This window comes from Clostridia bacterium, assembly GCA_034926675.1.
In the GTDB taxonomy this organism is placed as follows: Bacteria; Bacillota; DTU025; order DTU025; family DTU025; genus JAYFQW01.
The window spans coordinates 1-84,137 of sequence record JAYFQW010000012.1 but is presented as its reverse complement, the minus strand read 5'-3'; the positions used below and the strand labels follow the sequence as shown (position 1 = coordinate 84,137).

Sequence of the window (84,137 nt, the reverse complement as noted above, 5' to 3'; positions counted from 1 at the left end):
GCGACGCATCTTAGCCAAATTCATACCTCCCCATAATAGTTTCAATCCACTCGCCCGCACGGGGCGCGACGCGGCGGGAAGGGCGTGCCCGCGCTGATCATAGAGTTTCAATCCACGCGCCCGCACGGGGCGCGACTTGCACTGGGAGGACTATGCCAAGATTGTTTTGGAGTTTCAATCCACGCGCCCGCACGGGGCGCGACAGGCGGGCGACATAGCCCATGCAAGCAAATTGGAGTTTCAATCCACGCGCCCGCACGGGGCGCGACATTCTGCCTGCGCGGTTTCTGAGCGAGATCGAGAGTTTCAATCCACGCGCCCGCACGGGGCGCGACCGGGAGCGCTGGCCATATGAGCGAGGACATACTGGTTTCAATCCACGCGCCCGCACGGGGCGCGACTAAAGGGTGCAGCCGATACCGGTGACAAGGCAGCGGTTTCAATCCACGCGCCCGCACGGGGCGCGACTTGGTGGCATTCCCTAGTGAGATTGTCGCTGACGTGTTTCAATCCACGCGCCCGCACGGGGCGCGACAGTTCCATGAAAATCGGGTGGTTTAACTCGGTCTCAGATGGACTTTGCGCGAACCCAGTCCGCTACAGTCTACACCACCGTCGTAGTCTATGCTATCACCTCTAAAGCCGCAGCTACAGTGCTTGCGCGAACCTCCTGGGGAAATGGGGATCACTTGGGGTTCGCGCAAGATGATCAGGTCTCCCGCCATCATACTATCTTTTCCCAGGGTTTCGTCACGTGATCAGGATTCCCTCTCTCGTCCGTCGATATAGCGGCCCAGTTATCTGGGAACGGTGCGAGTGCGTTTGGCCTCCAGACGCTCTGCGCTTGTCAGTGCACATTTCCAGCAATTTACAGAGACACTGAGGCAGTTGATGGAGAATCCTCTACCCAGCGCCTTTGCGCTGATGATGGGAGGCCCCAGAATGAGCGCAACTGGCAAGAGACGAATGCTCCCTACCCTTGACTTCTCGTTCAGAGATGACCAGAAAGTGGCCGAGGCCCTGTTCAATCGCGAGATGGTCGATTCGGTTCATCCATTTTCGAAGACATGGACAAGTGCAGAGTTGTCGCTAGATCCCACAAGGTTGTCGACCGTTACGGCAAGATTCAGCAGGCAGAAACCCTTGAGCGAGGATTCAAGCTAATCGTAGCCTATTGGTGCAAGGGTCGCATTCCTCTGGCTGCCAAGGTGGTCAGGATCAACGAGCATGAATCCAAATACGCCATGGATCTCGTCAGACAAGCGCAGAGCAATATCGGCGTTCATGCCAGTATCGCCTGCGTGCTCCTTGATCGCGGTTTCATCGACGGAACAACTCTCCATGACATCGGTGAGCTGGGCATTGAGTATATCATCCCCGCAAAGGACAACATGCGCGTATACGAAGACGCAAGATGCCTTGCGAGGACAGGCCACGGCAACGTGAGCGTCCGTACGCAAACCGTCCTCAATGGATACGGCAAACATCGCGTAGCCACCGAACGCGTCACCGAAGTCGTAGGCATCGAGGGCCTGCGCTCCTACGACCAATACGTTCCCCAATGCCAGCTAAACTTCATAAATCGAAAGGACCATAATCCTAAAAGCCCATCAATGCAGTGGTCGTGCGCAAATGGAACGGCGTGGACTTCGGCTTGTCAGGTAAGGTAGTGTTTCTCACCAACGGCCCAGTCACCGACCCATTCACTGCGTTCGATGGTTATGATGAACGAAGCCTCATCGGGAAGCCAAGCAATCATACGGCCTCAAAGAACTCCCCAAACTGACCGCGAACGCAGTGCATTCCCATACCTACCTTACGCTGGTCGCATTCGCTCTGGTACATGCATACCGCGCATATGCCAACGCAGACGAAGATGCCAAGGAGGAGCTCTGGCCTGTCCAACCGCAGGCTGAACGACCCCGGGCCAGCAGCAGCGTTGCTATGGGCAGGTCATTTGATACAGGCACAACTCGATGGCGACGGCAACTCGCCATGATCAATGCCGACAAGGTGATCGTGTTCTTCGGCGCCTTCTACCGCATATTCAATATCGCGGAAATGATGATTCCTACAGGCGTACCCATCAGAACAACTCCCGAAGATGCTCAGCGCGTCCTGGATAAGTTCGGCTTTGAATAACCGAAAGCACCCTATAAAGCCCCCGTCTTGAGCGTCCAGTCATGTTGGGCGTTACGTTTTCATGCCATCCGCTGGCTGCATCGACGCCACGTCGTGACCTCCAGAGGGCCTATTCCGTCATGACAACAGCCGATCAGCATGTTCCGGGGCCCTGTCACCCATATCTTGGTTCACGCCCCGGCCTGGTCAACTCCTATTGGTGCTTCGTGGTACGCAATATCAGATCGTCAGGATTCCCTCTGGGTCATAGGCGGTCTTGGCGCCGACATGCTCGACTCGTCCTTTCCAGTTTGCTCCGAGGAAGTAGAACCTGAGGCTGTCCTTATCAGGATCGATCAGGTCGCTGAGCGTGTGTTTGAGCATGGCGAACTGAGCGGGCTCAAGCAGGCACTCGAACACGGAATCCTGCACCCTCTGCCCTACGTTGACGCACGCCTTTGCGACTTTGTTCAGGCGTCTCCTGCCCTCGGCGTCCTGGGTATTCACGTCATACGTGACCAGGACCATCATTGCAGCATCACCTTCACTTCCAGAAGAACGCAGGGTATCCGTCGATGTCTCCCCGCAGGTATCTGGCCATCAACATGGCCTGGGCATACGGAATGAGCCCCACCTCAATCTTCTCGCCGAGGAATGGATGGACGATCTCCTCCTGCTTACGCTTTTGCCACACGGCTATCACAGTCTTGCGAGTGTCGTCGTCCATCATGACTCCGCCGGACTCGAGGGCATGAAACCCTCCCGGCCCCACCTGCTTGCGATTGACTATAGCCAAGGCCGATCTGTCTGCCAGAATCGGCCTCAACTCCTCCATCATGTCAAGAGCGAGTCCGGGGCGCCCGGGCCGGTCTTGGTGCATGAACCCTACCTGTGGGTCGAGCCCCACGCTCTCAAGCGCCGCCTGCATATCATGGACCAGCAGAGTATAGAGGAACGACAGCAGCGCGTTTATGTTGTCTCTTGGCGGACGCCTCGAGCGCGCGTGAAAGAAGAAGTCCCCTTTGTTGGCGAGGATCAGGTTGTCAAACACCCCGAAGTACGTGTTTGCAGCCACCCCCTCAATGCCTCGGAGTTCGTCAAGGGGCAGCCCCTTTGCCGCTTCTTGCATGTAGCCTGCCAACTGATCTGCCGCGCTGGCGACTGCCTGGGTCTGCTCACCCGTCTCGTGGTCACGTGCTGCTCTGAGCAGCACGGCTCGGCAGTTGGCCATTTTCGCCAGGATGAAAACCGACGCAATGTGCGATGCCTCCGCTTCCGAGTCCGCCACCCTGTATTGGCGGCGGCGCAGGAGCACATTCCCCGACACCTCTCCGGTGACACGGGCCATAAAATGCCCGTGCTCAGTCAGAAAGGTGAGCGCGACGCCGCGCTCGGCGCATAGTTGCATGAGCGATGGGCTTGCCCCGGCATATCCGAATGCCACCACGCTCTCGAGATTATGGATTGGCATCCGGAATTTCACCTCATTCTCGATTCGCACAATCACATTGTCGCCGTCTCGAGTGAGATAGGCGTCCGGGCTTGTAACGTAGAGAGTGTTCAGCAGCTTCCGCACCAGCGTCCCTCCAGACGACCGCTATGGCCTCTTCGATTTGGCGTCATCCTCTCGGCACGCCCTTACCTGCTTTCGGACGAATGCCTCCGCGGAGTGCGGTGAGAGAGTAAGGCCCGGAAGGCACACGTCCGCCAGTGAGCAGAGCTCGCAGTGCTTGCCCTTGGACGCTGGTGGGGTGATTCCCGCCTCAAACAGGGTATGCATGCGAGATGACAGCTCCTCCACGCGTCGGCGGAGCTGCTCATCGAGCGCCACCCTCTGCCGCCTCCGGGGCTCGCCGTAGTAGAGGTCAGCCGCCGCGATCTGCGCCCCCAGCATCTCCTCAAGGCACATGGCCTGCGCGCATAGTTGAACCTGGTCACGGTCATCAGATTTCGGCTTTCCGCGTTTGTACTCAACAGGCTTGGGAAGCCACAGCCCCTCATGACCGGGCAATAGAGCGCCTTCCTTGGCGCCGTTTTCCACTGGCCAGAACTCCACCACGTCTGCCTGCCCGTAAAGTCCCAACCGCCTCGACATAAGGGGCACAGCCCGCGTTGTTATGTGATCGCCATCGTCCTCGTAAAGTGCAGAATCGTGGGCGCGCTCATGCATGAAGTGCCCTTCAACGGTCCTGACGTTGTCGAGCCATTGCCTTTCGATATGTATGAGCGCCCACTGCCGCTCGCAGAAAGCGATGTGCTGGATTCCGGAGAGCGGCAGCAGGCTGTCCTCATCGTAGCCTTCCTTCGTCATATCAGCGTGAGCAGTCTGACCCCACTTGGCGCCCCGGCCTCATTCACCTTCACTTCGTAATCATCGAACTTACGTGCCGGGGCGGTGGAATCGCGCCTCGCAGCGGTGATGCAGTCGAACAGCTTATGGGCGGGAGCATTGCCGATTCTGCTTTCGTGCTCGAATGCATACAGCCTACGTGACGCCATCTTCCCTCTTGCGGCCGAGTGATCGTGGTCGAACATGTTGATGAGCGCTTCCCACAGCAGGCTCAGATCCTCTTCAGAGAACCCGGTTCGCTCAGCAAGCGGGGCGGACACATAACCCTCCGAGCGGTAGAGAGCGTATGGAACGATGTGCTTGCGCCCCATCTCGTGTTCCTTTCGCTCCGCGTCCTTTTCGCTCGTCACTGCCACTCTGGTGATAGTTACTTCCTGAGGCACAATCGGATCGATGCTCCGAGCGAAGTTGAGCTGGACCGGCCCTCGCACCTGGCCGCAGTTGACTTCGGTGGTCATCACCGCTCCGAACGTGCGTATATCGTAGAAGTGCTCACACATGAACTTGGTAAGTTCATTGTTGGCAAGCTTCTTTGATACTGGTTCGATGTTCTGATCGGTGTACGCCCTTCGATGCTGCGTATTGAGAACTACTCCCTCCTTGACATAGATCTCGAAGCCCTCCTGCCCGCCCCGGGTGAGTTCAACGTAATTGCGGATCTTGCGCTTCAAGCACACGTCCGTTACCAGGCCGTGGCTGGTCTCGGGATCTATGCGCGGCATGTTGCCGGCATCGGGGTCGCCGTTGGGATTGCCGTTCTCAACGTCGAAGAAAAGAACAAACTCATAGCGCCTGTCTACTGTCTTGCTCATTGCTGCTCCTCCTTCACAGAGACATTGGCAGAACCGGTTGCGGCGGGTTTCTTCTCGTAGAAGGCTTGACGCTGGTGATAGTAGCCGAGTATGAATTCACCCTGCTGCTCAAGGTCAAGATAAGCCGGGAATCCGTCGAGCGAACCGATGATGCCTTCGATCTGCTTGTCTGCATACTCGCCGTAGTCGGCTTTGGCAATGTGATGTTGGGCCAAGCGAAGGAGCACCGGGAAGACGCTCCTTGGCGTTGCGGACGCCGAGCCGAAGTAGCGGTCTCTGATTGTGGACTGTAGCTTCGCTTCCGGGTTTCCCTTTGCGACCGCGTTTGCCTGAACCCTCTCAAGCCACGCGAACAACCTGCCGAGAAGGTAGGCGGAATCTGTGCATTGTTCGTTCAGGCTCACAGTGTGACTCCCCTCCTTTGCAGTTTTCCCTGACAGCCGATCCCGTCTGACTAGGCAGGCTTTGATCATTGCGGCCTGCACCGGATTGACATCCTGATCGGCCCTGATTCTGGCCAGAAGCGCCGTGTAGAGCCCTTCCGGGTACGCGGTTCCCATCAACATCGATCTTGTGATCGCGCCGGCAAGAAGCGGCGATGCTCTCTTGAGATCGCCAAGAGGCGCCGTGGCCTTGATGACTCGCCAGATAGGAAAGGGTCCCGTCTCCCAAGTCGGCAGCGCAATGCTCATGTCGGCATAGTGCTGGGCTACCTGGTCGACCAAGGCGCCGAATGAGCTCACGTACCAGAATCGTACTGAGACTCGGGCGTTGTTTGGCGACAAGCCCAGTATGCAGAACCGGACATCTGGGTCTACACCTGACAGACCTTCCCGCGCCGGCCTCCCTTCCGCTACTTTAGCCAACACGTCATGGACCAGCCTCGTGGCTCTTGGATCACGCTGCATCTTGGCCTGATCGTTGGGGGCAATGTCGGAACTGGAGTCAGGGCCTGCCTCGCTATCAGAGGACTCTTCACTACCTCTAGTGCCCGGCTGACTGGGGTTGACCAGCTCCGCGAAAGCCTCCTCTTCCAGGCGCGCCGGACCCTCCGCCCAGAATACCGTTGTGGAATCGGCTATTCGCATGCGATTGTCCTTACTTCGCAACAGGTAGTTCAGAGCGGTAACGTATCCGAAGGCGACCTCTTCGCCGACCGGGGCGTTGATGTTTTGCTCCTTTCCATACGATGTGAAGGCTGCCAGGTTGAACGAAACGAGAGCCGCGCCGGACGGCTGAGCGCCAGTTACCCCCTTAAGGTTGTCGTGAATGCGCGCTATAGGTCCGACCTTGCCGGTAACTAGGCAGTAGCCAACGTTTTCGTTTCCATCGGTCTTGTCAGCGCAATACCTTTCCCAACGGCCGCGTACGGACGGCCTGTCGTGAATGTAGCCGGACGCGCCATCAAGCTTGAAGACGATATTGCCCCCGCCCGAAATGTCTTTCCACAGAGGCGCCAGCACAGGACAGTCTTGAGCGCGGGCAGGGTCCCATCCATGTAGGAAAGCCAGGACGGCCTTTGCGCCGGGATCACCCGAGCCTTCTAGCACTTCATCGTGAAGTGCGCGCATGGCATCGTGTTTTGCCGTGGTGATCTCGAGCTCCTTGCTCTTTTGCTGCGTCACGCCTATCATATAGCCGCTGTTGTCGCACATGAAGTTCGCTCTGATGCCGTAGGCCCGCTTCACCTGCCTCGGCACGTCCATCTCCCGCGCCCGAAGCTTCTTGCCGCCGGAAGCATCGCGCACGTCGATGACATCAAGGAGTTCACCTGATTCGGACAGGTTGAATGCGAAAGAGACCCCGGCCTTGCTGTAGCCGGGTTTGGATACTCCCGATTCGGGGTCGTCTAGGAGACGCCCATAGAGGTCATACAGACTCTGCAGAATCAAGTCTGCCGCCTCCCTCCGGCATGGCGGGGACGTCAATCACGCCGTCATGCATTACGGCCCGGAAAAAGCGCGGCGTCATGTTGTCGGCATAGTCGATGTCGAGCAGCATCCACCCGAGATCGCGCTCGCCGCGATGACACGATGTCGGCATTTCTCCCTCAACCAGTTCGAACTGGGCCGGGAATTCCCGGCATCCCAGGTATGGGCGGTGGTAGCACTGCCCCTGGCGCATGCGACGCACTGCAATGTTGTAGTGCTTCTCTGGGGTGTCGGTCGGGCCAACTTGATCTGTGAGCGCGAAGTGCGCCTCGATAACGTAGGCTGGATCCCTCAGAACAAGCGCCGCGCGTTGCTGCCTGTCCTCGGAGGCGTACTGACACAGCTCCACCTCCTTGCCTTTCATTGCCGACTCCACATTGCGTGCGGGAATCTTGCTTGCCACTTCATTTCGGCGGATGTTGTCGAAGCGGATCTCGTTGAGCACATGGATCCTGTCCACGACCCATCTCAGCGCCGGCTTCCAGTGAATGGCTTCGAGGACTCCGCGCGCTGCCGAAGGCGTCATCACGTCGTAGCTCACCCGCTCGGCTTTCATCTCGGGACGGGTGAAGCAGGCATAGTCGCCCCACACCTTGACTGCGACTCCGTATCCCATCCTCTCCCTCCTTCCTCGTGTTGTTCATCCGGTCTGGAATCACACGAACCAAGCGCCGTCTGTCGGAACATCCATGTCCTCAGGCAACACCAATCCCATATCCGTATAGCAGGACGGGTCCTTGAGGACATGCACCATCCCTTTCTCACCTCCCATTGAACTCACCAAGCCGTTCCGCTCGAGCGCGAAGAACACATTCGGGTAGACCTGAACCACATACGGCTGCAGGCGCCTGAGAACGCGGCGGGACAGCGCGTACTTGGCAGTCTCGATCAGTTCGCGCGCCTCTTCGTCCCACGGGATGACGATGGACATGAGCGCTGAGTCGATCACACTGAACTCTTTGGCCATGCTCTCAAACTGGAAGTCAAGCTTTCCACGGCCTGTCTCAGAGAGCTTCATGATCTTGCACTTGTCGAGCTGGTCACGCTCGACATCGTAGAGCTTTTCGAAGTAGTGCTTAACTGTACCCAGTCCAAGAGGGTCATTGCCGCTGCGAAGGGCTATCTCGGCAACGGCCGCAGTCCTCTGGAACCAACCTTGCGGTGGGTGATCAACCGGCTCGAACATGAAAAGCTGACCTCTATGAAGCTTCCCTTCGCGATTGCACCTGCCCGCGGCCTGCGCCGCCGAGTCGAGACCGGTATATGCGCGGAATACTGTCGGGAAGTCGACATCCACTCCGGCTTCGATGAGCTGCGTGGAGACAACCCTGCACGGCGTTCCGTCTCGTAGCGACTGCCGGATGGAGTCGAGCTGCGCGCTTCTGTGACGTGGGCACATGCAGGCGCTCAGGTGAAATGCTCCGGGTTCCGATGAAACCAGCTTGTACAGCTCTCGAGCGTGCGCACGCGTGTTCACGATGCAAAGCGTCTGTGGGAACTGCAGCATTCTCTCAGCCAGTTCCGCGTCATGGAGCGGCCCCAGACGAGCGACATCCACCCTGCGAAACTCTTCATAGAGGCGCGGCGGGTCGGGCGCGATCTCACGTATCGCTGTGCCCTGCGGAAGCAATCCCTCCAGCGCAGGCTGTGTTGCCGTGCACAGAACTACCGTTGATCCGTAGTTGGCTGTGAGTTCGCGGAGCACGCCGAGGCATGGCTGAAGATGGTGAGTAGGCAGCATCTGAGCCTCGTCCATGATGATGACACTCTTGGCCATGTTGTGCAGCTTGCGGCAGCGTGAACTCTTGTTGGCGAACAGCGACTCGAAGAACTGCACGCTTGTGGTGACCACCAGCGGCGCGTCCCAATTCTCCGTGGCGAGGTAGAGGCGTGCAACCTGATCCGTCCAATCGTCCGAGTCTTCCCCAGGATATTCGAAGTTGCTGTGATGCTCCAATATGGCCTCAGGCCCGAGAGCTTTCCTGAACACTTGCGCATTCTGCTCGATGATGCTGGTGAAGGGAATGACGTATATGACTCGGCAAAGCCGGTGCATCGCGGCGTGCCTCAGTGCGAAGGCCAGCGATGACAAGGTCTTCCCGCCTCCTGTGGGCACGGTGAGGCTGAAGAAACCGGGAGACTGCGCAGCACTGTCGATGCAGGCCCTGAGGATGGCGGCGCGACCGCGGTTTACCGGGGTATCCGGGGCGGATGCCGACAGCTGATCGAGGTAGTGCATGAGACGCTGTTCCAGTTCACGTATGCTGGGATAGCTGATCGAGCGGGGGAACGCCTTGTCGCCGTCGAAGGCGCGTTCCGTGTCGAGGAAGTCAGCGTCGACAATGCACGAATAGAGCATCCTGATGAAGAACTGCACGCTGAAACCAGGCTGCCCGGGAAGGGGCAAGATGGGGAGCCTCATGGTGGACCGATCTGGGAAGCTGAGGCCGTCGCTCGAAAACGCGCTGTAGTCGCAGGGTTTGGACTTGAGGCGCGCAGCTAGCGAGCGCTCGTCTTCGACACTGCCGTAGTCCGGGATGCCTCTGTGATGGCCTGATATGGCGTAGGCGAGCACCTTTCCCATGCCAGGCCCATACAGCTTCACGGCCTCTTTGGCCCCTGCAGTGGAATGGTCTACACGGATAGGCGCACCTTCCAGGCGTTTCTGGAATTCATGAGAATACTTGCCCAGGTCATGAAGCATGCCGGCAACCTGGGCGAACTGCGAGGCTCCGAACGCCGCCGCATAGCCCGCACCGATATCCGAAACCGCCTCGAGGTGCTTCTTGAGCGACTGCCAAGTGGATTTGTCCGTACCGCTAGAGTGTGCATAGTACACTGCGAACGCGCTCCTCTCTAAATGAAGGCGTCTTGCGAGTGGCTGACCATGCCATCTACTAGTACATATACCACTAACTTGCGAAAGTCCCTCTAGCTTTTTGGGCAATGGCAACAGCAAGATGAACAGGCAATCGCGATGTGGTGAATGGCGCAATGAAGTACAACGGTCGACTGCTGGACATGCTGCTAGATTGTGTTGGGCGCCTCACCGAACGCGACAGCAAGTGTGCGAGATCATCTGAACTGCGGTGTTTGGGTGAATCCGAGTGCGCCGGATTGGACGCGCTACACAAGAATAGCCCAAACGTTTCAATCCACGCGTGCCGGTGAGGAGCAACGTAAGTATAGCGCAAACGAAAAGAATCTTCAAGTGATGCAGGAATTCAGAAAGTCAAGTCAAATACAACAGCACGAAACCAATAATGTGGAATTACCATAGGATCATATATATATTATCACAACGTATTCCCATAGAGAAAGGAAGAAGTGTACATGCGTGACGATGTAGCGCTCGTGTCGCGAGCTCTCGAACAAGTCGATACTCTGATACTCCTGGTAGGCGGGAATCCCCTTCCCAATGCCGTATCAGCCAAAGCGCTTCTGGCTAACGGAGGTCATGTTGTTTTGGTTGAGTCGAGAGAGACCAAAGGCATCGCCGACAGACTCGCGGAACACTTGAGGCGCGAGCAGGTCTTGGCGCCATCCTTGGAACACACGTGTGTGGAACCGGACGATCCGAGGGATGTGAGACTGCACGTCAACAGCATCCTCAGGACTGTCCCTTCGGATCACAGAGTTGGCCTCAACTACACAGGGGGAACCAAAGTCATGGTGGCCCATTCTTACTACGCGGTACGGGAGTGGGCTAAGGAGAATCACCGCTCAGTGCAGTTCAGCTATCTTTCGCCTGACGGGCTCCGAATGGTTGTGGAGCCATATGACGGATGTGGACCGTGTCTGCAGTTCAGCCTCGGGACAACGGTGAGCATGTCGTTCGATGACCTACTTGAACTACACGATTGGGAACTGGCGGAGGCTCCCCGGCGATCAGGTACAGCGCTGGGGGGGCTGCGATCCGCGCTGATCCAGATGCAGTGTAACGAGAAAGCGCGGGATGACTGGAGAGATACGGTGGTCGATCCACTCAGAAAGGCACTAGATCGTCTCGAACAAGCGCATAGCACTACGCCAGCCAAAGCGTCAGCATGCGAGAACGAAGTAGGTTCCATGATAATGGGTTTCCCGAGCACTCCGTTTCTGGCGAATTCCTTAGCTGAGGCTACTGGAACGGTGAGAGGGGGGGGTCTCGAGCCAGATGGCGTGAATGGCGCCCATTTGGATATTCGGATATCGGATGCGGCAAGAAACGCTGGGTTCTCGAATTGTCGAGACTTCCTGTCTTGGTTGTGTGGAGGATGGCTAGAAGAATGCGCATTCATGGCCTTCAGCGATATCGCCGAGGAATGCGGGCTGCACGACATCATGTGGAACGCGACAATTCGGGCGCAGCACAGCCAGTTTTCAGAGGATCAGTCTGTGGGATTCGAGATAGACTGTGTGGCAATGCGAGGATACCAAGTGTTCGTCGTATCGTGCACAAGAGACAAGAAGGCGAAGATCAGAAAGTGGAAGCTCTTCGAAGCCCACATGCGTGCTACTCAGCTGGGTGGCGATGAAGCACGGTTCGCCCTAGTGTGTACGTCTGATCGACCGGAGTTGGTAAAGGAGGAATGCCGAAGAGATCTGCTTACCGAAGGGCAAGCTCCTGTTGAGGTGTTTGGCGCCAGAGATCTCGCGTTCCTCCCAGAGAGACTCAAGAAGTGGATTCTGGGGTGACAAGGGGGTGTTGACTGATCATGAAGGTAGTCGTAGCGGACGTGTCTTCTATTCAGAGCTATGTGTTCAGAGGCAACCTGCTCCGCGAGAATATTGGAGCCTCGCGTCTTGTGTCGCTCGCGTCTGACGAATGGGTCAGGGAGAGTCTGAAGGATTGTCCCGGCGCTCGGCTGATATACGCTGCCGGAGGAAATGCGGTTGTGGAGTTCGATGATGATGCCCAGGTCACAGTCTTTGCTCACGCGCTCTCACACTTGGTGATCACGCGGGCTCCTGGGCTCAATGTCGTTCTAGGCTCTGCCGGGTACGATGGACGCTGCAACCTTGCTGCGGCAGTTCAGAGGGCCTTCCGTGATGTTGCAGACAGGAAGCAGCGTACCGCTCCAGATGCGCCATTGATGGGTCTTGGAGTCACTGCTGCATGCCGGTCGACCGGGCTTGCGGCTGTCGGAGTGACGGACATGATTGGGCAGGATCCATCGACTGTAGTGGAGGCCTCGGCTGAGGTGCTTGCCAAGAGGAACGCCACCGACGATGCCAACCAGGCCCTGAGAGTACGCTTCGGATGTGAGCTTGGCAGTCGCTTCGACTTCGCAACTGAGTTCGACCAACTGGGAAGGGACGTAGGAGAGTCAAGCCGTTTTGCCGTGGTGCACATAGACGGTAACAGTGTGGGAAAGCGCTTCCAGTCGGTTCTCATGAAGCATCAGAATGATGGTGATGCCTGTGCGGAGGCGCTACGTGTCTTGTCACGCGAGGTCACAGGCATAGCTAATGGAGCGCTTGCCAGGACCATCAGCACTCTGATTCGATCGGCGCATGAAGGGGCGATTTCGGCCCCGGATTGTCGCAAGGCTACCCCGGCCAAGATAACCCTTGAGTCCATGCACGGTAAGTCACTCCTTCCCTTCAGGCCTATACTGCTGAGTGGAGATGATTTCACTTTCGTATGCGACGCACGAGTGGCACTTCCCTTAGCGGCAGAGTTTCTCAAACACTTCGGGGCAAGGGATCTATCAGACGGTGGTGGACCGCTCACGGCGTGTGCGGGCATCGCGATGGTGAAGGCGCACTATCCGTTTGCATGGGCCTACGATATGGCCGAAACGCTTTGCCAAAACGCAAAGCGCTATCGCATGGAGCACAGGAGACTCGAAGCCTCATCCTGCATGGACTGGGACGTCGCAGCGGCAGGGTCGGTAGGTGTTCTTCATGAGATCAGGGACAGAGAGTACAGGACTGCTTCGGGTAGACTCAGCCTTCGTCCTGTCACACTGGACTCGAATCCCATACACCCCTATCGATCGTGGGAAGTGATAGACCGCCTCGTCGCGGAATTCCAGGGTCCGGAGTGGAGCGGCAGTCGCAGCAAAGCAAAGGATCTGGCCGGAGCCCTCATGCGCGGACCTGACGCAGTCAGACGGTTCCTCACTGTCTACAGAGAGGGCAGAAGCCTTCCCGACCTTGACCCGGAGTTTCCGGATTTTGCGCAGACCGGATGGCACGCGGATCAGTGCGGATACTTTGATGCCATTGAGCTCATGGACTATATCGTCCCGCTGAGTGGATCGTCGCGAGGAGGTGCCTGAAGTGCAGTCGTTTCTGAACATCGAACTGCTGAGCGACACGGCTTTCGGAAGCGGGAAGGGGGCCACGGGAGCAGTGGACATCGAGGTTGAGCACGATCCAGTTATCGGCCTTCCGATAATCCCGGGAAGGTCGGTCAAGGGACTGCTGGTTGAGGAGTGCTTCAACATCCTCTATTCACTGGAGAGCGCCGGAAGCCCGGGCATCGAACGTGCACGCGAGGCTGCGGCTCTCCTGTTCGGAACGCCTGGAAGCCAGGCGGGCGCTGAGGGAAACCTGCACATTGCCGACGCGACGCTGCCGGTTCCCCTATGCGTAGCAGTGCGTGCAGCCATTACCGAACCAACGAACAAGGCAGTCACGCTCTCGCCAGTGCAGGTGCTAGAGTCCCTTACCGATATCCGGAAGCAGACTGCGGTAGACCAAGTCACCGGAGCTCCACAGCGCAACACGCTGCGCTCCACACGCGTCGCGACACGAGGGCTGTCGTTCTTGGCGCCACTGTCATTCACTAGTGTTGCGTCAGATGCACAGCTCAGTCTGTTAACCGCATGTGCACTGGGGGTCAGGCGGGGGGGTCTCTCAAGGAATCGGGGGCAGGGCAGGCTGTCAATCCGATTCCTTGAGTATCGGGCTGGTGAAGCAGCGGTCGATACTACCATGGCCCATTTTGCGGATTTCGAGCGACTGGCGAGGGGTGATGCACGGTGAGAGTACTGCGTTACACGGTCACTCTAGTGCAGCCGGTGATCCTGTCAAGTCTCGGAGGAGATCCGAATAGCTCGGTTACTTACAACTTCATACCGGGTACGGTCTTGCGCGGTGCCGCCATCTGGGCATACCTCAGGCGGAATGGATCTACCGATCTAGATGCGACTGATCCAGTGGTACAGAGGGTCTTCTTCGGTCGCACCACCCGGTATCTCAATGGCTATATCGTTGACAAGAGCGGCAGGCGCGCCTTGCCTATGCCGCTTTCGTGGCGTGTTCGAAAGCATACATCCCAGCCTGTTTTCGACCTAGCCGTGACAGAACCCGAAGACGACATGTCCGAACGTCCCAAAGCGAGCTTCTGCGCCCCCGATCGCCGGGATGCGCTACTCGTGAGCCCTCAAACAGAGCTGGCCATACACTTAGCGCGCGACAGGGCCGCCGGCAGGCCTGTTAGGGGGTCCGGCGCAGTCTTCAGATACGAGGCGTTATCGCCAGGTCAGGTGTTCGAGGCTGCGGTGGTTTGTGATGAGGATGCGGACGCCGATGTCATTCGCGGGTTACTAAATGGCGAGTCGCATCTGGGACGATCGAGAACCGCAGGCTATGGTCGAGTCACATGGGAGCTCATCGGAGACTCTGAGGAATGGCAGGAGGTCCCTGAGGCGGATAGCAGGATTGTGCCCTTGAAGCCGAATTCCACTGCCACGATAACGCTTCTCAGTGACGCGCTGCTCCGGAATGAGTACGGCCAAAGCTGTGCTGATGCTCGGAGCATTGCTGCGGCAACGGCGGAAGCGCTCGGCCTTGCCCAAGCGCCGATGGTGGATAAGGCTTTTGTGAGAATGCGTTGGATTGGAGGGTTCAACCGTAAGTGGGGCCTGCCGACCCAGCAGGAAGCGGCGGTGATGATGGGCAGCGTGGTCCAACTGCGGTTTCGAGAGAACGTGGATGCCGACCGACTCTTGGCACTCGAGGAACGAGGGTTAGGTGAACGTGTCAGCGGAGGGTTTGGGCGTCTGGCGATCAACTGGCATGAGGAGCCGTCCTACGAGCGCTCATACGGCTTTGGCCCATACGTGGTCGACTCGCGAGTGCCGGAGTTTGACGGAGCGAGCGAGCGGATTGCCAAGAAGATGGTCGAGCGCATACTGCGGTCGAAGCTTGATGCGGCGGTTACCATAGCGGCGGTGTGTCTGATGCAGGAGTCGGGCGTAGGCGTCCGACCGCCCAACTCGCAGTTGCAGCAGGTGCGTTCAATAGTCCTGAACTGCATAGAACTGCCGCCTGACCAGGGGACGGCGCGCCTGAATGAGTTTCTTGAGCACATCGAGGCCCGCACCTCGGCCAGCAGAGCGTTCAGCCGTGGGATGATCGGCGGCGGGCCATGGCTCAAGTGGCTCAAGTATCGTGTGAATCACCCGGCTGAGATATGGATTGCGATCGGAGCAGCCGAGAGTACTGACAGCGTTCCCGCGATTGGACCGGTTGATCCCGCCCGTATCGCCGGTACGCTGCAGTACGAGTACAATTTGAGGTTCGTTGAGTCAGTAATAGGCCTTGCAGTCAGGAGTTCACGGGAGGTGAGCAGATGACAACCGAGTATTGGGCGGGCGCGCGTTCGCGACAGGTAGCGACCCGACTGATCGTCGAATTCACGCTTACCCTGGACTCGCCGGCTCATCTGGGCGGCGTAGAGAGTGAGGGGTTGACCGACATGCCCTTGCTCCGAGACCGATCCGGAGGAGGCCCGCTTCTGACAGGTGCAAGCATTTCGGGCGCCCTGAGATCATACCTCCGGGAGCGACAGCTGGGTTTTGGGCAGAGGGAGACCAGTGAATCGCTATCGGCGTTGCTGTTCGGAGCAGTCCAGAACTCCGAGGTCGGGGAGGGCGTCCAGAGTCCACTCATAGTGGAAGACTCATTTGGCAGGACGAGCGGAATAGAGATTCGGGATGGAGTCCGACTTGAACCCCGCCTGCGTGCTGCGGCTGATCGCGCCAAGTTCGACGTAGAGCTATGGCGGGCCGGCACCGAGTTCCCTGTCAGGATGGAATTGTGCATTAGTGAGTCTTGCAACTCTGATCCTGAGGCGGACCTGAGGAAGGCACTGGTCTCAGCCCTTTGGGGTCTCATTGATGGCTCGATCACGCTTGGAGCACGCAAACGGCGAGGCTACGGAAGGATCAGAACATCTGGGTGGCGTGTCAGGCAGTACCATCTGAGGCAAGTGGACGATCTGGTACAATGGCTCGTCCACGGCGCTGAGCCGCTGGGGTTGGAGTATGCGGTTGAGCCCTGCGATCTTGGGAAAGTCATCGGTGCCGAGGCGGTGCCCGATAGGCGCAGAATGCTGAGAATCAAGGCGAAGTTCGGTTTGATGGGGGCGATGTTGATTCGCTCCGCCGGGAGCACGGGCGATATGGAACCCGACATGGTGCACATCCACAGCATGGGCTCAGACGGAATCCTGCACCCTGTGGTTCCTGGAACCAGTCTGGCCGGCGCTCTCCGAGCGCGTGCACTGCGCATCGCCAGTCTGCAGACTGACCGTGACCGCGCCAAGCAGATGATAGACGGCCTTTTCGGATCCAGCAGAGTGACAGACGCCGCCTCGGAGGAACCCATTGCCAGCCGGGTAGAGGTTTCAGAATCTCGGATCGACGGAGGCGTCACTAATCTAGTTCAGGGCAGAGTCAGCATCGACAGGTTCACGGGAGGCCCCCGCGAAGGTCGGCTCTTCAACGAACAACCGGTCTTCGGCAGTGAGAACACCGTATTCGAGACTTCGATAACGGTCAAAGATCCGTCTCCGTGGGAACGCGGGCTCATGATACTGCTGCTTAAGGATCTGTGGACTGGCGACCTTCCCATTGGAGGCGAAGTAAGCGTCGGCAGGGGCAGGCTTGCGGGGAGAGAGGCTAGATTGACATTTGACAACGATACGTCAACGATAACGGAGACCGCTTGCGGGCTCAACGTAACCGACCCGAGCGGGTTGCTTGAGAGATCAGTGCGGGATTTCACAGCGCACTGTCAGGAGGAACGACCATGAGCGAGTGGAAGCGAGAGATACATAGCTGCGCGCCCACGGTTGTCTCCGTAGACCTTGCACCGCTCGTATCGGATCCGGCGGCATGGGCAGAAAGCACCATGAGAAGCTTGCAGCTTAAGTGGCTTCTGGCACACTCGGGCAACGGCGTAACCTGGGGGAAGCTAGGCGAGAACGGGCTTGCCACATCTGATCGATGTGCTTCCGCCATCTCTCCAGCGCTTTGCGGCGAGAGCTTGCACGATATTCGTCTGTTTGGAAACCTCGGTGAGGTGTTTGCCTGGCGAACTGGGTCTGGAGCATTTCGATGCAGAGCTATCCTGGATGAGGCGATGGACGCATGTGTTCGCGGAACATCAGGTGTTAGGCCATTGCTAACTGAGTATTTCGACGAAGATCAGATCCTGTGGGGAACTCGCATCCTGTACGCCCGCAGTGGGTTCACCCGAGTCCGGGACGGGTCGCAAGGCCTTGAGCACGCTGTGCCTCTTGAGTTGGACAACATGTGCGGAATCTGGGACGGGAAGACTAGACCACTGCGCCTTAAGGTACGTCACTATCTTTCGGAGGACGACATGGGTGCGATGCGCGTATCGGCCAGCCGTCTCGTAGATCTCTTCGTGGAGGCGAGAACATGAAACTGCCCAAACAGGTGAGGTTTGGTTCAGATCGGTCGCCTGATAAGGCCTGGGCGCCCTACAACTTCGTTCCCCTTCCCGAGAAGGTGATCCCCAGAGCCGGGGAGCTTCCAGGCCATGATGCGTACGACCCCGACCTTCTGAGCGGCTACTTCGACGTGGAACTGGAGACGAAATCGCCTACCTTTGTGCGGGCGCCCATCAGTCGCGAGGACTTCGATAGGATAAGCTCTGCTATAGGATACAGCGAGGATATGAAGAAGCATTTCGGTAACCGTGTCGCCAATCGACCGGAGTTCTTTCACACCGGCGATCCGAATCGCCCAGTGATCCCCGGAAGTAGCTTGAGAGGGATGCTACGCTCAGTGGTTGAGATCATAACATACAGCAAGGTGTGCTGGGTGAGCGACAGCAAGCTAGTATACCGCGCTGTGGCGGACCGGAGCGCGCTAGGAAATTGGTATCGCGAACAGATGATGGGAAGGAATCGCGCCAGGAATCGCGACGGAATGGAGTTCGATTACCCATCTCCAAACCTGAGGGGCGGCTATCTGGAGATTGTGAATGGAAAGCGTTTCATACGTCCAGCCGTCAAGCGCGAGGGCGAGTCGTTCATTCACGTTGAGCGGAGACATACAAAGCAGATTGTCAAAGATGGAACCAAGACCGGATGCTACACCGCGTTCGTCATCCCTCAGAAGAGAGCCGTTTCAGAGCGGCGCCCCCGCCGAGGAAACCGATTCGCTCTCAACCTTGCTCTTGCCCCGGAAGTCAATGTTCGCGATGTTCCCGGAGTACCGGGCGCATGCGAGGCATCACTCGTAGTTACTGGATCGGTTGGTAACCGCAAGCATATGGACTGTGCGATATGGGAGCCAGATAAGTCAGCCCAGCTGATACCGATACCTGGTGAGATGTGGCAGGCGTTCATCGAGGATCAGAGTATGACGCGAGGGATCGAGGGACGCAAGATAGGCCTTGATGGCAAGGCCAGTATGGCTTCGCCTCACAACGCGGTTTTCTACCTCGTCAATCCCAGGACTAACCCTGCCGAACTTGTGTTCTTCGGACCTACGATGATGTTTCGTCTGCCATACGGGCATAGTCCGCTCAGCCTGATCCCGAAAGAGATCAGGGATCCAGAATTCGTCGACTATACTGAAGCGATATTCGGCTTCACTCCGGAGCCCGCATCCGGCAGCAGCGATTCCTCCTGCAAGAATCCTGCACGCATGGCGCGTTCAGGGAGAGTATCGGTGACTGATGCAGTGCTTGCCGACGGTCAGTCTAGTGATGGCATATGGATCACTGGCAGTGACGGAAAGCCTCTTGTTCCCCAGATACTTAGCTCGCCCAAACCGACGAGCTTCCAGAATTACCTGGTTCAGACGAGCTCGGGAAAGGACGACCTGCATCACTATGATTCCCGGGAAGGCTGTACTACCATCAGAGGCTCCAAACGTTATTGGCACGCGGGCGATCCAGATTGCCGAGCGCTTGAGACCGCTGACATTGGGAATGGGCCCAATAAGGCGAGTACGCAGAATACTCAGATGAGGCCTGTGAAAGCCGGAGTAAGATTCGCATTCCGCGTATACTTCGACAACCTAACAGACGTTGAGCTTGGTGCGCTTTGCTGGGCTCTTGCGCCAGGGCACGCGAGTGGAGCGGATGGAGCAATCATGTACTGCCACAGCCTCGGCATGGGCAAACCCTTGGGCATGGGAGCGGTGCGACTCGATGCCACCCTTCACCTTATCGACAGGCAGGCGCGATACCAGTCTGCTTTTGAGAGCTCGGTACCGCGAAGCGATTGCGCGGAATCCCGCAGCATCAACTGGGAAACGGGGGAAGTGAAGCCAGGTGAATCTCTATCGGACTGCTCGGTGCTCTCAGAGTTCACTGCGTCCTTCGAGAGACTGGTAATCAGCAAACTTCACCTTGAGGCCGAGGCGAAACGACTGAGCGATGTGAAACGAATAGCGTGCCTTCTGAAGCTCATGGAGTGGCCTGGTCCGGCCATTGGGCCCGGATTCTCAGTGCCAGCAGGCATCGCACGGGCAGATTCTGCCAAACGCTCTGGGAGCAGGTACATGACACCCCAAGACATGAGGAACCGTCCAGTGCTGCCTTCCCTTGAGCCTGAGATATTCGGAGAGCTCACAGGAGGTTGTGAGCCTGAGGGATAGGAGAAGGTCAAACCAAAGGTGTCATGCTAACCCGATGCAGGAGCGTAGAGTCAACGATGATACTGTGCATGGGGGCGGCCGTCAGCGAGAGCAGGGCCGCCCAACACTTCTACGCACGTCACCGGTTGTGTGATGCCCAATCTCTCCTTGACTGATCCACTATCGTGTTTCCAGCGGCACGCTAGCATATATGCGCGGCCATCTTGAAGGGACATGAACTCGCTGCGCATGTCTGGCTACGAACAGTTCGGCAGCCCGTCGCGGGTCCGGCTCGCAGACGAACTCTCTACCCCAACTTCCGCACTCGGGCACGCGTTTTCGCCTGATTCGTAGGAGGGCGTAAACTGAAAGCCGTGGTAGAACGCATTCCGTCTTCTCGGAAAGCTCAAATAGTGACTAAAACATGTGCATATTTCTCTTACATATGGTCACGTCTTGTCAAGTGGTGTAAATCGCTTCTTCGATTCTCCTCGGAGTCGATCCTCGCTAATCTCTTCCGGCCGGTTTGTGTGTACAGTTTGCCTATGCGTCAGATACGGAAACGCGGACAGCAATGCCTCGGTCGGTGGGCGCCGCCCCGCCTAGGAGCCGCACAGGGGGCTCCTTGTAGGCGGCGGCGCTGTGTAGAGCGAAACTCATGTGATCGTGCTCTGCCTGCCTAGAGGCAACCATCTCGACTCGATCAAGGGTCTACTCCACTGGAGGCAGCGCCACAGCTGCATCGACTGGCAGCAGCAGCTTGCCCATGGATTTCTGGCTGAAATACCTGCGCAGTACGATCCACTCATCGTTCTGCTCTATCATCACCGATCCAAGAAGCCTGAGCGCTGAATCGGCATTAGGGAAAATGCCTACTACGTCAGCGCGGCGCTTGATCTCCTTGTTTAGCCTTTCGAGAGGGTTCGTCGAGTGAATCTGCCTGTGGTGTTCCTTCGGAAACGCCATGTACGCTAGGATATCGTCTTCGCATGCGCAGAGCATTTGCGCTGCCTTGGGGAACCTTCCTTCTAGGGTAACCGCAACTTGCCGGAGCTGAGCCTTGGCGGTCGCCTGGTCGGGTTGAGCGAATATCGTCCGGATGTAGGCTGCAACCATTTGCTGAGCGGCCCGAGGCACATTGGCAAGCGCGTTGCGCATGAAATGCACCGTGCATCGTTGCCACGACGCCCCAAGCAAAGTCTTCTGGGTCGCTTTCTTCAGCCCGTCGTGGGCGTCGCTTATCACAAGCTTCACTCCGCTAAGCCCGCGAGATACCAGGCCTTTTAGGAACTCATGCCAGAACGCCTCGGTTTCGCAAGGCCCTATGGCGAAACCGAGAGTCTCACGATCCCCGGTCATCTTGACGCCGAGCGCTATGACCAGGGCCATGCTCACAACTCGGTGGTCGGATCTGACCTTTAGGTACGTAGCATCCAGCCACACGTACGGGTAGGGTCCCTCAAGAGGCCTGCTACGAAACCGGTTGATCTCCTCATCTAGCTCTGCGGTAATCCGCGAGACCTCGCTCTTGTCAATGCCGTCCAAGCCCAGAGCCTTTACGAGTTCGTCCACCTTTCGAGTGCTGACCCCGTGAACGTACGCCTCCTGGACTACGGACAGGATAGCCTTCTCCGTCATTCTCCGGGGCTCCAGGAAGCCTAGAAAGAACGTTCCCTTGAGTCAGAAGCTGCGCGCCGTCCCTGAGAAAATCAGCGTCCTCGTCCATCCCCATCTGGCGGAGAATGTCCAGCAGTGATACATTTCTCTTGGCAGCTGCCATCGTGGTTGCCCCCTCGGATTGTATTTGCATTACACCCGAAGAGAACCACATGGCGGCTGTCCCTGTCAATACGCTCAGGATCCTCCCGCTGGGTTTACACCACTACCGAGGACACTAACCAGTTGTGAGCTGACCGAGCTCGCACGTAGCAGTCCCTGAGCAGAGTCCGAAAACCCATACAGGGAGCTCAAGCTGATGCGAAAGAAGACGAAAAGGAACCGGGGAATGCACATGTGGCCAATGCAGTGCTACACACGTCGGACCAGCTTGCTTCAGGCGGAAAGCCTCCGATATCGCGGCAAGCCTTCCCGCCGATGCATGGCAAACGATAGAATGCAACAAAGCAGTACTAGTATCCAGGCATACCTAGATGCATCAGATCAATATTGAAATTCGGGCCGACACAGGTTGCGCAAATCATGCCCTGATGCTCGTATTTCAGTATCGTCTGGAAAAACACAATCTCATTGGGTTTGCCAAATGCGTCTCTTCTGAACCTGTACTGCACTTCCTCCCCAGACCCGACATAATGAGCCTTGTCGGCGCTCCAGCGTCCCGCATTATCCATATACTCAACATCAAATGGCCCAGCAAACAGGTGCAGCACTTTCACGGTCTGGCTACACATGTTCTTGAAGGTTACATACTGCTCATCCCACGTACTAGATCTATATGTAACAGCCATTATGTTCCCGTTAACCGCTTCTGCGGGCTCAACAATAACGAAACCGTCGATTGTCTCCTGACATCGCCGCCCATCCTTAGTGATCACTGTAAATCCGGTAACCTCGGTAGTACATAGTGGATTCTCAACTGACACCAATACAATAGCGCGGCCCGCTGACTGTATTATTCTGAACCCTAGCGTCTTCAAAGTGTGGTCTGATACAGGAATCACTCCCACAATGTCCTCTGGCACTATATCGGCAGGCAGAACGTATGGAAGTTGTGCTGTGCTACGGCCTCCTAACGGCGCCCCATAGCATACTCTATAGGAAACGCCACTAGCCGAACAACTATCGCCGGTCGCATATGCACTTACCGGCAAGGCAACCAGAATTAACAGAGTCAACCAGATCCTTTTCACAGAGACCATACCCCCTCTATATACCAACTACGCCAATAACATCCTGTTGTCCACTGCATTCATCCCCCTTTGGGCTGCGGTTACCGTAAACGCCGGTCTGTATCAACAACGGTCCATGAAACGCAGAGCCTGTTAGCAAGGACAAGCTAACCAAGTACCGTCTGCCTCTACAACTTATATTCGACTTGAGCCCGTGTGTGTCTCTAGTACTGTCTCCTGCCCATTATCCAACTCCACATACTTGGCTATTAGCCTGTATGGAAAAACGCGGTCACCGTGGTAAATACGGACACCCCACTCTGTCCTTACAATAACAGATAATGCCGTAAAATGGCCATCGCATTGGTCGCGTTTGCCGTATTGTTTGAGCGCTAGGTTCCTCGGCTGGGCCGAGGTGTTAGCAAACAGGGCGCTCGTGTTCTCGCCACTGGTCGTTTACACCATATCCCGCGGTACCCGACTCAGCCATTTCGTCTGGTCTCGGCAGAGGACTATGACGGGTCCCAGGTCCTCGTCCCACGCCTACAGCATCCCGGCGGACCCCAACCGGTGCGGCCTGGGAGGATTCGCGCCCAGCCATGATGAATCCTAACGCAGGTAGAAAGGAGATGCGAACGGAATGAGCACGAGCTCTGGAAAGGGCCCCATCGGGCCGCAGCCGCAACCGCCGTGTAGTTGCGACCGAGTGTCCGTTGTCCGCGGAGATATCACAGAGCAGCACGTCGACGCCATAGTCAACGCCGCCAACACCACACTGTTCGGCGAAGGCGGTGTGGACGGCGCAATACATCGAGCGGCCGGCCCTGAGCTACTCGCCGAGTGCAGGGCGATTGGAGGCTGCAACACCGGCGATGCCGTCATCACCAGAGGATACCGGCTGCCCGCGAAGTATGTCATACATACAGTGGGCCCGATCTGGCAGGGCGGCAGCGCGGGCAAAGCGGACCTTTTGGCCGCCTGCTACAGGAACTCGCTGATACTCGCAGCAAAACACGGTGTTCGCACTTTGGCATTTCCGTCGATCAGCACCGGAGCGTATCACTATCCCCTGGAGCAGGCCTCGCAAATCGCCATGAGAACCGTGACGCGGCACCTTGAGGTCGATCCGTCCATAGATGAAGTGATATTCGTGTGCTTCAACGAGCGCACTCGCGATGCGTATCAGCGCGCGCTGGACGCGGAACTCCCCATACGCTGATTCTGCACCTCGCTACGGCGCCACAGCCTGGGCGACCTTCGGAGCGCCTCACCCGCCGGAGTGTCTTGCTGACGCGCACGATGCTGCCTGCGGTATGTCTACCAACTACGACCAGGAGGGGGCAAGGCGCCATGGGAGAACAGAAGATCGCCCGGTTCTACGATTCTGACGTACAGCGCGAATGGGCAAGGTTGGATCGCCACCGAACGGAGTTTGCCGTAACCAGCCGCGCGCTAGCCGAATACCTTCCCAAGCCCAAGGCAGACCGAGACACCCGCACGGTACTGGACTGTGGAGGCGGTCCGGGACGCTATTCGATGCTCCTCGCTTCACTTGGCTATCGGGTTACACTGCTGGATCTATCAGCCGCTAGCCTCAAGTTCGCGCAACGGAAGGCGAAAGATCTGGCGCTGGAGATTGCAAACTATGTACACGCGTCAGCTACTGATCTGAGCATGTTCGAGGACGAGCAGTTCGACGCCGTGCTACTGATGGGCCCTCTCTACCACCTCCTAGACGAACAGGACCGAAGGCGCTGCCTAACAGAATCACGGCGGATACTACGTCCGGGGGGCGTGATTTTCGCCACATTCATATGCCGGTACGCTGCCTTTCGCGACCTCGCTAAGTGGAGCCCGGAGCGCCTCTCAGACGACTCGGACATCATGATGCGGTTGCTGAGTGATGGAACGTTGGAGCTTGATATCGGCTCTGCGTTCACCGACTTCTACACTGCACACCCTAATGAGATAGCTCCGATGATGAAGACGGTCGGGTTCCAAACTCAGGCACTGCTTGCTCAAGAGGGAATCGTGAGCATGATTGAGGACAAGGTGAACAAGCTTGAAGGCCCCTCGTGGGACGCATGGGTAGACCTGAACTATAGATGCGCATCAGATCCCAGTATTCACGGCGGCGCAGAACACCTCCTCTACATCGGACGGCGGCGATAGCCACGACGTCCGCAGGCCCCCCATTTTCAGCCAGCGGGAGGCTGCGGACGCGGAGCTTAAGCCAGGCTGCGCCCTTCGGACCAGCCTACCCCCTGCTGACCTGCCTGACTGGCCGGGCTTCGATGTACCCGCGGTAACCCATGGGGGCAAGCTGGAATCTGGGCGCATCTTCGTCGGCCCACTCGAACCCATAGATCTCGGGTTTGTACCTTTCCATGACTTCCCACAGCTCCCCGATGGCTTCCTGGAAGTGGCAATCATCGTACGGCTCGCCCTGGAAGACCATCATCTTGCACGGAGGCAGGTCCATCACCTCGAACCCGTCCGGAACCTCGCCGCAGAAGTCGGCAGGAACCTCCACACCCTGAACATACGTCGACGTGCCGGGTTTGATCATGCTTGCGGGCAGCCACATTCCGATCGGCTCATACATCGCTTCCCTGATGCGCGACAGAGCATCCCACACGTCACAGCCCATCTCGCCGCAGTACTCGAAGTAGTGCGTGGCCTTGACTCCTCGCCTCAGGATGACTTTTCTCGCTGGGCGCTCAACCACCTGGACAAAGACTGTCTTCGCAGCCTCACCTGTGGCCATCTCTATCTCCCCTTTCTGAAGTTTGAGGTAGCGATCGCGCGCCCGGTCGGGCATGAACAGACATATGGGCCTCAGATTCCTGCGGTAGTCGACAGGGGACACGCCGAACTGCTTAGAAAAGGCCCTCGAAAACCCCTCTTGACCTAGCTTGCGGAGAAGCGATCCGTCTGTGCCAAGTTCGACATCGCCGATTGCGCTCCTTCGGGCCGACTCCTAGACTGCTGCACCCGGGATGAGACGAGGGTGAGTCGAAGGGGCAGAGTACATTATCTGTTGCAGGATAGCCCGGATTGCAGGGACACACCCAGCTTTGCGAAAATCCTCGCTGGAGACAGCACAAAGCAGAAAGGACGGCGACGACCATGTCAGAGCCCCGACACATGCGCCTAACTCTGCTATTAGCAGCGGTTTATTTGCTTACCCTGTCGGCCGGCGTTCTAGACTCATCTGTAACACTCGTCAACGGAACTACACGCGATGCTCTGGCAAACGAAAGAGTGCCGTCCTGACGAAACCATCTACATGCTTGTGCGCGGATACTCAAGCTCACACAAGCCCGACACCCCGTACACTCTGAGGGCGGAATTCCGGGAGGCTCGCGATGTCTTCGAGCCTAACGACAGCATCCAACAGACATCGACCGTTGTGTCGGGCAGGCAGTTCGATTCCTTCATCTACCGACCGGGAGATGTCGACTTCTATCGGATAGACGTATCATGGCCATCCACCATCAAGGTAACGTCTACCCAGCCGGCAGACTACCATCTTTCCATTGTAGACAGCTCCGGAGCGAAACAGCTGTACGGAGGCAACTTAGGCACTCCTGGACAAGACATGTTCCTTGAGGGCGATGTGTACGAATCGGGCGCCTACTACGTGCTGATGCGAGGCTACAGCTCAAGCGCTTACAACATGCACACTCCGTACAACATGAAAATCCAGGTCAAGCTGGCGCTGCACGATTCCGCAGAGCCCAACGACTCGGCGAGCCAAGCCAGGGGCCTTCAGCTCGGGCAACCGGTGACCGGAGTCATACCCACCGACACCGATCAGGACTGGTGGTACTTCGACACGCCGCTTCTTGGCAAGGTGCGGATCACGTGCGCACAGCCGGCCGACTTCAGGCTGAGAGTGGTGGATTCCACCGGGAAAGAGATAGCCTATAGTGGACCCAGGAATTTGGACACTGCAGCGAGGAGAAATACGATAGACTGTGCCCATGAGAAAGAGCTACACACCGTCATTCAAGGCCAAAGTCGTAATGGCGCTTCTCAGGGAGGATAGGCCCCTATCCAAGATTGCGTCCGAGGTAGGCGTATCCCCTTCGCTGTTAGTTCGCTGGAAATCTACTGCCGTTGAGAACACGACGAGCCTGTTCGCTGACGAAGGGCGCTCGCAGGAAACGCTGAGAGCCGCCCACGAACGGGAGCTCAAGGAGCTTTATGCAGAGATCGGGCGGCTGAACACTCAGCTAGCTTGGTCAAAAAAGGACTGGCATCAACAAGCGGATTCAGCGCTACATGAGCGACATGCAGATCGCCGGGATCTGCCCGGGGCCGAACCTGAGCCGCCGCGGTCTTCAGAGCAGGCTATATCCTTACCTGTTGTGCTGTCCGCAGTCAGGAAGGCGTTAGGCGTAGCCAGGCCAGACTTGGCATTGGGGACTACATCGGGTTTTACAATGACCTCAGGCCTCATCAAGCGCTAGCATACAGGACTCCGGCTGAGGTGTATCTGGGGTAAAACAGGCGGACCGCCCCAGCAGCCTTCAGTATGGGGGGAGGTGCGATCCGCGGATGTTAAGGCGGGGGTCTTCTGCACGCTCATGGCGCCCTGTGCATAAGTCTCGCCATGTGTGGGTCAAGCCAGCGTCCCGGCGCCCCGGCGAAGTACACCCCTGCGCCCGGGTCCCGCAGAGCACCCCCTGGGGACTACGCCAAGGACCACCCTCACCCCTCTCAAGCGCACGGGGCATTGCTTAAGAAACCCATTAACGGTGTCTTGACGAAGGGGCCCCCCATAAAGTGTCAATCAGCGCCTTGGTGTGATAAACTCTCCAATGTACGCTGCCAGACGCAGTGTCTCAGAGGCGGTAGCTGTTGTTAATCGTCTAGCGAGGCGGAGTGTAATGAGCGAAGCTGAATGATGTGAGGTGCGACGACGAAAACCATGGGAAGTATCATGCTGTTCGCTGCGATTGCAGTTGAGCTGGTATTTGCGGCGTATTGCATTCACTCAAGATCATATCAAGCGACAGGCAGAAGCATCATGCGCATAATCGCCTTCGCTGTGTTCGTCCTGCTGATGATAACGTCCATCATAGAATGGAGTCTTCGCTGGTATGCTTTTGCAGCATTGCTGCTGATATGGGCGCTGCTAGGCGCGATAGCACTGGTACGGAGAGATCGTGATGGTGCAGCATTCAGAATCGGCAGCGTCATCAGAAAAGCAGTTCTGGCGCTTTTGGCTGTACTGCTTGCCCTCAGCCCTGCCCTGATATTCCCGCAGTGCAAACCGCTGAAGACCACCGGCGCGTATGGCATAGAAACGGTGGCCTACACCTATACCGATGAAAGTCGCATCGACACGTATTCCGACGCCGGCGGACCTAGAAGACTCACTGTGCAATACTGGCATCCCGAAGACGCCGACGGCAAATACCCGCTTATCGTCTTCTCTCATGGGTCGTTCGGAGTGAAATCGAGCAATCTGTCGCTATACAGAGAGCTGGCAAGCCACGGTTATGTTGTGTGCTCAATCGACCACACATACCAGTGCCTGTTCACCGCCGACACAGACGGGAGAGTATCGTTGATTGACAGAGGTTTCATGCGTGAGATCCTAGCTGAGGACGCAAAGCGCGACAAGGTGCAGAGCTGTGAGTACTATCAGAAGTGGATGGGAGTACGCACAGGCGACCTGAACTTCGTTATCGACTATGCCCTCAGCCAGGCAGCTAGCAGCGATCCTGATCCTGTATACGCACTCATAGATATAACGAAGATCGGCGTTATGGGGCATTCGTTGGGAGGTTCTACCGCATTGGGAATTGGTCGACTCAGGGATGATGTGGGCGCGGTTATTGCCTTGGAGTCGCCCTTCATGTGCGATATTGTAGGCGTCGAAGACGGGGAGTTTGTGTGGAATGACGAAACGTATCCCGTACCCGTGCTGAACATCTACTCAGACAGCTCATGGAGTCATCTGGATGAACTGCCGCAATACGCAGCGAATGCGAAATTGCTTGCGGATACGGAGGCGATCTCCTACAGCGTGCATATGCGAGGGTCAGGACACCTCTCTTTGACAGATCTGGCGCTTACGAGTCCATTGCTTACACGGATGCTGAATGGACGGAAAGCAAGTATAGACACAAAATACTGCCTAACCACCATAAGCCAGTTGGCGCTGGAGTTCTTCGACTGCTGCCTAAGAGGAAAAGGCACGTTTGCGCCACAGGCATCTTACTGAGTGCGAGGCGCAGAGGAGGCATTTGTCAAGTGACTCAGAATCAGCAACCCCAAAGCAGACTACTCGATCAACTGATTACATTCCGCGACGAGCGGGACTGGAAGCAGTTCCACACCCCCAAGAACCTCGCCTCCGCTCTCGTCGTAGAGGCATCCGAACTCCTGTCGATATTCCAGTGGACCCCCGACTCCGAGCTCGGCGCCAGATGTGCCGAGAAACGCGAAGAGATCGAGCACGAAGTCGGGGATGCCTACATATACCTACTCTTCCTGGCCCATGCCCTCGGCATCGACCTCAACGAAGTCGCAGAGAAGAAGATGGCCCTGAACGCCGAGCATTACCCCGCGGACAGAGCCAGAGGAAATGCGAAGAAGTACACAGAGTTGTGATCGCCTGGAATAGGAGGAATCACCGTTGAGCATCGTTTTACGCCTTGAGCGGCCTGAGGACTACCGCGCCGTGGAGAATCTCACCCGCGAAGCATTTTGGGGATTCACAAACCCTACCTGCGATGAGCATTATCTAGTCCATTTGCTCCGGAGCGTCCCGGCGTTTGTGCCGGAACTCGACTTCGTAGCCGAGATGGACGGCAAGCTTGTCGGGAATGTGATGTGTTCAAAAGCAAGAGTCGTTAATGACAACGGCAATGAAACGGGAGTGCTGACCTTCGGCCCGCTTTCGGTCTTGCCCGCGTACTGGCATTGCGGCGTCGGCTCGGCGCTCATGCGTCATTCAATACGCGGGGCAAAGCGGATGGGATATGGGGCAATCGTGTTTTACGGGCATCCCGACTATTACCCGCGTTTTGGATTCCGCAACGCCAAAGCCTTCGGCATTACAACGCCGAACGGGAAGAACTTTGACGCGCTCATGGCCATGCCGCTCCACGACGGGGCGCTGGACGGCGTCTCCGGCGCGTTTCATGAAGACCCGGTTTTTGCGGTGAAATCGGAGGATGCCGAGGCGTTTGACCGGACGTTTCCTCATAAGGAACCGGCCTCGATGATCCCGATTGACGTGCTGACAGACAAGCTGGAACCGGCGGCGCGAAAGGCCTTTGCCGAGCATAACATCACAACGCTCGCATGGCTCAACCGCCTAAGCGGACGGCAAATGCTCGAATGGGAGGGGATTGATGCACATGCTATGGCTGTCATCAATCAAACGCTCAGGGAGCATGGCTACGCCGAAAAGCTTCTCCCGTCATCAACTGTGCTGCAGCTTGCCGAGATGGGTGTGCGTATACCTGTCGTAACACCAATACGGGTCAAGGACGGCATCTCGGTGTATCGCTTGGAATCCGAGGGCGAGAGATATGTACTCAAGGCGTTCGACAGGCCGAAGGACAGGCGGGAAATCGAGAACTACAAGCTGCTCACCTCGCTTGGCGTCCCGGTATTGCCGATGTTGAGGCACACGAGCAATGCCTTGCTTTTGCCGGACGTGGAGAGCGATACCCGGTTCCGGCTGGGCTGTGAAGACGACCTGTCCGACACACAGACCGCCGCAGCCCTCGCGCGCTGGTACAAAACGCTGCATGAGAAGGGACGTGCCTGTGTTTCAACCCATAGCTCCGCGCTCTATGACGAGACGGATGTTATCACGCCGCCAAACATGGATATGGTGGCGGAGAAAACGGGCACTCGGGCAAACGCGCTGTGGGATACTCTTCGGGAGCGCTTTGCCGATGTGCGCCGCCTGATCGATTCTTTGCCGCGCACGCTGACGTACAATGATTTCTACTGGACGAATCTTGTCGTCTCCAGAGACTACACCTCCGCCATGATGCTGGACTTCAACCTGCTCGGCAAGGGTTACGCCTTCGCTGACATCCGCAATGTGACAAGCTCGCTCACGACCGACGCGAATGAAGCGTTTTTGAGTGAATACGGCACGAATGGAATCGGCAAGGAGGAAAGACTTGCTGACGCCGTCTTATCGCCGCTCACCACACTGTTTTTCGCCTGCGAACGAGAAGTCTTCCCCCGATGGGCGAACACTTCGCTGGAGGAACTGAAAAGCGGTGCGCTGCTGAAGAGTCTGTTACGGTGGCTCGATCCTTCCACCAACTACAGGGAGGAATCCTAATGACTAAGAGGTCTATCATCATCGGCGCTGGGATCGCCGGGCTAGCGGCAGGCTGCTACGCACAGATGAACGGCTACAGTACTGAGATCTACGAGGCGCACGACAAGCCTGGAGGGCTATGCACCGCATGGAAGCGCAAAGGCTACACCGTAGATGGCTGCATTCATCATCTGGCCGGAGCGAGCCCAGGGGTTGAGCTCTACCGATTGTGGGAGGAGCTCGGAGCAGTCCAGGGGCGCGAAATGGTCTTTCGCGACACCTTGACGCAGGTGGAGTCGGCTGATGGCCTGGTGCTCACCGTGTATGCCGACATTGATCGACTGGAGCGGCACATGAAGCAGCTGTCGCCGGCGGATGCCAAGGTGATCGAAGAGTATACCAATGGAGCCCGAAAGTTCGCCCGCATTGACCTGTTCTCACTGATGGCCATAGCTCCTCTGCAAGTCGCGCTCAAAGCCGGGCCCGTGGCCGGGGCCTTCATGAAATGGAGCAGGGTGACGCTCGACCAGTTCGCAGCGCGTTTCCAAGACCCGTTTCTACGGCGTGCCTTTCCCACCGTGCAGTACGATTTCGCCGATATACCCATGTTTCTTCATCTCAACTTCCTGGCCGGCTGCCACAACAAGACTCTGGGCTGGCCCAAAGGCGGATCGCTCTCATTTGCCCAGAGCATAGCCGATCAGTACGAAAGGCTGGGCGGAAGGATTCACTATCGCTCTCGGGTGAGCAGAATACTGGTTGAGGACAACCGGGCCGTTGGAGTGATCGCAAATGACGCGGAGCACAAGACCGATGTGGTGATCTCGGCTGCTGACGGCCATTCCACCATCTTCGACATGCTGGGCGGCAAGTTCGCAGACGAGCGCATCAAGCGCTACTATGAGGCGGCTCCACGGCACATAGAGATGGCGCTGCAGGTCTCTTTTGGAGTGAATCGCGACATGTCGCAGGAACCGCAGGCGCTCACCTGGTTCCTGCCCGAGCCGGTCACCATTGTCGACAGGGAGATCGACCGAGTTGATATCGAGGTCTACAACTTCGATGACACGTTGGCGCCTGAGGGAAAGACTGTGGTAAAGGTGATGCTGAGCGCCGGCTACGACTATTGGCGAGGGCTACTCGAAGCCGGCCGGGCGAAATACGACGACGAGAAACAACGCGTGGCAGCTGCGGTGCTGGAGTTGCTCGAACAGCGCTTCCCGGGCATCAGCGCACAGGTTGAGATGACGGACGTGGCCACGCCCGTTACAACCGAGCGCTTCACAGGCAACTGGCGAGGGCTGCAGGCCTGGGGCGTTCCCGGCGAGCCTCTCGCAATGCTCAAGGGGTTCACCCGCACCCTTTCGGGGCTACGGAATATGTACATGGTCGGGCAGTGGGCCGAGGCTACCATCGGGCTCCCGACAGCCGTGGCATCCGGCCGTCGAGCTATCCAGAATATCTGCAGGCTTGACGGAAAGCGGTTTCGAACAGCGGTCGATGGGGTGTGATCATGGGCGCCCCCTCGCTACTCCTGACCCGTTCCAATCCGGTACCATCAAGATGCTTAGCGAGATACTCCTATAGGCGCGCCTCTGCCAACACGCGTTCAGCAGGAGGGTTGAAAACCATGCAAGACAGGAATACAGATAAGCGTCCTTTCGAGGGCGCCAACGCCCTACTTCCGGACCACCACGCCCTGTTGTTCTCCGCCCTTGCCAGAAACATCCTCTCTGCCTGCGGAGAAGCTGCTGAAGCCATATTGTCGGACGCGATCAAATCGTATGCCATCGAGCGAGGCGGGCGCATGAGGAAAAGGGCTATCGCCAACGGCGACGGCACTTCCATGGCGTCATACAGGGCCTATTGCGAATGGACCGCCCCGCCCGGATCTATCTCCTCCATGGTTGCCGCAAGGTCCCCGGTTCTCGTTACGCACACTCTGATCTGTCCTTGGTATGAGGCCTGGAAAAGAACCGGACGACTACACGAGGGCGCGTTCTACTGCAGATATGTCGACGAGTATCTGGTTAGGGGTTTCGACGAGAGCCTGGTTCTGGAAGTCAAGACGATGCACGACCCCTCATGCTCCGGCCACTGCGAGTTCAGGTGGAATGGAATAGACCTAACGCAGGAGGAGGAAGCTCGCATCGATGCAATGCGCGCTCGCGCAGAGCAGGGCGGCGTCAAGGACTGGCGTTACCACATGGGACATCTCATAAGCTCCTACGCGAGTTCCCTGAGGAGGCACGGCATAGATGAAGGGGCCGTGCTCATCCCAGCGAGGGCGGATTTCGCATCGTTGTGCGGGGAAGGTGCAGCCAGCGTGTTTGGCGACTACGATGAAGTTGACTACGAGGCTGTGTGACGGGACTACCTCCTACGAGTGATCGTCCTGATCGTACTCCCAAAGCTCTGTGTTCCGCCAGAGGATGTGCACACCGGGTCAAGTCCAAAATGCGCTGTAAGATCGATCCTCGTAGAAGGTGTTGATGCTCAGGTAACCCCGTGGGATTGTGCCCAGGTCCACCCGTGACACCCTGTCTTCCTCTTGTTAGTCCAGCATGCCGAAGTTGGCTATTCCGGCAATGTGCGACCGCCTGTTCCGGTATCGTGCGTTCGGATATTGGAGCGAAGCGATGAAGGGCATTTCCAATGTACCATTCACAGTAATGCAATGTAAAGGGTTGGCGCGCGGCGAACCCTCGGCCCTGGGTACAGGCTGACTGGTCTGCCGAAATCAGCTCTTTTCGGCATAATGGAATTGCATAGATCGGCGGTGAGAATGTCACAACAGCGGCTGAAGAAGAAGGCATAGCCACCGCGCCATATAGAATACCTCCTCAGATTAGGTTACGGCCAATCGGGAGGTAAGACGGAGTGGTAGCTATGCCTGTACAACAGTATATCAAGCATGCGTATGAAAGCGAAGAGGCATCGATCAGCGCAATTGCTAGACGGACCGGCGTGTGTTGGCGGACGGCAGCAAAATACGCTCAGCGGGACGACTGGAACGAACCTATGCCCAGCGCCCGAGCCAAGCGGATGCCAGTTATGGATCCTGTAGCGGATATCGTTGACACTTGGCTGCTTGAAGATCGATTACTGCCCAGGAAGGATCGCCGCAATGCCGCAGCCGTTTTCAAGAAGCTTCAAGAGGATCATGGCTTCAAGGGCGGGGAACGCACAGTCAGGGAGTACATTCAGAGACGGCGCGGCGAGCTGTTCAAGGGCGATAGCAGTGCATACGTTGAACTTGAACACCCGGTTGAGGAGGCCCAGGCGGATTTCGGAACAATCCATTGCGTGAGAGACGGCAAGATCGTCGAGGCCAAGTCGCTTGTGCTTTCGTTTCCGTAGTCAAATGCAGGCTTCGCGGTTCCGATGCCGTCCGAGAACGCGGAATGCTTCTTGGAAGGGCTAAAGCTGTTGTTTGAGCAGGCAGGAGGCGTGCCTCGGAGATTGGTGTTGGATAGCATGTCGGCCGCGGTGGCAAGCATCGGCGAAGGAGAGGAGCGAGTGCTAACCGAGGCGTTCATGCAGTTTCAGCTTCACCACCGCTTCGAAGCGGACTTCTGCGGGCCGGCAAGAGGCAACGAAAAGGGCAACGTTGAGAACAAGGTGGGATACACGCGCAGGCAATGGCTATGCCCTATTCATCCCCTCAACAGCTTCGAGGAGCTGGGCGAGCTGCTCGCGACCGAGGCTGTGAAGGACATGGACCGCGTTCATTACAAGGCCGACAGGAAGATCAGCGACCTTTGGGATGAGGAGCGACCGAAGTTGTTGCCGCTGCCAAACGTTCCGTTCGAGGCCATGCGGCTTGACTATGCAGTCCTAAACAACTACGCGCAGTTTCGTTTCGAGAAGGCGACCTATGCTGTGCCGCAAGGCAAACCGCGGCAGAAGGTCCTGCTCAGCGTGTATTGGGATCGAATCGAAGTACGGAATCGGGAAGGCGAGCTCCTCACGACTCTGCCGAGGAGCTACATGCTCAAAGAGCAGCCGATTGAGTGGCCGGCCCTGTTTGAGATCTGTTCGCGACGACCGCGAGCGGCTGTGCACTCAGCCATGTTTCGCCATCTGCCTGAAGCAGCTAGAGCGTATCTGCAGGAGGTCGATGCGCCAAACCGGGCGATTCGAGTCCGAGCCCTGCGAGACGCGCTGAAGACCTATAGCATGGATCAGGTTGCGGAAGCGCTTGAGGCGCTGCCCGCCGACAGGCGATCTAGCCCTGCGAATCTCGAACTCAAGCTCTATTCGCTCCGCCCGGAGAACCGGACTCCCAAGCCCATAGCCGAAGGCTACACGCCGTTGGTAGTGGCTGCTTACGACCCGGATTCGGCTCTCTACGACCAACTGCTGCCGGCACGGCTGGAGGGGGTGGCGATGAGATGAAGTCCGCTCTTCTCCAAGAACAGTGCAAAGCGCTTAAGCTTGGATCGGTGAGCCGGATCCACACGCAGATCGCCTTCGAGAACAGAGAGCAGTTCCTGACGGACCTTTTTGCGGAGGAACTGAAGATACGTGAAGAGAACCGAAACCGGCGCAGACTGAAACGCGCAGGCTTCCCCCAGACCAAAACGCTAGAGGAGTTCTCCTGGGAGAGCATTGTACTGCCCCCGCAGACAACGAGAGAACACCTAACAGAGCTGAGCTTCATCGATGCCAAGGAGTCCCTGATCTGCATGGGCGGCGTGGGAACGGGCAAGACGCATCTTGTGATAGCGCTTGGACTGAAGGCAGCCCTAAGCGGAAAGGGAGGCAGCACGGAATCCATCCGAACAGCCTTCATGCACAGAAACCTCGCCGACTGGGAAGAAGGCGAGCGACATGCTATTCCTTACACTCGGGCGCAGGTAGAGCGGTTCAGTCCTCGCAGCCGGGCAATACTTGAGATCCGTGGTCGGCGCGATCTCGAGATCTTGGAGAAGATCTACAGCAACTCGGTATTGCTCGGCGATGATGGCCCCGGCGCGTGGCAGATCCAGTACTCTACAGAGTTCCACATGACGAACGACTCGGAGCTGTTCCCCCCGCGCGCTCCAGAGGCTACGAAGTGATCGAGATGACCGCCACGGAGCTCGATGACCGCGACGCGATGGCACGCCATTTCTACCGCCTTGCCAAGCTCCTCTTGGGTAGGGACGCGGCTCGCCGGATACGCAGTGACTGGAGCTGGTTTGAATGATTATGTGATGTGGTCACTGGTCCATGACCGCGTGTGTGAAGCTTCAGACGCTCCTGAGGATCATGTCCTCGATAGTCCTGGGATCGAATCGTTCAGTTGACCGGAGCAGCTTGATGAGTGACGTTCGAAGAAGCTCGCGCGTTTCCGAGCAGGCAACCGTGATCTGGTTTTCGTTCAGCCTTGATGATCCGTGAACCACCTTCGACCTAACGTCGTAGGAGTTCATGGCTTGCCTCCGAATGTGAACTCGCTCATCACCTGTTATTCCCAGGAAACCTGCGATTCTCAGAGAGGCTCGAAAACGCAGCTCGTCGTTCTCTTGGAGGAAAATGGACTCCAACGCGATCCAGTAGTCGATGATCTGATCTTCGACTCTGCGTCTACCTGTTCCAGTACCATATCGACTGAGAGCAAGCCGAGCCACGCTGGAGTTAGCACCATGTGCGAGAGAACTCCACATGCACTTGAGCTCAGACGCAGCAGGTTCATCCAGCGGTGTTGTGACCGTGTCGCGTCCTGGTGTTTCAGATGGGGGAGGCCAGTGAACACTCATCTGAGGTCCATGCAGAATCCGATAGTGACCAGTCCTCGTGAATACGAGTTGAACATCATCAGATGTGTACAACCGGAGCAAGTCCAGAATCAGCTGGTTATCTTCGGGTGATGCAGGTACTGTAGGGGGTTCAGCGTGCGGGACATCGACAATTCTCTCTAGGTAAGCGTCTATTCCGCCTGCAGCTTGGAAAGGAAACAAGGGCCGGTCGCTGGTCATGCAGCAGGTTCCTGTAAGGAACACGGATGGACTCATGCACTTGCCTGAAGCCTCAAACACGTCCAGAAAGTCCTCCTTGTCTCTGATTGGGGCTTTCACTATGCGTACGCCATCACAGACTGGTATCTCGTTCGTGGCTAGCTTCAGGTTCGCCAGAGGGCTCACTTCAACCACTGGGTGAGTTACCGGACTCATATCCAGTAGCAGCTCCTCGTACGTCTCATCGAACGCGGCATCGACGAATTCCAGAGCTCCCGCTTGTGCGAAGTACGCTGCGAGAAACGGCACTACCAAGGATTGATGAACGAGCCCGGACTTTTGTACGTCACTCGCGAAGGTCGCTCCGATCCCATCTACAAGAACTCGGTCACCTATGGCCGGTATTGCTCGAGCAGCTTCTAGCAGGGTCTGGACACAGGGATGGTCAAACACTTCATCCCCTAGCATGTGCGCCAGATGAGACACAATCACCACATCCGTGGGCACTCGATGAAGACAGCCGTTCTCTGTTACCTTAAGGATCGAGCGTCGAGCCATTGGCACGCCATCAAGATTGGCGATTGCTTCGCACGCAGTCTGAACCACATTGCGAAGCGCAGTACGGAACTCATCCACTGATGACCACTCCCCTCAACCCGACGACCTAGCCCGGAAGGGTACGAAGACCCAACCCCAGGCGTGGCGGTTAGCCTATGCGCATTTTGGCCGCCGAACTATGCACTTTCTACTTGCCAAACAGAGAGCAGGCAGGCAACAGGTCACAGATCCACGCCTATCAATCGTGAGAATTTCTGCAGGATTTCATGTGTTATGAATGGATTCAGCCTATGGATTGCTTCTCCAATGTGATACGCTTCGATGGGTCCGAGAACTGACTTCTGGACCAGCTTGACAAGGGTTTCCAGACTCCAAAGACAACCGATGGCGTGGCTGGAGCACTCACGGCGTAGTCGCCTATCGTTGGTGAGGCATAGCCAGCAATTGTCACGGACAAGAACGAAGCACGTACAGTCCTGGAAGGAGAGGCCGTCCACAAGCGAACCGGCCTCCCGGTACTGCTCAGCCGTGAGGTCGACGATTCTGATGCCAAGCGTATTGCACTGAGACTCGTCGATTCTGCCAATTTCCTCGAACACAGGTCGAGTCACGTGCAGATCGCCCACGTGTTGCGAGATCAGAGGGAGAATCGACGGGTCTGCATCAAGGAAGTCGATCACAGCCATGGCATCGATGACTATGGGCCGATGGTCATCATCTGCTCTCATCAGCCATTCACCCATGACAGAGCCATGTTTCGCATCGATTCGGCATCGATTCTGATTATCCCGGCGGCGCGACTCAAGGAGATGTGCCCGCCTTCAAGTGCCTGCCTGACCAGTCTGGCAAGTCTGTCCGGGACGAAATCCGCTTCACTCAGCTCGCATGGTTCCACGGCTCGGTATGCCTCAGGGTAAGAGGCCATGAAGTCATCAGCCGACGCGGGCTGAGGCTCGTCTGCCATCTTGAGGGTCTTTCCGTAGCGCCTTCGGTATTCGCCCTGGAACTTGCCCCACAGGTTATCGTCTAGCCTATGGGTTTCTGATAACCTATAGAGCACGGTCTTGTAGCTGACTCTGAACATCCTCTTCACCTTGAGCACGCGATCCACGAAGGGCAATCCCCGGGCGTTGCGCCACTCGGTGTCGAAAACCGGCCCGGGCATAAGGAAGTAACTAGCGAATATGTTCGCTTCCTGCTCTTCAGTCAGATCCTCTCGGGCCACAGACACGTCATACGAATCCGGATGGAGCAGTAGATGGCCAAACTCGTGGGCCGCGGTGAATATCCAACGCTCCACTGAGATTCTGCCCCACACGTTCACGACGATGAGGGGCCCTCCGTCGATAGGCCCTATCGATAGCCCAAAGAAGCCCTCAGACATTACTTCCTTCGGGTAGACCTTGACTCCTGCGGATTCCAGCAGTCCGCACACGTCCCGGACTGGTTCCCCCGCGCTCAGTCCAAGCTGCTGGCGGGCCCGAACAGCGCATAGCTTCGCCTTTTCGGGTCCCCCCTCATAGGCGGTCATCTCGGTTGACAAATCCCCGAGGAGCCAGCTGGCATGGTTGTTTAGGGTTCCCTCTAGGCGACTGTAGTCACGCATCCACGTCACTGCATCACACAAGATCATGTCCCTGGAGTTCATGCGTCGGGAGGATCGGAACCTAACTCGGGCGGGAATTTCTGCTTGGCCGAACAGGTCCTGAACCTCGACCCCAAGCACCCTGGCGATGTTTTGCAGGGTAGACGCTCTGGGGTCGGACCGGCCGGATTCGATGTTCTGGTAAGTGTCTCTCGAGATCCCCGCCGCGTCTGCCAGCGCCTCTTGGGTGTAGCCTTTTGCGTAGCGAAGCATTTTCAGCTGTGGAACACCGCCGCACATCATCATAGCCTACACTTCCTCCTTCAGCATCCATTATACGCATGTTTTTGGATTCTGCAAATATGCTGATCAAACTACGTGACGTTCCGTACGTGTTGAGAATCAAGTTGAGATATCCTGAAATGTGCACTTGGGCCGTACTCGATTTGCTGGTATCCAGGAGATCAGATCGTGATCATACATTCGGTGGCGCAGAGGTTGGCCGAATCACGACGTCCGGTTTTGGGATGCGGAACGCCCCCGCCCTGGTCAAAGGCGGAGGCGTTCTTGTTGTATGCGCTGTCTATAGACCCACGGGCATTCTCAGGCTGTCGGCTACGGCCTCCTGCACTATCTTGAGGTCGATGGGTCAGGCTCCGTGAGCGTGGCCCACGAGAACGCATTCGGAAGCGATGTGGCTGATCAGCCGAGGCATCCCATGGGAAAGCTGGTAGATGGCCGTAATGGCGTCGGGCGTGAGTCTGGACTCGGAAGCGTTCGCGCCAAAGCGCTCGTTGGATTTCCTGCCGACGAAGAAAGCCGGGATTGTGAATACGTACCTAAGTAGACATGGTATACTTGGGTTCCGTAGGGCAAATGTCCCAAGTTCCATACCTCATGGCCTGATAGCCTCGGGAACCTGATCATACTGACACTTCGACCTCAAGACACCTAGCCACAAACCACGCTCCCCCCCGGGTTATTGCAGCCGTGAAACGCCTCAGCATGTCATCACCCCGTTCCTGCGTGATCACCACCATTCTTGCATACCCGTGGGGTCAGAAACGACAGTGATGATTGTGTAGTGTCCGAGTCAACGCATAGATAGGGCGGCCGCAGCGTCATGCCAACACCAGGCCAGCAAGAAGAGGAGCATGTCCCAAGCGGGGCAAATCGAGCTACAGAGAGCTCTGTTTCTTGGTCGCTATTGCCTGAAGCGCATTCTCATGAAGGATATCATAGACCTTTCCGCTCGTCCTTGTCATTCTCCTCTTCATCCTGGCTCTTTCGGCGTAGCTGAGGCACCGCGGACTTCCTCCCGTTCTCCCTTTGCTGCCGTGGGCGAGGCCCTCATCCACCAGGGTGTGCATGACGCCGCTAGAGGAGAGGACGAAACCTTCGGCTTTCGTCCTATGCTCCGTCTCGTCAAAGACCGCATAGCTGGCCACGACCTGGCCTTCTACAACCAGGAGACCATCCTCGGCGGCCATAGACTCGGCCTGTCTACCTACACCCGCTTCAACAGAGTCAGGTCAACCCTTCACCGAGCCCATCGTGATCCCCTGGGTGAAGTACTGCTGAAACACGAAGAAGACTATCAGTATCGGCAGGGCCGCCAGAGTTGCGCCTGCCATCAGCACCCCGTAGTTGGTTGCGAACTCCTGCTGCATAGTGGCGACGCCCAAAGGCAGCGTCAGCCTCGACCTGGAGTTCAGCATGATGAGCTGCATGAAGTAGTCATTCCACGTATTTATGAAAGTGAAGATCGCCAGGGCCCCGATGCCGGGCTTCACCATAGGCACGACAATGTGCATCAAAGTCCTCAGCTCGCTGCAGCCATCGATCTTGGCTGCCTCCAGGATTTCGCCGGGGATGGTCTGGCTGAACTGCTTTATCAAGAAGATGCCGAATGGCCAGCCCACCGCGGGCAGAATCACTGCCGCGAGAGTGTTGTGAAACCCCCACGAGCTTACCAGTCGCACCAACGGCACCAGTATCACCTGCTTAGGCAGGGCCATAGCCGCCACAAACATGGCGAAGATCATGCTTCGACCGTGGAATCTCTTCTTAGCAAGCACGTAGCCCGCGGGAACCGACACACCGCAAACCAGAAGCATAGCGGTTAGCGAAGTGAATACGCTGTTGAGAAGCCATACGCCCGCGGAGTTATCGAAGAGCCTTACATAGTTGCTGAGGGTCGGCTTCACAGGGAACCACTGCGGCGGCAACTGGATGGTGAGCCTCTGATCCTTGAACCCGCCGGTGATCACCCAGTAGAACGGAAAGATGAAAACCACTGATAGAAGGCACAGGAACACCATCGCCAGAGCATCCCCTGTAGAGCGCCTCTTCCCCCTCCGACTGCTACTCATGGGCTGAGCCTCCCTCTAGTACTCGACATTACTGCCGAATACCCTGAACTGAAGAATGCTGATGATGCCGATCACGACAGCGAGCACCACACCCATTGCGTTAGCGTACCCGAACTGCATGAGTTTGAAGGCTCTCTCGTACAGAAGATACATGACTGTGCTGGTATTGTAGTTGGGCCCCCCGGAGGTGAGAAGCTGTATCAGCGAGAAGCACTGGAACGAGTTGATCGTCGTGATCACCGCGACGTAGAGGGTGGTTGGCATCATCCCCGGCCACTTGACATACCTGAACACCTGCCAATCGCTGGCGCCGTCGATTTCGGCAGCTTCTATCTGGCTCTTGTCGAGGTTGCCGAGGGCAGCTGTATAGAGCACCACAGGCTGGCCAATGGAGGTGGTGAATAGCACTGCCAGGATCGCCCAGAGAGCGTATCGTCTGTCGCCCAGCCACATGATGGGCTGGTCTGTAAGGCCTGCACTCTGCAATACCCAGTTGAGAACGCCGCTAAACGGATCGAAGATCCACTTCCACACTACTGTCACCGACACCGTGCCCGTAACAACAGGCAGATAAAACACACCTCGGAACAGGGAGCGAACCAGAGGGCTCTTCTGGTAGATCGTGGAGGAGATGAAGACGGAGAATATGACGACCATGGGAACGGCGCCCGCTACCAGCAAGATAGTGTTCTTCATCGACTTGAGGAAGATCTTGTCGCCGAACAGCCTGATGTAGTTGTCGAGACCCACGAAATCGAACTTGCGCATCGTGTAGTCAAAGAAGCTGGTGAACACTCCTACCAGAATTGGGTACACAACGAACACGCCGAAGAATGCTAGCGCCGGAAGGAGGAAAGCATACGACACCAGCGTTTCCCGCAGTTCCAACGGCCTCCTCTTGTGCCAGGCAGATGAGCCCCCCGTCGGCTTCAGTGCTCCTCTGTAGCCGGGATCCATACGCCGTCACTCCAGTCTCCTCATGATGCTCGAGGTGCGTCCCCCACTGGGCAACCTCGAAGGGCAAGACGCCAGGGGGGACGCAAGAGGTAATCGACTCGACTAGCGCCAGGTTCACCGCTTGATGGACTCGTTAGCGGCTTTCACGAAATCGTCGAGGGCCTTCTTCGCGGTCTTCTCGCCTGAGAACGCAGCCTGAAGTGCCGGGAACCACGCCGTGCGCATCGCGGCAAAACCGTTAATGGTGTTGTAGTAAGGAGCATAGTACTTCGTCAGGCCGGCCAGGAACGTCATAGTCCCATCGCCCTTGTACAGGTTGCCGAAGGAGGACCTGACCGGGAAGGTGTTCGTTGCTACTACGTTCTTCGGCCCCCAAACCGGATCGTTGCAGATAAAGTCGATGAGAAGTTTGGCAGCCTTGATCCGGTTCGCGTCGCCGTTGTTGAGCACGCAGAACCCATCGATGAGATACTCAAGCGCGGGGGTCCCATTCTCGGAAGGATACGGCGCCATGATGGGCTCGAAGTTGGTCATATGCTGTTTCACCGCCTGAAGACCAGGCGAGAACAGGATAGTGTGGGATACGCGCTGCGCGCAGAACTCGTCAATCGCCCCCGTTCCGTCAGAGGCAGATCCATTCAGAAGCAACCCGTCCTTGATGGCGTCCACCACGTACTGGAGCCCCTTCACGCCGTTGCTGTCGTTGATGGTGTACTTGGTGACAGCAGCGTCTGTGATAGAGGAGTTGAACAGGTTCGCCATGAAAGCGCGCGTGCCCTGGTCGCCGCCTTGCGAGATGCAGAATACGATGGCCCCTCGCTCATTCTTCGCCTTGAGGGCTTTGAGCAGCGCCGTGTACTGGCTGGTGGTCCATGTTCTGTCGCCCTCGGTGGGCAGCATGTGCAGCAGGCCATGCTTCTGCAGCATGTCTTTGTTGAACGCCATCAGGAACGGGGCAGTCGAGATCGGGTACATGTAGAAGTTGCTGCCGACTTTGCAGGCATCGATCACGTTCTTGTTGTTGACGTCTTTGATGAACTCAGCTGTGAACATGTCGTTCAGGTTGGCCAGAACGCCGTTCTTCCCGTAGTCGATGATGCGGCCTGGGGCGTCGAACAGCACGTCAGGGGCGGTCCCGCCCTGAATCGCCGTAACGATCTTCTCGGGGCCGGAAGCGAAATCGATCATCTCTATGTTGACTTTGATGTTAGGATACTTGGCATTGAAGGCCTTGATGATCGATTGCTCGTGCTTACCAGGGATGCCATCAACGGTGAGGAAGTTGGGAAAGCTCCACCAGGTGACCTCCGCTTTGAGCTGAGTGGCGGGCGCCTGCGCAGCTACATGCGCCGACAGTAACAGAACGGTCATCAGCAGTATCGTCACTACTCTCTTCATGACTAAACCTCCTGTTCTTTGGCACTGAAGAATACTCGGCTGAGTGATCCCACGATAGCGGCTCAGAACCTGCCCATCACATCACCTCTCATTCTGTAGAGAACTGCAGGCACTGCAGCATTTGGCGTACCTTCTCCACACCTTCGCGATCCAGGCTCCTCATCGGCGCAGCCATCTTGGGGGTTTTCAGGATGCCGCGACACACAAGAGCAGCCTTGAAAGCCGAGAGTGCGCCGGCCGAGTAACCGCCTCCGGGGGCTCCTATGTACACGATGTCGAAAAGCCTGGTCAGCCTGGTCTGGATACTGACAGCACGTTCCCAGTCCCCCAACTCGCACGCGTCGAACAGCTCCACATAATCGCGAGGCGCAACGTTCGCCAAACCCGCAACTGCGCCGGATGCGCCCATCAGGAGGGCGGTATCCACAAGCAGTTCCATGCCTGTGAAAACGCTGAACCCCTCGATGCCGGCAGTCTCGATGATGATCTGGCGCAAGCCCGACATGTCGCCGGAGCTGTCTTTCAAGCCCGATATCACGCCGTCGGAGGCTAGTTTCTTGACGGTTTTGGGCTCGATCTTCGCCTTGGCCAACACTGGCACGTCGTAGGCGTATATGGGAAGGCGGACAGCAGCATGGATCGCCGAAAAGTGGTCCACTATCTCGGACTGGCTGTTCACGTGGTAGAATGGGGCCGTTATGACTAACCCCTGGGCTCCGCAGTCTAGCGCCTGCCGGCATCTTTCTATTACCCGGACTGTGGAGTTGTCGCTGACTCCCACAAGAACCGGAGCCTTCCCGGCAGCAGCGCGGATGACAGTTACGAGCGCCAGGTCTCTCTGAGACTCTGTGAGGGCCGCGAACTCCCCTGATGAACCAAACAGGAAGAGACCGTGAACTCCGCTTACTATCTGAAATTCGACCAGTCGCTCAAGGGACTCGCAATCCAGCGCCCCGTCATCGCAGAAAGGCGTGACCAGAGGGGTGATGATTCCGGAGAGAGCGCTCATTTTACAGCCCTCGCCTTCCACGTGTTTGCGGCTTCCACATAGCTGGCGGTTATGTGCTCGGGATCGGTGATGGCACGCCCGACCACAACCGCAAAGGCTCCGGCCTGCATCGCCACCCTCACCTGGTCGGGGTGCTCGAATCTGCCTTCCGCGACCACAGGTATCCTGCAGGCCGCGGAGAGGCGCACGACTAAATCCAGGTCAGGCCCGTCGAACTGGCGGCTGTACGCGGTATATCCCGCCAGGGTCGTTGACACTATGTCAGCCCCTAACCCCTCCGCTTCCAGCCCTTCCTCATATGTGGATATATCGAGCATGACGAGCTTTCCTAAGTCCTCGTGTATTCTGCGGACCACAGTTGCCATGTCGAGTTCGCCCGGGTGTGGACGGGCAGTGCCGTCGAGCGCCACAATGTCGGCCCCGGCTTCTGCCACCAGCCGGGCATGCTCGAAGGTGGGCGTTATGTACACGTCGTGCCCTGGCATCGAGTCCTTAAAGAGGCCGATCAAGGGGACCGCCACAGCGCTCCTGACTGCACGGATATTCTCCGGCCTGTTGGCCCTGATACCGCACGCTCCTCCCCGGCAAGCCGCGGCAGCCATGGCGCACAAGACGGCCGGCGAATTCGTAGGGCTATCGCTGTACATCGCCTGGCATGACACGATCAGTCCGCCCTGAAGCCGGTCTAGAACCGGTGCTTCATACTCCCCATGCTTCATTCCGTTTCCCCCATTCGCTCCGAACGCTCGTCAACCCATGGACACGAACCGTCTCCACACCGGCCTGACTCAGGGCCATCAATGCAGCGCCGATCACTGGCTCGAACATGGGGGCCTTCACGGCTGCCTTCGGATAAGCGCGGCAGATGGTTTCTACGTAGGATTCCACCAGTGCAGGCCCTGCGTTGAACACCCCCCCGGCCATGGAGAACTCCACGGCATCATCATCGCTCCAGCCCAGCACTTCTGCGGTTCGCACAGCCAGGCGCCCGAGCTCGCAGCCGGCATTCTGAAGGATCTCGACACACACGGGATCGCCCGTCTGTGCACCGCAACCCACGACCTTCGAGCACTGCGCCACCAGCCCGACCTTGCTTTCACTCTGATATAGAAGGGCCTGAAGAGACCTGAGGTCGGGAAGGCCGAAGTGTTCAAGTACGCGCTGCTTTAGGGAGCTGCAATCATCTCCCATATCCTCGGCGGCTGTGACCTTCTGCAACGCCTTACGCCCGATGTCGTAGGCGCCGCCCAAGTCGCCCATGATGTTCCCCCATCCGCTCAGCCTGGCGGCGTGAAGCCCCCGGGCCTTTTCGCCATACGCGACGACGCCGGTTCCCGCCGCAACAACCACACCGGGTTCTCCCCCCAGAGCCCCCGCCCAGCAGGAGACGGAGTCGTTGTCAAGAACCACAAGACCAGCTGTGAAGCACTGGCCGAGGATCTCGCGCAACGGCCCGCTTTCAGGCGCTTCCGGCGAGCACAACCCGGTGAGGCCGAAGAAAGCGCTCTTCACAGCCGCATTCCGGATGCCGGGAACTTCCAGGCATGCCCCGAACGCACGACGTATCTTGTCAACTCCGCCCACAGCGTTCAGATGGTCAAAAGCAGGCCCCGAGGCCGTTTCCACGATGTGCCCTGCGCCATCCACAAGCACGGCGCGGGATCCGCTTTGACCGCCATCAAACCCCAGAAAGAGCTGATCATCCATGCTCATATCCGCGCCTTCCCTTAGTCTCGCCTCATGCGCTCTACCATGATGTTATAGCGATCACCACGGTATGCCCCTAACGTGAACTGCACTGGAGAGTCCTCACCATCGAACTCGGTACTCACCAGCAGCAATACCGGCGACTCAGGCGGAATCTGCAGTATTTTGCTTTGCTTGGCAGTAGCCTTCACTGCGTGAAACGCCTGCTCAGCCCTGACCACTTGGACTCCGTATTCCTTCTCAAAGATGTAGTAGGAGGATACGTATTCACCCTCCGGAAACGGAAAATCGGGGAATCGGCCATAGCTGAAATACGAGGTTTCGTAACAGATGGGTTCACCGTCGGCAAGCCTCAACCGGTCATACCACACGACTCGGCTGCCGTCTGGAATCGCCAGCCGCGCTGCGATATCAGCATTCGCATCCGTGACTCCCTTGCCAATGATCAGAGTTTTCGGTTCATAGCCCCTCAACTTCATCTCCGTAGTGAAACCGATGAAGTAAGGAAGCCTTGTAGACAGTTTCTGCCGCGCGACGTATGTTCCCCGCCCTCGTTCAGAAACCAGCACGCCCTCGTTGACGAGCTCACCTATGGCCTGGCGGACAGTCATCACGCTGACTCCGTATTCATCTGACAGCTCAGGCCCAGAAGGAACCCTGTCGCCCGGCTGCCATTTGCCTGATCGGATCGCGCCCGCCAGCTGTTCCTTGATCTGAACGTATAGAGGTATTGAAGTGCGCCTGTTAAGCGTCAATTGCTTACACCATCCCGCCATACACGTGAACCGCCCGGCTTGTATGTATGTCTAGAATAATAGTTAACTAGATAACTTGTCAAGTGCTGAGCCATATCGTGCAGGCTCCGAGGGAGAGGTTTGCACCGAACGCAGAACGTGTTCGTGAGGCACTGCTCGTGGGGCGTCTCTGTCAGACTAGAGTGCCGCACCCATCTGGGTTTCGACTATGTCTCGGAACCTCTTTGGCGTGCCGAACACTCGAACAAGAGGATTGGTCGGAGACTTGGAGGATTTCCGTATCCGAAATCCGTCCACGCTGTTGATATGCTTGTACGGCCACTTGTTAGAGATAGTGCCTTAAAATGGGATGATCAACAGTGCGATAGTGTTGTCTTGCTATCGGACTCGCCGTTCGGGAGTATCCTGATGGCCCACCCGCAACTGTCCGACCAGATGCCCCGGGCAGCTCGATGAGAGCAGACGGTTTCGGCTAATGCGGCGTGTCACTCAATGAACACGGCTGAGTACCAGTTGGGCGTTTCCTCTTGGCTCTTGAGTGTGTCCAGCGGCAAGCCGAACCGGTGCACGGTCTTGAAAGCATCAATGCCCACACTGTGAAAGGCCGGACGCGCCCTTTCTGGGATTGACGCATGGCTGGCCGGCGAATCCGGCGCATTGCCCGCATACGGCGCAGTCACTGAGCGAAAAGGCCAGATCTACGAAGTACTTGGCTTCCGTCAATCACTGCACCCCTCTCGGCCAAGATCAGGCGTCTTGATCTAATCTGCCTGTTGGTTGAACTCCACAACCGAATCCCGCAACCGATGCGGAAACCATTGCGCCGTACACTGTCCTGTGCTTCAATCCTCAATAAGCTCATACCCATTCCAACTGACGGCAAGTGCTTGGCGATCGGTCAAGGGCAAGTGCGGCAACGGCAAATCGGTTCGGGCGGGCGCACCTTCCGGTTGATGGACGGATAGGTACGCATGAACCAGCGCCAGCCCGGTCATCTGGCCATCGCGCGAACCGTCGATGAAGGGCGCGGCAATGAGGCTGCCCGCGCTCACTCCGATGTAGACTTTGTTGGCGTATACCATTCTCTTGATGATCGCGTCAAAGCCGGTTTCCTTGATGCGCCGAAGTAGACGTCGGGTGGTGCCGCCGGTAACATAGACGGCGTCGAACTTCATGGCTTCCGCGGCGCTCAGGCTACCATCAACATCGTGGGTGGTGATGTTTTCGGGGAGGATTCCCGCCCGAATGAGTTCGTTCCGGCACTCCTTCGCCATCTCTTTTGCCTCGGCGTCAACAGCGGCGGTGGGGATAAACAATGCCTTGGCGGCGCTGGCCGGTTTGCCAAGCATCTTCAAGAACCGCTTCACAATATTGGGCTTTTGCTGGCCGGCCAGGTCCTCAAACCCCGCCGAGGTCAGCAGCACTCTGCTCCAGGCCTGGCATCCCCGCTCGGCCGCCCATTTCCGGCAGACGGCCACCCGCGCCCCCGGCGGATGGTCGCCGTGTTCGGGATCGAGGTAGGAGTAGGCATGCAATTGGTCGCAGGGAATCATGTCGCATTCACCGCAATGGGTAAGGCCCTTGTCCTGACAGCACACAGCGATCCGGCATTCGCCGTGAAATGGATGTCCCTCGGTGGCTATACAGCCGCCGCAACCGTGAGATTCTTTCCACGCACAGCCCGTACAGTGAAGCCCGCAGCGTGAGTCGATCATGATTGCTCACCACCCAAGGTGACGAACTCCTTGTCGATCCAGAGGGTGGCTTCCTCGGTTCGAAATTCGAGTATGCAGTAGTTCGGGTCGTCGATCCCGCCAGGATAATGATTGATGAACCAATCCAGCCACATCTCGGCCTTAACCGCCCGATCCTGGATCAGAGTTACCGTACCGCCTAAGGTCACGCTATCATTGCCCCTGTAGAAACAGGCGCCTGCTTTGGGATTCGCCTTGAAATGCCTGACCTTCGTCGATTCCGCGCCGGTCGAAACCCAGAGTCTCTTAAGGCCTTCCGATTTGGTTCTTGAGAGTACGCAAACCCGGGGGTAGCCTTGCTCGCTGATTGACGCTAGGGCAATCTCGCCGCATCTTGCCAACAGCTGCGCTCCTTTTGCGACAATCTCCATGGCGTAATGCCTCCTTTCTCCCCAAGCATACCAGGTTGGCGGCTGCCAATATACTCACTCCGCGCACGGCCTCGTTCCGGCCTGATCAACTGCGGTTCTCCGGAGCCAATTCGTTTTTTCACCTGGACAATCGGATCTCTTCTCAACTTCCTGAGAAGTCCCTGAGTTCAAAGTCCGTATTGTCCGCCTGCGCCGCCCAGGTCGAGGAGCAGATGAGAGACGTCGCTTGCTACTGCCCCACGCGTTTGGCTACTCGGTGTCAGATTCGGGTAAGGGCAGGTGGTTCCCAATGGCGATGCAAGAGGCCTTGGCGTTCTCCAGCACCAGGTGGGCGTCCACAGCGTCAATGGCGCGGACCACGCCGTAGTCGCCTAGATTGCGAAGATCAAAGGCCTCAAGAAAGTGTCGGTGAACAGGCAGGGATCCTATAGTTCTCTATCAGTCCTCCAACCCCTGCTCGCCCAGTTGGTGAAATAGCTTGCAGTAGGCTAATTGGCCGCGGTCCCAGCTGCTTATGCGGAAGAACTCGTTGGGAGCATGGAAACACTCGTCACTTAGGCAAAACCCAAAACTGACGGTGTGGATTCCGAGGATATCGAGGAGAATCCCGGTCACTGCTATAGTGCCCCCGATACGCACGTAGTACGGAGGCTTGCCATAGACCTCTTCCAGCACTGCATGGGCCAGCCGATTTGCGGGGTGGTCCTTAGGTATGCTGTAGGGCCTGGCTGTGCCCGGTTGCCGGGTCACGACGGCCTTCGCGCCCTTCGGCGCGAACTTGGCCACGTGCGCTTCTATGAGGCTCATAATCTCCTCAGGCTCCTGGTTCGGAACGAGCCTGCAGGTGATCTTGGCGCCGGCCCTGGAGGGTAGTACCGTCTTGCTCCCCTCGCCCTGGAATCCACCCCAGACGCCGTTAAAATCGAGGGTGGGCCGGGCCCATGCCCGCTCCAAAGTAGTATAGCCAGGCTCGCCGAACAGCTCGTCTACGCCCAGTTGCCTCCTGTACTCATCATCGTCAAACGGAACAACCGCAATCGACGCCCTGTCATCTTCGGTGAGCGGAACTACATTATCGAAGAATCCCTCTATATCGATCTTGCCATCAGGGGAGCGCATGGAAGACAGAATGTAGGCAAGTGCGTATATCGGGTTCTGCATAGCTCCGCCCGATGTGCCCGAGTGCATGTCAGACCTAGGGCCTTGCACGTCTATCTGCACGCCGCACAGGCCCTTTCGGGCGATGAGAATCTCGCCCTCGGTCTCGCTAAATTGGCTGCCGTCGGAGCTGAGGGCAAAGTCGCACGCCAAGAGGTCTCTGTGCTGCCTAACGAACTCAGGGATTTCTGGGCTTCCGATCTCCTCCTGCCCCTCAAAGAAGAACTTCACATTGGCAGGAAGCGCCCCGTCGCCCTGCAGCATGGCCTCGACAGCCAGGATCGGTATGATCATGTTCCCTTTGGGATCTGCCGCGCCGCGGGCGTAGATCCGATCGCCCACTATCGTGGGCTCAAAAGGAGGCTTCTTCCACAGTTCAACGGGGTCTGCCGGCTGGATGTCGAAGTGGCCGTACAGAAGCACAGTAGGCTTGCCGGGGGCATGTAGCCACTCTCCGTACACTACGGGGTGGCCCCCGGTCTGCATCACCTTCGCGCCTTCAATGCCTGCAGCAGTCATTCGATCCGCGATCCACTGGGCGGCGCGCTGTACATCGCCGGCATGCTCCGGAAGAGCACTCACGCTCGGGATTCGGAGTAAGTCCATCAAGTCGGATAGAAACCTGTCTCTGTGCTTACGGGCGTAGGCCCTCCAACCCATCATGTCGAAACCAACTCCCTCTGTCTGCTGCAACGGCTCTCAGATTCGCCGGTGACATGCCACCAAGTGCCCGGAACCGGCATCGACCAGTTCAGGTTCGCTGAGCCTGCATTCAGGCACGGCATATCTACACCTTGTGTGGAACCGGCATCCGACTGGTATGTTGATTGGGCTAGGAACGTCTCCCTCCAGTAGTACCCGCTCGGCCTTTGAATCAGGATCCGGTATCGGAATTGCGGACATCAACGCCTGAGTGTACGGATGGATCGGATTCCTGTATATCTCGTCGCTTGCGGCCAGCTCAACGAGTTTGCCCAGGTACATCACTGCCACTCGGTCGGAAATATGCTTGACCACAGCTAGGCCATGAGCGATGAAGATGTAGCTCAAGCCGAACTGGTCGCGCAGATCGCTCAGGAGATTCAGGATCTGAGCCTGCACTGAAACATCAAGTGCCGATACCGGCTCATCGCACACGATCATCTTGGGGTTTAGGGCTATCGCGCGGGCTATGCCGATGCGCTGCCTCTGACCGCCTGAGAATTCGTGCGGGTAACGGTCGATATGATCGTGAGAGAGCCCGACTACTTCCAGAAGGTTCTGGACCCTATCCCTTATCTCTCCGGGTCTAGCCGACTCGTGTATCTCAAACGGCTCACCGACGATTCTGCCTACCGTCAGACGTGGATTGAGCGAAGCGTACGGATCCTGGAACACGATCTGGATGTCCCGGTGCAGTGTCCGCAGTTCTTCGGAACGCATGGACATGACATCCTTGCCATCGAATAGGATTCTGCCGGCGTCCGGCTGAGAAAGCCGCACAAGCATCCGGCCCAGAGTGGTCTTGCCGCAGCCCGATTCGCCCACGATTCCCAGAGTCTCGCCCTTTCGAACCGTGAAGCTTACCCCATCTACCGCGCGCACCGCCGCAGCCGTATTGCCGGCGCCCCTCTTCCTGCCCACGGCGAAGTGCTTCTTCAGCCCGTCCACGATCAGGAGCATGTCTTCTGAGCCGTCGCCTCCGTCTTTCTTGGTAGATCCTGAAGGCGATGCTCCAGGGGACGATGTTCCGGCGGCGCCCACTCGCACCCGCTCTTCCGCCCGCCAGCACGCAGCTTTGTGCGACTGGCCCACACTGACCAGAGGCGGTTCCTTCTCGCGGCAGGCGTCGGTCGCGAACTCGCATCGCGGGTGAAAACGGCACCCCTCAGGCATCGACTTCGCGCTCGGCACTGTGCCATCTATGGTTGCGAGCCTATCCTGTGAATCAGCGAGGCGCGGCACCGACCTGAGCAGGCCCGCAGTATACGGATGCACAGAGTGCGCGAATAGTGACCTAACGTCGGCCTCTTCTACGACTTTGCCGGCGTACATTACGACTACCCGGTCGGCCATCTCCGCAACCACTCCCAGGTCATGGGTGATCAGCATCATGGCCATGCCGAACTCGCTCTTTAGCTTGCGCATGAGATCCAGGATCTGGGCCTGTATGGTAACGTCCAGCGCTGTAGTAGGTTCGTCTGCTATCAGCAGCTTCGGTCGGCTCGACAGAGCCATGGCTATCATCACCCTCTGTCGCATTCCCCCCGACAGCTGGTGCGGATACTCGTTCGCTCGACGCTCGGGCTCCGGTATCCCCACGCGCCTGAGCATCTCAATAGCCTCTCGCTCGGCCTTGTCGCCTGACAGCCCTTGATGCACACGTATGGCCTCGGCGATCTGGCGTCCGCACGTGTGCACCGGGTTGAGCGACGTCATGGGCTCTTGGAATATCATGGCGATATCCTTGCCGCGGATCCCGCACATGTCGATTTCCGTTTTCTCCAGGAGGTTTGACCCCTCGAACAGAATCTCTCCCCCACAGATCTCTCCTGGGGGCTCCGGCACTAGCCTCATGATTGAAAGAGCTGTAACGCTCTTGCCGCACCCCGATTCACCGACGACTCCAAGGGTCTCTCCGCGGCCTATGGTCAGGTCCACGCCGTCTACGGAGCGCATGATGCCGCCTGCAGTCCGGAAATATGTGCAAAGGCCCCTCAATTCGAGCAATGGGCTGACCATGTTACTACCTCCCGTGCTCATGTGTACAATGCCCGCAACCGCCTACAGCCGCGGCGAGAGCCAGTCGATCCGTCCAGCCCTTATGGCTATCTCAGTCATGAGGTCTACGCCTATTCGAATACACCCTTCGTCGATCACGAATCTGGGGCTATGCAGCGGATATGGGCCCTGCGAGCCAACCCAGAAGTAGCTTGCGGGAATCCGCGCCGCATAGAGCGCGAAGTCCTCAGAGCCCATGAAGGCGCACGACCGCTGGATCTTTGACGCACCCAATATGTCCGCCGCGACGCCCATAGCCACACGCACAGCCTTGGGCGACGTCATAAGCGGCGGTACCATCTGCGCGTACTCGGTATCTGCCTCGCATCTGTGCGCGCGGGCGGTGCTTCTGGCGATGCTCTGCACCAGATCAGCAATGGATTCGCCCACCGATTGCTCCAGATACCGGGCGGTCCCCTCGAGCTCGCCGCTGTCGCCGATGACGTTGAAAGCGGTCCCGCCCGACATACGGCACACACTCACTGTAGCCGATTGGCTGGGATCAATCGCCCTGCTCACGATGGCCTGCAAAGACATGATCACGGCGGCGCACGCCACCAGAGGATCCCTAGTCTGATGGGGCATCCCGGCGTGACCGCCCATACCCTTCACAGTAATCCTGAACCTATCGGACGCGGCCATAGCAGCCGAACCATCCACAAACACGACACTCCCCAGAGGGACGGTGGGCATGTTGTGCACTCCGAATATGGCCTGCACACCGTCAAGCGCGCCGCACTCGACCATCGCCCGAGCGCCTTGGAAAGTCTCCTCAGCCGGCTGGAAGATGAGCCGAGCGCGCCCTGCTATCTCGGCCCGTCGACCCATGAGCGCCTCTGCGACGCCTATCCCTATCGCCGCGTGCGCGTCGTGCCCACAGGCGTGGGCCTTTCCAGATCGCTCGCTGGCAAACTCGACTCCAGATAGGTCCTCAACGGGAAGGGCATCGATGTCCACCCGCACGGCCACAGTGGGGCCTGGAGCTGTACCCTCAATCTCAGCCACAACGCCCGTGCCCGCGCACGTCTTCGAAGGTACGCCCAGATCATCCAGGCAAGACATAATGGTCTTAGCAGTCTCGTATGTATCAAGCCCGGTCTCGGGGCGCCGGTGCAGCAGGCGACGGATCGCCGCCAAATCCATGGACATAAGTATCCCCTCGCTCGCCGCCTAGTTGGTCTCTCTCCACCGGGCGATCTTCTGGTCGCAGTTGTTGATCACTGACAGCTTCTCTCCGCGCTTCACGCGCTCCAGCCGCTCCAGTTCGCCGGCAAGGTGTAGGTCGGATAGTTCAAGCACGCGCTTGATGTCCTCCCGTGGAACCACAACTACACCGTCGTCGTCCCCGACGACCAAGTCGCCCGGATTGACACAGACCCCGCCGCACTGAATCGGAACGTTTATGGCGCCGGGACCCAGCGTGCCGTAGATCCGGGGAGTAACGGCCCTTGCGAATGTGGGAAACCCGACTTCCAAAATGCCCGCCTTGTCGCGCACAGCGCCATCCACCACAATCCCCCGAATGCCTCTGGAGAGCATATAGTAGGAGATGCGCTCGCCGATCACCGCAGCGTCTTTGCCCCCACCCGCGTCCACGACGATCACGTCCCCCGCTTGCGCCACATCGGCTACCTTCTGGATGAACAGAGCATCTCCGGGCCGAGTTAGCACCGTGACTGCCGAGCCGACCACTTTCACACCGGGATAGATGGGCTTGATCTCGTGGTGCATAATCCCATGGGCTGCCATGGCATCGCCTATCTTGGCCACATCGTGCCTCCTGAACTGCTCGACTACTGCCGGATCAGGACGAACGATCTCTTCATTCACTACTCCGTACAATTCGTGGCGTTCCACTTGTCTGTCACTCCTCTGATCGTCTGATCATAGCGAAGCGAGTGTGTAGAGGAATCCGCATATCCCCCGTTCGTGGCGGCGCAGCCCCTCGACTACTATGTACTCGTTGGCGCTGTGCGATTTGCCCCCGTGGCCCAGACCGCCGAATGCCAGCGGTACGCCCAGCCCCTTCGTGAACAGGTAGTGCGGCGCCGCGCCCGCCGACCGCGGCCATACCTGCACAGGTCCCGGCGCCAGCTGGCGCGCTGAACGGACCAGAGCATCCGCCGGGCACTCGGCCAGCGAGCTCTGAGACGGAGGGTACGCTTGCATGACATCCACTTTGATATCCTCATAGCCTTGATCGCACAGATGCTTGCGGACGGAGTCGACAACTTGTGACGGCTCCATGTCGGGAACCAGACGCATATCCAGCCTAGCCTTGGCCTGGCGCGGCAGTATCGTGCCTGCACTGGAATAGCCGCTGGCTATCCCGTTGAGGTTAACGCTTGGCTCGTACAGATACTTCTTCAGCAGCTCCACTCCGCCGAGCCGCGCCCACTTGAAACGCTTCGCGCCGCCCTGCTCTCGCAGAACCACTGCCTCATCGAAGCTGTCTTTGAGGTCATCAAGTAGGCTGGCTTCCTCTGGGGTCGGAGGCCTCACCGAGCGCGCGAAATCGGGGATTGTAGTGGTCTCAGAGGCATCCCTCATCCCTTTCATGCTGGCCAACGCCTGCACAAGCCGCCACGCAGGGCTGCCGATCCAAGCCGAATGCATCGCGTGCACATCACGCTCGCGCGGCCCGCCCCAGTCACCGCCTTCGCACGTCAGCTCCAGGCAGACCATACCCTTAAAGCCCAGATAGACGATGGTAGTGCCGGAGGCGTTTTCGCCGAAGTACGGCTGGTAGACGCACTCCGCCGACTGCAGCCGAGCAGCGTGCTCACGGACGAATCCCGGAAGGTTCGGGCTGCCTATCTCCTCTTCGCCTTCGACCACGAAGATAACATTGACTGGAATCTTGTACCCTGATCTTTGGATGGCCTCCAAGGTGTTTAGGAACCCAACTAGGCAACCCTTGCTGTTGGCGGCGCCCCGGCCCACTACGGACGGCCCGTACCCCGCGAGATCGACGATCTCAGCGCTGAACGGCGGGACTATCCAGCCGGCCTCGTGGGCCGGCTGCACATCGTACAGCTCGTAGAAGATGATGGTCTTGTCTGCGCCGGCGTCGAGGTATCCGTACACTATCGGGTGCCTATCGGTCTCTACCAGAGAGCACTCCGCGCCAAGCGAGCGGATCTTGTCGGCCACCATAGATGCCATCTCTCGGATTCCCCAGCTATCCGCGCTCACGCTGGGTTGACGCATGAATCGCTGAACCTCGCCGACGTGTCGGTCGAAATCCCGGTCTATCTGGGCCAATTGCTCGGCCAGTCGCTGGGTCAATGCTTCGGTCAACTGTAGATCACCGGAACCGCCATTCCCCTCTCCCTCCAGAAGATCTGCCGGAGTTCAGCCTCTTTTTGCTCCTTTTCGAGCAGCTCGCCAATAATCGCAGCTGCCTCCGCCGGATCGAGAAACACCACACCGTTGTCGTCCGCAAACACAAGGTCACCGGGGTGAACGAGTATCCCTCCCACGGTAACCGGCTTCCGAACGAAACCCTTCTCGCCTATGCGCCGCCCCACCAGCGGAGTTATGTGCCTGGCGAAGCACGGGAACTCCATGGCCTCCATCTCCCTGATGTCAGTCACGCTCCCGTCCACTACTAGCCCAGCAATGCCCAGCCTGATGGATTTGAAAGTGCTCATCTCGCCTGCGCACGCAAATCCGGAATCGCCGACGGCAGCCACGACAAGCGCGTCTCCAGGCTTAGCGAGCTCATAGGCCTTGCTTATGGCAGCGATATCGTTCGACTCTATCTGAACCGTAAAGGCGCTTCCGAAAACCCTTGCTCCGCGATATACCGGCCTCAAGCACGGGTCAGCGAAACCGTGATCCAGCACGTGACCTACAGTCGCAGGCGTAGTGCGCCGGTAAGCGTCAACCAGTTCTGCATCCACTCTCTCGAAATCGGGTCCAACCTCTATCAACTACGGTCCCTCCTGCCTACAGTGCCTCCTGCCTTCCGCCTGCACCTCGTCACTTGCCCTTGCTCGCAGCGCCCGCTGCAGCGATGGCATCGCTCATGCCGATCAAGTCGGCTATGTGGGCGCCCGAACGGACCTTCTCGGCTATGTCCTTCTCCTTTTCGACTATGGCGGCGACGCGCCGGAGCACCTCTTCGATCCGCTCTTCAGGCACTACTACTACTCCATCGTCGTCCGCAATGATAAGGTCGCCGGTTCGCACGATCACGCCTCCACACACTATGGGGTTCCCGGTCGATCCCACAGTCCGATTGGAGCCCACGCATGGAGTGACATGCCCTGCAAAAACGGGCAAGCCCAGTTCGCGAATGGTGTTTACGTCGCGCACAGCCCCGTCTACGATTACCCCGGCCACGCCGCGCTGGATGGCCTCGAGGCTCATCAGGCCGCCCCACATGGCGCCGCTCGGATCGCCATGGCCGTTGATCACTAGAATCTGCCCTGGCTTCACCTCACCGAGCGCCTTGTGACATGTGATAATGCTTCCCGGATAGCAGTCGACGGTATAGGCCCGCCCCGCGACTCTCTTGCCTGGGTTGACACTTTTGATCGCCGCATCCATGGTGTTTGTCTTGTTAAGAGCGTCGCTCGCATTGGCCGAGGCATAGTGTTCTATCATCATCACATCTCCCTGGGTTGAATCATCATCATATACTGGTCTCTGTGTTGATATAATGTCGGCAGCGATCGCCGCGAACTGTCCATACGCACCGCACCAGCACGGGTCCCTCGCCTGGACCATACGTGTATCGATCGATGACGAGAACCGGCGTCCCCGGGCGCAACCCCAACTCCTGGCTTTCAAACGCGTCGGCCAGCCTCGGCTCCATGTAGCGGCGCGCGCGCGCCAATTTCAGTCCATAGCTGGTAAACAGATCGAAGAACCCGCCTTCGCGCACATCCCCCTCTGTCAAGCCGGGCACTCTGGATGCTGGGACTGTGGTCCTCTCAAGCAGAACCGGATTTCCTCCGACAAGCAGAGTCCGCCAGATGCCGCATATCTTATCATCAGGTCCCACACCGAAAAGCGCTTCATTTAGGGGGTCCACAGGGAGCATCTCGAACGCGACTAGCCGTATGTTCAGTGTCTGGCTCTGCCTTTCAACTTCCTTTTTGAAGTTGTAGAAGCCAAGCAGGTCGTATTCCAGCGGGGAATTCTGCGCGAACGTGCCTCGCCCGGGCACCCTGCGCAGGTAACCCTCCTGAACTAGCTGGAGAATGGCCTGCCGCACTACGCTACGGCTGACCCGGAGTGACCTTGCGATATCGAGTTCCCTAGGTATCGGCTCATCGGCGCCGAATGTGCCGTGACGCACCGCCTCGCGCAGCTGATCCGCTAACTGGTGATAAAGTGGAAGTTTTGACTCCTTGGATAGTGGGGTGAGCGAAAAAGGATCGCTGCTCACAGTGGAATCCCCCCCCGTCTCCTTCAGACCGACATGCCTGCCAGCCAGCTACTCAGACCCTTAGTGTGGGGTCCATTCGATCTCGTGTCCAGTCTCCCAGCAAGTTGAACCCGAGGACCGTAACCATTATCGCGAGGCCCGGAAAAGTGCCCATCCACCACGCATTGTTCAGATAGGCGCGACCGTCCGCCAGCATCGTGCCCCACGTGGAGATAGTGGGCGGCACTCCGAGCCCCAGAAAGCTCAGACCCGATTCGAGAATGATCACGAACCCAAGGTCCAAAGTAGCCAACACTATTGTGCTGGGCAACAGGTTGGGAAGCATGTGATGGAGCAGAATGCGCGAGTTCGAGCTGCCTAGGGCCTGCGCCGCTTCCACGAACTCCTTCTGCGCATAGCTCAGTGTCTGCCCGTAGATCACCCGAGTATAGCGCGCCCACCTCGTCAGTGCGACAACCAGAATCAAATTCTGGAGGCCAGGGCCTGTTATGCCGATCACTGCAAGGGCCAGAAGCATAAAGGGCAGGCTCATGACGAGATCCACACATCTCATGATAATAGTCTCGGTGACGCCGCGGTAGTAACCTGCCGCCAACCCAAGCAGCGTGCCCAATGCAGCTGTTACCGCTACACTCACAATGCCCACAAGGAGCGATACTCGCGAGCCGTAGATGATCCGGCTGAGCACATCGCGCCCCAGATGATCGGTGCCGAGAAGAAACCGGTCCCCGGTGTATGGCGACCGCCACCCCGGAGGCTTTAGCCGCCCTAGGAGGTCCTGGGCGTTCGGATCGTGTGGCGCCGCAAATGGAGCGAATGCCGCCAATAGCGCCACGATGAGCACTATCGCTACTCCGACAACGCCGCTCAGATCCCGGCGCTGCGACCCGCCCTCAGCGTCAGCGCTTTGTGGTGTTCGCGATACTAATGCGCGGATCCAAGAGGCCATATGTCAGATCAACTCCTAAGTTTATCAGCACGAAGATGGCTGACACCACCACAACCACGGCCTGGACAACAGGGTAATCGCGGCCCATGATCGCGTTCACCGCCAGCCGCCCTACGCCCGGCCACGCGAACACGCTTTCCACAATCACCGATCCTCCCATAAGGCTCCCGAATTCCATGCCTAGCACCGTCACGATGGGAATCAGGGCATTCCTGAGAGCGTGTTCCACTATGACCACATTGTTACGCAGGCCTTTGCTGCGTGCAGTTCTCACATAGTCCGTTCGAAGCACTTCCAGCATACTCGAGCGAGTCATACGCGCTATTCGGGCAGCTGAGTATCCGCCCACAGCCAACGCCGGCATGATCATCGACACGAATCCGCCGTCGCTGATCACCGGAAGCCAGCGCAATCTGACTGAGAATAACAGGATGAGCAGGATGCCGGTCCAGTAGACCGGCATTGCCTGCCCAACCAGAGCCAGTGACATTACGATACGATCACCAACAGTACCACGATACACTGCAGCCAGTACGCCTGCGGGTATTCCTATAGCTGTTGCAACGAGCATTCCTGCAAACGCGAGCTTGAATGTTGACGGGACGCGCTCCAGCACCAAGCCGAGGGCGGGAGCGCCCTGCCGGTAGGAGTACCCAAGATCGCCCCCTACTAAGCCTGCAAGGAACTTGCCATACTGCACGTGGATCGGCTGATCAAGGCCGAGCGCCGACCGCAACTTAGCCTGCTCCTCCAGCGGAACGTCAGGCGGGAGCAGGGTGGCAATAGGATCACCGGTTGTTCGCTGCAGAACGAACACAATCGTTACTACACCCAGGATCGTGAGTGCGGCAAATAAAATGCGCTTTGCTACGTATCTGAACACCCGATGACCCTCCCTATCACGCCACCGACTCAATTCTTGTTACTGAGGAGTCCATACTACTTGCTCAGGCCTATCTCGTAAGCCCTAATACGCCCGTCAGGTCGAGGAGCCCAGCTCACCTTGTTGCTGATCGCCGAAAGCAGCGTATACTGGATGATCCCTATGCCCGCGGCTTCGTCGCGCACCATGGTGTACGCCTTCTCGTATATGGCCAGTCTCTCCTTGGCGTCAAGGCTTGTCCTTCCCTTGATGACCAGATCGTCTAGGGTCTTGTTGGAGTAGGTCGATATCGGCCCATTGCTGGCGTAGAATGCTGTCACCTGGGGATCGGCGTCGAACCAGACGTTGTTTCCTCCGCTGGTGTAGATGGGCGATATCTTCCTGGTCTTGACTAGCGTTTGGAATTGCCCAAATTCGGTGGGTTTCAGGGTGACTCTGATACCCACCTGGCTGAGCTGCTGGGCCAGAACCTGAGCGATCTCCTTGTCCATTGGGTACTTGCCATTCTGACAGATCATCTCCACGGAGACACCTGAAGGATAACCCGCCTCGGCAAGGTACTCCTTGGCCTTTGCCGGATCGTAAGGCAGTCGCTTGATTCCCTTCGGAGCGTTGGGAATGACGTCTGCAATCGGGATATCCAGAACGGTTGCGTGGTTGCTCATCAGGCCCTCTACGATGGGTCTGGGGTCAACAGCGTGGGCTACAGCCAGTCGGAAGTACTTATTGTCCGCCGGCGGAGCATCGATGTTGAAGTTGAGCATCTGGATCTGCGCGCAAGGCGTCGTCACAACGGTGACATTGCGCGAAGCCTTGAGCACCCCTACCTGATCGGCAGGGATCGCCTGCACAAGGTCTATCTCGCCGCTCTGCAGACCTGCTATTCTGGTGGCCATCTCTGGCACGGCCTTCCAGGTAATCCGGTCAACTGCGGGCTTTCCGCGGAAATACTGATCGTATGCTACCACTACTACTCTATCATCGCGAACCCATTGCACGAAACGGTATGGGCCTGTTCCAACAGGGTTTCGACCGAAGTAGTCGTCGCCCTTCTCCTTGATGTACTTAGGAGGTACGACAAGCAGGTTGGTCATGCGTGCCAAAAAGATCGGATCCGGCCCGTCCGTGGTGAAACGGACTGTGTAGGGACCTACAACATCGCACTTCAGGATCGATGAGAAGTACGAGGCCGCAAGTGCCCGAGTAGCAGGATCCTTGACCCGATCGAAGGTGAACTTGACGGTTTCCGAATTGAAAGGCTCGCCGTTATGGAACTTCACATCTCGGCGGAGGTTCAACTCCCACTCAGTAGCGCTTATCCTCTTGTAGTCCGTCGCCAACGCAGGTCGAATAGACATGTCGTGATCGCGCAGAAGCACCGGGTCGTAGATGCTGTTGCAGACGTTGCCTGTATCCGTGTCCGACTGCTTCTGCGGGTCGAGCGTCACCGCATCCGCTCCCTGTGCGATTACCGCTTCGGAAACACCAGCCTTGCCAGGAGCCCCGACAACAGTATTCGTCATGGGGCCAAGGCACATAGACAGCACGCACACAAGGACAAGCATCATCATACTCTTCGGCATCTTCCCCGTGAACTTGTGTAGGTACATGAACGCGTCAGCTCCTTTCGTAAGACCGCATTTGTCTGGACCTGATAACACCTATGTCCGAACATACTTTATACTTCGACGTCTCTTGCCCGGTTCCTTCTGGGCCCGTGCGATGTTTTTGTACGGACATGAAGGCGCAGACAACGAGGCCGAGAAGCAGTGCCGTTCGACATGCAAAGGGGATGAGCCCCGTCTTCGACACCTCGTAGGCAAACAATGCGCATAGCAACAGATAGATCGGCCATTGGAGACGCGAGTGGGCGAGCTGGACCTGAGGATACCCAAGCTCAGGGAGGGAACGTTCTTTCCAAGCTTCCTGGAGCCCCGGAGAATGACGGAGAAGGCTATCCTGTCAGTAGTCCAGGAGGCGTACGTTCACGGGGTCAGCACTCGAAAGGTGGACGAACTCGTTAAGGCTCTGGGCTTGGACGGCATTGACAAGAGCGAGGTTTCGCGGATCGCCAGGGAACTGGACGGGGAGGTCAACCTCTTTCTCAGCAGGCCGCTTGAGTGGCCCTACCCGTACCTATGGCTGGATGCGACGTATCTGAAGGTGAGGTCCGATCATCGCGTCGTAAGCAAGGCTCTGGTGATAGCGCTCGGCGTCAAGATGACCGGGGATCGTGAGATTCTCGGTTTCGCCATAGGGCCTTGCGAAACCGAGGCGTTCTGGCATGAGTTCCCAAAAGGCCTGGTATCTCGCGGGCTTAGCGGAGTGAAGCTTGTGACAAGCGATGCCCACGAAGGACTGAAGAAAGCGATACAGAAGGCTTTCCTAGGGGCGTCGTGACAAAGGTGCACGGTGCATTTCATGCGCAACGCGCTTGCCCGTGTGCCCCGGGCCGCGCAGCAAATGGTTGCAGCCTACATCCGGACGATACTCGCTCAACCCGACCAGGCGACCGCCAAGGCTCAGTTCCGGCAAGTTGCGGTTACCCTGGAAGGTAGGTTTCCCAAGGTAGCGCAAATGCTCTGCGCATGCGAAGACGATATCCTAGCGTACATGGCGTTTCCAAAGGAACACCACAGTCAGACTCACTCAACAAACCCTCTTGAGAGGCTGAACAAGGAGATCAAGCGCCGCGCGAACGTAGCAGGCATTTTCCCTAACGCCGATTCAGCGCTCAGGCTTCTTGGATCGGTGATGATAGCGCAGAACGATGAATGGATCGTACTGCGCAGGTATTTCAGCCAGGAATCCATGGGCAAGCTGCTGCCGCCAGTCGATGCAGCTGTGGCGCTGCCCCCAGTGGAGTAGACCCTTGATCGAGTCGAGATAGTTGCCTTTAGGCAGGCTGAACACGATCGTATGAGTCTCGCTCTACACAGCGCCGCCGCCCGCAAGGAGCCCCCTATGCGGCTCCTTGCGGGGCGGCGCCCACCGGCCGAGGCATTGCTGTCCGCGTTTCCGTATCTGACGAATAGGCAAACTGTACACACAAACCGACCGGAGGAGACTAGCGAGGATCGACTCCGAGGAGAATCGCAGAAGCGATTTACACCACTTAAGAAGACGTGACCAGCCTTATACCGAGGCGTGCAGATAATGATGGCAAAATCATTCTCGCGGATGGCCCGCTCCATGAATTCCGGCAACTGATCTCCAGGGACGGTTTCCCAACGATCTAGAGTCACATCCACTCCGTCAGATCGCAGGCGTTCAGCAAGCGAGCGTACCCACTCCTGATGAGCATCGTCGTCCCACGAATATGAGATGAAGACTGACATGAACAATCCCCATCGTCCGAAAGGTCTGGTCGACCTAACGTCCTTGCGTATCAGCGGCGGCGCTCCCAGCTACCGAAAGAAACACCACGTCTCCACCCCGTACGCTGGATACGCTTGCTATGCCTGAGATGATTGTGCACCACCCAGCCGATGCCCCAACGCCTTACCCTGAGACCTCGTGCGAGCTAGTCCACTAGATGCTCTCAACGCCAGCACTGCCATGATGAGAGCGGAGAGTCCACCAGGGGCGCTATCTTTCATAGCTGCACCTACTCCAAGAACAGATGAAGCTGATGCGATAGGTGCTTGGGCCGAGTGCCTTTAGCACACTTTCATCTGTGATCACCGTTCAAGGTATCTGCAAGGTAGAACTGAAGTTCTTCGATACTTGTGAACAACCTGTATCCAAGCTGACTGAGCGGCGCTGCCACCTTCTGCATATCGTCCAAAATCAATGCAACTGGTTCACTAAGCTCCGACTGAACCCCACTAGTCCATGCCGCATCGACACTGGCTACGAAATCGTCGGACTTGGGATCTACAACCTCGCAATGAAACTCCGGCATCGGCATACCGCGCTCCTCGAGCCAGTTCCTCAGATCTATGAGTTCGGGATCGGCCAGCATTTGCTCGGTGGTGGCTGGCGCCTGCGGCAGGCTTGTCAGATCAGAAAGGCCTATCTCACCGGCGAATAGTGATCCCAGGAGACGATTCGCAGCATCCGCGAGCAGTTCACGGCGAGTTGCCAGGAACTGACGGTAGTTGCTTAGCTTCCAAAGGTCCTCGTCCATGGGTATCCACTGGGATTCAAGGGCGCCAGGCTGTTTCTGCTTCACTTCATAGAAGTAGATCTCAGGCGCCCTATCGCTGAGAGCGAGATTCGTCTCTTGTGTCTGGAAACAGAAGTTAGCGATGGCATTGACCTCGGGGCGTGAATAGCCGGCCTCGTAGAGAACGGACTCTGGGAACACGTGGTGGACGTTGAGGACACTGCCCCTGCCCAGAAGGTGAGCGGACAGCTCATTGCCTGTTCCCCAGTCTTTCGAGCGGCAAGTTCTGGTCATAAGGTAGAGCATCGGGTAGAACCTAGCTCCAAGGCTCCAGGCATCGAAGTCCTCAGGCCTAACCAAGAGTTCTCCTCGTGATCGGCGCAACTGCTCAATCAGGCGATCGATGCTTTCAGGCGAACTATCTATGAGGTGGAGGTCCTGATTGAGAGTGGATTCAACGGAACTCGTAAAACGTCCCCACAGGAAAGAGTGAACATACCAATAGAGCAGCTTGCCTTGTTCGCGGTGATCCAGGAGTCTGCTGCCGCGGGTATCAACGTATCTCGTCATCACTGGCAACGCATATCTGCCGCCAAGAACAGCGTCGTGGTCTAGACCTAGGCGACTGGAGATCAGATTGAGAAGGTAATCCACAGCGTGCTCTGTTCTATCGAGTCCTTTCTGGAAAGTAGGCTCGTCCACCCTGCGCAGGGTTGAGAATAGCGCATCCCCCGCTATGACCGTGGTTACATTGCGGAGCAGCCAGTCCAGGCTGAAGTTGAAGCCGGCAGAATAGGCCGCTGACGACAAAAGCATATCTGAGCCCTCACCGCATAGATACGTGGAGGCCATTTGACGCGTGCGACATTACTGCAGTGTTTTTTAGTCAAATACTACGAATGCTTCTACGGTGCCTCCGTCCTCATCGCTCTCCTCATCGGACACGATATGATAGGCGACTGCTTGCTCGTCGGTAGCCCCCCGAATCGCCGTGGAAATACTGCCGACTTCCGTACCAGTCCACTGCACGAAGTGGGCTAAAAACCCAGACTCGGGAATCTCACGGCATTCAACGCAAGCGTCCAGAAATACCTCATCAACCCCTGTAAACATATCATCTTCCTGATGCAACCGACGAATTAGTACTGCAAATCTTTCAATGGCCTCTTCAACACTCTCGGCTTCGTTGACGGCTGTAAAATAGCCGTGATGTGCTTCATTCTCGCCTGAACCCTGTGCACCATCATTCGAAAATGAGAAATGACCTACGTAGATCACCTGATAATCACCTCCATATTACGTATCTGCGTTTATCGGACGTGATCATATACCCACCCTGCCGTTGATGTGATCCGTACAGCATCATGACACAACGGTTAAAAACGCGGGAAGAGGCCATCAATGTGGTCGGGCATCTCGAAGCACATCTGCAGAATGAAGTTCGGATCTAGACGCGGGTACCAGCGCGAGTTCTCCTCAAGAAAAGACTCCGGTGAGGCCCAAGCCATAGTCTTGCCGGGGCCACGCAGTCCCTCTGGAAGCACCTAGCGCCACCCCCTTCGCGCGACACTCCACCTAACGCCATTGCGTATCAACGGCCACCGTTGGCTCCATCAGTACCACCCGCCCTTTCCCGTCCTCTGGATACGCCTGCTAGACGCTTTGTCATCACCCCACATGGATCTTCCGCGACGCCCGCCGAGCACAGCAAGTATGTTGACAACGGATGACGTTGCCTCAGCGCAGAGCGCGGCCATCCGATAGTCGGCAGACCTCTTGTGTTGCAGAGCAAGTGCAAGGCGAAGCGCGGCTTTCGCGTGCGCTCGGGCCTCTTCGTTCGGAGATCCCTTGAGCTCGCCACTGAAGAATGCTTCCAGCATCCGCGCAGAATCGGTATCGCTTGGGGCCATGCCGTCCGGTGACGCGTGCCGGCGCGAATCGTAGACTTCCTGTGCAACGGTGATCAGGACTTCACGACAGAGAAGTCCCACCGCCTGGTACTGCTCCTCTGTTTCAGCCGTGTCGAGCCGCAATCGCATTTCTTGCAGCTGGCGGTCAACCTTCTGCCATCCGGTAGGCTCGGGGAACACCTTCATTCGATGGCCGAGCCTCTGCGGAACGAAGACCGGTTTGCCGGAAATCTTCTTTCTCTCAACGAGCGACCAGCCGTCGGCAGCAAGTTCATGGTTGTACTCCTCAGCAAGATCAAGCGCTTCCTCGACATTCAGTCGAACCACCGGATGCGCGGTCTCACAGAGAAAGCGCAGAAACTCTTCATCCGATGCGCGAAGAAGGTCAAAACGACTATCACGGAACACCCAGTCGTCGCCCCAATCTCGCCAATTGACACGATGCTGCCAAATATCGTCAGCTGCATTGCCCATCGGATAATCGTCCGACGAGAGCTGTGTCAGATCGTAGAGTCGGGCAAGGAAGTCATCTTCCCGTAGCCGACCTGACCAATCGACACCTGACGCAACTAGATAATCAACAATGGAGCGGCGTGTGACCTCTGATATCTCGTTTCCCATGTGCGTTCACCTTCAGTGTGCCTAGCGGATTCGCGTGTCAACGACGGCATTCGGCGCTTACGAAGAGCTTCCCACCCTCACCCATCCGCTGAACAGGTCTGTTAGGCATCATCCTTCGGCGATCGAGCATCCAGCTTCTGAAGCATGTAATCGCAGACAAGCCCTATCGCCTGCACTGCATTAGCAGCCTCCGCCTGAGACAGAGTAGGCAGAAACGGTCGCCCGTGCCCTGTGCCCTCCTTGTTGCGGAGAGTGCTAACAGCACATCCCAGGTGATACAGCACCCTTTCATACTGCTTCTGGGGCGCTTCGCCTTGCGTGGGCTTATCCATGGGAGTCGCCATGTCTAGTGCAATAAAAGCCTGCCCGAGAAGGCCGGCGAGATTCGTGTCGGGATAGCGCCCCCACACCCTGTTCAGGACATGCTTCGCGACCGCCTCAAGCAGATCCTTGCCCGTACCTGCAAGAAGTGCGGCATCTAGAACTCCTCTCCTCGCGCGCCGAACATAAGCTCGCAGTGCGACTGTCAAATCCTCATCCGACAAGTTTTCCAAGACCATTGGGTGGAGCTCACCATCGGTCGATAGGGCGAACCCTTCCTCCTGGAAGGCTTGTACGGCGTTGAGTATGGAGTCACGGCCCACGTAGTTGGAGGAGTCCTCTCGGAATCCTCCGCAACCGCGAATCGCTGCAAGAAGAGAGTCGACGAGCCGCTCCCCGGCTGCAACGTCATTGTCGAGAGCCGAGCTAAGAACTGCCCGAACACGTTTCGCCTTACCGACCTTCTGCCCCATTGCACTAGGATCTGCGCTCTCAAGGCCCACACGCCTGAAGCGGAAATCAAGGTCCGAGTGGCTAGGGTCGCGCCGCGTCGCCTCCTGCGAATCGTCGACAAGCCGCGCCAACGCAGTGATAATCGTGTCCGACAGAGGAGCTCGTGCCATGTGATGCACCCCTTCCATGTCAGGTAATAAGTAACAGCCCATATGCCCCCGGGATGCGTATCAGCGGCAGTGCTCAGTGGTCCCAACCGAACCACCCGCCATCGGCCGTTTGCTGGATACGCTTGCTAGATGCTGCCACCAGGAGCAAACATGGTATCAACCTTCGCCATGACGGTAGACGGATATCGGATTGCCGCCCATAGTCACATCAGAGTGAGACGCAGTGCCATAGTCGTAACCGCTGAACTCGGTCCTTCACGCTTACAGGGCTACGTGGCAACCCCGCCCGTAGTCAAAGGGACTCGATGGCCCTTTCAGATTTCCAAATCCCCAATAAACTCCGACACCGGCTTGACGCTGGTCACCAGCAGCTGATCGCGCGCACGGGTGCATGCAACGTAAAGCAAGTGGCGTTCGGTGTTGTACACTTCTTCCAGGTCTGAGTCGTCAGAGACAGTCTCGATCCGTTCCTGAAGTGGGATGACTTCGTCATCACAGGCCATTACGGCAACAGCGCGGAACTCTAGGCCCTTAGCAAGGTGCATAGCGCTAATCGAAGCGTAACCGCTAGTTGTTCCGACTTTCTCGTCTAGCACCTTGAACGGGACTCCTGCTTTCTCCGCTGCCGCGCAGGCTCTGTCCATTTCAGCCGAAGAACGCACGAAAATGCCTATCTCGTGGGGCGCCAATCCCTCGCTTACTCGTTCCGCAAGCCAACGGCTGACCGTGTCGATTTCCGCCTCACGGGTGTCTAGCACCTTGATGATTGGTTTCGGTCCGTTGAATACCGAAATCGTACCGCGCCGTCCTTCGGAATTGCCATCAACGTCAGACAACTCGGGTTCCAGCAGCCGGTCAGCCTGCATTCTGATCTGGTGTGATGTCCGGTAGTTGATTCGAAGAGCCTTGGAGCGCCCGCGGACATCGACCCCCAGCGCCTTCCACGAGAAAGGCTGCTGGAAAATGCGTTGGCCAAGGTCGCCAGCGAAGAAGAGACTATCTGGTCGTCCAGCTCCGAGCGCGGCAAGAAACCGCAACTGAGCCACACCGACATCTTGCGCCTCGTCCACAACCACAAAGTCGAAAGGCGGATGCTTGCTCTTCGCAAACCGGAGCGCCAGTTGATTGAACAGGTCGGAGTAGGTGATCAAGCTCTGATCCTTCAGGCGGGACCGAACACGGTCAAAGACCGCCCACAACACGGCACGTTGCTTCTCCGGCAGGCGTGTCTTGCGTCCCAGACGCACTACGTCGCGATACGCCTCCCAGGTTTCCAGCTGCCATGCGTCAACAACGTCCTGCCACTCAGTCATCAGGAAATGCGAGCTGAAGCTCTGTTCATCGACTTGTCCGGCGGCTTCGGCCAGCAGCTGTGCAACTGCCTCCCTGGATGCGATGCTCGGACGGCCAAAGTTCAGCCCGAAGAGCCGTAGGCCAACTGCGTTCATTGATTGGACTTCCAGGCGTTCCCCAATGCGCGGTTCGTTACTGATCAACCTTGTCAGGCTCGTTCTGAGCACATTTGCTAAGGTCTCGGAGAACGTCGTGAGCAACACCCTTGCATCGGGATTGCTGCGGGCAAGAAAGACGGCCCGATGCAGGGCGACGACCGTCTTCCCCGTGCCTGCCGAACCGGAAATCCGCGTCGGTCCATTGTAGGACCGTTCAACCAACTCTCGCTGCGCTGGATGCAGAAACACAGTCCACTTCTCCCACGGGTATTCGAGGGCGCGTTCCAGTTCCTCAACGTTGGTCATCACTCGGAAGCGCCGCTGTGCGTCGGGATGATCGAACGGATCAGTTCCGACCGCGGTGGGCTGAGCGACTTGCGGCGTGACGCCGATGGCCAGATTCAGCAGCGCCTCGGCAGCCTCACTTGGCAGATGGTCGGCCAACTCCAGCACGGTGTCCTCGTTGGCCTCCCGCACCTCGTCGATCCAATCGGTTGGCACACCATAGCTCAGCAGATCGTCGTCAGAGACGTCAGCATACAGCAGCGGCTTGGGCGGCGGTTCGTGGGCCTCGACGTATTTCGGGATGGTGATCTCTTTGACCGTCTCCCGGATCTCCACCAACTGAGCAGCACCGGTCTTCGGGTGGGTCACGAGCCTACGTCGCTCAGCCCAGTCGTACGCAGTGTCGTGATGGTCAACGTAGCATAGCAATAGAGACGCATCCGTTCTGTGTACGATCAGCCGGATGTCACTGCCGGCCCGCACGGACCAGAAGCACTTGTCTTTCGCCCGGTCAAGCCTGTGGAACTGCATTCCCGGGTTCGCGGGGTTAAGCTGCAGATCGAAGGCAGTCGTCTTGACCGTCTTCTGTTCCTCGCCGGTCAATCGGGCCAGGCTATCAGTAAACGTATCAGCGATGCGGAATTCCATTGGTTCACCCCACTATCCCCGATCCGCCAGAGCCCATCTCATCTATTGAGCCATTACCCTACCCGAAACACCTTCATCACTTCATCGCCAAGGTGGTTGATAACCTTTACTGCTATGCGCCCGCTCTGGGGCTTATCAAACGGCCGAGAGGTGTCGCTATGCAGCGTTTCCCAAGCCTCTTCGTTGATCTCAGCCTTGAGTGTGGTCTTGAGTGCCTTGTATGGATCGTTTGCGCCAAGGAAGTAAGCGTGGCGCACGAAGAAGCTCTCTTCGTTGTAGTCGGTGTCGATGAACCAACAGGCGATCCCGTCTGCCCCGTCGCTAAGCACTTCGCCGGTGTTCGGGTGGAACACGTCTACGCCGTTGATCTTCACCCGGATTTGGCCGTTCTCAGCGTCGAGAATGTCGATGTCCGGCTCGCCGAAGATCACAAACAGGTTTCCCTTACCGGTATTCCTCAGGTCGTCGGCCATGTGCAAATCGGCGTTCATCCGGGCCTTGAGTACCGGAATTCGGCCGAGTTTGTGGAATTCCGAGGACTGGGCATCGTAGTTGAAGGCGCAGGTGACAAGTACATCGAAGTCCGCATCGCCAGCCTCTCGGGCGGCTGCGACAAGATCGGGCCGTGACACTGTTCCGAACTCAGGGCCTATGAAGATCGCAGCACGTTTCTCAGCGCCTGATTCCTCGTCTCCCTCGATATAGCGCCCTTCGGCGCAGATCATGTACCCCGGCCAGGGCGTGATCGAGGTGAAGTTGATCTTGTCATCTTTGTGGGCCTGCTGTACACCGGCTGTCCTGAGGTTCTCGAGTATCATCTGGACGAAACCCCGCTCTTCGCCGTAGCCAGCCCCTGATTCCTTCGCGCCGTCGATCAGCTCGTCATTCTCGTCTACACCCAGCACGCGGTGGGGAGACAGGCTCTCTACCGTAAACGGCCCGGCCACGCGGACCTTCTTACTGTCCTCATGCGGCTTGTCGTAGAGGTACTCAAACTCGGCTTTGGCCGCGATGGAGGCGTCGATCTCCTTCTGCCGGGCGATGCGCTGTTCCCACCACTTCCCGTGCAAGTCTTTGGCCTCCCGCGACCACTTATCGTTTGCGTCACGGGGGATCTCCCATTCCTCCCATGTTGTTCCAACCGCCTTGTTGAGCCTCCCGCGGAGCGGTTCGAGCATCTCCTGGAACCTCTCCCAGATGACGTCGATCTCAGCGTTGTTGGCAATCGATTTGAGCGTGATGTGAGGCACCCGCTCATAGACGAATCCCTGGCGGATATCGCCACGGGTCGGAGCCTCAGACGGAGCGGTACGAGTAATCTCTGCTTCCTTGTGCTGGCCGTCGCGACTGTCGGCAAGCAAGTAGTAGGGATACCGGGCACCCATGATCCTGGCACGGGCCAGGGCAAGCGCCACGCGAGAAGTGTCGATGGTAATCCAGCGACGGCCCCATCGCTCGGCGACGTAGGCAGTTGTCCCGGAGCCACAGGTGGGGTCGAGAACGAGGTCGCCTGGGTCAGTGGTCATGAGGATGCAACGTTCTATGACCGAGGTTGCAGTCTGGACTATGTAGATTTTGTCATGCGAAAACCCGCTTATTGACAAGTCGTCCCACAACTCGTTGATTGCGTATACACCGAAATCAGCTAGTCTACGGATGTACCGTGGCGTCTTCCCAACAACGACAAAGCGGCCAGCCCGATCCACTCGCTGAAGATTGTCCGGAGATGGCTTGTACCCTCGCTCATACGCTCGGCCTCGGAACATGTAACAATAGGGTGGATTACCCTGTGATGTTATGTTGTCGTGGTAGGCCGCTCGATCAGGTGGCAACTGTGCAGCAACCTCATATCCGACTTCGGTGAGTGACTGATCGTCCAGCAGCTCATACTTGAACTGGGTTCCTCCGGTTTCGCCCGGAACCTTCTCCTTGTAATGCTGATGGAACTTTGCTGTCTCTTTTCGCTTAGCGTACCATAGTAGGTAATCCCCAACCGATGCAAGGAAGTTCGCGGTCAGTCCCCCGGTCTTCTTGAACAGAATGAGGCTGACGAAGTTACTCTCCTCGAACACCTCATCCATCAGCGCCCGCACGCGGTGAACGTTCTCATCGCCGATCTGCACGAAAATGGAGCCGCTATCAGCCAGCAGATCCCGCGCCACGGTCAGCCGGTCCCGCAGATATGTCAAATACGAATGAATTCCATCCCGCCAGGTGTCTCGGAACGCCTTGACCTGCTCTGGCTCGCGGGTGATGTGATCTACGTTGCCGTCCTTCACATCTCGGCTCGTTGTGGACCACTGGAAGTTGGAGTTGAACTTGATCCCGTACGGCGGGTCAAAGTAGATGCACTGCACCTTGCCTCGGAGGCCTTCACGCTCAGCCAATGAGGCCATTACCTGCAGACTATCGCCCAGGATCATCCGGTTGGTCCAGTTGGCGTCGTGCTGGTAGAACTCTGTCTTGGCGCTCTCGCTCGGCAGTCCATTGAAATCGGCGAAGAGGTTGAGCTGATCTCCCGCTGCTGGCTTATCGGCCTCGGGGTGCCGGAGCAGATCGTCAATCAGCACCTTGGGATGGACCTTCTCCTGGATGTACAGGGGAGGCGCCTGAACGACGAGGTCAGACCAGTCCTGATAATCCTTGCCACGCCAGACAAGCTGGGGGTCGAGGTCGCGGTTGCGGCGCTCGTAGACAATGCGGATGGAGTTAAGGTCGTCCTTGGCCATGACCGACTGGTATTCGGCCGTAGGGATATTCCTGCGCGATGCCTCATCGTGCGTAAGGGTTTCAACCGTCTTTCCTGTGGTATTCTTGGCCATATTAGTTCACCTCGACAGTCGCCCGAGCGGTCACTGAGGCGATCATTTTGTTAAACTCGGCTTCCACCTTGGCTTCAAAGTCGGTCTCAATCTGGTATACCTCCGTGAACTCAGCAAACGTCCAGCGACCATACCTGCTAAGGTTGTTGACGCCTGGTATCCAGTACGTCTCCATTGTGGACTTCTTCTCCTTCGCATCCTCGCGCCGATAGCCCTTGATCTCGACGATGAGGTGGAGCAGATCATCAGGACCATGCCCATCATCAACGAGGACGATGAAGTCAGGTATGTATCGCCGCATCTCTGAGCCGTAGCGGTATGGCACTTCCAGGCCGAGGTTGTGGTTCTTAACGTAAGCTCTGACTCGCGGATGAGACTCGGCCACTCGACAGAACTCGGCTTCCCAGTCACTATCAAGGATCACCCAGTTGATGTGACAGCGGCGTGCGTCCGTCTCCCAACGGTCCTTCTTTGATGTGTTGAAGTTCACGTACATGGTGGATCCGATTGGGTTGTACGGGTCGAGCATGGCCTTCACAGGTCGTTCATCCACTAGAGTACGAGTGATGCCAGCCGTAATGCGCTCGCAGGCCATGTCGGCCAACTCTTGGTACATCAACTGAGCCGGGTAGGCGCCGCCCTTGCACACCAAGCAGGTGTCGAGCCACTGCTTGGTAATGCGTTTCAGTTGACCGAACAGGTAGAGTTTGGGCTCTTCGCCAGGGTCTCGCCACTTGGTGTAGAGCAGGCGCTTGGCAATGTGAAACAGCAGCGTAGACCGCCGTGCGTCTTTCAGGTGCTCGAGGTTGAGATCGACATCTTTGCCGATGATCCCGGCGTTCTTCGTGATTGAAGGGCCAACTAGATCGGGGGTCAGCTCAAGTATGGAGTCAGCATTGAAATCGGCCGTAAGCCGTTCTTCGGGCAGCTCAACACGGTAGCCTTCGACACGTGGGAACCGAATTTCGAGGTGGTCGCGATCAGGGTGCACAGCTCTGACCTGTACAGTCTCGCGTGGGGGTTGCGGCGGCGCCACAACCGGCTTGGCCGTAAAGTCGAACGGTATACCCAGCACGTCAGCATACTCGACGTTGAACAGGCCCTCCTCATTGAGGTCATACGACTGGCGGCGCAGTGCCCTGCCTACTACCTGCTCGCACAGAAGCTGTGTGCCAAACGCACGCACACCCAGCACGTGCGTAACCGTGTTGGCGTCCCATCCTTCGGTAAGCATGGAAACCGAAACAACGCAGCGAATGGACTCACCAAGCCGCCCTATCTTGCCCACGGTGTTCATGACTTCTCGAAGTAGATCCTGGTCCGTAAGATTCTCGGCCTGTCGGGGATCACCCGTACGTTCGACGATCTCCCGACGAAAACGCTCGATCGCGTTGGCTGCCATATCGCGAAAGTCCTTGTCCAGCGCATCGCCTGATTCCAGCTGTTCGCTGTCGATTAGTAACGTGCGTGGGCGCGGGTACGGGTTCCCATTGCCGTCGAAATTCCGGAAGAGCTCGAGGCGGCCATTCTCGAGAACGGTTGAACCGTCCTCGTTCTCACGGTGGAAGCCTGAGATGTAATCGTAGACCAACTTGGAGGTGGACGTGTTATTGCAGACCACAATGAAACATGGAGGAACGTGAATGCCACTCTTCTGCCACAGCTCGTATGTCTTTGCGTAGTGCCCGTAGAGGGCCTCAAGAGCTGTCTGCAGCTCAACAGGCAAACTGAGCGGATCGAGAGTCTTCGCTTTGCCTCTGCCCTTCTTGGGCATGCGCCTGCGGATGTACTCCCAGAGGTTGCGAAACTTGGGCATCTCGCCGCCGGGGATATTGTCGGCCACAGGCACCCGGGGCAGTTTGACGATTCCACATTCGATTGCGTCCATTAACGAGAAGTCGCTCATCGTCCAGGGGAATAGCGTGCCCTCCGCATAACCCGAGCCCTGAAGGAAGAACGGTGTCGCCGAAAGGTCAACCACTTGCGCAATCCCCAGCCTACGGTTGACGGCTTCCAGGCCAGTGATCCAGAGACGGGCGGCCTCGTTGTTCTTCTCCGCCTCTTCCCTATCGTCCCCCTTCAGCACTTCTTCCTCATCACTTTTGGGCTTTTCGCGATAGCAGTGGTGTGCCTCATCGTTTATGACGATGATGTTCTTGATGCCCATAAGCTCGGGCATCACGCGTTGGAGCATCTCTCCCTCAGTTTCCAATGTGTTGAGCGCTTCGCCCCGGCCCTGCAGGAGGGAACGACCGCCCTTGGATAGCTCGACGCGTTCGCGGAGCTTGAATGCGTGATAGTTCGTGATCACGATCTTGGCACGTTTCAGATCATCCAGCATATCGTTTGGGACGAGTTCGCGGCTTTCGTAGTAGCTGTCCGGGTCATTGGGCTGAAGCACACGCAGCCGATCGCGGATGGTCAGGCCTGGCGCGACAACGAGGAACCCACGAGTGAATTTCCTGCTGCCTCGTCGGCGCACAGAGTTGACAGTCTGCCACGCAATCAGCATTGCCATGACGGTAGTCTTGCCAGCGCCAGTGGCAAGCTTCAATGCCAGACGCATCAGGTCCGGGTTGGCCTCGTTGTTGGCATTGGCCAGGTGCTCGAGAAAGCCTCTTCCGGTCTTCCCAGCCTTGGGGGCAACCTCTGTCAACCAGATGACAGTCTCAACCGCTTCAACCTGGCAGAAGAATGGCCGAATGTCGTTGAACCTATGATGCCGCCAATGATGAAGCAAGCGAGCCGTTTCAGGTGTGACTTGCCAGTCGCCCGGGTTCGGCCTGTTTCGCCACTCGTCCACGTGATGGCGGAGTTCGTTGATAATCGGTGTCGGGTCGTACTGTTGCTCTTCAGTTGAAAGCCCTTTGCCCTCATCGAACACGATATGTAGTTGGCCGAGCAGGCCTTTGCGCTTCCTGGGCTTTGGAATTGGCGTGATGAACTCAGCGCTGCGGCGCCTTTCGATGATTTGTTGCGTTGGCTGGCCCTGATCGTCAAGCTCCCAGTGCCTCTCAGGGTACTCATAGGGAGAGTTGAGAATAGGCCTCTCGAAGAATCTGTTGTTCACGTGTTTCCTCTCCTCAAGACGATTCACTCGGTCGGTACAGGTGTCCCAGATCCGTACGTACAATGATAAGTGCCGCAGCATCTGGCCCGTCGGAAGGCGTGGTGATTTGTGGTGTGTCTGAGTCTATGGCAAACAGATCTGCTTCATATGCTCCGTGATGCGGCGTCGGCATTCTGCTGCCCCTGGGCCTTCATGGGCGCTGAGTACAGCCTTTTCCAACCACAACACCGCTCAGACCGGACTGCCAAATGCTAGTGTTCGTCAAAATGCTCTGGAATTCCTTCGCAATTCTGCGCTATTGTGCGCCAGCAACTGCGGTGTACAGGCAGGAACCCTCGAAGGTTCATCGAAGCATGATCGGTAGCTGTAGGAGGTGTCGATAGTGTGGCAGGATGCTGAACAGGTAATCGGCGCTCAGCTCACTCCGGGAGAGACGGCGATATGGACCGGCAGGCCCCGACCGGGGCTGGCCTTCCGCCCATACGACTTGCCGGTTACCGTCTTCAGCCTCTTGTGGCTGGCCATGGCGGTCTACATCACCGGCGCCGCCGGATCCATGGGCAGGGGGATAGCGCCCGGCGGGTTCACAATAACCAAGAATCCCTTCACAGGCCGACCGGTATTCATGCGTCCGCTCGCCATATTCGACCTATTTGGGTTTGTCTTCATCGCAGTAGGGCTCTACTTGCTGGTGGGCCGATTCTTCGTGGATGCGCGCATCAGGCAGAACACCTATTACGGCGTCACCGACAAGCGCATACTCATCGTCACCGGGTTCTGGGGAAGCCATTTCATCTCCATCCCGCTGGAGCGCATCGGAGAGCTGAACGTGACCCGCAGAGCCGACGGATCAGGCACAATACTCGTCGGAACGCCTGGCTACTTGCCCGGTTGGCGTGGCTCATCATTGGATGAGTATCGATACCATGGCTACAGACGCATCGAACCGCCTTCCTTTGATCTCATCGATGACGTCCTCGCGGTCAGGGATCTCATCGTTCAGGCGCAGATGCGTCGGGACGATGCGCACGGATCTGGACGCGAGTGAGCGCACAGGGTGTTTTCGATGCAGCCTGCACCCGCTGTTGTAAGCCCTTCTAATCTTCACTGCCAACAGCAGGGATTGCTGATATGTACCGCCTCTCTTGCAGATCCCACTCCCCAAGTTTCTCGGCAACAGTCGACTCCAGGGAGTATGTTAGGATCGCGGGTACTTCAAATCCGTCGAGCTGCGTTGGGATCTCCCGCTCAATCGGTTTCGGCGTCACTACATCGCCAACAGCCACATCGACGTGAAACGGTGTCCTAGTGTTCCCGACACGCCCAACGAGTTGCACTCTTGCTCCGGCGTATTCTCTGCCCTCCGCAATGGGATCGCAGTGCTCCACATCATAGACAACATAATCGTTGCCTGAAGGAACGTCCAGTATCGCCTTTACCACTTGCTCAACGGTACCGATTTCGTTTGATATCCCTTACTGCGACCTCGCCAGCCTTCTCAGAGACTCCTCCTGGCAGGACAACTGTAGCACCAGCTGAAAGCTCATCCCCGAACGCCGGGCCTTGCTTCTCAGCCTGTCGACCACAGACTGGAACACGTTGCTCACTACAGCCACACCCCCACGAAGCTCTCGACTTTACGTTGGATCCGAAACACTCTCGCGTAATCCATGAGCCTGCCAACGTTCTTGGCGGGGTCCGCGACGTAAGACCGAATCGTCTGGTTAACGACCTCGGCGTCCATCTTGCTGGAATGCCGTATCGCATCGCACACAGCCCTCTCTCTGTCATAGACGCGAACACTTGCCCCGCTGACCATGCCTTCGCACACGCCCACGTCGAGTAGATGCGGGGCCACGAAATGCACCTTGATCGGCGGGTACTCGAGCCTGACCTTCTTCTTGTTCATGTTCTTGCTCACCGCGATGTGCCACACATCCGGGGTTCGATCGATGTACCCATGGTAGTGGAGCGCGCTCTCCATGCAAAGGATGGATTCGGGGATCAGTCGGCGGATGATCTCGAGGTCGTCCTTTGCATCAACAAGCATTTCGCCGCAGAATGCAGCAAAGGGACGGACAAACATCCGCCCCCAATCGATTCCCTGATCGGTTCGTAGTTCCACCGCGGTCTGGCTCAGGACAACGGCGGCAGGTTCGCCTCGAGGATTCTGTCCGTGAACATGATGTGGCCAGTGAGCGGGTTGGCGGTTCCGCCGATGGTGTCTTGATGCAGGAAGGTGGTGTGAAGGAAGCACTCCCCCTCATGTTTCACCGCCACCTGCGCGTTAACGCCCCGAGTGACTCGAACCCGCCAGGCGGTCTTGGTCGTGTCAGTCCATTCTTCCACGCGCTCCGTCGTCCAGTCAGCGCTGACGATATGTACCCGGAGTATCTCTGCTTTCGGATAGGCTTTCAACACAATGCCCTCAGCCAGCTTCTTCAGTGTAGCGGACTCCTGCCCCTTGAAGGCATCGGGCTGCATGCACCGGCTCTGTAACACGATGTCGTCGATGGCCGCCTGCAGGGATTCCATCTCCGCGGCATCGGCCTCCAGCGACTTCAACTCCTCGCTTTCCGCGGGATACAGCAGCCGTACGCCGGCGACCATGGCTCGGACAACCTCAAGTTGATCTTTGGGATACACGTTGGGTTTAGGTGCGGCTTTCTGTGCGATCAGCCAGTCGCGTACTTGCCTCACGCGGGTCAGCGTCTCGTCATACACGCGTGTGACGCTGTTGCGGTAATTCTCCAGCGAAACACGGATATTGTACTCCGCCTCGCGCAGCTTCCAGTGCGAGTCTTTGTCAATGCCGGTCTTCAGGAACTCCTCGTACACGGCTTCAGCTTCCTCGTATTGCGGATTGAACGCGACGATCTGGGCGGCGTCGCTCATCGGGACCCCAAACCGGCCTTTCGCGTTCTCGGCGGCATCGGCTTTGTACAGCGACAGTCTCTCCGCCCACTGCTCCGCGGCGGCTTCCGCCGCCTTCAGGGCATTGGCTTCGGCCTCTTTGGCGGCTGCCTTGTCCTTCTCGAGTTCCTCGATGGCCTGTCGCCCTGCCTCGATCCGCTGCGCGGCCGCGCGCACTTCTTCGGCATTGGCATAGTCCGGATACTGCTTGATGATCTCATCCAGCGCCTGCTGCGCCCGATCAAGGTCATTGCGGTTGATACGCTGCTCTGCCAACGCCTTTTCCACTTTGACCATGTACTCGCCGATCTTCTTCAACCGAGATGTAACGCCCCCCGGCAGCTTCGCCGCGCAATCCACACTGGCTGACAGGACGAACAGAGCACATAGGGTGACTAACAGCACCCCCGCCAGAGTGCGCCACAGGAAAAGCCTAGATGACATGGGCAACCTCCTTCTCGATGTGGTTATAAACGGCATGTGATATGGCTTATTTTATTATGTCAGGCAGCGTCTCTGGGCGTCAAGGTTACACCTGTCTCAAAATTCCACCGCTAATCGTAGTAGTCCGCGACCCTCGGCGCGCGCTTCGACTCCTACTCCGTCAACAACCACTTAACCGTCTCTTCCATCCCCGCTTCGGCCAGGCTCACGTCGCGAACTTCGCCCAGCTCCCGCGCTGCCCAGAGCACCTGAGCCGCGGATGCCTTCCTGCGGTCGAACGCCAGGTCTACGCTTTTCGCCGAGTAGTCCACCGCTGTGACGGTGCACAGCTCGTCTTCCAACGCCTCTCCCAATGTTCCTCCCAGCGTTTGCCCTACAGCCACGCCGGAGGCGATGCTCGACAGGCGCAGCCGCATCGTGGCAGGCAATCCGGCGCTCGCGATGAGTGATTCCAGGCTGCCGTCGAACATGAGTTTCCCATGGTTTATCACCATCACCCGCCGGCACAGCTCTTCAATGTCGCGCATGTCGTGAGTGGTCAGCAGGATCGTGACCCCGTGATCACGGTTGACCCGGGCCAGGAAGTCGCGCACCTGCGCCTTGGCCATTACGTCCAGGCCGATGGTGGGCTCATCGAGAAACAGCACCCGTGGCCTGTGGATCAGCGCCGCCGCGATGTCGGCCCTCATTCGCTGCCCAAGCGACAGCCGGCGCACGGGGGTGTCGAGGAACTCGTCCAGGCCAAGCAGGTCGGTGAACTCGCCCATGAATCGCCTGTAGTCCGCGGGCGCCACGTCATACATGGCAGCCAGTATCTCGAAGGAGTCGATCGTGGGAAGGTCCCACCACAACTGCGTGCGCTGGCCGAACACCACGCCTATCTGCTGCGCCACTTGCTCCCGCGCCCGCGAAGGCGACAGTCCATTCACCTGAACACTCCCTGATGTGGGGTGCAGAATCCCGGTGAGCATCTTGACAGTAGTGGACTTCCCCGCCCCGTTTGGTCCGATGTAGCCAACAAACTCGCCCTGGCCGATGCCGAAACTGACGCCATCGACAGCAATCACATCGCGGGTTTCCCCGGCTGCCAACTGCCGTACACTCCCCCAGAAGCCAGGTCTTCTCACCGGTGAGCGGTATACCTTGCACAACTCGTCCGCCACAACCGCGGCGCCCTCCCTACGTCCCTGTGCTCGCATAGTGCGCCTCCCCCGCCTTCCATAACTTCAGCGCCAGCCACACCGCCACAGGGCTGGCCAGCGCCGGCCACAACAGATCCGTAACCGTGCCCCCCTTGTCCAGGATGAACCTGAGAGGGACGTAGCTGCCGAGCCCTAGGGGCAACACCGTGACGAAGAGTCGCCGCAGCCAGGACGGGTATACATCCAGTGGATACATTGTGGCAGTAGACGGCGCGATAAGAGTGAACACCTGCAACTCCTCAATCCGCACGATCCAAAATCCCGCCGCGGCCGTGGCGAGGCCCACCGCGAAGAACAGCAGTGTAGTCCAGACTACGGAGGCCAGCACCCACATGAAATCCCAGCCCCGAATCACGCCCGCTGTCGCGAGCCGCGGCGCCGCTATGGCGCCAGCAGCTACGCCTTGCACAAGAAATGAGAGTCGGCGAATACCCGTTCCCCGCGCCAACAGGGTGAACAGCGTAGGCCAAGGCCTGATCATCAGTGTATCGAAGTCACCGTTGACCATGTATGCTTCGAATGCATCAAGTTCATTGCAAAGCAGCATGTATATGCCATTTCCCATGCGCGAAACTGCAAACAGCATCCCGATGTCAAAGATGCCCCAACCCATGACAGGGCCGAATCTCCACAGTATCGCGCCTATGAACAGCAGGCTGTCGGCGCCCATTACGGCTTGAACAAGCGTGCTTCCCAGGAAATCCAGCCTGTATTGCATCTGTCCTCTAGTGCTGGCAGACACAAGTGTACGGTATACTCGCGCAGCCCGCGAGAGCCTCGCCCAGATAGTGGTGGTCGTCCCTGCCGCCTCTGCCTCCGGCCTTATGCCCGTCATTCCTGTCATCCTCCCTGCACCTCCAGTCGCCGGCGTGCAAGAGCCGTAACCTGATGAGCGGCAATCGTGAGAACAGCGGCCCACGCCAAACCAGCCATTATCGGCGCCGGCCCCGAGAGTCCCAGGTAGATCCGCGCAGGATAGTAGGCCAAGTGAGCAAAGGGAGAAGTCTTGGCCAGCAATTCCAATGGACGAGGCAGAACTTCAAGTGGCATCGAGATCCCGCCCAAGAGCGACTGCAAGGAGAAAACCACCCATGACAGCGTGCGGATCTCGTTGGTCCAGAAAGACGATATGCCGACCAGATAGCCCAGGGCGATGCCGATATAGCCGCCTATGGCCAATGATGCCAAGGCCCACAGCCACGTCATGGCCGACCCGGGCGTGCGCAGTTGTGCGAAGAACGAAAGGCCAATGCCCACAGGAAGGCCGCGAAACACAAGGCTGTAAAGCTGCGCGCCGTATTCAAAGGCCATGCGGTAGTGGAAGAAATCCATGGGGCGCGCCAGCTCCACTGCGATCCTGCCCGATCTCACTGATTCAGCTATCCTGTGGCGTATCTTCATGCCAAACTGGGTGAACCACGCAGTCGTCTGGTTAACGCATATATACTGAACGATGATAGACGAGGTGTATTGGCCAAATCCGGATGCAGGCGTCACCGCCCGCCATACGTAGATATAGATGAGACCGAAGATTACACTGGCGATTGTGTTCACTATGTGCGAGGCGGAGTACTGAAGGTTCTGCGCGAATCCCTTTCCTGCGAGCACCCGCCATTGCCTGACCGCCGGGCGCACGTTGAACCACCTCCCTGTCGGACGGCCCTTCCACAGAGGGCGCGTTTTTCTACATTACCACAATGCAGGAGGCGCCCACAAGTCAAATAGAAAAGGCCTGGCCAGATGGCCAGATCCGCACCATTCCGGTGACGCCTGGGTGGTCAAATTCCCTCGACGTCGATTCTCATCATGTCGGCCGCGGGGCTTAGGGAGATGATCCCGTCCTGTAGTGTCCTGTGAAGGGATGCATTGACACGAAAAGGGCCGCAGAGTTATCATAAGGGTGGAGGTGTCCACCATGAAGGAATGGCCTGATCTTCCTGAAATGCTGACTGTTGATGAGGTGGCAGACTTCTTGCGCGTAAGCGACAAGACCATTCGGCGTATGTTGACCGACGGCAGACTGGCTGGGGTGAACCTTGGGCGCTCCTGGCGCATACCACGGCAGGCGCTCGCTGCGATGCTGGCGCAAGCGGGTGTTCCATCCCCTTGAAGCGAGCACGACTCAGGAGGAGGGCGTGACCATGGAGTATCTGGCGGTGATAGAGAAGGCGGGCAAGTAATATTCCGCGTAATACATCAAGGAGGTGACAAGGTTGTCAGTGCGAGAAGACTTGCTGAAAACTATAGACAGCATGGATGACACGGGCCTTGCTGAGCTTCTGTCCCATGCGCGGGCGCTCAAAGTCGAACCGGCGATCCTAACTCCAGACGAGGAGAAGGAGCTAACGGAGGCAGAAGCAGAGGTAGCCCGTGGAGAGGTGGCGCCGTTGCGTGAGCTCAGGCGGAGAAGGTTATAGGGTATCCCTATCCCGGCGCGCCGAGAGCTACATGCAGAAGGTGGACCCTGCCATGTATCGAAGGCTGAGGCGGGCACTGTTTGCAATGGAGCAGGACCCATGGGGAGGCGACACACAACCGCTCCAGGGACATCCCGGACGGTGGCGACTCCGTGTTGGAGATCTCCGCGTGGTGTACTCGGTGGACAAGATCGAGCGAACCGTTACTGTTCTGTTGATACAACCGCGCGGTGATGTTTATAAGCATTGAGTGAGTCGTGGCCACCATGGCGACCGCGTGGCCGCGGCCATGATCGACGTATGAGTCAGAAGATGATAGGCGCTGACTCTATGCGAGATCGACATCGAACCAGAACATGACTCCACCGTCGACGTTCTCGCACCCGCACTCGTTGCCGTGAGCCTTTTGGACTGCTTTCACGATGCTTAAGCCCAGCCCTGTGCCTCCGTGGCTGCGCGTGCGCGCCTTATCGATCTTGTAGAAGCTGATCCAGATCGAATCCATACATTCCTCAGGTATGTGTTCGCCGGTGTTGAACACGGACACT

The 84,137-nt window shown here is 57.6% G+C and carries 72 protein-coding genes, 4 pseudogenes and 1 CRISPR repeat array; of the genes and pseudogenes, 26 read left to right on the top strand and 50 right to left on the bottom strand.

Annotated features, from left to right (window positions below; all coding sequences use genetic code 11):
• Positions 1–38: 38 nt before the first annotated feature.
• Positions 39–535: direct repeats of the CRISPR family, unit length 32 nt; unit sequence GTTTCAATCCACGCGCCCGCACGGGGCGCGAC.
• 407 nt (positions 536–942) lie between these two features.
• Positions 943–1,164, top strand: coding sequence for a hypothetical protein (locus VB144_05090; protein MEA4883031.1), 222 nt, complete (start codon positions 943–945; stop codon positions 1,162–1,164).
• Here the strand turns inward: VB144_05090 and VB144_05085 are convergent.
• Positions 1,161–1,562 (bottom strand): hypothetical protein, encoded by a 402-nt coding sequence (locus tag VB144_05085; protein MEA4883030.1) that lies wholly within the window; start codon positions 1,560–1,562, stop codon positions 1,161–1,163. The two genes, VB144_05090 and VB144_05085, sit on opposite strands and share 4 nt — an antisense overlap.
• A gap of 382 nt (positions 1,563–1,944) precedes the next feature.
• Here VB144_05085 and VB144_05080 point away from each other — a divergent pair, with 382 nt between their 5' ends.
• Positions 1,945–2,142 carry a hypothetical protein gene (locus tag VB144_05080; GenBank protein MEA4883029.1) on the top strand — a complete coding sequence of 66 codons (198 nt, stop codon included), beginning with the start codon at positions 1,945–1,947 and terminating at the stop codon, positions 2,140–2,142.
• 219 nt (positions 2,143–2,361) lie between these two features.
• Here VB144_05080 and cas2 read toward each other — a convergent pair whose 3' ends face one another.
• The 7 genes from cas2 to cas3 are packed head-to-tail and all read right to left on the bottom strand — an operon-like array spanning position 2,362 to position 10,053.
• Complete coding sequence (gene cas2, locus VB144_05075; GenBank protein ID MEA4883028.1) at positions 2,362–2,652, bottom strand: CRISPR-associated endonuclease Cas2; 291 nt, start codon at positions 2,650–2,652, stop codon at positions 2,362–2,364.
• A gap of 13 nt (positions 2,653–2,665) precedes the next feature.
• Positions 2,666–3,697, bottom strand: coding sequence for a type I-C CRISPR-associated endonuclease Cas1c (gene cas1c / locus VB144_05070; protein ID MEA4883027.1), 1,032 nt, complete (start codon positions 3,695–3,697; stop codon positions 2,666–2,668).
• Between the two features lie 21 nt (positions 3,698–3,718).
• On the bottom strand, positions 3,719–4,432 hold the full coding sequence (gene cas4, locus VB144_05065; GenBank protein MEA4883026.1) for a CRISPR-associated protein Cas4: 714 nt from the start codon (positions 4,430–4,432) through the stop codon (positions 3,719–3,721).
• Positions 4,429–5,283, bottom strand: a complete 855-nt coding sequence (gene cas7c / locus VB144_05060; GenBank protein ID MEA4883025.1) for a type I-C CRISPR-associated protein Cas7/Csd2 — start codon at positions 5,281–5,283, stop codon at positions 4,429–4,431. Before cas7c ends, cas4 begins: the two co-directional genes overlap by 4 nt.
• Positions 5,280–7,175 (bottom strand): type I-C CRISPR-associated protein Cas8c/Csd1, encoded by a 1,896-nt coding sequence (cas8c, locus tag VB144_05055; GenBank protein ID MEA4883024.1) that lies wholly within the window; start codon positions 7,173–7,175, stop codon positions 5,280–5,282. Before cas8c ends, cas7c begins: the two co-directional genes overlap by 4 nt.
• The gene (cas5c, locus tag VB144_05050) at positions 7,153–7,830 is read right to left on the bottom strand and encodes a type I-C CRISPR-associated protein Cas5c (protein ID MEA4883023.1); all 678 of its coding nucleotides are present in this window, start codon (positions 7,828–7,830) and stop codon (positions 7,153–7,155) included. Before cas5c ends, cas8c begins: the two co-directional genes overlap by 23 nt.
• Before the next feature lie 39 nt (positions 7,831–7,869).
• Positions 7,870–10,053, bottom strand: coding sequence for a CRISPR-associated helicase Cas3' (gene cas3 / locus VB144_05045; GenBank protein MEA4883022.1), 2,184 nt, complete (start codon positions 10,051–10,053; stop codon positions 7,870–7,872).
• Between the two features lie 494 nt (positions 10,054–10,547).
• Between cas3 and VB144_05040 the strand changes: the two genes are divergently transcribed.
• Genes VB144_05040 through VB144_05010 form a run of 7 tightly spaced genes read left to right on the top strand, consistent with a single transcriptional unit; the run spans position 10,548 to position 20,068 of the window.
• On the top strand, positions 10,548–11,891 hold the full coding sequence (locus VB144_05040) for a hypothetical protein (GenBank protein ID MEA4883021.1): 1,344 nt from the start codon (positions 10,548–10,550) through the stop codon (positions 11,889–11,891).
• A gap of 20 nt (positions 11,892–11,911) precedes the next feature.
• Positions 11,912–13,480, top strand: a complete 1,569-nt coding sequence (locus VB144_05035) for a hypothetical protein (protein ID MEA4883020.1) — start codon at positions 11,912–11,914, stop codon at positions 13,478–13,480.
• Between the two features lies 1 nt (position 13,481).
• The gene (locus VB144_05030) at positions 13,482–14,189 is read left to right on the top strand and encodes an RAMP superfamily protein (GenBank protein ID MEA4883019.1); all 708 of its coding nucleotides are present in this window, start codon (positions 13,482–13,484) and stop codon (positions 14,187–14,189) included.
• Positions 14,186–15,784 (top strand): hypothetical protein, encoded by a 1,599-nt coding sequence (locus tag VB144_05025; protein ID MEA4883018.1) that lies wholly within the window; start codon positions 14,186–14,188, stop codon positions 15,782–15,784. The genes VB144_05030 and VB144_05025 overlap by 4 nt, the downstream gene beginning before the upstream one ends.
• Positions 15,781–17,244 (top strand): RAMP superfamily CRISPR-associated protein, encoded by a 1,464-nt coding sequence (locus VB144_05020; GenBank protein ID MEA4883017.1) that lies wholly within the window; start codon positions 15,781–15,783, stop codon positions 17,242–17,244. The genes VB144_05025 and VB144_05020 overlap by 4 nt, the downstream gene beginning before the upstream one ends.
• Positions 17,241–17,879 (top strand): CRISPR-associated protein Csx19, encoded by a 639-nt coding sequence (gene csx19 / locus VB144_05015; protein MEA4883016.1) that lies wholly within the window; start codon positions 17,241–17,243, stop codon positions 17,877–17,879. The genes VB144_05020 and csx19 overlap by 4 nt, the downstream gene beginning before the upstream one ends.
• A complete protein-coding gene (locus VB144_05010) occupies positions 17,876–20,068 on the top strand; it encodes a TIGR03986 family CRISPR-associated RAMP protein (GenBank protein MEA4883015.1) in 2,193 nt (730 codons plus the stop codon). The genes csx19 and VB144_05010 overlap by 4 nt, the downstream gene beginning before the upstream one ends.
• 690 nt (positions 20,069–20,758) lie before the next feature.
• Here VB144_05010 and VB144_05005 read toward each other — a convergent pair.
• Positions 20,759–21,700, bottom strand: a pseudogene (locus VB144_05005) (IS256 family transposase).
• 476 nt (positions 21,701–22,176) lie between these two features.
• On the bottom strand, positions 22,177–22,599 hold the full coding sequence (locus tag VB144_05000; protein ID MEA4883014.1) for a hypothetical protein: 423 nt from the start codon (positions 22,597–22,599) through the stop codon (positions 22,177–22,179).
• Between the two features lie 934 nt (positions 22,600–23,533).
• On the opposite strand from VB144_05000, the gene VB144_04995 reads away from it, so the two are divergent.
• Together VB144_04995 and VB144_04990 are read left to right on the top strand one after the other, a co-directional pair.
• Positions 23,534–24,112: an O-acetyl-ADP-ribose deacetylase gene (locus VB144_04995; GenBank protein ID MEA4883013.1), complete on the top strand. Its 579-nt coding sequence runs from the start codon at positions 23,534–23,536 to the stop codon at positions 24,110–24,112.
• A 131-nt stretch (positions 24,113–24,243) separates the two neighbouring features.
• Positions 24,244–25,065, top strand: a complete 822-nt coding sequence (locus tag VB144_04990) for a class I SAM-dependent methyltransferase (protein ID MEA4883012.1) — start codon at positions 24,244–24,246, stop codon at positions 25,063–25,065.
• 85 nt (positions 25,066–25,150) lie between these two features.
• Here the strand turns inward: VB144_04990 and VB144_04985 are convergent, their stop codons facing one another.
• Positions 25,151–25,660, bottom strand: coding sequence for a GyrI-like domain-containing protein (locus VB144_04985; GenBank protein ID MEA4883011.1), 510 nt, complete (start codon positions 25,658–25,660; stop codon positions 25,151–25,153).
• A gap of 477 nt (positions 25,661–26,137) precedes the next feature.
• On the opposite strand from VB144_04985, the gene VB144_04980 reads away from it, so the two are divergent.
• The 11 genes and pseudogenes from VB144_04980 (at position 26,138) to VB144_04930 (ending at position 36,261) form a co-directional block, all read left to right on the top strand.
• Positions 26,138–26,944, top strand: coding sequence for a hypothetical protein (locus VB144_04980; GenBank protein MEA4883010.1), 807 nt, complete (start codon positions 26,138–26,140; stop codon positions 26,942–26,944).
• Positions 26,880–27,074: pseudogene (locus tag VB144_04975) on the top strand (transposase). Before VB144_04980 ends, VB144_04975 begins: the two are co-directional and overlap by 65 nt.
• Before the next feature lie 224 nt (positions 27,075–27,298).
• Positions 27,299–27,403: pseudogene (locus tag VB144_04970) on the top strand (integrase core domain-containing protein).
• A 426-nt stretch (positions 27,404–27,829) separates the two neighbouring features.
• On the top strand, positions 27,830–29,131 hold the full coding sequence (locus VB144_04965) for an alpha/beta hydrolase (GenBank protein MEA4883009.1): 1,302 nt from the start codon (positions 27,830–27,832) through the stop codon (positions 29,129–29,131).
• A 29-nt stretch (positions 29,132–29,160) separates the two neighbouring features.
• Positions 29,161–29,520 (top strand): nucleotide pyrophosphohydrolase, encoded by a 360-nt coding sequence (locus VB144_04960; protein ID MEA4883008.1) that lies wholly within the window; start codon positions 29,161–29,163, stop codon positions 29,518–29,520.
• Positions 29,521–29,545: 25 nt separating this feature from the next.
• Positions 29,546–31,219, top strand: coding sequence for a GNAT family N-acetyltransferase (locus VB144_04955; protein MEA4883007.1), 1,674 nt, complete (start codon positions 29,546–29,548; stop codon positions 31,217–31,219).
• Complete coding sequence (locus VB144_04950) at positions 31,219–32,709, top strand: NAD(P)/FAD-dependent oxidoreductase (protein MEA4883006.1); 1,491 nt, start codon at positions 31,219–31,221, stop codon at positions 32,707–32,709. Before VB144_04955 ends, VB144_04950 begins: the two co-directional genes overlap by 1 nt.
• A 119-nt stretch (positions 32,710–32,828) precedes the next feature.
• Positions 32,829–33,566 carry an L-2-amino-thiazoline-4-carboxylic acid hydrolase gene (locus VB144_04945; protein MEA4883005.1) on the top strand — a complete coding sequence of 246 codons (738 nt, stop codon included), beginning with the start codon at positions 32,829–32,831 and terminating at the stop codon, positions 33,564–33,566.
• Positions 33,567–34,078: 512 nt separating this feature from the next.
• Positions 34,079–34,558, top strand: a complete 480-nt coding sequence (locus tag VB144_04940) for a hypothetical protein (GenBank protein ID MEA4883004.1) — start codon at positions 34,079–34,081, stop codon at positions 34,556–34,558.
• Positions 34,559–34,660: 102 nt separating this feature from the next.
• Complete coding sequence (locus VB144_04935) at positions 34,661–35,596, top strand: hypothetical protein (protein MEA4883003.1); 936 nt, start codon at positions 34,661–34,663, stop codon at positions 35,594–35,596.
• Entirely contained in the window at positions 35,593–36,261 is a 669-nt protein-coding gene (locus VB144_04930) for an ATP-binding protein (GenBank protein MEA4883002.1), read from the top strand. Before VB144_04935 ends, VB144_04930 begins: the two co-directional genes overlap by 4 nt.
• A gap of 171 nt (positions 36,262–36,432) precedes the next feature.
• Here the strand turns inward: VB144_04930 and VB144_04925 are convergent, their stop codons facing one another.
• From VB144_04925 to VB144_04805, 25 genes are all read right to left on the bottom strand, one after another.
• A complete protein-coding gene (locus VB144_04925; GenBank protein ID MEA4883001.1) occupies positions 36,433–37,776 on the bottom strand; it encodes a HEPN domain-containing protein in 1,344 nt (447 codons plus the stop codon).
• A gap of 143 nt (positions 37,777–37,919) precedes the next feature.
• Complete coding sequence (locus VB144_04920; protein ID MEA4883000.1) at positions 37,920–38,426, bottom strand: hypothetical protein; 507 nt, start codon at positions 38,424–38,426, stop codon at positions 37,920–37,922.
• Entirely contained in the window at positions 38,426–39,589 is a 1,164-nt protein-coding gene (locus VB144_04915) for a helix-turn-helix domain-containing protein (protein MEA4882999.1), read from the bottom strand. The genes VB144_04920 and VB144_04915 overlap by 1 nt, the downstream gene beginning before the upstream one ends.
• A 343-nt stretch (positions 39,590–39,932) precedes the next feature.
• Complete coding sequence (locus VB144_04910) at positions 39,933–40,175, bottom strand: hypothetical protein (GenBank protein ID MEA4882998.1); 243 nt, start codon at positions 40,173–40,175, stop codon at positions 39,933–39,935.
• 286 nt (positions 40,176–40,461) lie between these two features.
• The gene (locus tag VB144_04905) at positions 40,462–40,773 is read right to left on the bottom strand and encodes a hypothetical protein (GenBank protein ID MEA4882997.1); all 312 of its coding nucleotides are present in this window, start codon (positions 40,771–40,773) and stop codon (positions 40,462–40,464) included.
• Positions 40,774–40,815: 42 nt separating this feature from the next.
• Positions 40,816–41,655, bottom strand: a complete 840-nt coding sequence (locus VB144_04900; protein ID MEA4882996.1) for a carbohydrate ABC transporter permease — start codon at positions 41,653–41,655, stop codon at positions 40,816–40,818.
• Positions 41,656–41,670: 15 nt separating this feature from the next.
• Complete coding sequence (locus VB144_04895; GenBank protein MEA4882995.1) at positions 41,671–42,612, bottom strand: sugar ABC transporter permease; 942 nt, start codon at positions 42,610–42,612, stop codon at positions 41,671–41,673.
• A 114-nt stretch (positions 42,613–42,726) separates the two neighbouring features.
• A complete protein-coding gene (locus tag VB144_04890) occupies positions 42,727–44,010 on the bottom strand; it encodes an extracellular solute-binding protein (protein MEA4882994.1) in 1,284 nt (427 codons plus the stop codon).
• An 88-nt stretch (positions 44,011–44,098) separates the two neighbouring features.
• The gene (locus VB144_04885) at positions 44,099–45,019 is read right to left on the bottom strand and encodes a dihydrodipicolinate synthase family protein (GenBank protein MEA4882993.1); all 921 of its coding nucleotides are present in this window, start codon (positions 45,017–45,019) and stop codon (positions 44,099–44,101) included.
• Positions 45,016–45,738, bottom strand: coding sequence for an N-acetylmannosamine-6-phosphate 2-epimerase (locus VB144_04880; GenBank protein MEA4882992.1), 723 nt, complete (start codon positions 45,736–45,738; stop codon positions 45,016–45,018). Before VB144_04880 ends, VB144_04885 begins: the two co-directional genes overlap by 4 nt.
• The gene (locus VB144_04875; protein ID MEA4882991.1) at positions 45,719–46,732 is read right to left on the bottom strand and encodes a BadF/BadG/BcrA/BcrD ATPase family protein; all 1,014 of its coding nucleotides are present in this window, start codon (positions 46,730–46,732) and stop codon (positions 45,719–45,721) included. Before VB144_04875 ends, VB144_04880 begins: the two co-directional genes overlap by 20 nt.
• Before the next feature lie 14 nt (positions 46,733–46,746).
• Positions 46,747–47,481, bottom strand: coding sequence for a GntR family transcriptional regulator (locus tag VB144_04870; GenBank protein MEA4882990.1), 735 nt, complete (start codon positions 47,479–47,481; stop codon positions 46,747–46,749).
• A gap of 842 nt (positions 47,482–48,323) precedes the next feature.
• Positions 48,324–49,196: a Type 1 glutamine amidotransferase-like domain-containing protein gene (locus tag VB144_04865; protein ID MEA4882989.1), complete on the bottom strand. Its 873-nt coding sequence runs from the start codon at positions 49,194–49,196 to the stop codon at positions 48,324–48,326.
• Complete coding sequence (locus VB144_04860) at positions 49,193–49,606, bottom strand: pyridoxamine 5'-phosphate oxidase family protein (GenBank protein ID MEA4882988.1); 414 nt, start codon at positions 49,604–49,606, stop codon at positions 49,193–49,195. Before VB144_04860 ends, VB144_04865 begins: the two co-directional genes overlap by 4 nt.
• Before the next feature lie 438 nt (positions 49,607–50,044).
• On the bottom strand, positions 50,045–51,427 hold the full coding sequence (locus VB144_04855) for a dipeptidase (GenBank protein ID MEA4882987.1): 1,383 nt from the start codon (positions 51,425–51,427) through the stop codon (positions 50,045–50,047).
• A 36-nt stretch (positions 51,428–51,463) separates the two neighbouring features.
• Positions 51,464–53,485, bottom strand: coding sequence for an ABC transporter ATP-binding protein (locus tag VB144_04850; GenBank protein MEA4882986.1), 2,022 nt, complete (start codon positions 53,483–53,485; stop codon positions 51,464–51,466).
• Positions 53,486–53,527: 42 nt separating this feature from the next.
• Positions 53,528–54,673, bottom strand: a complete 1,146-nt coding sequence (locus VB144_04845; protein MEA4882985.1) for a M20 family metallopeptidase — start codon at positions 54,671–54,673, stop codon at positions 53,528–53,530.
• Between the two features lie 21 nt (positions 54,674–54,694).
• A complete protein-coding gene (locus tag VB144_04840) occupies positions 54,695–55,381 on the bottom strand; it encodes a hypothetical protein (protein ID MEA4882984.1) in 687 nt (228 codons plus the stop codon).
• A 27-nt stretch (positions 55,382–55,408) separates the two neighbouring features.
• Positions 55,409–56,824: a M20/M25/M40 family metallo-hydrolase gene (locus VB144_04835; GenBank protein ID MEA4882983.1), complete on the bottom strand. Its 1,416-nt coding sequence runs from the start codon at positions 56,822–56,824 to the stop codon at positions 55,409–55,411.
• Positions 56,821–57,459 (bottom strand): hypothetical protein, encoded by a 639-nt coding sequence (locus tag VB144_04830; protein ID MEA4882982.1) that lies wholly within the window; start codon positions 57,457–57,459, stop codon positions 56,821–56,823. The genes VB144_04835 and VB144_04830 overlap by 4 nt, the downstream gene beginning before the upstream one ends.
• Before the next feature lie 49 nt (positions 57,460–57,508).
• Positions 57,509–58,135 carry an RraA family protein gene (locus VB144_04825; GenBank protein ID MEA4882981.1) on the bottom strand — a complete coding sequence of 209 codons (627 nt, stop codon included), beginning with the start codon at positions 58,133–58,135 and terminating at the stop codon, positions 57,509–57,511.
• A gap of 28 nt (positions 58,136–58,163) precedes the next feature.
• On the bottom strand, positions 58,164–58,922 hold the full coding sequence (locus tag VB144_04820; GenBank protein ID MEA4882980.1) for a GntR family transcriptional regulator: 759 nt from the start codon (positions 58,920–58,922) through the stop codon (positions 58,164–58,166).
• A 52-nt stretch (positions 58,923–58,974) separates the two neighbouring features.
• Positions 58,975–59,871 (bottom strand): ABC transporter permease, encoded by an 897-nt coding sequence (locus VB144_04815; protein MEA4882979.1) that lies wholly within the window; start codon positions 59,869–59,871, stop codon positions 58,975–58,977.
• Complete coding sequence (locus VB144_04810; GenBank protein ID MEA4882978.1) at positions 59,822–60,754, bottom strand: ABC transporter permease; 933 nt, start codon at positions 60,752–60,754, stop codon at positions 59,822–59,824. The genes VB144_04815 and VB144_04810 overlap by 50 nt, the downstream gene beginning before the upstream one ends.
• Positions 60,755–60,810: 56 nt before the next feature.
• Positions 60,811–62,364: an ABC transporter substrate-binding protein gene (locus tag VB144_04805; protein ID MEA4882977.1), complete on the bottom strand. Its 1,554-nt coding sequence runs from the start codon at positions 62,362–62,364 to the stop codon at positions 60,811–60,813.
• A 247-nt stretch (positions 62,365–62,611) separates the two neighbouring features.
• Between VB144_04805 and VB144_04800 the strand changes: the two are divergent.
• Positions 62,612–63,622 (top strand): annotated as a pseudogene (locus VB144_04800) (IS256 family transposase).
• Between the two features lie 802 nt (positions 63,623–64,424).
• Here the strand turns inward: VB144_04800 and VB144_04795 are convergent.
• The 7 genes from VB144_04795 to VB144_04765 form a co-directional block, all read right to left on the bottom strand.
• Positions 64,425–65,678: a hypothetical protein gene (locus tag VB144_04795; GenBank protein MEA4882976.1), complete on the bottom strand. Its 1,254-nt coding sequence runs from the start codon at positions 65,676–65,678 to the stop codon at positions 64,425–64,427.
• Between the two features lie 66 nt (positions 65,679–65,744).
• Positions 65,745–66,140 (bottom strand): hypothetical protein, encoded by a 396-nt coding sequence (locus VB144_04790; GenBank protein ID MEA4882975.1) that lies wholly within the window; start codon positions 66,138–66,140, stop codon positions 65,745–65,747.
• 335 nt (positions 66,141–66,475) lie between these two features.
• Positions 66,476–67,393: a hypothetical protein gene (locus VB144_04785; GenBank protein ID MEA4882974.1), complete on the bottom strand. Its 918-nt coding sequence runs from the start codon at positions 67,391–67,393 to the stop codon at positions 66,476–66,478.
• A gap of 101 nt (positions 67,394–67,494) precedes the next feature.
• Complete coding sequence (locus VB144_04780) at positions 67,495–68,337, bottom strand: abortive infection family protein (GenBank protein ID MEA4882973.1); 843 nt, start codon at positions 68,335–68,337, stop codon at positions 67,495–67,497.
• A 314-nt stretch (positions 68,338–68,651) separates the two neighbouring features.
• Positions 68,652–70,721: a 3'-5' exonuclease gene (locus tag VB144_04775; GenBank protein MEA4882972.1), complete on the bottom strand. Its 2,070-nt coding sequence runs from the start codon at positions 70,719–70,721 to the stop codon at positions 68,652–68,654.
• A 53-nt stretch (positions 70,722–70,774) separates the two neighbouring features.
• Positions 70,775–73,543 carry a site-specific DNA-methyltransferase gene (locus VB144_04770; GenBank protein MEA4882971.1) on the bottom strand — a complete coding sequence of 923 codons (2,769 nt, stop codon included), beginning with the start codon at positions 73,541–73,543 and terminating at the stop codon, positions 70,775–70,777.
• Between the two features lies 1 nt (position 73,544).
• Positions 73,545–76,613, bottom strand: coding sequence for a DEAD/DEAH box helicase family protein (locus VB144_04765; GenBank protein ID MEA4882970.1), 3,069 nt, complete (start codon positions 76,611–76,613; stop codon positions 73,545–73,547).
• A 382-nt stretch (positions 76,614–76,995) separates the two neighbouring features.
• Between VB144_04765 and VB144_04760 the strand changes: the two genes are divergently transcribed.
• Positions 76,996–77,661: a PH domain-containing protein gene (locus VB144_04760; GenBank protein MEA4882969.1), complete on the top strand. Its 666-nt coding sequence runs from the start codon at positions 76,996–76,998 to the stop codon at positions 77,659–77,661.
• Positions 77,662–77,710: 49 nt separating this feature from the next.
• Here the strand turns inward: VB144_04760 and VB144_04755 are convergent, their stop codons facing one another.
• The 6 genes from VB144_04755 to VB144_04730 form a co-directional block, all read right to left on the bottom strand.
• On the bottom strand, positions 77,711–78,055 hold the full coding sequence (locus VB144_04755; GenBank protein ID MEA4882968.1) for a nucleotidyl transferase AbiEii/AbiGii toxin family protein: 345 nt from the start codon (positions 78,053–78,055) through the stop codon (positions 77,711–77,713).
• Between the two features lie 164 nt (positions 78,056–78,219).
• The gene (locus tag VB144_04750; GenBank protein MEA4882967.1) at positions 78,220–78,738 is read right to left on the bottom strand and encodes a hypothetical protein; all 519 of its coding nucleotides are present in this window, start codon (positions 78,736–78,738) and stop codon (positions 78,220–78,222) included.
• Positions 78,739–78,749: 11 nt separating this feature from the next.
• Positions 78,750–79,844, bottom strand: a complete 1,095-nt coding sequence (locus tag VB144_04745; protein MEA4882966.1) for a hypothetical protein — start codon at positions 79,842–79,844, stop codon at positions 78,750–78,752.
• A gap of 278 nt (positions 79,845–80,122) precedes the next feature.
• Complete coding sequence (locus VB144_04740; protein MEA4882965.1) at positions 80,123–81,169, bottom strand: ATP-binding cassette domain-containing protein; 1,047 nt, start codon at positions 81,167–81,169, stop codon at positions 80,123–80,125.
• Positions 81,150–82,016 carry an ABC-2 family transporter protein gene (locus tag VB144_04735; GenBank protein MEA4882964.1) on the bottom strand — a complete coding sequence of 289 codons (867 nt, stop codon included), beginning with the start codon at positions 82,014–82,016 and terminating at the stop codon, positions 81,150–81,152. Before VB144_04735 ends, VB144_04740 begins: the two co-directional genes overlap by 20 nt.
• Entirely contained in the window at positions 82,013–82,807 is a 795-nt protein-coding gene (locus VB144_04730; GenBank protein ID MEA4882963.1) for an ABC-2 family transporter protein, read from the bottom strand. Before VB144_04730 ends, VB144_04735 begins: the two co-directional genes overlap by 4 nt.
• A gap of 280 nt (positions 82,808–83,087) precedes the next feature.
• On the opposite strand from VB144_04730, the gene VB144_04725 reads away from it, so the two are divergent.
• Together VB144_04725 and VB144_04720 are read left to right on the top strand one after the other, a co-directional pair.
• Positions 83,088–83,282, top strand: a complete 195-nt coding sequence (locus tag VB144_04725) for a helix-turn-helix domain-containing protein (protein ID MEA4882962.1) — start codon at positions 83,088–83,090, stop codon at positions 83,280–83,282.
• Positions 83,283–83,385: 103 nt separating this feature from the next.
• The gene (locus VB144_04720; GenBank protein MEA4882961.1) at positions 83,386–83,589 is read left to right on the top strand and encodes a hypothetical protein; all 204 of its coding nucleotides are present in this window, start codon (positions 83,386–83,388) and stop codon (positions 83,587–83,589) included.
• 328 nt (positions 83,590–83,917) lie between these two features.
• Here VB144_04720 and VB144_04715 read toward each other — a convergent pair.
• Positions 83,918–84,137, bottom strand: a 220-nt coding sequence (locus tag VB144_04715; protein MEA4882960.1) for an ATP-binding protein, incomplete at its 5' end; no start/stop codon positions are given.

Coding starts and splice junctions, on each gene's coding strand:
- VB144_05090 (MEA4883031.1), top strand. CDS start 943: ATGAGCGCAACTGGCAAGAGACGAATGCTCCCTACCCTTGACTTCTCG.
- VB144_05080 (MEA4883029.1), top strand. CDS start 1,945: ATGGGCAGGTCATTTGATACAGGCACAACTCGATGGCGACGGCAACTC.
- cas2 (MEA4883028.1), bottom strand. CDS start 2,652: ATGATGGTCCTGGTCACGTATGACGTGAATACCCAGGACGCCGAGGGC.
- cas4 (MEA4883026.1), bottom strand. CDS start 4,432: ATGACGAAGGAAGGCTACGATGAGGACAGCCTGCTGCCGCTCTCCGGA.
- cas7c (MEA4883025.1), bottom strand. CDS start 5,283: ATGAGCAAGACAGTAGACAGGCGCTATGAGTTTGTTCTTTTCTTCGAC.
- cas5c (MEA4883023.1), bottom strand. CDS start 7,830: ATGGGATACGGAGTCGCAGTCAAGGTGTGGGGCGACTATGCCTGCTTC.
- VB144_05040 (MEA4883021.1), top strand. CDS start 10,548: ATGCGTGACGATGTAGCGCTCGTGTCGCGAGCTCTCGAACAAGTCGAT.
- VB144_05035 (MEA4883020.1), top strand. CDS start 11,912: ATGAAGGTAGTCGTAGCGGACGTGTCTTCTATTCAGAGCTATGTGTTC.
- VB144_05020 (MEA4883017.1), top strand. CDS start 15,781: ATGACAACCGAGTATTGGGCGGGCGCGCGTTCGCGACAGGTAGCGACC.
- csx19 (MEA4883016.1), top strand. CDS start 17,241: ATGAGCGAGTGGAAGCGAGAGATACATAGCTGCGCGCCCACGGTTGTC.
- VB144_05010 (MEA4883015.1), top strand. CDS start 17,876: ATGAAACTGCCCAAACAGGTGAGGTTTGGTTCAGATCGGTCGCCTGAT.
- VB144_04995 (MEA4883013.1), top strand. CDS start 23,534: ATGAGCACGAGCTCTGGAAAGGGCCCCATCGGGCCGCAGCCGCAACCG.
- VB144_04990 (MEA4883012.1), top strand. CDS start 24,244: ATGGGAGAACAGAAGATCGCCCGGTTCTACGATTCTGACGTACAGCGC.
- VB144_04985 (MEA4883011.1), bottom strand. CDS start 25,660: ATGGCCACAGGTGAGGCTGCGAAGACAGTCTTTGTCCAGGTGGTTGAG.
- VB144_04980 (MEA4883010.1), top strand. CDS start 26,138: ATGCTCTGGCAAACGAAAGAGTGCCGTCCTGACGAAACCATCTACATG.
- VB144_04965 (MEA4883009.1), top strand. CDS start 27,830: ATGGGAAGTATCATGCTGTTCGCTGCGATTGCAGTTGAGCTGGTATTT.
- VB144_04950 (MEA4883006.1), top strand. CDS start 31,219: ATGACTAAGAGGTCTATCATCATCGGCGCTGGGATCGCCGGGCTAGCG.
- VB144_04945 (MEA4883005.1), top strand. CDS start 32,829: ATGCAAGACAGGAATACAGATAAGCGTCCTTTCGAGGGCGCCAACGCC.
- VB144_04930 (MEA4883002.1), top strand. CDS start 35,593: ATGAAGTCCGCTCTTCTCCAAGAACAGTGCAAAGCGCTTAAGCTTGGA.
- VB144_04920 (MEA4883000.1), bottom strand. CDS start 38,426: ATGAGAGCAGATGATGACCATCGGCCCATAGTCATCGATGCCATGGCT.
- VB144_04915 (MEA4882999.1), bottom strand. CDS start 39,589: ATGATGATGTGCGGCGGTGTTCCACAGCTGAAAATGCTTCGCTACGCA.
- VB144_04910 (MEA4882998.1), bottom strand. CDS start 40,175: ATGGAACTTGGGACATTTGCCCTACGGAACCCAAGTATACCATGTCTA.
- VB144_04905 (MEA4882997.1), bottom strand. CDS start 40,773: ATGGCCGCCGAGGATGGTCTCCTGGTTGTAGAAGGCCAGGTCGTGGCC.
- VB144_04900 (MEA4882996.1), bottom strand. CDS start 41,655: ATGAGTAGCAGTCGGAGGGGGAAGAGGCGCTCTACAGGGGATGCTCTG.
- VB144_04895 (MEA4882995.1), bottom strand. CDS start 42,612: ATGGATCCCGGCTACAGAGGAGCACTGAAGCCGACGGGGGGCTCATCT.
- VB144_04890 (MEA4882994.1), bottom strand. CDS start 44,010: ATGAAGAGAGTAGTGACGATACTGCTGATGACCGTTCTGTTACTGTCG.
- VB144_04885 (MEA4882993.1), bottom strand. CDS start 45,019: ATGAGCGCTCTCTCCGGAATCATCACCCCTCTGGTCACGCCTTTCTGC.
- VB144_04880 (MEA4882992.1), bottom strand. CDS start 45,738: ATGAAGCATGGGGAGTATGAAGCACCGGTTCTAGACCGGCTTCAGGGC.
- VB144_04875 (MEA4882991.1), bottom strand. CDS start 46,732: ATGAGCATGGATGATCAGCTCTTTCTGGGGTTTGATGGCGGTCAAAGC.
- VB144_04865 (MEA4882989.1), bottom strand. CDS start 49,196: ATGATCGACTCACGCTGCGGGCTTCACTGTACGGGCTGTGCGTGGAAA.
- VB144_04860 (MEA4882988.1), bottom strand. CDS start 49,606: ATGGAGATTGTCGCAAAAGGAGCGCAGCTGTTGGCAAGATGCGGCGAG.
- VB144_04855 (MEA4882987.1), bottom strand. CDS start 51,427: ATGATGGGTTGGAGGGCCTACGCCCGTAAGCACAGAGACAGGTTTCTA.
- VB144_04850 (MEA4882986.1), bottom strand. CDS start 53,485: ATGGTCAGCCCATTGCTCGAATTGAGGGGCCTTTGCACATATTTCCGG.
- VB144_04845 (MEA4882985.1), bottom strand. CDS start 54,673: ATGTCCATGGATTTGGCGGCGATCCGTCGCCTGCTGCACCGGCGCCCC.
- VB144_04825 (MEA4882981.1), bottom strand. CDS start 58,135: ATGATAGAACACTATGCCTCGGCCAATGCGAGCGACGCTCTTAACAAG.
- VB144_04815 (MEA4882979.1), bottom strand. CDS start 59,871: ATGGCCTCTTGGATCCGCGCATTAGTATCGCGAACACCACAAAGCGCT.
- VB144_04805 (MEA4882977.1), bottom strand. CDS start 62,364: ATGTACCTACACAAGTTCACGGGGAAGATGCCGAAGAGTATGATGATG.
- VB144_04795 (MEA4882976.1), bottom strand. CDS start 65,678: ATGCTTTTGTCGTCAGCGGCCTATTCTGCCGGCTTCAACTTCAGCCTG.
- VB144_04785 (MEA4882974.1), bottom strand. CDS start 67,393: ATGGGAAACGAGATATCAGAGGTCACACGCCGCTCCATTGTTGATTAT.
- VB144_04780 (MEA4882973.1), bottom strand. CDS start 68,337: ATGGCACGAGCTCCTCTGTCGGACACGATTATCACTGCGTTGGCGCGG.
- VB144_04775 (MEA4882972.1), bottom strand. CDS start 70,721: ATGGAATTCCGCATCGCTGATACGTTTACTGATAGCCTGGCCCGATTG.
- VB144_04770 (MEA4882971.1), bottom strand. CDS start 73,543: ATGGCCAAGAATACCACAGGAAAGACGGTTGAAACCCTTACGCACGAT.
- VB144_04740 (MEA4882965.1), bottom strand. CDS start 81,169: ATGCGAGCACAGGGACGTAGGGAGGGCGCCGCGGTTGTGGCGGACGAG.
- VB144_04735 (MEA4882964.1), bottom strand. CDS start 82,016: ATGACAGGAATGACGGGCATAAGGCCGGAGGCAGAGGCGGCAGGGACG.
- VB144_04725 (MEA4882962.1), top strand. CDS start 83,088: ATGAAGGAATGGCCTGATCTTCCTGAAATGCTGACTGTTGATGAGGTG.